Below are 114,072 nucleotides of genomic sequence, written 5' to 3'. Positions count from 1 at the left end.
GCCGACATCCCCTACATCCCGGTGCTCGCCGCCTTCGACCACGAGGAGAACGGCTCCCAGTCCGACACCGGCGCCGACGGCCCGCTCCTCGGCGGGATCCTGGAGCGCTCGGTGTTCGCCCGCGGCGGCTCCTACGAGGACCGGGCCCGCGCCTTCGCCGGCACCGTCTGCCTCTCCTCCGACACCGGGCACGCGGTGCACCCCAACTACGCCGAGCGGCACGACCCCACGCACCACCCGCGGGTCAACGGCGGCCCCATCCTCAAGGTCAACGTCAACAACCGCTACGCGACCGACGGTTCGGGCCGGGCGGTCTTCGCCGAAGCCTGCGAGCGCGCCGGGGTGCCGTTCCAGTCCTTCGTCTCCAACAACTCCATGCCCTGCGGCACCACCATCGGACCGATCACCGCGGCCCGGCACGGCATCCGCACCGTCGACATCGGCGTGGCGATCCTCTCCATGCACAGCGCCCGCGAACTCTGCGGCGCGGACGACCCGTTCCTCCTCGCCAACGTCCTCGTGTCCTTCCTCCAGGGGTAGTTCGGGCGGCGCCGGGTACCCGCATGCGAGACATCGTCACAGAGGGAGGCGAGGCGCCATGGGCCTCGGTGGATGCATCATCCTCATCGCCGCGGGAGCCATACTCACGTTCGCGACCGACTGGGAGATGGAGGGAATCAACCTCGACCTGGTCGGGGTGATCTTCATGATCGTAGGTCTGATCGGCGTCACGACGTTCAGCAGCATCGCCCGGCGCCGCCGGGTGGTGGTGCCGCCCACCACCCCGGTCATCGACGAGCACGGCCACCAGCCCGGCCACTGACCCGCGCGGCGACCGGTGAGGCAACGGGTGCGGGTGCGGCGGCTCATCCGGCCTGCGGGTCCATCCCGGCGAGCACCAGCGGCAGCCGGCCGGTCCCGCCGGCCACGACGCGGACCGGCACACCCCAGTCCTGCTGGTGCACGTGGCAGGCCGGGTACTCGTTGGCCGGGTCGTCGTCGCAGGACGCGGCCATCGCCGAGATGTGCAGCACGCCCTGCTCGACGCCCGGCGCGAGGCGCAGGGCGCGGGAGAGATCGGTGCCCGCGCCCTCGCCCTCGGCCAGCAGCTCCGGCGGGGTCGCGGACACCAGCAGCCGGGTCGAGGGGCCGTACCGGGTGTCGAGCTTCTGCCCGGGCGGCGCCTGGAAGACGACGTCCAGGGTCAGCGCGCCCGGTGCCACCTCGGTGGCGGCCCGCTGGGTGCGGTGGGCGACCGGCTCCACCCGTACCGCCTCCTCCGGCAGCCCGATCCGGGTCAGCCGGTGGCGGGCGGACTCGACGACCACCAGGTCGTCCCCGACGAGCACGGCACCGCTGGGCTCGCGCAGGTCGGTGGCGAGCGTGGTCACCTCGCCCGTCGCCGGGTCGTAGCGGCGCAGCGCGTGGTTGTAGGTGTCACTGACGGCCACCGAGCCGTCGGGCAGCGCGGTGACGCCCAACGGGTGCTGGAACAGCGCCTGTTCGGCCTTGCCGTCGCGATGCCCGAAGTCGAAGAGGCCGGTGCCGACGGCCGTGCGCACCGTCCCGTCCCGGTCCACCCAGCGCAGGGCGCTGGTCTCGGAGTCGGCGAGCCAGAGCCGGTCGGCGGTGGCGGCGAGCCCCGAGGGCTGCGCGAACCACGCCCCGGCCGCCGGGCCGTCCACCAGCCCCTCGTTGGTGGTACCGGCACTCACGCCGACCGTCCGGTCCTCGGGGTCGTACGCCCACAGCTGGTGGATGCCGGCCATCGCGATCCAGACCCGGCCGTGCCAGACGGCCACGTCCCACGGCGAGGAGAGGTTCACCTCGCGGCCCGGACCCGAGGTGGCGTCGCCCTGCATCCACTGGCGTCCGGTGCCGGCCAGGGTGGTCAGTTCGCCGGTGGCGAGGTCCAGCAGGCGCAGGGCGTGGTTGACGGTGTCGGCCACGACGACCGAGCCCGCGTCGAGCAGGGCCAGCCCCTGCGGTTCGTTGAGGGCCGCAGTGCCGGGAGCGCCGTCCACCAGCCCGCGCGCACCGGAGCCGATCCGGCGCACGACGGTCTCCCCGTCGGGCTCCAGCTCCACCAGCTGATGCCGGGTGGTGTCACTGACCAGGAAGTTCCCCCCGGGCAGCAGCAGCGCCTTCCCGGGGAAGCGCAGCGCGGTCGGCACCGGCTCCGGAGCCACGTACGGCCCGTCCCCGCGGCGCAGGGTGCCCTTCGCCTCGTGCTCGGCCTCCAGTTCCGTCACCAGCCGCTCGATGGCGTGCACATGCCCCTCACCGGCGTGCTGGGCGACGACGTACCCCTCCGGGTCGACGACCACCAGCGTCGGCCAGGCCCGCACGGCGTACTGCTTCCAGGTGGCGAGCTCCGGGTCGTCCAGCACCGGATGCTCCACCCCGTACCGCTCCACGGCGTCCACGACCGCCCCGTGCTCGGCCTCGTGCGCGAACTTCGGCGAGTGCACCCCGACGACGACCACGGTCTCCGGATGCCGCTCCTCCAGCTCCCGCAACTCGTCGAGCACGTGCAGGCAGTTCACACAACAGAAGGTCCAAAAATCAACAACAACGCACTTACCTCGAAGGTCGGCGAGAGCAAGCTCTTGCCCCCCGGTGTTCAGCCAGCCACCTTTGCCGGTCAGCTCGGGAGCGCGGACACGGACGCGGCGGCGGGGGGTGGGGGCGGAGGCGTTCATGGTGCCAAGCTTGCCATCCGGGCCTGTGGGAGGCCGGATGGCTGCGGCAGGGGGAGCAGGGGTGGGCGACGAGGGCGCGGCGCGGAGCTTCATGGCGTTGCCGGGGCGGACGGGGGATGCGCGGGAGGTGTTTCGCGGTTCGTCGGCCCTGCCGCCGCGGACGCCGCTCGTACGGGCCGCCGCGCAGGTACCCGAGGAGGGCGGCCCGGACGTGTCCGCCGAGTGGTACGCCACGGCGCTGCGGGAGTTCGTCGGCAACGAGGACCTGGACGTACGGCGCTGTCTGCTGCCGGGGCTGCCGCTGTGGAAGTCGTTCCACCCGCCGGAGCTGCACGGGCTGGTGGAGACCGCGGTGACGCCGGCCCGGTCCCACCCCGACCCCTACCTCCGCCACCGGGTGGAGCACCCGGTCGGCGGCGGCTGACGGGCGCGTCAGTGCAGCGCGTGGCCCGTCGTCACGTCCACGTGGGACGGGACGGCCTCGTGGCGGTCGCCGACGGTCGAGGTGCCGGAGGGTTCGAGCAGGAGGATGTCGGTGGGGACCGGCGCGTAGGGCTTGTGCTCGGTGCCGCGGGGGACGGTGAAGACGGACAGGGGCGGCAGGACGACCGTGCGTTCGCCGGCGGGCTCCCTGAGGGAGATGTGCAGTTCGCCGTCGAGGACCAGGAAGAACTCGTCGGTGTCGTCGTGGACGTGCCAGAGGTGCTCGCCCTCGACGTGGGTGACGCGCACGTCGTAGTCGTTGACCGTGGTGGCGATGCGCGGACTCCACCGCTCGGTGAAGGAGGCCAGGGCGGCGGGCAGGGAGACGGGTTCCGGTGTCATGACGTCATCGTGCGGGTGGCCGCGGGCCGGGCACGAGTGCTAGGAATCGCACATGGCGCAAGAATCCTCTCAGCGGGCGGCGGGCCGGGCCACGCACCGGGTGGCCGTGATCGTCGACGAGGCCACCAACCCGTTCGAGGTGGGCGTGGCGACCGAGCTGTTCGGGCTGCCCCGCCCCGAACTGGGCCCGGCCGCTCCGCTGTACGAGGTCACGCTGTGCACGCCGACGCCCTCGGTGCGCATGAACCACGGCTTCTTCACCCTGACGGGCACGCCCGGCCTGGACGCCGTGGACGGAGCCGACACCCTGGTCGTACCGGGACGCCCCGACAACGTCGTACCGCGCGGGCGGGACGTGCTGGACGCCGTGCGCCGCGCCCACGCGCGCGGGGCCCGGATCCTGAGCTTCTGCACCGGCAGTTTCGCGCTCGCCGAGGCGGGTCTGCTGGACGGGCTGCGGGCCACCACGCACTGGATGTGGGCCGACACCTTCCGCGCGCTGCACCCGCGGGTGCGCCTGGAGCCCGACGTGCTCTTCGTGGACGAGGGCCGGATCCTGACCGCCGCGGGCAGTGCCGCCGCCCTGGACCTCGGCCTGTACCTGGTCCGGCAGGACCACGGCGCCGAGATCGCCAACGCCGTCTCGCGGCGGCTGGTGTTCGCCGCGCACCGGGACGGCGGGCAGCGCCAGTTCGTGGAACGGCCGGTGCCCGAGGTGGCGGACGACTCGCTGGGCCCGCTGCTGGCGTGGGCGCAGGAGCGGCTGGGCGAGCCGCTGACGGTGGCGGATCTCGCGGCGCGGGCGGCGGTGTCACCGGCGACGCTGCACCGGCGGTTCCGCAGCCAGCTGGGCACCACCCCGCTGGCCTGGCTGACGGGGGAGCGGGTGGCGCTGGCCTGCCGGCTGATCGAGCGCGGGGAGGAGCGGCTGGACGTGGTGGCGGCGCGCAGCGGGCTCGGCACGGCGGCGAACCTGCGGGCGCGGCTGCGGCGGGAGACCGGGCTCAGCCCGTCGGCCTACCGGCGGCGTTTCGGACCGCGTGCGGGGGAACCCCTGGTGTCATGAGATTCCTCGTGCGCGACCGGCTCCTCGGCTTCGGTGACGACTACTGGATCGAGGACGACCGGGGAGAGAAGGTGTTCCTCGTCGACGGCAAGGCCATGCGGCTGCGGGACACCTTCGAGCTGAAGGACCGGCAGGGCCGGGTCCTGATCGACATCCGGCAGAAGATGCTGGCCCTGCGGGGCACGATGCTGATCGAGCGGGACGACGAGCCGCTGGCCACCGTCCGCCGCAAACGGCTGTCGCTGCTGCGCAACCACTACCGGGTGGCCCTGGCGGACGGCAGCACCGAGCTGGACGTCAGCGGGAAGATCCTCGACCGGGAGTTCGCCGTCGAGTACGAGGGCGAACTCCTCGCGGTGATCTCCCGCCGGTGGCTGCACATCCGTGACACCTACGGCGTGGACGTCGTACGGGAGGACGCGGACCCGGCGCTGCTGATCGCGGTGACGGTGTGCGTGATCCACCTGGCGGAGAAGGAGCGGGAGGGCTGACCTCCCGTCACGGAGTCCGGCCCTTACGGCACGCGGTCCTTACGGCACACGGGTCCTTACGCCACACGGTCCTTACGGCACGAGGTCCGTCACAGGACGCGGTCCTTCAGGGCCGGGAACTGTTCCCGGGTCGTGGCGACCCTCGCCGGGTCGAAGTCGACGGTGAGGATCTCCTCGCCGGCGCCCGCCTCGGCGAGGACCTCGCCCCAGGGGTCCACCACGATCGAATGACCCGCCTGCGGAACTCCCGCGTGCGTCCCGGCCGTTCCGCAGGCGAGCACGTACGCCTGGTTCTCCACCGCGCGCGCCTGGGCCAGCAGCGTCCAGTGCCCGCGGCGGCGCTCGGGCCAGCCCGCCGGGATCACCAGGGTCTCCGCACCGGCGTCGACGAGGCCGCGGAAGAGTTCGGGGAAGCGGAGGTCGTAGCAGGTGGCCACGCCGAGCGTGGTTCCGGGCAGCCGGACCGTCACGAGGTCGCGTCCGGCGCTCATCAGGACGGCCTCGCCCTTGTCGAAGCCGAAGCGGTGGATCTTGCGGTAGGTGGCGGCCAGCTCACCGGAGGGGGAGAAGACGAGCGAGGTGTTGTAGAGGTCGGCCGCGTCCTCGTCGGCGCCGGCGGGCGCGCGTTCCGGGATGGAGCCCGCGTGCAGCCAGACGCCCGCGTCGCTCGCCGCCTTCGCCATCGCCTCGTGGGTCGGCCCGTCGAGCGGCTCGGCGTGCCGGCCGAACTCCTCGTAGGCGAAGGCACCGGTGGTCCACAGTTCCGGCAGGACGACCAGATCGGCGCCGGCCTGCTCCCGTACCAGGGAGGCGACCCGCGCGCGACGGGATTCGACCGATTCACCCTCGTCTACGGCGATCTGGATCAGAGAGGCGCGCACACTACCACCGTCCTGGCATTCGAGCCGTCCACACGGGCCTACGATCGTCACACGAAAGCACTGCCGGGGTGCCTCTCAGCAGCGTAACTTAGCGTCTCAAGACACCCGCCGACAGCCACCTCCCACTGGCATCGCCGCCACCACCTGCCCGTGTACCGACCGCCGAGGGGTCCCGTTCCGTGAGTCTGCATCCCACCCTCCAGCCCTACGCCGACGCGTGGACCCACTCCATCGAAGCGATATCCGAACTGGTCACGCCCCTCGTCGAGGGCGAATGGAACCGGCGCACGCCGTGCCCCGGCTGGTCGGTCCGTGACGTGGTCTCCCATGTCATCGGCCTGGACTGCGAGATGCTCGGCGACCCGCGGCCCATCCACACGCTCCCGCGCGACCTGTTCCACGTCACCAACGAGCACCAGCGGTACATGGAGATGCAGGTCGACGTGCGCCGCCACCACACGGCGCCGGAGATGACCTCCGAGCTGGAGTACACGATCATCCGCCGCAACCGTCAGCTGCGGAACGAGTCCCGGGACCCGGGTACCAAGGTGCGCGGCCAGCTGGGCAGCGAGATCACCCTCGAAGAGGCCATGCGCGGACACGCGTTCGACGTGTGGGCCCACGAGCAGGATCTGCGCCACGCGCTCGGCCGGCCCGGCAACCTCGACTCGCCGGGCGCGCACGTGGCCCGGGACGTGCTGCTGGAGGCGCTGCCCGACGTCATCGCGAACAAGGCGGAGGCACCGCGCAGTTCGGCGATCGTGCTGGACGTGCACGGGCCGGTGGAGTTCCTGCGCACCGTCCGCGTCGACATCCAGGGCCGGGGGACGGTGGAGACGGCGCCCGCGCTCGGGCCCGCCGCGACGCTGACCCTGGACTGGGAGACGTACGTACGGCTGGCCTGCGGGCGGGTGAGCGCGGACGCGGTCGCGGACCGGATCAAGACGGAGGGCGACCCGGCGCTGACGGCCGCGATCCTGCGCAACTTCCAGGTGACGCAGTAGGACACCGGCGAAAAGGCGTTGTGGCGACCCGCCGCCCGGTGCTTGCCTGCCCCGCATGAGTGATTACGTCGACGGGCCGCCGCGCCTGACCGAACTGGCGTTCCACAATCCGCTGTCGGAGAGCAGGGCCGAGCGCATGGTCCGGCGGCTGGCGCGCCGCGAGCCGGCCACCGTGCTGGACATCGGCTGCGGGTGGGGCGAGCTGCTGCTGAGGATCCTCGCCGCGGCGCCCGGTGCGAAGGGTGTCGGTGTGGACATCAACGCCGAGGACCTGGACCGCGGCCGGCGTGCGGCCGAGGCGCGCGGGCTGGCGGGGCGGGTCGAGTTCCGGGAGGAGTCCGCGCGGGAGGGCGACGGGCCGGGGGGCGACGGGCCGGGGGGCGACGGGCCGGACCCGGCGGACCTGGTCCTGTGCCTGGGGTCCAGTCACGCGCTGAGCGGCGCGCCGGCGCCGGAGCACACCGTGGAGGCGCTGCGGGCGCTGCGCGGGCTGGTCCGGGACGGGGGGCGGGTGGTGCTCGGCGAGGGTTTCTGGGAGCGGACGCCCACGGAGCGGGAGCTGGCCGGGATGTGGCCGGGTGCGGCCGTCTCGGACCACTACGACCTGGCGGCGCTGCTGGACGCCGCCGTGGCCGCCGGTTTCCGGCCCGAGTGGACGGAGACCGCGAACCGCGACGAGTGGGAGGAGTTCGAGTCGGCCTACCAGGCGGACGCGGAGGTCTGGCTAGCCGCCCACCCCGGCCATCCCGAGGCGGACGCCGCCCGGGAGCGCCTGGACCGGCACCGGTCCCAGTGGATGCACTACCGGGGCGTCCTGGGCCTGGCCTTCCTGACCCTGGTCCCGGCCGGCTGAACCGCCCCGACGGGCCCCGTCATCGAACCAACCACCCCGACGGGCCCCGTCATCGAACCAACCACCCCGACGGGCCCCGTCATCGAACCAACCACCCCGACGGGCCCCGTCAACAACCCAACCCCTCCGACGGGCCCCCTCACACCGGGACGTGCACCGTCTCCACCCGGCTCGCCACCAGGCGCTCGCGTTCCCGCCGGGCCGCCCGCCCCCGCAGCCTGAGGATCTGGCTGATGCCGAGCGCCTGGAGGACGAACACCGCGGAGAAGGCGACCGTGTAGTCGTCGCCGGTGGCGTCGAGGAGGACGCCGACGGCGAACAGGGTCGTCATGGAGGCGACGAAGCCGCCCATGTTGGTGATGCCGGAGGCGGTGCCCTGACGCTCGGGCGGGTTGGCCGGGCGGGCGAAGTCGAAGCCGAGCATGGAGGCGGGGCCGCACGCGCCGAGCACCGTGCACAGCACGACGAGCAGCCACATCGGGGCGTGGTCGCCGGGGTAGGCGAGGGTGACCGCCCACACCAGGGCGGTCGCCCCGACGGTGCCGAGCGCGAGCGGCAGCCGGGCACCGTGGTGCCGGGCCACGAGCTGGCCGTAGACCAGGCCGACGACCATGTTGGACAGGACCACGAGGGTGAGCAGTTCACCGGCCGTGGCGCGGGACAGGCCCTGGGCCTCGACCAGGAAGGGCAGGCCCCACAGCAGCAGGAAGACCATCGCCGGGAACTGGGTGGTGAAGTGCACCCACAGGCCGAGGCGGGTGCCGGGTTCCCGCCAGGAGGCGGCGATCTGACGGCGGACGTAGGCGGCGCCCCGGTGCGGGACGGGCTCGGGTTCGTGGCCTTCGGGGTGGTCCTTGAGGAAGAGCACCAGCAGGACCAGGACGACCACTCCGGCGAACGCGCTGCCGGCGAACGCGGCCTCCCAGCCGACGCCGTGCAGCAGCCGGGCGATGACCAGCGTGGAGACCAGGTTGCCGGCCATGCCGGCGAGGCCCGCGAGCTGGGCGATCAGGGGTCCGCGCCGGGCCGGGAACCAGCGGGTGCCGAGCCGCAGGACGCTGATGAAGGTCATCGCGTCGCCGCAGCCGAGCAGCGCCCGCGAGGCGAGGGCCGTGCCGTAGGTCGGGGAGAACGCGAAGCCCAGCTGTCCGGCCGTGAACAGGACCACGCCGATGGTCAGCACCTTCTTGGTGCCGAGCCGGTCGACCAGCAGTCCGACGGGTATCTGCATGCCCGCGTAGACGAGCAGTTGCAGGATCGAGAACGTGGACAGCGCCGAGGCGTTCACCTCGAAGCGGTCGGCCGCGTCGAGGCCGGCGACGCCGAGCGAGGTCCGGAAGATGACGGCGACGAAGTAGACCGAGACGCCGATCCCCCACACGGCGAGGGCGCGCCGCCCGCCCGGAGGGTCGCCGGGAAGCGTGGCCGTGCTCATCGGACCTCGCCCCGGGCCAGGTGCGAGAACCAGCCGACGTGCCGGTGGACGACGGCGACGGCCCGGTCCGCGTCGCCCGAGCGCAGGGCGTCGAGGATCTCCTCGTGCTCGGCGAGGGTCTTGGCGATCCGGTCGGGATGCGAGTGCATGACGGCGACGCCCATCCTGAGCTGTCGGTCGCGGAGTTGGTCGTAGAGGCGGGCGAGGATCTCGTTGCCGCCGCTGCGGACGATCTCGGCGTGGAAGCAGCGGTCGGTGACGGCGGCCGCCGCCAGGTCGCCCGCCGCGGCCTCGGCCTGCTGCCGCGCGAGGAGTTCGGTCAGCCGGTCGATGAGCCCGGCGGGCGCGGGCACCGCCTTGCGTGCCGCGTGCTCCTCGACCAGCAGCCGGGTCTCGACGACGTCGGCGATCTCCTGCGCCGACACCGGCAGCACCAGCGCGCCCTTCTTCGGATAGAGCTTGATGAGCCCCTCCGCCTCCAGGCGCAGCAGCGCCTCCCGGACCGGGGTGCGGGAGACACCGACGGCCTCGGCCAGCTCGCCCTCGGTGAGCAGCGTGCCGCCCTCGTAACGACGGTCCAGGACCCCCTGCTTGACGTGGGCGTAGACACGGTCGGCGGCGGGCGGCTGCTTGAGGGGGGCAGGGGCGGGAGCGGGTGGGGCTGACGGCATGCGCACATCATAGATACAACACGTACGCATGAGGAGCGGCGTCCAGGATGCGGACCCCGGGCGCGGCCTCTTCGCCAACGGACACATTCACCCCAGCGACCGCACAACCTTCTGTGCTACTTACGTGTCAAACACGTGCGGCCCCACCTTCTTTTCCCCTTTCAACTCGGCCGCGCATCAGGGGCATTCGACTAATTCGGGGTATTTGTGTTGATAACCGCCAGCAACGGCGTCCGCATCCGCAGGGCGGCGGCCGTCGCGCTCACCACGGGCGCGATGTTCGCCACGGCAGCCATCACCGCGGCACCGGCCCAGGCCGTGGCGACGCCCACCGTCACCGCCAAGGGCGCGTACCTGATGAACGGCACGACCGGTAAGACGCTCTGGTACAAGGACCCCAACTCCAAGCGGCTGACCGCCTCCACCACGAAGATCATGACCGCCAAGGTCGTGCTCACGCAGTCGAACCTGAACCTGGACGCCAAGGTCACCATCAAGAAGGCGTACAGCGACTACATCGTGTCCAAGGGGGCGTCCTCGGCGCGCCTGATCGTCGGCGACAAGGTCACCGTCCGCCAGCTGCTGTACGGGCTGATGCTGCCCTCCGGCTGCGACGCGGCGATGGCGCTGGCCGACAAGTTCGGTACCGGCTCGACGGTCGCGGCCCGCACCAAGAACTTCATCGCCAAGATGAACAGCAAGGCCAAGCAGCTCGGCATGACGAACACGCACTTCGACTCGTTCGACGGCATAAGCAACGGCTCGAACTACTCGACGGCGAAGGACCTGACGCTGCTCGCCCGCAGCGCCATGAAGTCCTCCACGTTCAAGTCGGTCGTGAAGACCAAGTCGTACACGGCCAAGACGATCACCAGCTCCGGCTCCACCCGGACCATGGGCGCGTGGACGAACACCAACACCCTGCTCGGCTGGAACGGCACGCTCGGCGTCAAGACGGGTTCGGGCACGTCCTCCAAGTACTGCCTGGTCTTCGCCGCGACGAAGAACGGCGAGACCGTGATGGGCGCGGTCCTCACCTCCTCCTCGGCGGCGAACCGCACGGCCGACGTGCAGAAGATGATCAACTACGGTTACGCCAAGATCAGCTGACATCCGTGCAGGACAGGACGACGGCCCGCCGCAACCACCGGCGGGCCCTTCGTCGTCCCAGGGGCGACGACCCCGTAACCCCGTCAACCCACTGTTCCCTCACCCCACTTCGCATCCTCGGAGCATCCATAGTGATAACCGGCATCAAGGGCGTAAGAGTCCGCCGAGCCGCCGCCGTCGTGGTCACGACCGGCGCGCTGCTGGCGGGCGGCGCCCTGGCGGCGCCCGCGCAGGCCGCGACCGCACCGACGGTCACCGCCAAGGGCGCCTTCATGCTCGACAGCACGACCGGCTCCACCCTGTACAGCAAGGCCCCGGACACCAAGCTGCCCATGGCCAGCACCACCAAGATCATGACGGCGCGGGTCGTGCTGGCGATCGAGGGCGTGAACCTCGACACCAAGGTCACCGTCAAGCAGTCCTACCGCGACTACGTCGCCGCCCAGGGCGCCAGCTCCGCGGACCTGAAGACCGGTGACAAGGTCACCGTCCGCCAGCTGCTGCACGCGCTGATGCTGCCCTCCGGCTGCGACGCCGCGATGGCGCTCGCCGACAAGTTCGGCACCGGCACCACCGTCGCCGCCCGCACCAAGAACTTCATCGCCAAGATGAACAAGAAGGCCGAGGCGCTCGGTCTGACCAGGACGCACTTCGACTCGTTCGACGGCAACTCCACGCAGAACACGAACTACACGACGCCCCGCGACCTCGCGAAGCTCACCCGCAGCGCGATGAAGTACTCGACGTTCGCGGGCATCGTGAAGAAGACCAAGACGGTGCAGTACGCCACGTCCAGCACGGGCGCCACCCGCACCTACACCTGGTACAACACCAACAAGCTGCTCGGCTCCTACAGCGGCGCGACCGGTGTGAAGACCGGCACCAACACCCCGGCCGGGCCCTGCCTGGTCTTCGCCGGCACCCGCAACGGCAAGTCGGTCGTGGGCGTGCTGCTCAACGACGCCAACCGCTTCACCGACGCCGCCAAGCTGATGGACTACTCCTTCGGCGCGACGACCGCGTCGACGATGCAGCTGCGCACGCTGCCCCCGGGCGCCCAGCAGGACTGACCGCACAGCGCGAAGGGGCCCGCCGCGAGACATCGCGGCGGGCCCCTTCCGTTTCGCTAGGCCCAGGTGATCAGCCGCTTGGGCTGCTCCAGGACCGCCGCCACGTCGGCGAGCACCTTGGAGCCCAGCTCGCCGTCGACCAGGCGGTGGTCGAAGGAGAGCGCCAGTGTGGTGACCTGACGGGGCTTGACCTTGCCCTTGTGGACCCACGGCTGGAGCTTGATGGCGCCGACCGCGAGGATCGCCGACTCACCGGGGTTCAGGATCGGGGTGCCGGTGTCGACGCCGAAGACGCCGACGTTGGTGATGGTCACCGTGCCGTGCTGCATCGCGGCGGGCGAGGTCCTGCCCTCCCGGGCCGTCGACACCAGCTCACCGAGGGACGCGGCCAGCTGGGGCAGGGTCTGGGCGTGCGCGTCCTTGATGTTCGGCACGATCAGACCGCGCGGGGTGGCCGCGGCGATGCCCAGGTTGACGTAGTGCTTGACCACGATCTCCTGGTTCGCCTCGTCCCAGGCGGCGTTGATGTCCGGGTTGCGCCTGATGGCGACCAGCAGGGCCTTGGCGACCAGCAGGAGCGGGTTGACCCGCAGCCCCTGCATGTCCTTGTCCTGCTTCAGCTCCTCGACCAGCTTCATCGTGCGCGTCACGTCGACCGTGACGAACTCGGTGACGTGCGGGGCCGTGAACGCCGAGCCGACCATCGCCGCGGCCGTGGCCTTGCGGACCCCCTTGACCGGGACCCGGGTCTCGCGGGCGCCGTCGTGCGCCGCCACCGGCGCCGGGGCGGCGACGGGAGCCGCCGGGGCCGGGGCGGCCGGGGCGGCCACCGCGGGTGCCGGTGCCTCGGGCACCGCCACCGCCGCGTGCACGTCGGCCCGCGTGATGATGCCGTCCGGGCCGGACGGGACCACCGTGGTGAGGTCGACCCCGAGGTCCTTGGCGAGCTTGCGCACCGGCGGCTTGGCCAGCGGACGCTCCTTCGCCGCGACCGGGCCGTGCCCGTTCAGCTCGCTCTGCACCGCCTGGGCCGCCGCGTTCTCCTGGGCGGGCACCTGGGTGCCCTTGCGCGGGCGGCGCTTGGTGGAGGACTGGGCCACGCCGTAGCCGACGAGCACCGGCTGGCGGCCCGCGGGCTTCTCCTCCTCCGCCTCGGGCGTCTCGGGCACGGCGGCCGGGGCCGGGGGCTCGGCCGGGGCGGCGCCGCCCGACACGTCCACGGCGATGATCGCCGTACCGACGTCCACCGTGCTGCCCTCGGGGAAGTGCAGCGCGCGGACCACCCCGTCGTAGGGGATGGGCAGTTCGACGGCGGCCTTGGCCGTCTCGACCTCGCACACCGGCTGGCCGTCGGTGACCGTGTCACCGACCTGGACGTACCACTTGAGGATCTCCGCCTCGGTGAGGCCCTCACCGACGTCCGGCATCTTGAACTCGCGTACGGACGCTTCCGTCATCGTCGTCACGACCCTCTCCTCAGTACGCCAGGGCACGGTCGACGGCGTCGAGCACCCGGTCCAGGCCCGGCAGGTACTCCTCCTCCAGGCGCGCCGGCGGGTACGGGGCGTGGTAGCCGCCGACCCTGAGCACCGGAGCCTCCAGGTGGTAGAAGCAGCGCTCGGTGATCCGGGCGGCGATCTCCGCGCCGGAGCCGAAGAACACCGGCGCCTCGTGGACCACCACCAGCCGGCGGGTCTTCTCCACCGAGGTCTGGATGGAGTCGAAGTCGAGCGGGGAGACCGAGCGCAGGTCCAGGACCTCCAGGGAGCGGCCCTCCTCGGCGGCCGCGGCGGCGACCTCCTGGCAGAGCTTCACCATCGGGCCGTAGGCGACCAGGGTGAGGTCGGTGCCCTCGCGGACGACCTGCGCCCTGTGCAGCGGGCCGGGGATCGCCTCGGTGTTGACCTCGGCCTTGTCCCAGTAGCGCCGCTTGGGCTCGAAGAAGATCACCGGGTCGTCGCTCTGGATCGCCTGCTGCATCATCCAGTAGGCGTCGGAGGCGTTCGACGGGGAGACGATCTTCAGTCCGGACACGTGCGCGAACAGCGCCTCGGGGGACTCCGAGTGGTGCTCGACCGCGCCGATGCCGCCGCCGTAGGGGATGCGGACGACGACCGGGAGCTTGACCTTGCCCAGGGAGCGGGCGTGCATCTTGGCGAGCTGGGTGACGATCTGGTCGTAGGCCGGGAAGACGAAGCCGTCGAACTGGATCTCCACCACCGGGCGGTAGCCGCGCAGCGCCAGGCCGATCGCGGTGCCGACGATGCCGGACTCGGCGAGCGGGGTGTCGATGACCCGCTCCTCGCCGAAGTCCTTCTGGAGTCCGTCCGTCACCCGGAACACGCCGCCGAGCTTGCCGACGTCCTCCCCCATGATGAGGACCTTGGGGTCGGACTCCAGGGCCCTGCGCAGGGATTCGTTGATCGCCTTGGCGAGTGCCATCTTCTCGGCCATGTCACTTGCCCCCTTCGGCGTCCGCGAACGACGCCTGGTAGGCGGCGAACTGGGCGCGCTCCTCGTCGACGAGCGCGTGCCCGTCCGCGTAGACGTTCTCGAAGATCGCGAAGTGGTCCGGGTCGGGCATCGCGCGGACCGCCTCGCGCACGCGGCGGCCGAGCGCCTCGGACTCGGTCTCCAGCTCCGCGAAGAAGCCCTCGTCCACCTGGTGGGCGGACTCCAGGTACTGGCGCAGCCGCTGGATCGGGTCCTTGGCCTCCCAGGACACCCGCTCCTCGTCACCGCGGTAGCGGCTCGGGTCGTCGGAGGTGGTGTGCGCGCCCATGCGGTAGGTGTACGCCTCGACCAGCGTGGGGCCCTCGCCGCGGCGGGCCCGCTCCAGCGCCCACTTGGTGACCGCGAGACAGGCCAGCACGTCGTTGCCGTCCACCCGGACGCCCGGGAAGCCGTAGCCCTGCGCGCGCTGGTAGAGCGGGACGCGGGTCTGCTTCTCGGTGGGCTCGGAGATCGCCCACTGGTTGTTCTGGCAGAAGAACACCACCGGCGCGTTGTAGACGGCCGAGAAGGTGAAGGACTCCGCCACGTCGCCCTGGCTGGAGGCGCCGTCGCCGAAGTAGGCGATCACGGCGCCGTCGCTGCCGTCCTTGGCCACGCCCATCGCGTAGCCGGTGGCGTGCAGCGTCTGCGAGCCGATGACGATCGTGTAGAGGTGGAAGTTGTTGCCGTTGGGGTCCCAGCCGCCGTTGTTCACACCCCGGAACATGCCGAGCAGGTTGGTGGGGTCGACACCGCGGCACCAGGCGACGCCGTGCTCGCGGTAGGTCGGGAAGACGTAGTCGTCGTCGCGCAGGGCCCGGCCGGAGCCGATCTGGGCGGCCTCCTGGCCGAGCAGCGAGGCCCACAGGCCCAGCTCGCCCTGACGCTGGAGGGAGGTGGCCTCGGCGTCGAAGCGGCGGGTGAGCACCATGTCGCGGTAGAGCCCGCGCAGGTCTTCGGGGGTGATGTCGGCGACGTACTTGTCGTACTCGGCGTTCTTGACGCGCTTGCCCTCGGGCGTCAGCAGCTGAACGAGTTCGGGCTTGGTGCTCGGGGACTTCCTGGTCCCGGCGCTGCGTCGCGGTTTGCGCGCGGCAGTGCTCTCCACGGTCACGTGTGCTCCTCCGTCGGTCCGGCCCCCGGGGTTGCCGGGAAGGCCAGTGCGGCTCACCTGGTCCGACACCCGTGCACGGGGTGGGTGTCACTCGGCCGGAACAGGCGTGACAGGTGCCCCGGCGAGCGCCCTGCAACAATCACGTTACCCAGTGCTCCACATTTCTGTGAAACCCCATTTGACCTGCGATTTTGCTTGGATTTCCAAGTAAATCGCGAGCGGCTCGAAGGGTGCTGGTCACAGCCTTGCAGGAGGCCGGAGCAACGGCACGTTATCCCGCGCACCCAGGTCACCGGAAGACTTCACCCGGCGCGGAGCGGCGCACTGTGCACCAGTCGCCGCCCGTCGCGGAGCGGATGTCCCCGGAAAGCCGCTTGGAGAGCGATTGGTGACCACAAGTGAACATCGTTGACGTTCCGTGACAACGCCCAGCTCACAGGCCTCATCCGTGCCCTAGCATCTGCCGCGTGCAGCGCCCTTGTGTACCACCCCCTTTACCCCACGCGCCCCCACTGAGCGCCCTTCTGCGCCAGTACGCGGCCGGCCGCGCCGTCACCTGCGAGCCCGTCGACCAGGGGCTGCTCAACCGCGGCTACCGGCTCCGCACGACCCGCGGCCGGTACTTCCTCAAGCACCACTTCGACCCCGAGACCGCCGACCCCGCGGCCATCGCCCGCCAGCACCGGGCGACCCGCCGTCTGTCCGACCTCGGCGTCCCCGTGGCGCCACCGCTGTCCGGGCGGGACGGCGGCACCGTCGCGGTGGTCGGCGGCCACGCCTACGCCCTGCACCCCTGGATCGACGGCGGGCACCGGCACGGCGGCCAGCTCACCCCGGCGCAGTGCGGCAGGCTCGGCGGGCTGCTGGGGGCGGTGCACGCGGGGCTTGAGCGCGTGATGCCACGGCGCGTGATGCCGCCGCGGGGGCGGGCGCCCGCGGTGAGCGCCGACCCCGAGGACACCTTCGCGCTCATCGAGGAGCTGCTGGGCCGGGTCGGCCGGCACCGCCCGGTCGACGCCTTCGACGAGCTGGCCCGCCACCGGCTGCTGGAACGGCGCGTGCTGCTGGAGCGGCACGCCGGGCGGCGACCGTCCGGCGGCGGCCCGGTGGGCTGGGTGCACGGCGACTTCCACCCCTTCAACCTGCTCTACCGGGGGGACGCGCCCGCGGCGATCGTCGACTGGGACCGGCTCGGGGTGCAGCCGCGCGCGGAGGAGGCGGTCCGGGCCGCCGCGATCTTCTTCGTCCGGCCCGCCGGCACCCTGGACCTGCCGAAGGTGCGGGCCTACGCGCGGGCGTACCGGAGCGCCGCGGGCGCCGACGCCGCCGAGCTGGCGGCGGCCGTGCACCGGGTGTGGTGGGAGCGGCTGAACGACTTCTGGATGCTGCGCTGGCGCTACGAGCGCGGGGACAGCCGCGCGGACCCGCAGTTCCCGGCCGCCTCGGCGCTGGTGGTGTGGTGGACGCGGGAGTACGACGCGGTGCGGGCGGCGTTCGTGGACTGAGGCGCCGTGCCGCGGAACGGCCCCCCACGTGCGCGTGAGGGGCCGTTCCCGGTGCCGTGGGGCCTCAGTCTCCGTCGACCTCGCCCGTGGCGCCCTCGACGGTGCCGTCCGTCGGCTCGACCGGGTCGGTGGGCTCGGTGGCGGTCTCGGTCGGCTCCGGCGCGGTGTCGGTCGGCTCCGGCGCGGTCTCCGTCGGCTCCGGCGCGTCACTGGTCGCCGGCTGGGACGGCGTGTACGTCGGCGAGGTCGAGGGCGTCCAGCCCGTGCCGCCGTCCGTACCGGTGTTGTCGTCGGTGGCCGTGTCGGTGGGCTCGTCGGTCTCGTCGTCGCTCGGCGTCTCGCTGGCCGTCTCGTCGTCCTCGGTCTGCGAGGTGGTCGGCGACTGCGTGGTCCCGGTGCCCGGGTTCTTGTCCCCGTCGCCGTTCACCGCGAGGGCGACGCCCGCCGCGATGGCGATCACCGCGAGGACGGCGAGGATCCACAGCTTGCCGCGGCCACTGCCCTTGTTGCCGTGTCCCTCGAAGCCGCCGTCGTCCCCGTTGCCGTAGTGGCCGGGCAGGATCGGCTGCGGGATCTGGGTGGTGCCGGCCGCCGCGCCGGGGTGGCCCATCACCGCGGTCTGCGCGAAACCGGCCCCGGGGGTGTGCCGGCCGTCGTGGGTGTCGACGGGGCCGGTGTTCCAGGTGCCGGTGTGGCTGCCCTGGTCGTACAGCATCTGGAGGCCGTACTGGACCAGGCCGCGCATCTCCTCGGCGGTCTGGAAACGGTCGTCGGGCTCCTTGGCGAGGGAGCGCATGACCAGGCCGTCCAGCTCCGGCGGCGCGGCGTCGGACGCCTCCGACGGGGGCGTCGGGATGTCCTGGACGTGCTGGTAGACCACCGACAGCGGGGTCTCGCCGGTGAACGGGGGCCGCAGGGCGAGGAGTTCGTAGAGGAGGCAGCCGGTCGCGTACAGGTCGGAGCGGTGGTCGACGGCCTTGCCGAGCGCCTGCTCGGGCGAGAGGTACTGCGGGGTGCCCATGACCATGCCGGTCTGGGTCATCGTGGTGGACGCGCCGTGCAGGGCACGGGCGATGCCGAAGTCCATCACCTTCACGGCGCCGTTGTTGGTGATGATGACGTTCGCCGGCTTGATGTCGCGGTGCACGATGCCGTGCTGGTGCGAGTAGGCGAGCGCCTCCAGCACCCCGGAGACGATGATCAGCGCCTGCTCGGGGCCGGGCGCCTCGGCGTTGATGAGGAGATCGCGGATGGTGCGGCCCTCGACCAGCTCCATCACGATGTACGGCACGCTCTGGCCGCCCACGAAGTCCTCGCCGGAGTCGTACACGGCGACGATCGCGTGGTGGTTGAGGCCGGCCACCGACTGGGCCTCGCGGGTGAAGCGGGCCTTGGAGGTCGGGTCCTCGGCGAGATCGGCGCGCAGCAGCTTGACCGCGACGGTGCGTCCCAGCCGGACGTCCTCGGCGGCGAACACCTCGGCCATGCCGCCCCGGCCCAGTCTGTGGGTGAGCCGGTACCGGCCGTCCCCGACCAGCCCGCCGTTGCCCCACAACTCCGGCGCATCTGACATACCGCCGCCAGTCGCCTCGGGGTCGGACGGGCCCTGAGCGCGCTGCTGCTGTGCCATCGGTCCTCGCCGTCGTGTCTGCCCGCGGTGCGCGCGGTGTTGTTACGGTCTCCGTCGGCCACGCTACAGCCTCAGCGCAAGCCTCCGACCCGGGAAGGTGACCCGCGGCCGGTCCGGGACGGACCGGCCATGAAACCCGGTGGCCGGGGCACCGTGCAAATTCGGTGTACCAGCCGTACGACCCCTGTAACGCTTGCGCGACTCTTCATTCGCGTACGGTCACGGAACGGGCACCGAGCTTGACGTGTCACTGCCCTGGGGCAGACTTGGCCGGGAATAGCACTTTCGATCAACGACAATCGCCGGCGCCAACGGCTATGGGGGACACGGAGACATGAGCCAGGACGGCGCACACGGGCGGTACGCGGGACGAGCACTGGCGGGCGGCCGATACCAGCTGCGCGACTTGCTCGGCGAGGGCGGCATGGCCTCGGTGCACCTGGCGTACGACACCGTGCTCGACCGCCAGGTCGCCATCAAGACCCTGCACACCGAACTCGGCCGCGAGCAGGCGTTCCGCGAGCGGTTCCGCCGCGAGGCCCAGGCCGTGGCCAAGCTCACGCACACCAACATCGTCTCGGTCTTCGACACCGGCGAGGACACGGTGTCGGGGGGCTCCGCCGCGGGCGACGGCATGCCGATGCCGTACATCGTCATGGAGTACGTCGAGGGCCGTCCGCTCGGCTCGGTGCTCGACGAGGACGTACGTCAACAGGGCGCGATGCCCGCCGACAAGGCGCTGAAGATCACCGCGGACGTGCTGGCCGCCCTGGAGATCAGCCACGAGATGGGCCTGGTCCACCGGGACATCAAGCCGGGCAACGTGATGATGACCAAGCGCGGCGTCGTCAAGGTGATGGACTTCGGCATCGCCCGCGCCATGCAGTCCGGCGTCACCTCGATGACCCAGACCGGCATGGTCGTCGGCACCCCGCAGTACCTCTCCCCCGAGCAGGCGCTCGGCCGGGGCGTGGACGCCCGCTCCGACCTGTACTCGGTCGGCATCATGCTGTTCCAACTGGTCACCGGGCGGCTGCCGTTCGAGGCGGACTCGCCGCTGGCCATCGCGTACGCGCATGTGCAGGAGGAGCCGGTGGCTCCGTCCTCCGTCAACCGCTCGCTGCCGCCGGCGGTGGACGCGCTGGTCGCCCGCGCGCTGCGGAAGAACCCGAACGAGCGCTTCCCGAGCGCCGAGGCGATGCGCGACGAGTGCCTGCGGGTGGCGTCCTCCTTCCAGGCCGCCGCGCCGAACATCGTGCCGGGCGCCCCGACCGCCAGCGGCGCGGGAGTCGGCTCCGCGGTGTTCCCGCCGGTCGACCAGTCGGCCCCGGCGCCCACCGGCCCGGTGCACACCCCGTACCAGCCGGCCCCGACGCCGAACCCGTACGGCTCGCCGACCCCGGCGCCCTCCCCCGCGTACGGCTACCCGCAGCAGCACGGCTACCAGACGCCCCCGCCCGCCGGGTACGGGTCGTCGACCCCGCCGCCGTACAACCTGACCCCGCAGACCACCGTGTCCGGTTCCGGGGGTGGCGGGCGGAACAACAAGCCGGTGATCATCGGCTCGATCGTGGTGTCCGTGCTGGCGGTGGGCGGTCTGATCGCCGCGCTCACGCTGAACGGCGGCACCGACGACGATCCGAAGGCCAACACCAGCGCGTCCGCCTCGGCCACCAAGGCGGAGGGCTACCGGGGTCCGGACCGGTCGCGGGTCATCGAGAAGGACGAGTGCACCGAGCCGCAGGAGTCGTACAACGACCCCGACATGGTGGAGATGCCGGACTTCGCGTTCAAGGACTACGAGTCGGTGCGGGCCTGCGCCAGGGCCGCCGGCTGGCAGGTCGAGCCCAATGACGTGGACGAGAACACGTGGGGCGAGGACACGGTGATGGGGCAGTTCCCGGAGAAGGGGACCGACATCGATCCCGAGAACCCGCCGACGATCAAGCTCAACGTCTCCACGGGCAACCCGGCCTGACCCGACACGCGGCAGGGCCCGGCAGGCTTCGTGCCTGCCGGGCCCTGTTCATGTCCTCACAGGACGTGTGTCCTTACAGGAGGCGTGTCCAGGACGTGTGTCCAGGACGTGTGTCCAGGACGTGTTTCCTTACAGGTACGGACCGCCCGAGCGGCCGCCGGTGCGGGGGTCGTCGAGGCCCTCCTCATGACCGACACCCGGGGGCAGCGCGCGGCGCATCGACTCCAACTGGGCGCGGGCCGCCATCTGCTGGGCGAACAGCGTGGTCTGGATCCCGTGGAACAGTCCCTCCAGCCAGCCCACCAACTGGGCCTGCGCGATGCGCAGTTCCGAGTCGGAGGGGGTCACCTCGTCGGTGAACGGCAAGGACAGGCGCTCCAGTTCCTCCACCAGCTCGGGAGCCAGACCGTCCTCCAGCTCCTTCACCGAGCTGGCGTGGATCTCCTTGAGCCGGACCCGGCTGGCCTCGTCGAGCGGAGCGGCCCGCACCTCTTCGAGCAGCTGCTTGATCATGCTGCCGATCCGCATGACCTTCGCCGGCTGCTCCACCTGCTCCGTCACCGGGATCTCTCGGGAGCCCTCGTCCTCGTTGCCGCCACTGAGCGCCATGCCGTCCTGGCCCACGACCAGGATCTGCGGGTTCTCCGGCGACCTTTCGTTCCTCGGCATCTCCATGCCGCCATTCTCTCGCACGCCTCCATCACACCAGCGTGGTGCCCCCCGTGGCGGGTGATCCACCGTTTGTCCCGGCGGACTTTCCGTCACCGGGCGGCGGCAGGGGGTTCGCCCCGGCGGCGGCGCCCGGAATGCCCGGTTCTTCGGGTGGTGTGAGGCTGGTCCCGTGACTCCATGGATACGGGCGGTGCGGGCTGCGGGGCTGGCGGTCGCCCTGGTGGGGGGCGGCGGGAGCGGGGTGGCGTACGCCGGGTCCCTGGCGCCGTACGCGTCCGCCACCGCCCCGGCGCCCTCCGCGTCCGCCTCCGGAGGCTCCGGCGGCTCCGGTGTCTCGGCAGCCCCGGGGCCGTCCGCGTCCGTCTCCGCGACCGTCTCCGCTTCCCGGGCGCCGCGCCCGTCCGTCCCGGCCGCCTCCACTGGCTCAGCAGCCTCCGCCGCCCCGACGCCGCCCTCGGCTGCCGCCACCCTCTCCGCCCCGCCGGCCGCCCCCGCCGCCCCTGCGCCGTCCGCCTCGGTGCCGCCCGTGCCGCCCTCCCGGGCCGGGAGCGCGGCCGGAGAGGGGCGGGAGCGGCCCGGACGGCCGGGAGTGAGTCCGCCCGAGGAGGAGGAGGCCGTACCCGAGCCCTCCGTCACGGCCCCGGCGCAGCCGGTACGGGACCCGGTGCCGGTGGCCTCCCCGGAACCGGTGCCCGCCCGGCAGGCCGTCGAGGCCGAGCCGGTGCTGGAGGTGCTGCCGCTGGGCAGCGGGCTGGTCCTCGTCGGCCTCGGCCTCGGCCTGGCCTTCGTCGGCCTGCGCCTGCGCCGCCCCGACTAGCCGGGCACGCCCCGGGGCGTGCCCCCGCAGCCGTGCACGCCCGGGACGGTCCCGAGTCACCGGGCCGAGCGCACGCCCAGGGCCGCGGGGCGGACCCGAGTCACCGGGCCGAGCGCACGCCCAGGGCCGCGGGGCGGACCCGAGTCACCGGGCCGGGCGCACGTTCCGGTGAGGGATGCGCTCAGGGGGCGACCAGGAGCACCTTGCCGATGTGGCCGCTCTCCTCCAGGATCCGGTGCGCGGCCGCGGCCTCCGGCATGGGCAGCTCCCGGTCGACGACCGGACGCACGTGCCCGCCCTCGATCAGCGGCCACACATGCTCCCGTACGGCCGCCACGATCGCCGTCTTCTCGGCCCCGGGGCGGGCCCGCAGCGAGGTCGCGCTGATCGCGGCGCGCTTGGTCAGCAGGGCCGCGATGTTCAGCTCGCCCTTGATGCCGCCCTGCATGCCGATGATCGCCAGGCGGCCGTTGACCGCGAGGGCGCGGACATTGCGGTCGAGGTACTTGGCCCCCATGTTGTCGAGGATGACGTCGGCGCCCGCGCCGTCGGTGGCCTTCGCGACCTCCTCGACGAAGTCCTGCTCCTTGTAGTCGACCAGGATGTCCGCGCCCAGCTCGGCGCACCGCTCCAGCTTGGCCCGGCTGCCCGCGGTGACCGCGACCTTCGCGCCGACGGCCTTCGCGAGCTGGATCGCCATGGTGCCGATGCCGCTGGAGCCGCCGTGCACGAGCAGCGTCTCCCCGGGACGCAGGTGGGCGATCATGAAGACGTTGGACCAGACCGTGCAGACCACCTCGGGCAGGGCTGCCGCCCGCACCAGGCCCACCCCCTTGGGCACGGGCAGCAGCTGACCGGCCGGGACGACGGCCTTCTGCGCGTAGCCGCCGCCCGCGAGCAGCGCGCACACCTCGTCGCCGACCGCCCAGCCGGAGACGCCCGGACCGAGCGCGGCGATCCGCCCCGAGCACTCCAGGCCCGGGTGCGGGGAGGTGCCGGGCGGCGGGTCGTAGAAGCCCTGCCGCTGGAGGATGTCGGCCCGGTTCACGGCGCTCGCCGCCACCTCGACCAGGACCTCGCCCTGGCCGGGCACCGGTTCGGGGACCTCGGCCCACACCAGCGCCTCGGGCCCGCCGGGTTCGTCAATCGTGATCGCATGCATGGCAGCGACGCTACTCCTCGGTCCCGGGTCCCGGGCCGGCTCGGTCCTTGGTCGGGTTCGCCGAGAAATTCCTGTGCGAAACCGATGAGTTTGCGCGACGGTAAAGGTCTCCCCATGCGTAACCCAAGTGCGTGGAAGGACAAGCCACCATGAGCCAGCACACGTCAGCCCTGGCCATCGAGACGGCGGGCCTGGTGAAGACGTTCGGCGACACCAGGGCCGTCGACGGCGTCGATCTGTCGGTTCCGGCCGGAACCGTCTACGGCGTCCTCGGCCCGAACGGCGCCGGGAAGACCACCACCGTGAAGATGCTCGCTACCCTCCTGCGGCCCGACGGCGGCGAGGCCCATGTCTTCGGCCACGACGTCGTCCGCGAGGCCGACGAGGTGCGCAGCAGGGTGAGCCTGACCGGCCAGTACGCCTCGGTCGACGAGGACCTCACCGGCACCGAGAACCTGGTGCTGCTGGGCCGGCTGCTGGGCCACTCCAAGCAGGCCGCGCGCCGCCGCAGCGAACAGCTCCTGGAGGCGTTCGGACTGTCGGAGGCGGCCGCGAAGCAGGTCAAGCACTACTCCGGCGGTATGCGGCGCCGGATCGACATCGCCGCGTCCATCCTGAACACCCCCGAGCTGCTCTTCCTCGACGAGCCGACCACCGGGCTCGACCCGCGCAGCCGCAACCAGGTGTGGGACATCGTGCGCGCGGTGGTCGCCCAGGGCACGACCGTGCTGCTGACCACCCAGTACCTGGACGAGGCCGACCAGCTGGCGTCCCGGATCGCGGTCATCGACAAGGGCCGGGTGATCGCCGAGGGCACCAAGGGCGAGCTGAAGGCGTCCGTGGGCGCCGGATCGGTCCATCTGCGGCTGCGGGACCCGGGGCAGCGGCCGGACGCGGAGCGGGTGCTGCGCGCGGCCCTCGCCGCGGACGTGACGCTGGAGCCCGATCCGGTGGCGCTGACCGCCCGGCTCGGCTCGGCGACCGGGGACGGCGCGGCGGAGCAGGCCTCACGGGCCCTCGCCGAACTGGCCCGTACCGGCATCACCGTCGACAACTTCTCACTGGGCCAGCCCAGCCTGGACGAGGTCTTCCTCGCCCTCACCGGCCACGACACCGGCCACGACAGCAAGGACGAGGTGGCGGCATGAGCACCGCGACGACCCCGGAAGCCAAGGAACTCGCCCCGGTCAGCGCCGAGTCGCTCGCCGAACTGCTCGTCTCGGGGGAGCGGCCGCGGCGGCCCAGCGCGCTGTCCGCCTCGCTGACCTTCGGCTGGCGGGCGATGCTGAAGATCAAGCACGTCCCCGAGCAGCTCTTCGACGTCACCGCCTTCCCGATCATGATGGTGCTGATGTACACGTACCTGTTCGGGGGCGCCCTGGCCGGGTCCCCGGAGGAGTACATCCAGTTCCTGCTGCCGGGCATCCTGGTGATGTCGGTCGTGATGATCACGATGTACACCGGGGTGTCGGTCAACACCGACATCGAGAAGGGTGTCTTCGACCGGTTCCGGACGCTGCCCATCTGGCGGCCCTCGACGATGGTCGGCTATCTCCTCGGGGACGCCCTGCGCTACACCATCGCCTCCGTGGTCATGCTGACCGTGGGCGTCATCCTCGGCTACCGGCCGGACGGCGGCGTCGTGGGCGTGCTCGCCGGGATCGCCCTGCTGGTGCTGTTCTCGTTCGCGTTCTCGTGGATCTGGACGATGTTCGGGCTGCTGCTGCGCACCGAGAAGTCGGTGATGGGCGTCAGCATGATGGTGATCTTCCCGCTGACCTTCCTGTCCAACGTCTTCGTCGACCCGAGCACCATGCCGGGCTGGCTCCAGGCGTTCGTCAACAACAGCCCCATCACCCACCTGGCCTCCGCGGTGCGGGAGTTGATGGCGGGTGACTGGCCGGCCGACGAGATCGCCTGGTCGCTGGGGTGGTCCGCGCTGTTCGTGCTGGTCTTCGGGCCGATCACGATGCGGCTGTACAACCGCAAGTAGTCCGGGCCTCAGTCCTGGGGAAGCGGGCGGACGTCGGGCGCGACCTGCGTGCTCGGCGTCGCCCGCACGATGGTGATGAGACGGTCCGTCGCCTGGAGCGTGCCGACGTCCTCGTGGTCGTAGCCGAGGACCCGGTGGCCCCGCAGCACGCTCACCACCAGGTCGCTGGTCTCCCGCGGCCCCTTGCCCACCTCGGCCTTTATGACCGGCCGTTCGACCAGGTCCAGGCCGCTGCCCTGGTGGATCAGGTCCTCCATCACCATGCCCGCGGCGGGACTCAGCACCGACAGGCCGAGCAGCCGGCCGGCCGCGCTGGCGCTGGTGATGACCGCGTCCGCGCCGGACTGCTTCAGCAGCGGCGCGTTCTCCTCCTCACGGACCGCGGCCACGATCTTCGCCCCGCGGTTGAGCTGGCGGGCCGTCAGCGTCACCAGGACGGCGGTGTCGTCCCGTTGGGTGGCGATGATGATCTTCCGGGCCCGGTGCACCTCGGCCCGGTTCAGCACATCGCTGCGGGTCGCGTCGCCCACGACCCCCGCGAAGCCCTCGGCCGTCGCGGCGTCGATCGCCTTGGCGCTGGGGTCGACCACGACCACCTGCTCCTTGCGCAGGCCCGTCGCGCACACGGTCTCGATCGCCGAACGCCCCTTGGTGCCGAAGCCGACGACGACGGTGTGGTCGCGCAAGGTGGACCTCCAGCGGTTCAGACGCCATTCCTCACGCGTGCGCTCGGTGAGGACCTCCAGCGTGGTGCCGACCAGGATGATCAGGAAGAGCACCCGCATCGGCGTGATGACAAGGATGTTGGTGAGCCGGGCCGTGTCGCTGACCGGCGTGATGTCGCCGTATCCCGTGGTGGAGAGGGTGACGGTGGAGTAGTAGAAGGCGTCCAGGAAGTCCAGGCTGCCGTCGGAGTTGTCGGTGTAGCCCTCACGGTCGGCGTAGACGATGAGGGAGCAGATGACCAGCAGCGACAGCGCCATCAGCACCCGCTTGGCGACCTGCCGGAACGGGTGCTCCACCACCTTCCTCGGCAGCTTCACCCGATGGGTGACCAGCCGTTCGTCCGGCTGGCGCGCGATGGCGTCGTGGCCCGGAAGTTTCACGTGAAACACACCCCGATCCCGGAGGACGCCCAGGGCAGGTCCAGCAGTTCCGCCTCGGCTCCCGCCGGCGCCCCTCCGGGCGGTACGACGGCCAGGGCGTCGGCGGCGGCGATCCCCCGCAGCATCGCGGGGCCGTTGTAGTGCAGCGGGACGGCCCGGTCGCCGCGCAGCACCACCGGCACGAGCCGGGTGTCGTACGGATGCCCGTGCGCCGCGTCCCGCAGCGGCACCGTGTACGGCTCGGGCGCGGGCCGGGCCGCGAGGGTGCGCAGCAGCGGCTCGGCGAGCGTGAGGAGGCCGGAGACGGCCGCCAGGGGGTTTCCGGGCAGGCCGACCAGGTGCTGGTTCTCCTTGGTGCGGGCCAGCAGCATGGGGTGGCCTGGGCGGACCTTGACGCCGTCGACGAGGAGTTCGGCCTTGAGGTGGCCGAGGACGGGGTGGACATGGTCCACGGGTCCGGAGGCGGTGCCGCCGGTGGTGACGATCAGGTCGGCCTCGGAGTAGGCGACCGCCTTGTGCAGGGCCTCGGCGTCGTCGCCGAGCCGGCGCACACCGGTCACCTCGGCGCCCAGCGCGCGCAGCCAGTGCGGCAGCATCGGGCCGAGCGCGTCCCGGATCAGCCCGTCGTGGGGCAGCCCCTCGGTGAGCAACTCGTCGCCCAGGATCAGCACTTCGACACGCGGCCGGGCGACGGCGGTCAGGGTGTCGTAGCCCGCGGCGGCGGCGAGGCCGAGGACGGCCGGGGTCACCAGGGTGCCGAGGGGCAGCAGTTGGTCACCGGAGCGGCATTCCTGGCCGCGGGGCCGGATGTCCTGGCCGTGCTGGAGGGTGGAGGTGCCGGCACCCGAACCGGGCCGGGACGGGGGGAGGGTGGCGTGCAGCCTCCCCTTGTCGTCGGTACGGCCGTGCTCGCTGCGGAGCACGGCGGTGGTGTCCGGGGGGATCCGGGCGCCGGTGGCGATCCGGACCGCCTCTCCGTCCGTGAGCCGCTCCGGCTCGCCGTGCCCGGCCAGCACACCGGTCTCCCGTACGGCCCAGGGGCCCGGTCCGGCGACCGCCCAGCCGTCCATCGCCGAGGTGTCGAAGGAGGGCAGGTCGGTGAGGGCGGCGAGCGGGGCGGCCAGGGTGAGGCCGAGCGCCGCGTCCAGCGGGACGGACACCGGGTCGCGCCGGGCGCCGCGCGGCCTGCCCGCACGGGCGGCCACGGCTCGGGCCTCCGGCCAGGGGGTGGTCCGGTGGCGCTCGGCCGGGGGCGGCCCGGGGCGCTCCTCGGGCCGCGGCCGGCGCGCGGGGTCGTGATCGCCCGCCGGAGGGTTGCCGTTCACCAGGGCGAGCACCTCCTCGATGTCGAGGTCCTCGGCGTCCGGGCCGTCGTGGACGCTGCGGGCGGTCATCCGGCGTCCGGGGCGGCGTCGGGCTTCGCGTCCGGGGCGGCGTCGGGCTTCGCGTCCGGAGACTGTTCGGCGGCCCAGCGCGCGGCAAGGTCGGCGGCCTTGCGGGCGGCCTCGGCGACCGCCTCGGGACCGCCCCCGGCACGGGCCGCCGCGTAGCCGACGAGGAAGGTGGTCAGCGGGGCCGCGGGCCGCGCCACCCCGTGGGCGGCGTCCCGGGCGAGGTCCAGCAGGACCTTGATGTCGACGTCGAGGTCGATGCCCAGCTCGTCCTTGGCCGCGGAGATCCATTCATCCAACACGTGCCCATGCTCCCTGATCCGTGCCCTGGCGGTGGCGATGTCGTCCCAGGTGTCGCAGTCGAAGGACGCGAGCGGGCCGGGGACGCGGGTGAGTCGGAGGCCCGCGGTGAGGCGGCGCAGCGGCAGGCCGGTCAGGCCGCCGTGCTCCTCCCGCAGTGCCGTCAGTCCCTCGCGCAGCCGTGCCGCGCGGTAGGCGGCGACGAGCGGCTGGTCCCGGCCGTCGGCGTCGGTGAGGAGCGCTCCGTCGATGAGGGGCGCTCCGTCGGTGCCGCTTCCGGCCACCGTGGTGAGCAGCAGCTCCACGGTGGCCGTGTCGAGGAAGGGCAGGTCGGCGGAGAGCAGCAGGACCCGGTCCGCGGTGGTGCGGCGCAGACCGGCGTCGAGGGCGGCGAGCGGACCCCCGCCGGGCGGGTCCTCGCGCGCCCAGGTCACCGGGCGGGCGGTGGGCCTGGGGTCGGCGACGACCACGGTGGCCCGCGCGCCGGCGCAGGCGGCGAGCACCCGGTCCAGGAGCGGGCGCCCGCCCACGCTCAGGCCGGGCTTGTCGGCGCCGCCGAGCCGCCGGGCGGCGCCCCCGGCGAGCACGACGGCGTCGTACGCCTCGCTGTCCGGGTCGCCCGGGGGCTCGTACGCGGTCACCCCCCGAGTATGCGGGCCCCGGCGATCACAGGGAACGTGCCGGGGGCCCTGTGATCAGAGTGTGCGCAACAGCACCGCCGGCTGTTCCACGCAGTCCGCCACGTACCGCAGGAAGCCGCCCGCGGTGCCGCCGTCGCAGACCCGGTGGTCGAAGGTGAGCGAGAGCTGCACGACCTGGCGGACCGCCAGCTCGCCCTCGTGCACCCACGGCTTGGGGATGATCCGGCCGACGCCGAGCATCGCCGCCTCGGGGTGGTTGATGATCGGCGTGGAGCCGTCGACGCCGAACACGCCGTAGTTGTTGAGCGTGAAGGTGCCGCCGGTGAGGTCCGCGGGGGTGAGGGCGCCGGTGCGGGCCGACTCGGTGAGGCGGGCGAACTCGGCGCTCAGCGACTCCGCGCCGCGCGCGTGGGCGTCCCGGACGACGGGGACGACCAGGCCGCGCTCGGTCTGGGCGGCGAAGCCCAGGTTGACGTGGCCGAAGCGGACGACCTCCCGGGCCTCCTGGTCGACGGCGGAGTTCAGCTCGGGGTGGCGGGCGAGCGCGGCGGTGCAGATACGGGCCAGCAGCGCCAGGAGGGAGATCTTCGGGCCGCCCGCGGCGTTCATCGCGGTGCGGGCGCGCATCAGCTCGGTCGCGTCGGCGTCCACCCAGCAGGTCGCGTCCGGGATCTCCCGGCGGCTGCGGGAGAGCTTGTCGGCCACCGCGCCGCGGACGCCCTTGAGGGGCGTGCGGATCTCACCTGTGGTGAGCGGAGCGGTGGTGAGCGGGGGCGCGGCCGGGACGGGGGCGGACGTGGCGGGGGCCGCTGCGGTGACGGGTGCCGTGGCGACGGGCGCCGGAGGCGCGGCGGTGGGGCGGCCCTGCGCGGCGGCGGCCCGCAGGGCGTACTCCACGTCGGCGCGCAGGATCAGCCCGTCGGGCCCGGACCCGTGCAGTTCGCGCAGGTCGAGGCCGTTCTCCCGGGCCAGCCTGCGGACCAGCGGGGAGATCACCGGAACCGGCCCCTCGGCCGCCTCCGAAACCCCGGGGGCCTCGGGGGCCTCCGGGACGGCGGGGGCGACGGGCGCCTCCGGCACCGCGCGCGCGGCCGCCGCGCCGTTGGCCGAGGGCGGGGGCGTCGTCGGACGGACCCGCCTGCGCCGGGCCGGCGCCTCGGACGTGCCGTACCCCACGAGGACGTTGCCCGAGCCGGCACTCTCGCCGTCGCCGTCGGCGGGCGCCCCCACGGCGACCGTGATGAGCGGCGCCCCGACGGGCAGTTCGCTGCCCTCCTCACCGAAGCGGGCGGTGACCACGCCCGCGTAGGGGCAGGGGACGTCGACCATCGCCTTCGCGGTCTCGACCTCCACGACCGGCTGGTCCACGGCGACCACGTCGCCGACCTGGACCAGCCAGCGGACGATCTCCGCCTCGGTGAGCCCCTCCCCGAGGTCGGGGAGCTTGAACTCCAGCACCTGTGCCATCAGCTCTCGGCCTCCCATTGCAGACGCCCCACGGCGTCCAGGATCCGGTCCACGCCGGGCAGGTGGTGACGCTCCAGCATCGGCGGCGGGTAGGGGATGTCGAACCCGGCCACCCGGAGCACCGGCGCCTCCAGATGGTGGAAGCAGCGCTCCGTGACCCGGGCCGCGATCTCCCCTCCCGGGCCGCCGAACCCGCCCGACTCGTGCACGACGACCGCTCGTCCGGTCCGCCGGACCGAGGCGCAGACCGTCTCGTCGTCGAACGGCACCAGCGAGCGCAGGTCGACGACCTCCAGGTCCCACCCCTCCTCCCGGGCCGCCTCGGCGGCTTCGAGGCAGACGGGAACGGACGGACCGTACGTGATGAGCGTGGCGCTCCGGCCCGAGCGCCGCACCACCGCGCGGCCGATCGGTTCAACGCTCTCGGGAGCCTCCGGGTTCCAGGACGCCTTCGACCAGTACAGCCGCTTGGGCTCCAGGAAGACGACCGGGTCGTCGGAGGCGATGGAGGCGCGCAGCAGGCCGTAGGCGTCGGCGACGGTGGCCGGGGTGACCACGTGGAGCCCCGGGGTCGCGATGTAGTAGGCCTCGGAGGAATCGCTGTGGTGCTCGACGCCGCCGATGCCGCCGCCGTAGGGGACGCGGATGGTGATCGGCAGGGGCATGGCGCCGCGGGTGCGGTTGCGCATCCGGGCGACGTGCGAGATCAGCTGCTCGAAGGCCGGGTAGGCGAACGCGTCGAACTGCATCTCCACGACCGGGCGCAGGCCGTACATGGCCATGCCGACGGCCGTGCCGAGGATGCCGGCCTCGGCGAGCGGGGTGTCGGTGCAGCGGTCCTCGCCGAACTCCTTGGCGAGTCCGTCGGTGACCCGGAAGACACCGCCGAGGGTGCCCACGTCCTCGCCCATGACGTGCACGGACGGGTCGTCCGCCATGGCGTCGCGCATCGCGCGCGTGAGGGCCTGCGCCATGGTGGCGGGTTTCACCGCGACGGTGGTCATCGCTCGTCCCCTTCGGCTTCCAGCTCGGCGCGCAGGTGGGCCTCCTGCTCCCGCAGCTGCGGGGTGGGCTCGGCGTACACATGGGCGAACAGGTCCATGGGGTCGAGCACCGCGTCGGCGTTCATACGCTCGCGCAGGTCGGCGGCCATGGCCTCGGCGGCGTCCTTCGCGGCCTGGATGCCGGCCTCGTCGAGGAGGCCGCGCTCGGTGAGTTCGTGCTCCAGCAGGGCGATCGGGTCGTGGCCGCGCCAGGTCTCCACCTCGGAGTCGCCCCGGTAGCGGGTGGCGTCGTCGGCGTTGGTGTGGGCGTCGATCCGGTAGGTGATCGCCTCGACCAGGGTGGGGCCGCCGCCCGCGCGGGCCCGGCGCACCGCGTCGGTCAGCACCTCGTGCACGGCGGCCGCGTCGTTGCCGTCGACCAGGCGGCCGGGCATGCCGTAACCGACGGCCTTGTGGGCCAGCGACGGGGCCGCGGTCTGCTTGGCGAGCGGTACGGAGATGGCGAAGCCGTTGTTCTGCACCAGGAAGACCACCGGCGCCTGCCAGACGGCCGCGAAGTTCAGCGCCTCGTGGAAGTCGCCCTCGCTGGTGCCGCCGTCACCGACCATGGCGAGCGCGACCACGTCGTCGCCCTTGAGGCGGGCGGCGTGGGCGAGCCCGACGGCGTGCGGGAGCTGGGTGGCGAGCGGCGTGCACAGGGGGGCGACGCGGTGCTCGCGCGGGTCGTAGCCGGTGTGCCAGTCGCCCCGCAGCAGGGTGAGCGCCTGCACGGGGTCCACCCCGCGGGCGACGGCGGCGAGGGTGTCGCGGTAGCTCGGGAAGAGCCAGTCGCGCTCCTGGAGGGCGAGCGCGGCGGCGATCTCGCAGGCCTCCTGGCCCGTGGTGGACGGGTAGACGGCGAGCCGGCCCTGCTTGGTCAGGGCGGTGGCCTGGGCGTTGTACCGACGGCCGCGCACCAGCTCGGCGTAGAGGCGGCGCAGCAGGCCGGGATCGGCCTTCGCCGCCTCATCCGTGCCGAGGACGCGGTAGGGCTCCGCGTCGGGCAGCAGCGGCGCGGGGTCGGTACGGGGCTGCCAGGCGGGCGGCGGCGATGGCCGGTACGCGCCCCGCTGCTCCAGGACCGTCATGACGGCACCTCCTCGTGGGAGTGGCTACGGGAGGCGCAGCGGCTGTGATGCGCCTCACCTACCGATTGTTCGGTCGTCGGCACATTTTGGCTACAGGCACCTCCAGGCTGTGGACAAACGGTTCTCCACAGCCTGGAATGAACGCAGTACGTCCACCACAGGGAGGCGGGGGGACATGGCGCCTGAACAAATGGCCGAGGGCTCCGAGAGCGGCGGCCCTCCGCCGCCGGCCCGTCCCCTCGACGCCATCGACCAGGACATCCTCCAGATGCTCCAGGCCGACGGCCGCGCGTCGATACGGTCGGTGGCCGAACGGGTCCACGTCTCACGGGCCAACGCCTACGCGCGCATCAACCGCCTCATCGAGGACGGCGTCATCCGGGGCTTCGGCGCCCGGGTCGACCACGAGCGCGCCGGGCACGGGACCTCGGCGTACATCACGCTGAAGATCGTGCAGAACTCCTGGCGCACCGTGCGCGAGCAGCTCAGACAGCTTCCGGGCGCCTCGCACATCGCGCTGGTGGGGGGCGACTTCGACGTCCTGCTGCTGGTGCACACACCCGACAACCGGGCCCTGCGCGAGCTGGTGCTCACCCGGCTCCAGGCCATCCCCGAGGTGCTCAGCACCCGCACCCTGCTGGTGTTCGAGGAGGAGGACCTGGAGCCCCAGGGCTGACCCTGGTCCAGGACCCGGGCCCAGGACCGGGTACCAGGGCCCGAGGCCCAGGGCCCAGGGCCCAGGGCTCAGGCGGCCCGGCGCAGTCCGCCGAAGACCATCCGCACCACCGCGTCGGCGACCTCGCGCTCGCCCATCCCGCGGCTGTCGGGCCGGTACCACTCCACGATGGAGTTGATCATCCCGAAGACCAGCCGGGTGGCGAGCCGCACCTCCACGTCACCGCGCACGTCCCCGTCGTCGGCCGCCGCCTGGAGCAGCTCGGCGACCCGGTGGTCGAAGTCGCGGCGCCGCTCCAGCGCCCACCGCTCGGTGTCGGTGTTGCCGCGCACCCGCAGCAGCAGCGTCACGTACGGCAGCTCGGCCGTCAGCACCTCGACCATGCGCCGCACCACGTGCTCCAGGCGCTCCGAGGCACGCCCCACGCGCGCGTGCTCCTCGTCGAGGATCCCGAACAGTTCGTCCAGCGCGCGGCTGACCGCCCGGCGCAGCAGTTCCTCCTTGCCGCTGACGTGGTGGTAGATCGACGACTTGGAGATCCCCGCGGCGCGGGAGAGGTGCTCCATGGAGGTGCCGTCGTAGCCGCGCTCGTTGAAGACCTGCACCGCCACCGACAGCAGCGTCTCGGGGGTGTACGTGTCGCGCTTGGCGGTGGTCATGAGCCGTTGCCCTCCCGCTTGTCGGTGGCGTACGCGTGCCGGTACAGCGCGAGGGAGGGGGCGTACCGCCCGGAGGGGTCGCGCAGATGGAGGTCGTCGAGGAGGGCGTAGGCCCAGTTCCGGCCGAGCCGGCGGCTCCACTCGAAGGGGCCGAGCGGGTAGTTGACGCCGAGCCGCATGGCGGTGTCGACGTCCTCCTCGGTGGCGACGCCCTTGGCGACCGCGTCGTGGGCGAGGTCGACGATCCGCGCGACCGTACGGGCGACGATCATCCCCGGTACGTCGCCGATGACGCTGACGTCCTTGCCGAGCGCCTGGAAGAGGCCGATCGCCTCGGCGAGGGTGCGCGGGGCGGTGTCCTGGGAGGCGGACAGGGCGATCCGGGTGGCCCGGCGGTAGTCGAGCGCGAGGTCGAAGTAGACGACGTCCCGGAACTCCACCGAGGTCTGCCCGTCGGCGAGCGCCAGCTGTCCGCCGGAGGGCAGGACCAGCCGGGTGCCGTGGTCCTCGTCCTCCTCGCGCACCGGGATGCCCGCCTCGCGCAGCAGCGTGAGCAGTTCACCGGCCGGGCCGAGGTCGCCCTCGGCGACGACGTACTCGGGCGCGCGCTCGGGTTCGGCGGTGTGCGGTTCGGGGCGCTCGGCGTCCGGCGCGTGGTCGTACCAGCCGTGTCCGCTCTTGCGGCCCAGGCGGCCCGACTCGACGAGGCGGCGCTGGGACAGCGAGGGCGTGAAGCGGACGTCCTGGAAGAACGACTGCCACACGGAGTGGGTGACCGACTCGTTGACGTCCTGGCCGATCAGGTCGGTCAGCTCGAAGGCGCCCATCCGGAAGCCGCCGCACTCGCGCAGGACCGCGTCGATCGTGGCCGGATCGGCGCCCTGGGCCTCGTACACCGCGAACGCCTCGGCGTAGTAGGGGCGCGCGATGCGGTTGACGATGAAGCCGGGGGTGTCGGCGCAGGCGACCGGGGTCTTGCCCCAGGCGCGGGCGGTCTCGTACGCGCGCGTGGCCGAGGTGACGTCGGTGGCGAACCCGGAGACCACCTCGACCAGCGGCAGCAGCGGGGCCGGGTTGAAGAAGTGCAGGCCCACGAACCGGCCGGGGTTGGCCAGGGCGCCGCCGATCGCGGTGACGGACAGGGAGGAGGTGTTGGTGGCGAGCAGGCAGTCGTCGCCGACGACCGCCTCAAGGGCCCGGAACAGCTCCTGTTTGACGTCGAGGCGCTCCAGGACGGCCTCGATCACCAGGGCGCAGTCGGCGAGGTCGGCGAGGTCGGCGGCGGGCAGCAGCCGGGCGCGCGCCGCGTTGCGGTCGGCGTCGCTCATCCGGTCCTTCTCCACGAGCCGGTCCAGGCGGGCGCCGATCGCGGCGGCCGCCTCCTCGGCCCTGCCGGGCGCGGCGTCGTAGAGCCGGACGGGATGGCCGGCGACGAGCGCGACCTGGGCGATGCCCTGGCCCATGGTGCCGGTGCCGACCACGGCCACGGGGCTGCTGAGGTCCAGTGCTGTCATGTGCGCGATCCTCCCGCACGGGGTTTTCCACAGATGCGGCGGACCCCCTTGTCCCGACCGATCGTTCGGTTACTCTAACTCTGTCTGCCCCTTCCTGCCCATGTCTTGCCCAGGTCATGAACTCGACGAGGAGTTCTTGAAACAAGGAGTTGGTCCCGCATGGCCGCCACCCTCACCCCCCACGACCTGATCGCCCGGCACCGGCCCACGCTCGACCAGGCGCTGGAAGCCCTCCGCACGCGCGCCTACTGGTCCCCGCACCCCGAGCACCCCAAGGCGTACGGCGAGAACGGCAGCCTCGACATGGCGGCGGGCAGGGCCGCCCACGACGCCGTGCTCGGCACCCGGCTCGACCTCGGCCAGCCCGGCACCGACGGCTGGGTGAGCGGCGAGGTCTCCCCCTACGGGCCGGAACTGGGCGTGGAGTACCCGCACGCGGACCCGGACGTCCTGCTGCCCGCGATGCGCGCCGGACAGCGGGCCTGGCGGGACGCGGGCGCGGAGATCCGCGCGCTGGTCTGTCTGGAGATCCTCAAGCGGATCAGCGACCGCACCCACGAGTTCGCGCACGCGGTCATGCACACCTCCGGGCAGGCGTTCATGATGGCGTTCCAGGCGGGCGGACCGCACGCCCAGGACCGCGGCCTGGAGGCGGTGGCGTACGCGTACGTCGAGCAGATCCGCACCCCCGACACCGCGGAGTGGACCAAGCCGCAGGGCAAGCGGGACCCGCTGGCGCTGACCAAGGCGTTCACCCCCGTCCCGCGGGGCGTCGCGCTGATGATCGGCTGCAACACCTTCCCGACCTGGAACGGCTACCCGGGCCTGTTCGCCTCCCTCGCCACCGGCAACGCCGTCCTGGTCAAGCCCCACCCGCGCGCGGTGCTGCCGCTCGCGCTGACCGTGCGGGTGGCCCGCGAGGTGCTCGCCGAGGCGGGCTTCGACCCCAACCTGGTCGCGCTCGCCGCCGAGCGGCCCGGCGAGGGCATCGCCAAGACGCTCGCGACGCGCCCCGAGATCCGCATCATCGACTACACCGGTTCGACCGCCTTCGGCGACTGGCTGGAGGCCAACGCCCGCCAGGCGCAGGTCTACACGGAGAAGGCCGGCGTCAACACGGTGCTCGTGGAGTCGACCGGCGACTACAAGGGCATGCTGTCCAACCTGGCGTTCTCCCTGTCGCTCTACAGCGGGCAGATGTGCACCACCCCGCAGAACCTGCTGATCCCCCGGGACGGCATCCGCACCGAGGACGGGCCCCGCACCTTCGACGAGGTCGTCGCCGACCTCGCGCGCGCGGTCGACGGCCTGCTCGGCGACGACGCCCGCGCCAACGCCCTGCTCGGGGCGATCGTCAACCCGGACGTCAAGGCGCGTCTGGAGGCGGCGGCCGGGCTGGGCGAGGTCGCCCTGGCCTCCCGCGAGATCGCCAACCCGGAGTTCCCGGACGCGGTCGTGCGCACCCCGGTCATGGTCAAGCTGGACGGCGCCAAGCCGGACGACGAGGCCGCCTACATGAACGAGTGCTTCGGACCGGTGTCCTTCGCGGTGGCCATGGACTCCGCCGCCGACGCGGTGGAACTGCTGCGGCGCACGATCCGGGAGAAGGGCGCGATGACCGTCGGCGCGTACACCGTCGACCCCGAGGTCGAGGAAGCGGTGCGCGAGGTCTGCCTGGAGGAGGCCGCGCAGCTCTCCCTCAACCTGACCGGCGGGGTGTACGTCAACCAGACGGCCGCCTTCTCCGACTTCCACGGCTCCGGCGGCAACCCGGCGGCCAACGCCGCGCTGTGCGACGGCGCCTTCGTCGCCAACCGCTTCCGCGTGGTGGAGGTGCGCCGGGAAGCGTAGGCCCTACAGGCGCTACAGGCGCTACAGGCCCTCAGGACCCGAACGCGCTCCAGTGGTAGAGCGTCATGGCGACGCTCGTGGCCAGGTTGTAGCTGGAGACCTGCGGGCGCATCGGCAGCGCGAGCAGGTGGTCCGCCCGCCCGCGCACCTCGGCCGACAGGCCGCTGCGCTCGGAGCCGAACGCGAGGACGGCGTCGTCCGGGAGCTTCACGCCCCGGATGTCGTCGCCCTCGGGGTCCAGCGCGAACAGGGGTCCCGGGGGCAGGTCGGCCGCCGTCACGCGTTCCACGGTCGTCGCGAAGTGCAGGCCCGCGCCGCCCCGGACGACCGTCGGATGCCAGGGGTCCAGCGTGCCGGTGGTGACCACGCCGGTGGCGCCGAAGCCCGCGGCCAGCCGGATGACCGCGCCGGTGTTGCCGAGGTTGCGCGGCTGGTCCAGGAGCACCACCGGGGCGGTGCGCGGGGTGCGGGCCAGCAGTTCCAGGCCGGCCTCGCGGGACGGCCTGCGGGCCAGCGCCGCCACCGCCGTGGGGTGGGGGCGCGGGACCAGGGCCCGGTAGGTGTCCTCCGGGACCTCGGTGAGCAGGGCGGCGAGGGAGTCGGTGACGTCCGGGGCCAGTTCCCCGGCGAGGGCGAGCGCCGCCGCCCGGTCCACGGCGACGGCCACCGGCACCTCGGCCCCGAAGCGCACCGCGTGCTTGAGCGCGTGGAAGCCGTCCAGCAGGACGGCGCTTTCGGCGAGGCGGTGCCAGGTGGTGACGGGGACGGTCATGACGGCGAGCCTACGGGGCGGTGCTCGGGGTTCTCCGGCTTGCGCGGCTCGGGCAGCACCGCGCGGCCGGAGCGCGGGCCCGGGACGCGGCGGGTGAGCCGGGCTGCCCCGGAGCCCAGGCGGCGCAGGAAACCGGTCGGCAGGAAGACCGCGTCCGCCGCGATCATGGCCAGGGAGAAGAACGGCAGGCCCAGCACGACCGCGATCACCGCGTGCTCGAACATCATGAAGGCCAGCAGGACGTTCTTGGCCCGCCGGTTGAGCAGCGCGAACGGGAAGGCGACCTGTACCAGCACGGTCCCGTAGGTCACCAGCATCACCATGGTGCCGCTGGCCGACAGCACGTCGGCGAGCGCGGGCCAGGGCGAGAAGTAGTCCAGGTGCAGGGGGTAGTGGACGGCCGTGCCGTCCTGCCAGCGGGAGCCCTGGATCTTGTACCAGCCGGCGGTGGCGTAGATCAGACACGCCTCGGCCATGATCACGAGCAGGGCGCCGTTGTGCACGATGTTCGCGACCACGTCGAGCAGGATGCGCGGCTGCTCGCTCCTGGCCCGGCGGCCGACGATCCACCGCACGGCCTGCGCCGCCCACAGGCACCACAGGATCGCCGGGATCAGCCCCTGTCCGCCCACCCAGGTGGAGACCACGGCGACCCCGACGGCCACCGCCCGCTGCGCGCCCGACGCGGTCCCGTCCGAGGGCCAGTCGTCACCCAGCTTCCCGGCCAGCGTCGCCACGACCAGCACCAGGCCGAGCACGGCCCACAGCGCGGGGCCGACCCGGTCGGTGACCCGCTCGCCCCGGGCCCGCGCGGCGCGGTCCCGGTCCGCCCGGCGCGCGTCCAGGGACCAGACCTGGGCGCAGCGGGTGAAGACCAGGTAGATCGACATCAGGTGCAGGACGTTGTCGCCGCCGTCGCCCATGAACACGGAACGGTTCTGGAGGGACAGCACGCCGACCATGAACAGCACGGACGTGGTGCGGCTGCGCCAGCCGACCAGCAGCAGCGCGGCGGAGACCAGCGCGAGCGCGTAGACCAGCTCGAACCAGAGCCGGCTGTCGGACCAGAGCAGGACGGTGAAGGCGCCGTTCAGGCCGATCAGGCGCTCGGCGAGGTCGAGGCTCCAGGGGCTGTCGGGGCCGTACAGCTCATGGCGGTGAGGAAGCTCGCGCAGCAGGAAGAGCAGCCAGGTCGCGGCGAAGCCGATCCGGACCACGGCCGTCTGGTACGGGCCGAGGGCGGACTCGGTGACGCGGGCGATGCCGTGGGAGACCGCGAGGGCGAAGCGGTTCACTCCGGGTCCCCCTGCGTCTCCTCGTCGGGCAGCTCCCACCAGGGCAGCTCCCGGTAGGCGGGTTCGGTCGGCGACCGTTCGCCGGTCCACTCGGGCGGCTGTACGTGGGTGGTCCGGGAGCGGACCTGGACCCGCTCGACGACCCCGCCGGCACCGGCGGCGCCCTCGCGGTCCAGCCGCATCGCCACGATCCGGCGCAGGTACGCCTCGGAGAGCAGGCCCCGTTCGCCGACCGCGCGGTTGTCGCTGTCGTGCGTGGCGACCAGGAAGTCCCAGGCGCGGCGCAGCTCGTTCTGCTGGGTGTGGCTGGGCACCAGGTTGCCGTCGATGGCCTCGCCGTCGCGGGCGGACAGGTCGTACCAGCCGGTGGTGCGTATCCCGCCGTCCGCGGTGCGGACCTCGGCGCGGGCCTGCACGGCGATGTTCTGCTGGAGCGGGTTGGGCGCGAACAGCTTCCAGTTCTGCTCGAACTCCGGGTAGATCCAGTCCGAGATCACCGAGCCGTGCTTCTTGCTGACCGTGTTCGAGGGCGCGACGTGCAGGAAGACCATGCCGAGGTGGACACAGACGGCGACCGCGACGACCGCCAGGGCGACGGCCGCGGCGATCTGGTGGCCCAGGGAGAGCGCGGCCACGCCGGTACGGGGGGCCGGCTCCGGCGGGGGCACGGGCTCCGGCGGGGGCGCGGGCTCGGGCCCGCCCCGGACCCCGCCCCCTGTGTCGTACGCGTCCATCCCGCCCCGTTTCCCGGTTCCCGGCCCCGCGGCCCCGGTCGAGGGCCCCGCTCAGGGGTGACACCTTACGGCGCCCGGCGCACGGGGAGGTCACGTCCGCCGGGCGCCCCGTGCACGAGGAGGTCACGTCCGCCGAGTGCCCGGTAGGGGAGCTGTCCGGGCCGTTCCCTTCTTCTAGAACCTGTTCTATCTTGACGGACCGTCAGAGTCTCCGTGGGCGCGGAAGGACAGGGACCGTGGACTTCTCCTTCACCGAGGAACAGCAGGCGGCGGCCGAGGCGGCGCGCGGGGTGTGCGCCGGGGTCGCCCCGGACGCCGTCCCGAGCCCCGCGCTCACCGCGGGCGCCGTCGCCGAGGGCTTCGACCGGGAGCTGTGGGCCCGCCTCGCTGGCGCCGACCTGCTGAGCCTGCTGCTCGCCGAGGAGCACGGCGGGGCGGGTCTGGACGCGGTCGCGCTCTGTCTGGTCCTGCGGGAGACGGCCGCGGTGCTGGCACGGGTGCCGCTGCTGGAGCACAGCGCGGCACTCGCCGTGCTCCAGGCCCACGCCGGCCAGGAGCCGGCGGGCGCGCTCCTCGCCCGCGCCGGACGGGGCGAGGTCACCCTGACCGTCGCCGCGCACGGACGGACCGGGCACGACCCGGCACAGCTCGCGGTGACCGCCCGGCGGGACGGCGCGCGATGGGTGCTGGACGGCACGCAGACGGCGGTGGCCTGGGCCTGCGACGCCGACCTCGTCGTCGTACCGGCGGTGGCGGACGCCGGCCGGACCGTCCTCGCGGTGGTGCCGCGCGAACACGCCGGGGTCGGGATCGCCGAGCAGTACGCCACCGGCGGGGAGCGCCTCGGGGAGCTGCGGCTGGACTCCGTGACACTCGGCGCAGGGGACGTCGTGGACGCGGAGGGCGCCTGGGAGGAACTGCGGGAGCTGCTGACCGTGGGGACGTGCGCGCAGGCCCTCGGGCTCGGCGGGCGGGTGCTGCGGATGACGGCCGAGTACACCGGCAAGCGGGAGCAGTTCGGCTTCCCGCTCGCCACCTTCCAGGCGGTCGCCGTGCAGGCCGCCGACCGGTACATCGACCTGCGGGCGATGGAGGCCACCCTGTGGCAGGCCGCGTGGCGGATCACCGCGCGGACCCCGGGGGCGCTCCCCGTGGCCGGGGACGTCGCCGTCGCCAAGATCTGGGCCGCGGAGGGCGTACGGCGGATCGTGCAGACGGCGCAGCATCTGCACGGCGGCTTCGGGGCCGACGTCGACTACCCGCTGCACCGCTACCACGCCTGGGCCAAGCAGCTGGAGCTGGCGCTCGGCCCGGCCGCGGCGCACGAGGAGGCGCTGGGCGACCTGCTGGCCGCCCACCCCCTGAGCTGAGGCGCGGACCGCGGGAGCTACAGCACGAAGCCGGGCTGTCCGCCGTCCGTCACGACCGGACGGCCCACCGCCGACCACACCTGCATGCCGCCGTCGACGTTCACCGCGTCGATGCCCTGCTGCACGAGGTACATCGCGACCTGCGCCGAGCGGCCCCCGGAGCGGCAGATCACGTTGACCCGGCCGTCCTGCGGGGCGGCCTCGGTCAGCTCGCCGTACCGGGCGACGAACTCGCTGATGGGGATGTGCAGCGCCCCCGCGGCATGGCCCGCCCGCCACTCGTCGTCCTCGCGGACGTCCAGCAGGAAGTCGCCGTCCTTGAGGTCCGTGACCTCGACCGTGGGCACGCCAGATCCAAGATGCATGACTCCGACGCTACCCGACGCGGAACCGAGGTTTCCCGGGCTCCCGCCCGCCGCGTCACTCCGCCTCGGTGGAGGGCGTGGTGAGCAGCTCCGCCAGTTCCGCCTCGCGGGCGGAGACATCGGCGAGCAGCTGCTCGCCGATCTCCTCCAGCAGCTTGTCCGGGTCGTCCGGGGCGAGCCGCAGCATGGAGCCGATCGCGCTGTCCTCCAGCTCCCGCACCACCAGGCTGAGCAGTTCCTTGCGCTCGGACAGCCACTCCAGGCGGGCGTACAGCTCCTCGGCGGGGCTCGGCTCGCGCTCCGCGGGCGCCGGGCCGGCCGCCCACTCCTCGGCCAGCTCCGCGAGCAGAGCCTCGTCGCCACGGGCGTAGGCGGCGTTCACCCGGGTGATGAACTCCTCCCGGCGGGCCCGCTCCGCGTCCTCCTGGGCCAGGTCGGGGTGGGCCCGGCGGGCGAGGTCGCGGTAGAGCTTGCGGGCCTCCTCGCTGGGGCGGACCCGCTGCGGCGGCCGCACCGGCTGGTCCGTGAGCATCGCGGACGCCTCCGGGAACAGGCCGTCGCCGTCCATCCAGCCGTGGAACAGCTCCTCCACGGCCGGCATCGGCATGACCCGGGCACGGGCCTCGTCCGCCTTGCGCAGGTCCTCCGGGTCGCCGGTCCGCGCGGCCCTGGCCTCGGCGATCCGGGCTTCCAGGTCGTCGAGGCGGGCGTACATCGGGCCGAGCTTCTGGTGGTGCAGCCGGGAGAAGTTCTCGACCTCGACGCGGAAGGTCTCCACCGCGATCTCGAACTCGATCAGCGCCTGCTCGGCGGCCCGCACGGCCCGCTCCAGCCGTTCCTCGGGGCGTGGCGTCCCGGCGCCCTCACCGGACGGGGACGGGGACTGCTCAGCTTCCGGTGTCGTCACCCGACCAGCGTAGGCCACGGCGGAACCCCGGCCTACGGCTGATCACCAACGCGGGGCCCCGGCCCCGTCCGGCGGCGCCGTCCCGGCCGCCGGGTACCTCACACCCCCGTCTCCGCCGCGACGCGGCCCGCGCGCACCGCCTTGACCAGGTCCTCGTGGTCCGCCTCGGTGCGGTCGGCGTAGGTGACCGCGAAGCCGGCCACCGCCTCGTCCAGTTCCTCGTTCTTGCCGCAGTACCCGGCAATCATGCGCGGGTCGGCGCTGTGGCTGTGGGCGCGGGCCAGGAGCGCCCCGGTCATCCGGCCGTAGTCGTCGAGCTGGTCGGGGGAGAGGGCGGCGGGGTCGACGCTGCCCTTGCGGTTGCGGAACTGGCGCACCTGGTACGGCCGGCCCTGCACGGTCGTCCAGCCGAGCAGGATGTCGCTGACCACCTGCATGCGCTTCTGCCCCATCACCACCCGGTGGCCCTCGTGCGCCACGGCCGGGGTCTCGAACCCGGCCGTCGCCAGATGCGGGACCAGCGCCGACGGACGGGCCTCCTTCACCTGGAGGACGAGCGGCTCGCCCCGGTGGTCGAGGAGCAGGACGACATAGGAGCGGGTGCCGACACTGCCGGTGCCGACCACACGGAACGCCACGTCGTGCACCGCGTGCCGGGCCAGCAGCGGGAGGCGGTCCTCGGAGAGCGTGGTGACGTACTCCTCCAGGGACGCGGCGACCGCCGCCGCCTCGTCGTCCGGTGTCTCGTTCAGCACCGGCGGCGCCGCCACGAAGCGCCGGCCGCCGTCCTCGGTCGGCTCCGTCGACTTCGCCGCGAACCGGCCACTGGTGTTGGAGCGCGCCTTCTCCGAGACCCGCTCCAGGGTGCCGAGCAGGTCATGGGCGTCGGTGTGGGAGACCAGTTCCTCGTCCGCGATGGCGTTCCACGCGTCCAGCACCGGGAGTTTGGCGAGCAGCCGCATCGTGCGCCGGTAGGCGCCCACCGCGTCGTGCGCCGCCTTGCGGCAGACGTCCTCCGACGCGCCCGTCTCCCGGCCGGCCAGCACCAGCGAGGCCGCGAGCCGCTTCAGGTCCCACTCCCAGGGGCCGAGCACCGTCTCGTCGAAGTCGTTCAGGTCGATGACCAGGCCGCCGCGCGGGTCGCCGTACAGGCCGAAGTTCGCCGCGTGCGCGTCGCCGCAGATCTGGGCGAGGACACGGGTCATGGGGGTACGCGCCAGGTCGTGGGCCATCAGCCCCGCCGAGCCGCGCAGGAACGCGAAGGGCGTGGCCGCCATCCGGCCGACCCTTATCGGCGTCAGCTCGGGGATCCGGCCCAGGTTGGACTCCTCGACCGCGGCGAGCGCGTCGGGGCGGTCCGGGTCCAGGTCGAACAGGGAGTGCGAGGCGCGCGGTACGCGCTCGCGCAGCGCCTTGCCCTCCTCCTTCGGCGTGTCCTTGACCGGCCACTCGGCGAAGCCGCCCACCCGGGGCAGCCGCCGGGACACCGGCCGCCGCTCGTCCGCCTCCGCCGTCTTCCCCGCACCGCCGTCGTCCACCACGACCGCCTCCCCCGCACCCGGACCGTCCCCGGCCCGCACGAACATCAACTCCTGCGACGGTACAGCGCGCGAACACGGCGGCGGCAGGCCTGTGGACAGTGCTTTGCCTGTGGAAAACCCAAACCCGGCACCCGCTCGGAGGCCGCGCCAGTACCCGCTCGGAGGTCGCACCGGCGGGTCAGCGCGGCCCGTCCGGGTTCCCCCGCGCGCTCGACAGGGCCCTGAACGCCTCGATCACCAGCCGCAGCGACGCCTCGACGGCCGCCTCCCCGAGCAGGCCGTGCCCGCCGGGCCCGTCGGGCCCGTCGGGCCCGCCGGATTCACCGCCGGTGCCCGCCCGCCCGGTCCGCAGATAGGACAGGACGTCCTCGGCCCGGGGCGGGTGCCCGCCGTCGGGACGGGGCAGGGCGTCGAGCAGCCCTTGCAGGGTGTCGAGCAACTGCCGCCGGTCCCCGGCGGGTTCACGGTTCATACGGTCAGGCTGCTGAAAGGTGGTCAAGGACTGTTCAAGGGCCCGCCAACACCGGTGCTCAGGCCGCCGACCGGCCGGGCAGCTCAAGGGTCGGGGCCGGGCCCACCGCCCGGTCCACCAGTCCCGGTGCCGCGCCCAGATAGTGCGCCGGGTCCAGCAGGGACCGCAGTCGGTCCGGGCTCAGATGGCGGGTCACCTCCGGGTCCGCCGACAGCACCCGCGCGAGGCTCGTCCCCCGGTCCGCCGCCTCGTGCGAGGCCCGCGTCATCAGGGCCCGCGCGGGCCCCTTGCCGAGCAGCGGCGTCAGTACGGCCGCGACCCGCTCGGAGACGATCTGCCCGCCCGTCAGGTCCAGGTTGGCCCGCATGCGTCCGACGTTGACGGTGAGGCCGGCCAGGAGTTCCGCCGCGGTGTGCGCGGAACCGCCGGTCAGCCGCAGGCACTCCCGCAGGGGCTGCCACTCCGCGTGCCAGGCGCCCGCGGAACGCTCGTCCTCGGCGAGCATCGTGCCGTACAGCACGGCGGCGAGCTGCGGCACCTGGAGCGCGGCCGAGCGCATCAGCGTGGCGAGCACCGGATTGCGTTTGTGCGGCATCGCGGAGGACGCGCCGCGCCCGGCCACGGCCGGTTCGGTCACCTCGCCGACCTCGGTGCGCGCCATCGACTGCACGTCCACGGCGATCTTGCCGAGCGCGGAGGCGACGAAGGCGCAGACCGCCCCGGTGTCGGCGACCGGGGTGCGCAGCACGTGCCAGGGCAGGGCGGCCGGGGCCAGCCCGGTCTCCCGCGCGTACGCCTCCACCAGCCGCTCGGCGTAGTCGTCACCGGAGACGTCGCCGGGGTCACCGGAAGCGCCGGGGTCACCGGAGTCACCGGAGGGCCCGGCGTGCTCCAGGTAGCCGGCCAGGGTGCCGGCCGCGCCGCCCAGTTCTACGGGCAGGGCGGCGGCCAGCGCGTCGACCCGGCGCCGGGCCTCGTCGACCAGGTGCAGCCAGCCCGCCGCCTTCAGGCCGAAGGTGGTGGGCACGGCGTGCAGGGCGAGGGTGCGCCCGGCCATCGGCGTGGCGCGGTGCTCACGGGCCAGCTCCCGCAGGGCCGCGGCGCACCGGTCCAGGTCGGCCCGGATCAGGGCGGCGGCCCGGCGGACGACCAGCATGGCGGCGGTGTCCAGGATGTCCTGGCTGGTGGAGCCCCGGTGCACGTACTCGGCGGCGGCCGGATCCTCCGCGGCGACCACCGCGGTCAGCGCCTTCACGAACCCGACGACGGGGTTGGCGGTCTCCCGGGCGGCGCGGGCGAGCGCCACGAGGTCCAGGCGGCCGGGGCGGGCCGCCGCCTCGATCGCCCGCGCCGCGGACTCGGGCACGGTGCCCAGCCGCGCCTGCGCCCGGACGAGCGCGGTCTCCGCCTCGACCATGGCCGCGAGCCAGGCCGCGTCGGACACGGCCGCCTCCACGGGGGTGGCCGCCCGCACCGGGGACAGCAGACCGGAGTCCACCAGGGAGGTGAGGTCCGGGGGGAGTGCGTGGGTCATGGGTGGTCCTCTTCCGGAAGTGGTCGACAGGGGCTGCTCCCTCGCGCGGTCCGCGTCCCGGACCGCGCCCGGGACGCGGACGGCGCGTCACGCGGCCGTCGGCTGGAGGCTGTCCCGCCGGCGCAGCACCGCGCCGAGCGCGGCCTGGGCGATGGCGTCGGAGTCGGTCAGGGTGACCGAGTTGACGCCCGGCCGGATGCCCGCGGCCGTCACCCAGTGCACCGACTCGGTGGGGACGCCGAAGGCGTACCGGCGGGGGTGCGGGCGCCGGGAGGCGTCCAGGAGCCGGAACGGGCGGGCGGTGACCGCTAGGCCCTCGGTGTGGATCCAGGTGCCGTCGCGGGTGGCGATGCGGTGGGCGGCGCACTGGCCGGTGTCGAGCAGATGGCGCAGCAGCGGGTCCTCGGTGCGGCTCAGCGTGATGTCGGGCAGCCGCGCCTCGATCAGCGTGTCGGCACGGACGGCGGAGCCCGGCACCAGCGGCGAGTGGGCGTGGAAGCCCTGCCGGTCGACGCGCACCTTCACCTCGGGGCCGATGATGTGCAGCACGCCCGCCTCGATCAGCGCGGCCGCCTCCTCGATCCGGGACGCGGGCGGCCCGATGGAGAGGAAGGCGTTCAGCGGCGTGTACCAGCGGTCCAGGTGCTCGCGGTGCGAGTCGCCGTGCAGTCCGCCGTGGTCGACGACCAGCCGGATCTCGTTGCGCAGGTCGCGCAGTACGTCGAGGGCGGCCTTGAGCGGCCCGCTCACATTGCCGACGCGGGCCTCTGCGACGTCCTCGCGCAGGTGGTCCAGCAGCCAGGCCGTGAAATCCTCGGGACCGCCGAACTCCTGGTCCCGGTAGGGCCGGGCGAGCCGGTCCCAGTCCCAGCGGTCCTTCTCCCCGATCTCGTACGCGTCGAGCACCGTCTCCTCCGCGGACGTGCCCGGCAGCGCGAGCAGGAAGGCCCGCTGGAACGCCTCGCCGCGGTCCGCCCGGCCGCGCGCGGCCAGCAGGGTCCGGTAGTAGACGGTCTCGACCTCCTTGGCCACCAGCGGCCACACGTCCCGCAGGAAGTCGGCGCCGTCCGTGCCGTGGGCGGACCGCAGCCGGGCGATCCGGGCCGGGGTGAGCAGCAGCGGCTCGTGCCGGCCGTGCGGGCCCTTCTCGTTCTCGCCGCGCGCCTGGTAGGGCACCCCGCGCCGGGAGCCCGCGTAGAGCAGGGGTTCGCGGCCCGAGGGCAGGTAGACCAGCCGTCCGTGGGCGCGGGTGAAGCGGCCGCCGCGGCCCGTGGTGAGCAGGGCCATGTAGTCGAAGAAGTTCAGCCCGAGGCCGCGCAGCAGCACCGGCCGGCCCGACCGGACGGCGTCCAGGTCGGTGTCGGCGGGGTTGGCGGGCGCCAGGTGGGTGTGGCCGTACTCCCGGGCGAGCCGAGCGAACTGCTCCTCCGCCGCCGTGGGCCTGGCGGGCAGATGGCCCTGGGCCAGCACGACCGCGTCCAGACCCGCCAGGACGGCGCCGTTGTCCAGGGTGACCCGCTGGCGTGGCGGGTGACCGGTGGCGAGGGCGGCGCCCTCGTCGTCGAGGGCCACCGCGCGGGCCCGGTGCCAGGTGACGGTCACTTGGTCCGGGGCGCCGGCGAGCGTGCGGTCGAAGGCCCAGCGCAGGTAGTGGCCGTAGAAGGCGCGGGTGGGATAGGTGTCGGGGCCGAGCGCGCGGGCCTCGTCGAGGACCGGGCCGGGACGGTGTCCGGGAATGTCGCCGGCGACCAGCAGCCGGGCCCAGGCGTGCAGGCTGGGGCCCGGTTCCAGGGGGCCGGTCAGCTCGACGCTGGCATCGGTGAACACCGAGATCTGTCCGGCCACCGTGTTCATCAGCAGGTGCGCGGACTGGCCGGTGCGCCACACCTGGCCGGCGCCGGGCGCGGCCGGGTCGACGACATGGACGCGGATCGCGGTGTCGGGGGCGGCGGCGCGGGCGCCGGCGCAGAGCCGTTCGATCACGGAGAGGCCCCGCGGCCCCGCGCCTATCACGCACACGGTGTGCTGTTTGGTGGTCATGTCTTCTGTCCGTCCTGCTGGATACGGGGCTCGGTGCGGGTTGCGTGATGGCTCTCGGTGCGGGATACGACGGGGAGGGCTTCGGGACGGGTTACGGGAAGGGGCTCGGGGCGGGATACGGGAAGGTGCTCGGGGCGGGATACGGGTAGGTGCTCGGGACGGGATACGGCGCGTGGCCACGGCACGGCGACCGCCGCGACCATGCGGCTGCCGACCACCGCGCAGCGGCCCTCGGTGCCGGGCGCCGGGCCGCGCACCACGCGCAGCCGCACCGGCTCCGCCGGGTCCGCCCCGGCCGGCGGCTCCTCCCACTCCAGGTCCACGGACTGGAAGGAGACGCCGTCCTGGGTGTCCGGGGGCAGCGCCTTGTACAGGGCCTCCTTGACGCAGAACAGCCGGAGCACGGCACGGGCCGGGTCGGCCGCCCCGCGCAGCCGCTCGCGCTCGCGCGCGGTGCACACGTAGTGCTCGGCCAGCAGGAGTTCCTCGCCGGTCCCCAGCGGTTCGATGTCGATGCCGAGCCCGACGCCGCGATCGGGTCCGGTCACGCACAGGGCGACCCGGTTGGTGTGGCTGAGCGAGCCCGAGACCCCGTACGGCCAGCGCGGCGCCCCGCGGCCGTCGGCGCCCAGCCACCGGGGGACACCGGTCAGCGCGGCGGTGGCGCGGGCCGCGGCCAGCCGGCCCGCCGTGAAGGTCTCGCGGCGCAGCGGGGCGGTGTAGCCACTCAGCAGCTCCCGGGTGGCGGCGGGCAGCAGCCCGAACTCCAGTTCGCCGGTGTGCGCCTGCGCCGCGATCACGGGCGGCTCGAACAGGGCCGCCACGGCGGCCAGGTCGACGGGCTCGTGCCCACCGCCCGCCGGCACCCGGGCCGGGGCCGGAGCCGGGGCCGGGGCCGGAGCCGGGGCCGGGGCCGGGAGCAGGGCGCTCACCGCAGCGCCCCGATCGGGGTGCGGGTCAGCCGGGCCACCGCGTTGTGCACCACGTGCCGGCCGGTGTGCCCCGCGTTGGTCATGATCGACTCGGGGTGGAACTGGACCGCGGCGAACTGCTGCCGGGGCGCCTCCACCGCCATCGCGACCTGCCCGTCCTCGGTGGCCGCCGTGACCCGCAGCGTTTCCGGCAGCCGGGCCGGATCGGCGTACAGCGAGTGGTAGCGGCCCACGGTGAAGCTCTTGGGCAGCCCGTCCAGCAGGAGGGAGTCGGCCTCGGTGCGCCGGACCCGGGAGGGCTTGCCGTGCACCGGCTCGGGCAGCACGCCGAGGGTGCCGCCGAGGTACTCGACGATCCCCTGGAGGCCCAGGCAGACACCGAAGACGGGGATGCCGAGCCGTTCGGCCTCGGCGAGCGTGGCGGCGGTGCCGAAGTCCGCGGGGGTGCCGGGGCCCGGCGAGAGCACCACCAGGTCGGGACGCTGCTCGGCGAGGAGCGGCAGATGGCCGCCGCTGCGGTAGGTGCCGACCTCCGCGCCGGTCTCGCGCAGATACCCGGCGAGGCAGTGCACGAAGGAGTCGCGGTGGTCGACCAGCAGGATCCGCCGGCCCGCGCCGGGCCCCTCGGTGACGCTCACCCGCGCCCGGCGCAGCGCGGCGGGCGGCTCGTCCAGGACGCCGAGCAGCGCCTTCGCCTTCAGCTCGGTCTCCAGTTCCTCGTCCTCGGGCGAGGAGTCGTGCAGCAGGGTCGCCCCGGCCCGGACGGTGGCCACGCCGTCGTGCAGGTGGATGGTGCGCAGCGTCAGCACGGTGTCCAGGTCGCCGTCGAAGCCGATCCGGCCGACCGCTCCCCCGTACCAGCGGCGCGCGGAACGCTCGTGCCGTTCGATGAACTCGACCGCGGACAGCTTGGGCGCCCCGGTGACGGTGACCGCCCACAGGTGGGCGAGGAAGGCGTCCAGCGCGTCCCGGTCGGGCCGCAGCACGCCCTCGACGCGGTCCACGGTGTGGATGAGGGTGGAGTACGTCTCGATCCGGCGGCGTGCGGTGACCTCGACGGTGCCGGGCAGGCAGACCCGGGACTTGTCGTTGCGGTCGACGTCCGTGCACATCGTCAGCTCGTGCTCGTCCTTGGCCGAGTTGAGCAGGGTACGGATGCGTTCGGCGTCCTCCAGGGCGTCCCGGCCGCGGGCGATGGTGCCGCTGATCGGGGAGGTCTCGACGAGCGCGCCCGCGCCCGGCCGCCGGGTGACCCGGACGAACATCTCCGGGGACGCCCCGACCAGGTACTCGTCCCGGGCGAGGTTCATCAGCAGGCTGTGCGGGGCGGGGTTGCGCTCGCGCAGGGTGCGGAACAGCTGGGACGGCGCGCGCCGCACGACCCGGTGGAAGGACTGGCTGGGCACGACCTCGAACAGGTCGCCGGAGCGGAACAGCGGGCCGGCCTTCTCCACGACCCGGGCGTACTCGCCGGGCTCGTGGTCCCGTTCGGGGGCGTGCCCGGCGGGCACGAAGCGGCGGGCCGGGGTCCGGCGGTCCAGGCCGTCGGTGCGCAGGGCGCCGGCCCGGAACTCGTAGTCGTGCCGGACGGCGTCGTCGGCGGCCAGGTCGAGTTCGTAGACGGTGTCGGGCAGGTGCAGCACCATGTCCCGGTCGCCGGGGGCGCGGTGCCGGCCGAGGGGGATCGGGTCGACCTGGAAGATCAGGTCGTAGCCGAAGGCACCCCACAGGCCGAGCAGCGGGTCGTCCGGGGAGGCGAGTCCCTCGACCAGGGACCGGATCGCCGCGAACACGCCGACCCGCCGGGTGCGGTCCTCCTCCGCGAAGGTCCCGTCGGGCACGCCGCCGCGCACCCGCACGGTGTCGCCCTCCGCCTCGACGTGTCCACCGGCGCCGACCGCCTCCGAGAACAGGGCCGGCAGGACGGACAGCAGGACCCGGCCGCGCTCGTTGAGCGCGGTGGCCCGTATCTCGGGGCCGGTCGCGGTGATCTCCAGTGGTGGGTCGCTGTAGCCGATGATCCGGTCCGCGCCGCGGAACATGAGCATGCCGCGGCGCTGGTCGAGGGTGTCCTCCAGCGCGGTGCGCAGGACGGCGGCGGAGCCGAGGGACTCGGTGGTGCGGACGATCTCGACTCCGGCGGGTGTCGTCCACCGCCCGGACGGGGCTGCCCGGCCGGTGAGCGGCCGGGTGGTTTCCAGCAGGGGCATCCCCCAAATTCCTTTCTCGAACCCGGTGGTGTCCCGGGGGCTGGGAAGTAACGCCGGGCCCGCAAGGGCCCACGCCGCGACGCGCGTTCAGCCGCGGACGATCCCCGCGGCACTCGCGGGACCTGTGGCCCGCGCGGGACCCGCAGCTCGCACGGGACCTGTGGCTTCGGCGGGCCCCGCGACATCAGCGGACCTCGCGGCTCGCGCGGACCCGACAGCCTTCGCGGACCCCGCCGCGTCGGCAGATCCCACGGCACCGGAGGACCCCGCGACTTCAACGGTCCCCGCAGCCTGCGCGGACCCCGCCGCGTCGGCAGATCCCACGGCACCGGAGGACCCCGCGACTTCAGCGGGACCCGCGGCTCGCGCCGGACCCGCCGCGTCGGCGGGCCACGCGGCTTCGGTGGTCCACACGGCGTCCGCGCGGCCGGAGCGGACGTGGGTCCAGCCCAGGCTCAGCTCGCCGGGCCGGCACACGTACGCGACGCGCGCGCCCGTCGCCGTCAGCCGTTCGGCGAGCGCCGAACGCGCGGTGCGGTCCACGGCCGGCCACTGCTCGCCGGGCGCCAGGGCGACCAGGTCGAACGGTGCGGCGGCGGCGAGCCCAGCTACGGAGCCGACGGTCCGCGCCACGGCCTCCTCGGTCGGCTCCGGCGCCCGCACGAGCAACCCGGTCTCGGCGCCCGGCCGTTCGGCCCGCAGCGCCCGCAGCCGCTCCCCGGCCACCGTGAAGGCGTCGTCGCCGTCGCCGACCGCGACCAGCAGGGGGCCCTCGTGTCCCGTGGGCACGGGCTCCCCGGGAGCCAGGACCAGGGCGTCGTCCGGGGCGGCGGCGGGCGCGCCGGACGCGACCAGCGCGGGCACCGGGCTCTCGGGCAGCGCGGTCACCCCGTCGCCGATCTTGGCGAGCTGCGGGTCGAGTTGCAGGAGTACGGAGGCGGCGGACTGGCCGGTGCGGGTGAGCAGCCGCAGCATCAGCGTGGCCGGGTCCAAGGCGCGGTGCTCCTCGGGGTGCGACCACATCCGCAGGCTCGCCCACGCGGCCTGCTGCACGGACTCCACGATCGGCCGGCGGACGGCCTCGTACGCGGCGAGGGTCGCGCCGAGATCGTCGCCCTCCCCGTGATCGGCGAGCCGCCGGGCCAGTTCGACCGCGTCCTCCAGGGCCATCGTGGTGCCCGAGCCGACGGAGAAGTGCGCGGTGTGCACGGCGTCGCCGAGGCCCACCAGGCGCCCGGTCGACCACGCGGAACTGGAGAGATGCGGAAAGGTCAGCCAGCGCGAGCCGTTGCCGAGCAGCCGCGCCCCGCGCAGGTCGTCGGCGAACACCTCGGCGCAGAACTCCATGGCCCGTCCGTCGGTCCAGCCGGGCGGCCTGGTGTGCCCCTCGATGAATCCGGCCCGCTCCCAGGTGCGCTCGCCCAGTTCGACCAGGAACGTGGAGCGGTCCGGTCCGTACGGGTAGACGTGGGCGCCGACCGGCCCGTACGCGCTGTCGGCGAACAGGAAGGTCATCGCGTCGAAGGCACGGTCCACCCCGAACCACGCGTACCGTCCGCCGGCCGGGACGACCGTCGCCCCGAACCGGTCGGCGTACGCGGCCCGGGTACGGCTGCCGGAGCCGTCCGCCGCGACCACCACGTCGTACCGGGAGAGCAGCTCGGAGGCGTCGGCCTCGGTGCCGAAGTGCAGCCGCGCACCGGCCTGTTCGGCCAGCTCGTGCAGCGCGGTGAGCAGGGCGCGCCGTTCCACGGCGGCGAAGCCGTGACCGGAGGAGCGGATCCGCTCGCCGTCCCGGCGGACCTCCACGTCGTCCCAGCGGGCACCGCGGTCCAGCAGGGCGGCGACCACGTCGGGGGCGGCGCGGCGCAGCCGGGCCAGACTGAGGCGGGAGAAGACCACACCGAAGCCGTAGGTGGCACCGGCCGGGCTGCGTTCGAAGACGTCGACCTCGTGACCGCCGAGGCGGCGCAGCAGCAGGGCCAGCATCAGCCCGCCGGGCCCGGCGCCTATGCAGGCGACTCGCACGGCGCTCACACTCCCCGTTCCGACGGCGGCACCGGGGCGGCGCCCGGCATCCCGTCGGCGAACCGCTCCCGCAGCTTGCGGCGGAGGATCTTGCCGGCCGCGCTGCGCGGGATCTCGGACACGAACTCGACCCGCACCGGCCGCTTGTAGCTGGCCAGTTCGCTGGCACACGCCTTCAGCAGTCCCGCCGCGGACACCTCCTCGCCCTCGGCGACCACGAAGGCGACGGGCACCTCGCCCCACTCCTCCGAGGGCGCGCCCACGACGGCCGCGTCGGCGACGCCGCGCTGGGCGCCGAGGACCCGCTCGATCTCGGCCGGGTAGACGTTCTGCCCGCCCCGGATGAGCACGTCGTTGATCCGGTCGACCAGGTACAGGTAGCCGTCGGCGTCGGAGTAGCCGAGGTCGCCGGTGCGCAGCCAGCCCTCGCGCAGCGTGGACTCGGTGGCCGTCGGGTTGCGCCAGTAGCCGCGCATCAGGCCGTCGCCGCGGACGCAGACCTCGCCGATCTCCCCGGGCGGCAGCGCCTCGCCGACCTTGTCCTGCACCTCGATGTGGCAGCCGGGCAGCATCCGGCCGGCCGACCGCAGCCGCAGTTCCCGCGCGGTGGCGTCGGCCCCGTGGTCCTCGGCGCCGCCGAAGACGACGGTGGCGATCGGGCCGCCGCCCTCGGTGATGCCGTAGATCCCGCGGAAGGCGCAGGGGAAGCGCTCCAGGGACTCGCGCAGCAGCTCCTCCGGCATCGGGGCGCCGCCGAACATGACGTCGACGAGGGTGGACAGGTCGGTGGTGTCGAACGCCTTGGCGCGCAGCGCGAAGCGGACCATCGACGGCACCAGGAAGGCACGCGTCGCGCCGCGCTGCTCGGCCTCGGCGAGGAAGCGCTGCGGGGCGAACTCCCGCTGGAGCACCAGGGTTCCGCCGGCCGCGAGCAGGGCCAGGCCGATCACCATCGAGCCGTGGAACAGCGGGCACGGGTTCAGCATCACGTCGTCCGCGGTGAACCGGGCCTCCGCGGCGAGCGCCGTGTAGCACGCGGACACCGAGCGGTGCGTGACGGCGACGCCCTTGGCGCGGCCGGTGGTGGCCGAGGTGTGCAGGATCGCGAACAGGTCGTCCATGGCGGGCAGCGGCAGCGCCCGGCGCTCGGTGGCGAGCAGCTCCTCGTAGGCGGGACTGTCCAGGGCGAGCCGCCAGCCGTCGCCGAACGCGTCACCGAGCCGGTCCAGCACGCCCTGCTCGGCGATCACGCCGCGCGGCGCGGAGTTGGCGACGACGTGCTCGACCTCGGGCGCGGGGAAGGAGTGGTTGACGGGGCAGACGATCGCCCCGGCCTTGCCGGCCGCGATGTACAGCTCCAGCACCTCGACCCGGTTGGGCGAGCTGACGACCAGGCGCTCACCCGGTCCGATCCCGCGGTCGATCAGCGCTGCGGCCAACGCGTCGGTACGTTCGTCCAGTTCGCGCCAGGTCAGCGAGAGCCGCTCGTCGGCGACGGCGAGGGCGTCGGGGCGCTGTCCGGCGTGCCGCCGGACGAAGTGGGCCATCCACATCAGCGGGCCTCGCTCACGGAGGCACCGCGCTCGGTCAGCACCTGGTCGATGCCCTCGACGGTGTGCAGCGCGGTCAGTTCGTCGTCGTCGAGCGGGTCTCCGGTGCGCTCCTCGATGGCGAGGGCCAGCCGGATCAGGTCACCGGAGTTGAGTCCGGCGGTCGTCAGGTCGTCGTCACGGCCGATGCCGTCGAGCAGCTCGGGCAGATCCACGAACTCCAGCAACAGGGCATGGCCCGGGGTCATTTCGGACATGGGTGTCCCCTCGAATGTGGTGGGGTGATCTGTGATCGATAACACAGGGAAGAAGGAGCCCGGCGGGACCCGGGTGGCCGTGGGCCCCGCCGGATGGGGGCGCTGGAAGCGCCCCCAGGGGCGCGGGGCTGTGTGGATCGGCGGCTCCGCCGCGGAGCGCGACCAGCCCCCACAACGCCGCGGACGAACTCAGCGACCGACGTCCACAGGCTCACGCCCCTGGTTCACGGCCTTGCCGGACCCCGCGGCGGGGTCCTCGTCACCCTCGCTGAGCCCGAACCGCTCATAGACCCGGGTCAGCGGCCGAGGAGCCCACCAGTTGTAGCGACCGGCGAGCCGCATGAACGCCGGCACGAGAATGCCCCGCACCAACGTGGCGTCCATCAGCACGGCCAGCGCCAGCCCCAGACCCAGCAGCTTCATGTACGTGATGCCGGAGACCAGGAAGGACGCGAAGACCAGCGCGATCAGCGCGGCGGCCGCGGTGACCAGACCACCCGTCCGCTGGAGCCCCAGCGCCACGGCCCGCGTGTTGTCCCCGTTCCGGTCGTACTCCTCCTTGATCCGCGAGAGCAGGAAGACCTCGTAGTCCATGGAGAGGCCGAAGGCCACGCAGAACATCATGATCGGCGTGGTCGCCACGATGCCGCCGGTGACGGTGAAGTCGCCGGTCAGCCACATCAGGTTGCCGTCCTGGAAGACCCAGACCATGGCACCGAAGGTGGCGGTGAGACTGAGCAGGTTCAGCACGAACGCCTTCACCGGCATCAGCACGCTGCCCGTCATCAGGAACAGCAGCACGAACGTGGAGACGGCGATCAGCAGCAGCGCCCACGGCATGCGGTCGGTGAGCGAGGTCATCGTGTCCTTGAAGGAGGCGGCGGTACCCGCGACCTTCACGTCCTCGAACGGCGCCTTCGCGTCCCGTACGTCGACGACCAGGTCCTGGCCCTCGTCGGTGTAGGCGCCGACCTCCGGGATCACCGAGAGCCAGGTGCCCTCGCCCTTCTCGTACCGCTCGTTGATCGCGCCGGCCGGGGCGATCTGCTCGCCGTCGGTGTAGGAGCCGGTCAGGGCGTCCACGCGGGCGACGTTGTCGAGCCTCGACAGCTCCTCGGCGTAGGCCGCGACGTTCTTCTCGCGGTCGGCCGCGGGGCCGGCGTTCTCGGCGACGACCATCAGCGGTTCCATCTCGCGGGCCGAGTAGTCCTCGACGAGGACGGTGCCCACCTGGTGGGCCTCCGCGTCCGCGGGCAGGGTGCGCTCGTCGGCGAGGTTGAGCTTGATGCCGAGGAACGGCGCGCCGAGGAACAGCAGGACCACGATGACACCGGTGGCCAGCGGCAGCGGGCGGCGCATCACCAGGGTGGCGAGCCGGTGCCAGAAGCCGCTCTCCACCGACTTCTCGGGCTTCCTGCGGTTCCAGGACCACTTGTTGATCCGGGTCCCGATCACCGCGAGCAGCGCCGGCAGCAGCACCAGCGCGGCGAGCACCGCGAAGGCGACGACCGCGATTCCGGCGTAGGCGAAGGAGCGCAGGAAGTACATCGGGAACAGCAGCAGCGCGGAGAGCGACAGCGCGACGGTGATCGCCGAGTACAGGACGGTACGGCCGGCGGTGCGCAGGCTGGTGCCGATGGCGTCGTTGACGGCGGCGCCCTTGTTCAGCTCCTCCCGGTACCGGCTGACCACGAACAGGCTGTAATCGATGCCCAGTCCGAGTCCGAGGCCGGTGGTGAGGTTCATCGCGAAGACCGACACGTCGGTCAGTTCCACCAGCACCCGCAGCACACCGAGCGCGCCGATGATGGCGACGATGCCGACGGCGAGCGGCAGCAGGGCGGCGATGACCCCGCGGAAGATGAAGACGAGCAGGATCAGGGTGAGCGGCAGCACCAGGGTCTCGGCGAGGACGAGGTCCTCCTGGGTCTGCACGTTCATCTCCGCGTATGCCTCGGCGCGGCCGCCGAACTGGATCTCCAGTCCCTCGAAGCCGTCCTCGTAGTGCGGGCGCAGGGCGGCGAGGTGGTCGTCGACCTCGTCCTCGTTGCCCTCCAGATGGGCGAGGACCAGGGCGGAGTCGGACTTCTCGGCGCGCAGCGAGGGCGCCTTGTCCAGGGTCCAGTAGGAGGCGGCCTCCTGGACGCCGGGCTCGGCGGCGAGCTTCTCGGTCAGCTCGGCGCCCTTGGCGGCGGTGTCCGCCTCGTCGGCCCCCTTCGGGGTCTTCACCAACAGCACCAGGTTGGGCTCACCGGTGCCGAACCGCTCGCTGAGGATCTCGTTCGCCTGCGTCGACGGGGCGTCGGGCACCTCGTAACCACCGGAGGAGAGCTTGCTGTTGACGGCGCCGCCGAGACCTCCGGCCACGACGCAGAACAGCAGTCCCAGCCAGAGAACCAGCTTCCGGCGGCCGGTCGCCAAGGCGGCCAGCTTGTTGAACATGGATATTCCTCCAGAAATGACGGGGCGGGGCGTCGCCCCGATGGGGGGATGTCCGCCCGCACGCTCAGGCGGGGGTGCGGGCGGCGGGGAGTTGGCGGCAGTCGACGCGGACGTGTCCGCCGAAGTCGCAGGCGTGCTCGGCCAGCGACTCGTCCACGGACCGGTCCCAGGCCAGGAGCCGGTTGTGCACCGAACCTCGGGTGAAGTCGGCGAACTCGGGGTGGGTGGCCCGGTGCCGGGAGCCGAGGTACGCGAGCACCGGGTCCAGGAGCAGCCAGCGGCCCTCCTCGAACACCTCGGTCCAGGCGTGCTCGACACCGACCAGACCGAGCAGGAAGCCGCGGCGGGTGCGGGCGCGCACGCCCGCCTCCTCGGCCCACCGCTGCATCTGCCAGGCGGCGACGACGCAGTCCACGGTGCGGTGCTCGATCGCGGCGGCGGGACGGGCCCGCAGCGCCTCGGGCACCCAGCCGTACTGGTACGCGCCGGAGACCAGCCGGTCCAGCAGGTCGTCGTGGATGCGGCGGACGGTGTCGGTGCGCGGGGCGTCCCGGTGGCCGCGGGTGGTCACCGCGGCCAGCATCGAACCGGGCCGGCCGTCCTCCTTCGCCCACTCCGTCAGCCGCCCCTCGTACAACTTCGGCGCGGGGACGGCCGGTTCGGCGAGGGCGGTGCAGCCGGGGGCCGAGCAGACGGCGCTGAGCCGGAGCCGGGTGACCCGCTCGGTCAGCCACTGCTCGGGTTGCCCGCCCGCCAGCCGCATGCACTGGCGTTCGCCCAGCTCGGCCAGGGAGCGGCCGAGGCCGGCCTGGAGGCCGAGGTTGCGCACGTCGTGGGAGTCGTAGAACAGCCCCTCGTCGGTCTCCTCGGCGGGGAAGCCGGCGCCGACCAGGTTCTCCAGGACCGCTTCGTCCACGGCGAGTTCGCGGGCGGCCTCCTGGTGCGGGAGCCGGGCGGAGCGGAACTCGGCCGGTACCTGCACCAGCCGTTCCACCGCCGGGAGCCAGTGCCGCCAGAGTTCCGTCGCCGTGGTGCTGCGGCTCGGCGGTGCCGAGGTCATCGTTCCTCCCCGGCCGCGGCCAGCACCGGCAGATCCCCCGCGGCCAGCCGGCGCGCCACCTCCAGCCGCTTGACCTTCCAGGTCGCGGTGTGCGGGATGTCGTCCCAGCGGCACTGCACCGGCGCGGCCAGCTCCGGCAGCGGGGCGACCGCGCGCCGCCAGGCGGCGAGGTCGAGGGGGGCGTCGCCGCGGGTGACGACCAGGGGGATCGCCGGGCCGTCGGCCATCGGGATGATGACGGCCTCGGTGAGCTGCGGCAGCGCCTCCAGGATGTCGTCCTCGGCCGCCAGCAGGCTCTCCACGCCGCTGCCCCGGTCGACGATCCGGTCGAACAGGTGCAGACAGCCCCGGGCGCTGACCAGGCCGTAGTCACCCATCGCCCACCAGCCGTCGACCCGCTGGTCGGGGGAGCCCAGGTAGCTGGGGGTGACTCCGGAGGAACGAGCGAAGATCTGGCCTGCGACGCCCTTGCGGGCCTGGTCGCCCTCGTCGTCCAGGACGCGGATCCTGGTGTGCCCGAGGACCGCGCGGCCGACGCAACGGCCGTCGTCGCAGCGGCTCTTGAGCTTGTGGGACTTCACGGTGACCGGCCCGGTCTCGGTCTGTCCGTACGCCTGCATGTAGCGGGCGCCGGGGCGGGCCGCGCCGAGCAGGGTGCGGATGGTGCGCGGGTGGGCGGCGTCGAAGGAGCTGACGAACAGCCGCGTCTGCGCGAACAGTTCGGGCTGCCGCTCGGCGACCTCCTCCCAGCGGATGAACGCGTTCGGCACGGTCTCCACCACACCGGGACGCACCGCGGCGAGCAGTTCGGCCGCGTTCTCGGGTGCGGTGTCGGTGAGGAAGCCCAGCGGCAGGCCGAGCGCGAGGATGGCGAGCATCCCGGACATGCAGCGGGCGTGCACCGGCGACAGGCACATCAGGTACGGGTCGCGCACCCGCAGCACCTTGCCGATGGTGATCTGCGGCCGGGCGTGCCCGGCGAAGCTGTGCACGGAGTGCAGCACCAGCTTGGGCACCCCGGTCGTGCCCGAGCTGTGGGTGACCAGCTGCGGGGTGTCCTCGCGGGGCACCGCGGCGGGCGGTATCTCGCCGCGCGGGGCGTCCAGCAGGGACAGCCCGTGCTCGCCGCGCTCCCCGACGTACCAGCGCGGCAGCGCCGGGTCGACGGAGTCCAGCACGCCGGCCGTCTCGGTGGCGACGTCGGTCAGGACGGCCGCCGGGGCGGCCCGCTCGGTCATCACGCCGAGCGCCTGGAAGCCGACGGCCGAGTGCACGAGCACCGGCACGGCGCCGATCCGGGCGCAGGCGAAGGCCAGCAGCGGGATGTCGAAGTTGGACTGCTTGACGATGAGGATCCGCTGCCCGTCGGTGACCCCGGCCCCGGCGAGCAGGCCCGCGGCCTCCTCGACCATTCCGGCGAAGGCCGCGTAGTCGAAGTGCCGGCCGGCCCGCGGGAACAGGTCGAGGGCACGGTCGAGGCGGATCGGCACCGAGCCGTGCCTACGGGCGGCCTCGGCGGGCGCGGTGGCCAGCGCGAGCCGGCGGTTCACGCGTGCCATCACGCACCCCCCGCCTTCGCCGCACGGCGCTCAAGGTGCTCGGTGATGTGCGCGAGCAGCGCGTCGTACGACGAGAACGCCTCGGTCGGCTGGTCCAGGTCCCACTCGATGCCGAAGGCGTCCTCGACGTCGGCGAGCAGCCGCATGAACCCGGCCGAGGCGAGCCCCAGGTTCCACAGCGAGGTCGTCCGGGCGGCCGGGTCGTCCAGCGGCAGCGGGGCGCCGACCGCGTTCTCCAGCAGGCCGCGCAGATGCTCCGCGACCGTCGTGCTGTCGTTCATATCTCCTCCAGTGACGGCCCGCGGAGAACGCAGGCACAGGGTCCGTTCCTAAGGGGCGCGGGGCTGTGCTGATATGCGGCTACGCCGCGGGGCGCGACCGGCCACGACGGCGCCGCAGCCGCAAAACGTCCCGCCCTCCCGCGGAGCGCTACGCCGCGTGCACCACGCGCCCGCTCCCGCTGTTCTCCTCGAACCCGCGCAGGGTGCGCAGGTAGTAGAGGAGGTACTCGGCCAGCTCCTCCTCCCCCGTGGGCGCGAACGACGCGTCCGCGCCGCACACCGCCGCCGTGTTGGCCAGGTCGAAGCGCTTGTCGTGGCGCAGGTAGGAGCGGTAGAAGGTCATGCCGCCGTCGAGGGCCTCGTCGATCGCGGTGAAGCCGTCGCGGTCGTCGACCCACAGCGGCTCGCGCAGGCCGATCAGTTCGAAGATCTGGGTGACCATGTCGCGGACCTTGGGCCCACCGGAGTTGCCGAGGTGGAAGTAGGTCTCCGGGGAGTCGGACAGGGCGATGGCGACGGCGTTGCGGGCGACGATGTCGACCGGGACGATGTTGACGACGGTGTCGGGGTCGGCGAGCAGCCGGACCCGGGCGTGCGACAGGAACGTGCCGAGCCTGCGGGAGGCGGTCTTCTTGAAGACCAGCACCTGGCGGGCGAAGCCGTACATGCCCGACCAGTTGAGCCCGTGCCGGGTGATGCTGTGGCCGATCACCACGGTGGGCCGCATGATGCGGATGCGCAGGTCGTCCCCGGCGGCCTCCTCGACGAGGGCCTCGGCCCGCATCTTGGTCTGCTCGTAGCAGTTGTTGGCGACCGACCGGTCGGTGACCGGGCCCTCGGCGATCAGGCCGGTGCGGGAGCCGGCGACATAGGCGGTGGAGACGTAGTTGAAGGTGCGCGCGCCGACCGTGCGGGCGAGGGCGAGGACGTTGGCGGTGCCCTGGACGTTCTGCGCCTCGATCTCGGTGCGGTACTCCTCCTCGTAGCGCAGCGAGGCGGCGCAGTGCCAGACCTCGTCGACGGGGGGCAGCGCGGAGACGTCGGCGCCGCAGCCGTCGACGGTCATGTCTCCGTGCACGGCCACGGTCCGGCGCTGGATCTCGGCGTGCAGGTCGGAGCGGCCGTAGCCGTCCGCCATCGCCGAGAGGGTGTCGTGCAGCCGCTGCGTCGCCTCGGCGTCGTCCTTGCCGCGGACCAGTGCGATGACGGGGTCGTCGGTCCTGTCGAGCAGTTCGAGGACCACGGCTCCGCCGACGAAGCCGGTGGCCCCGGTCAACAGACGTGTTGTCATGAGTGCTTGTCTCCAGCGTCGATGGGTGCTGCGGTGGCGCAGCGGAGGGTGGGTCGGGGCGGGGCCGGCTACGCGCCGGTGACGGCGGTGGTGGTGCCGGCCGCGGCGCTGCGCGCCTCAAGCTCGTGCACGAAGTCGGCGACGGCGGTCTGGAAGCCCTGCGGGTCGTCGAAGAACGGCACGTGGCCGGCGCGCGGGAGCGTGACGGCCCGGCTGTCCGGGATGCGGTCCAGGGCGTCCTCGATGACGGACGCGCTCCAGGCGAAGTCGCCGTCACCGTTGATGATCAGCGTCGGCGGGGCGAGGCGGGCGAGCTCCTCGGGGTCGTCCTCGATCTCCAGGGAGGCGAGCAGGTTCTCCCGGATGGAGCCGACGGAGAGCAGGGACAGGAAGTTGTCCTTGAGGGCGAGGTAGGCGGCGGTGCCGCCCTCGTGGATCATCTGGTCGGGGAAGACCAGCGGGTAGAGGTGGCCGAACAGCTGCTGGGTGCCGCCGGACTCCAGGCTCGCCAGCCAGGAGCGACTGACCAGCTTGCGGCGCAGGGTGCCGTTGGGCGAGAACGCCGGACCCACCAGGACCAGGCCGGCCACCCGCTCGGGGTACTTGAGCGCGAACTCCCGGGCGATCAGGGTGGATATGGACGTGCCGACCAGGTAGGTCTTCTCGATGCCGAGGTGGTCCAGCAGGCGGCGGACGTCCTCGACGTGGTCCATGAACGTGACCGGCTCCGGGCCCGGGTTGGAGGCGCCCTGGTTGCGCAGGTCGTAGTGGACGAGCCGGAAGTCGTCGGCGAGGGCGGTGGTGAAGTTCCGCCAGATCGGGCTGACGATGTAGAAGTTGTTCAGCAGGGTCACCGCCGGGCCCTCGCCGCTGTCCTCGTAGTACAGCTCTCCGCCGCCGGGCAGGGCGAGCGCCGAGTGGTTGAGGTAGCGGACGTCGAGCTGGCCGAACTGCTGGTCCGTCATGAGGTCTCCTTGGATGGTTCGTTCGGACGTGCGACGGGGAGCGATCCGGACGGGCGACCGTCGCCTTCGTCCAGACTCCTTCGACCCGTTCAACACCCGCGCAAGGCATGTCCAAGAGCGGGAAAATCTGCTGGTCAGAGACGTTTCAGGGGTGGTGCGGACCCTGCTCGGGGAGGGGCACGCGGGGCGGGCACACCCGCGCCCCGCGGGAGATCCCGTTCACCGCATCCCGCTCTGCCGGGCTGCCGGCCCGAGCCCGGCCCGCGCGGGGCGCCCGCAGCCCGGGACGAACACGTCCGCAGGGACGGGACCGGAAGGAGCAGGGGGCGTCGGCCCGGCCGGCGGTACCGCTCGCACGCCCTCCGCCGCGTGCGCGAGTACCCCCGCCCGGATCAGTTCCGGCACCTGGAAGGTGGCCGTGCCGTCCGACGCCGCCCCGGCCAGGACCAGTACATGCCGGTCCAGCAGCCGTCCCACCACCGACTGGGCGCTCCAGGTGTCGAGTTGGAGCACCTCTTTGACGTCCTCGGTGTCGAAGGGTCCGGGGCCGGACCCGGCGAGCAGGAACACCGACCTGCGCAGCCAGGGCGCGAGCCGGGCCAGGGCGCTGTCCGCGCGGGCGAGCGCGGCGCAGGACTCGTCCCGAAGTTCGACGACGAACCGGTCGTCGTCGAGCAGCCCGGCGGCCAGGTCGCTGAGCGTCCACATCGGCCGGGCGGCGAGCAGCTCGCCGACGGCCCGCAGCATCACCGGGTGCCCGCCGAGGCGCCCGACCACGTGGCGCAGCGCGGCCCGGTGTCCGGTGACGCGTTCCTCGCCGACGAGGCGGACGAAGAGGGCGGTCGCGTCCTCGGTACCGAGCGGCCCGAGGGTCAGGCGCCGGGCGCCGGGGAGTCCGGACAGCCGGACCCGGGAGGTCACCAGGGTGAGGCAGGAGTCGCCGCCGGGCAGCAGCGGCAGCACCTGGTCGGGTCCTGCCGCGTCGTCGAGGAGGACGAGCAGGGACCGTTCCCGGGCGGCGGCCCGGAAGAGCGCGGCGAGTCCCTCGGCGTCCTCGGGCTGCCGGATCCCGCCGATGCCGAGTCCGTCGAGGAGGGAGCGCAGTACGGCCTCGGGGGCGCGCGGCCGGTCGGCGGAGTCGTGCAGGCGGGCGTAGAGCAGTCCGTCGGGGAACCGCGCGGCCAGGGAGCGGGCGGCCCGCACGGCGAGGGCGCTCTTGCCCACTCCGGCCGGGCCCAGCAGGGTCAGCACCTGCGGTCCGGAACCTCCTAACGGCTCCTGGAGCAGTCCAAGTTCCTCCTCACGGCCCACGAAGTCGGTCGGCTCCAGCGGTAGTTGATCGACCGCCGGGGTCACGGACGCGTGGGCGGCGGACGCCGGAGCGGCGGGTGCCGGGGGCGCCACGGGCCGTCGTACGGCGGGCTGTTCGGGCTCGGCGGCGGTCGGCAGGACCTCGCGCAGTATGTCCTGCTGAAGCTTGCGCACGCGCTCGGAGGGCTCGATGCCCAGCTCGTCGACGAGCCGCCGGCGCAGCCGCAGATAGGCGTCGAGCGCGGTGCTGCGCTGACCCGAGCGGTGCGCGGCGATCATCAACTGGGCGGTGAAGCGTTCGTCGAGCGGATGGTCCACGGTGAGCCGGCGCAACTCCGCGACCAGCGCCTGGTGCCGGCCGAGCCGCAGGTCGGCCTCGACGCGCAGTTCCAGGGCACCGAGCCGGGCCTCGCCGATCTGCGCGATCCGCGCGGTGAGCAGCGGGCCCGCCTCCAGGCCGGCGAACGGCTCCCCGCGCCACAGGGCGAGCCCCTCGCGCAGCAGCCGGGCGGCGTCCTCGGGGGCGCCGGCGGAGAGCGCGCCGCGGGCGCGGGTGACGCGCCGCTCGAACTCCCAGAGGTCCAGTTCGCCGGGACGGGCGGTCAGCCGGTAGCCGCCGGGTCCGGTCTCCAGCCGGTCGCCGCCGGTGTCGGCGCTGCCCTTGAGCGCCTGGCGCAGTTGGTAGATGTAGGTCTGCACGGTCTTGCGGGCGAGCCGCGGCGGCTCCTCGTCCCACAGCTCCTCGACGAGGGCCTGGGTGGAGACCAGGTGGTTGGCGTCCAGCAGCAGTACGGCCATGGCCCGGCGGGCCATCGGCGCGGTGAGGGTGCGGCACTCGCCGCCCACGTGGATCTCCAGCGGGCCGAGCACCTTGATGCGCAGCTCGGACAGGTCTGACAGCTCGGACAGGTCGGCGGTGGTGGTCATGTCGTCCTCCTGCGGCCCGCGGCCCGGCCCCGGTCCCGTCCGCCCGCGCGGGGCGCCTGGTTCTGGGGGGTGAGCGTGCGGGCGGAGACCAGTCGGCCCGGGCAGGAGGACTCCGGTGGGAGGCCGCCGGGCAGCAGCAGGCCGATGAAGTGTTCGACGGTTCCGTAGGGCGGTGTCGGCGCGGCGCCGGCGGGGGCGCTCACGGCCGGGCCCCGGCGTTCGCTGCGGCGTGACCGGGGTGACCGGGGTGGTGGTCCATGGCGCGGCGCTCCTTCCGGAACTCGCTGGGGGTGACCCCGTAGCGGCCGCGGAAGAGGCGGCTGAAGTGGGAGGCCCCGTAGAGGCCGGCCCGCTCGCCGACCAGTGCGACGGGGAGGTGGTCCAGGGTGGGGTCGGCCAGTTCGGACCGGCAGCGGGCGAGCCGCTCGTCGCGGATCCAGCGGGCGGGGCTGACACCGAACTCCTGGAAGATCTTCTGGAGGTAGCGCAGGGAGATGTTGTGCCGGCGGGCGACCTCGACGGGGCTCAGGCCGGGATCGGCGAGGTGCTCGCGGACATGGGCCTGGACGCGCAGCATCAGGGCCTGACGGGCGATCTCGCTGTCCGCTCCGGCCTCGCGCATCCGCTCGGCGAGGAGGACGGCGGTGAGGCCGGCGACGCTCGCGCCGAGCAGGTCGACGGCCGTCTCCACCTCCTCGCCGTGCCGGTCGAGGCCTTCGAGCAGGCTGCTCAGCAGGGCGGCGGCGCCCTGGTCGCCGTTCCAGGCGCGGGCGGTGAGCCGACGCGTGTCGTCGGCGGTGAGCCCGACCAGGGAGTGGGTCACCATGACGTCGACCATCCGGAACTCCCCCGGCATGACGACCTTGAACGGGCGGCCGGTGTCGAAGGAGATCAGCTGCGGCGGGCGCACGACACCGTGCCGGCCGTCCTGGAAGACCCGGACCTCGCCGTACAGCGGCCGGCACATCCGCAGCCGGGGCCGCTCGCCGTCAGCGATCAGCCGGGCGGGCCGGACCAGTTCGCGCGGGCCGCCCTGCACGAGCGACACGGTGACCTCGCCGAGGCGGTGCCGGACCGTCGTCCCCTCCAGGACGTCCTGGTGACCTCCGACGATCTGGAGGCCACCGCGTGGCGCGGGTGGCGGACCGGCGGTGCACCGGCGCACCTGCCGGGACCTCACCTCACTGACTCGTTGCATCGCGTACCCCCTGTTCCGATGGCGGAAGCTCTCGGTGAAGCACCACCAGGGAAACATACCCGCATGCGGGTTTTCTACTTCGATCGAGAGTTTCGATGGATCGCGGAGCACGCGCCGGTGGGGCCGGGCCGACCCCGGCCCGGCCCCACCGCCCGGTGCGCGGAGGCGTCCGCGCCGGTCAGGCCGCCCGTGCGACGCGGGGGCCGACGGCGGCGGGCAGGTCGCGACCGGCGTACAACTCGGCCACCTGGAACGCGAGATCGAGCGCCTGGTAGCGGTTGAGACGGGGGTCGCAGGCCGTCTGGTAGCGCCGGTGCAGATCGGTCAGACCGACCGGATGGCCGCCGCCGACGCACTCGGTGACGTCGTCACCGGTCAGCTCGATGTGGATGCCGCCCGGGTGGGTGCCGAGCCCCCGGTGCGCCTCGAAGAAGCCGGCCACCTCGTCCAGTACGTCGTCGAAGTGCCGGGTCTTGTGGCCGCTGGCCGCCTCGAAGGTGTTGCCGTGCATCGGGTCGCAGATCCAGGCGACCGGGGCCTCGGCCTCGGCCGCCGCCTCCACCAGCGCGGGCAGCACGTCGCGCACCCGGTCGCGGCCCATCCGCGTGATGAACGACAGCCGGCCCGCCTCACGGGCGGGGTCGAGCCGGTCGATCAGCGCGAGCACCTCCTCACGGGTGGCGGTCGGGCCGAGCTTGACCGCGACGGGGTTGCGCACGGCGGCGGCGAACGCCACGTGCGCGTGGTCGAGCCGGCGGGTGCGCTCACCGATCCAGATCATGTGCCCGGAGACGTCGTAGGCGTGGCCGGTGCGGGAGTCGACGCGGGTGAGGGCGGACTCGTAGTCGAGCAGCAGCGCCTCGTGGCTGGAGAAGAACTCGGCGAGGTGGAACTCGCCGGGGTCGGCGCCGCAGGCGGCGAGGAAGGTCAGGGCGCGGTCGATCTCGCCGGCCAGGGCCTCGTAACGGGCGCCGACGGGGGAGTTGTTGACGAAGTCCCGGTTCCACTCGTGGACCTGGCGCAGGTCGCCGTAGCCGCCGGTGACGAAGGCCCGGATGAGGTTCAGGGTGGAGGCGGAGGCGTGGTACATGCGCTTGAGGCGCTCGGGGTCCGGGCGGCGGGCCTCGGCGGTGAACTCCTGTCCGTTGACGGCGTCGCCGCGGTAGACGGGCAGGGTGAGGTCGCCGCGGACCTCGACCGGCCGGGAGCGCGGCTTGGAGTACTGGCCGGCGATCCGGCCGATCTTCACGACCGGCACGGAGGTGGCGTAGGTGAGCACGGCGGCCATCTGCAACAGCGTCTTGACCTTGTCCCGCACCTGGTCGGCGGTGATCGCGTCGAAGGTCTCGGCGCAGTCGCCGCCCTGGAGCAGGAACGCCTCGCCCCGGGCCACCCGGGCGATGCGCTCGCGCAACTGGTCGCACTCCCCGGCGAAGACGAGCGGCGGGTAGGACTCGAGTTCTGCGAGCACGCCCTTGAGGGCGTCGGGGTCGGGCCAGTCGGGCTGCTGGGCGGCCGGGAGCAGACGCCAGGAATCCACGTCCGTCGTGCGCTGATCAGCGTTCATGTCGGGCTGAGCCTCACTCTTGTCCGGGCAGGGTGGTCGGTTCGCGGGTGCGGGGAAGAGGCGGGCACCGGGCCGCACGGCGGCCTGCGGGGCGCGGCCCGGGAGGTGCGGGATCGGCCCTCCCGCCACGGGGCGCTCCTCGCCGGGGGATTACGAGGAGGGCGCCGGTCGGCGGGAGGGCCGCGACTGGGGGCGGATGGTGTCCGGCCCGCCTGCGGCCCCGGACCCACCGCGATGCCCCGACTCTACGAACGCCTCCGGGCGACCGGTTGCCGCACCGCGCACCGGGTCTTGCCGAAACACGCGCGAACGGCGAAGGGCCCCGGAATTTCACATTCCGAGGCCCCGCACAACGATTTTTTCCGGCCAAACCAACTGCACGGAATATGAAATTCCACGCTTATAGCGCTAAGGGAAGACCAAGGAATAATCAATTCCGCCGCCGGTAGAGGATCTTCCGTTTCCCGGCCCCCCGATCGCGCCCCCAGCACCCCGCCCGCCGGGACCGGCCCCCCTTCCCCCTCCGCCGGCCCCCGCTACCCGCGCCGCGCACCGCCGAGCGGAATCCCGCGCACCACGGCCCGGCCGCCGCGGGCCCGCCGCACCGGCCCGGCACAGACCGCGCCCGGCTCCCCGGCCACCGCCCGCCGCCCCTCCTCGGCGGCGTCGATGATGATCCGGGCGTACGGCAGCAGCCGCGCGCCCGCCTCGGTCAGCGCCAACTGCCGTCGGCTGCGGTCGAACAGCGCCGCGCCGACCGACTCCTCCAGGTTCTGGATCTGCGCGGTGACCGTGGACTGCGCGTAGTTGAGCCTGCGCGCGGCCCGGGTGACGCTCAACTCGGCCGCCACCTCTCGAAATGCCCGTAACTGCTGGATCTGCACGTGCCGCTCCTTTCGGCGCGGCCCCGCCGGGACCGCCCCAGGACATGCCTCAGACGGCGCTGTGCAGCGCCGCCCCGCGCGCCAGCGTCCTGCCGCGGTCCGCGGTGATGCGGAGCCGGGCGTACACCTCGGGCGTCGCCACCGAACGGGCCATCAGGTCGTAGAGGACGGCCATCCGTTCCTCCACGTCCACCCGGTTGGTCATGATCTCCGACAGCAGCTGCACCCCCGTGAAGGCGCCGACCGCCGCCTCGGACAGGGCGGCGACCTCGACACCCGGGACCAGCTCACCCAGGTCGCGGGCATCCGTCAGCAGCTGGGTGCTGACCTCGATCCACGCCTGGTACGGCACCTTGCGGTCGATGACCTCGTGCCCGAGGTCCACCGCGAGCCGGATGCTGCCCTGGAGCATCCGGTCGAAGGTGAGCCGGTGCGCCACGACCAGCGCGACGTCCACCCACTCCTGGACCTTGGGCGCCCCGGCCTCCCGCGGCGGCGCGAAGTACCGGCTCTGCTCCGCCACCTGCTCGTCCAGTACGGCCTGGGCGAGTTCGGCCTTGGAGGTGAAGTGGAAGTAGAAGGCCCCCTTCGTCACACCGCACCGCTGGTAGACGTCCGAGATCCTCGTCGCGGAGTAGCCGCACTCCGCGAAGACCTGGCCGGCCGCTTCCAGAATCGCCTGGCGCGTCCTGATGGCTCGATCCTGCTGTGCCACCGGGCCCCCTTCGTTCGTCGTTGTTGATGATGAGCAGGAGCGGGTTCGTATGCGGAACGACCCGCTCTCATTGAAAAACATACCCGCATGCGCGTATCTTACCGGCGGGGTTGGAACCAGTCACCCGTCATGCACCTTCTCGTTCCAGAAGGAAGAGCAATGACCACCAACATTGGTATTCACAGGGGCCGACACCGCCACGGGGGGAAGAGCAGGCCGCTGTTTCCGGTCAGGCCGGTCACACCGGCGGCACCGGCCAGGCCGGTCGGCCCGCCACCCGCGGCGACGATCGACACCAGGCTCGTACACCGCGCGAAACGAAGGGACGTACTGCCCACCGGCATCACCAAGCTCGACGACACCCACTACACCGTCTCCACCGAGTGGCCCGCCGGCCACCGCCGTTTCACCGACACCGCGGGCAACTTCCTGCCCTCACTGGTCATCGAGAGCGTCCGCCAGGCCGTGATCCTGGTCGCCCACGACGGGCTCGGCGTACCGCTCGGCCACAAGTTCCTGGTCTCCGGCGCCCATCACCGCGTCGACCCGGGCCGACTGCTCGCCCCCGACGCGCCCGCCCGGCTCGACCTGGACGTCTCCGTCCACCAGCTCAGGCAGCGCCGCGGCGTCCCCGCCTCGCTCCAGGCCCGGGTGGTCCTGCGCGTGAACGGCGAGATCATAGGCACCGGCGGCGGCGACTGCTCGGTGATGACCCCCGAGGTCTACCGCCGACTGCGCCACGGCCGCACCGAGACCGCCTGGCCGCGCGCGCTCGCCGCACCCCTGCCCGCTCCCGTGCCACCGCACTCCGTCGGCCGGACCCACGCCCACGACGTGGTCCTGGCCCCGGGTGACCGCACCGGGGAGTGGCTGCTGCGGGCGGACGTGTCGAACGAGTTGATGTTCGACCACCCCAACGACCACCTGCCCGCCATGGTCCTCCTCGACGCCGCCCAGCAGGCCGCGCACACCCTCTTCGGAGCACGCCCCTTCCGGCCCTCGTCCTGCGAGGTCTCCTGCTCCCGCTACGTCGAGTTCGACACACCCTGCACCGTGCGCACCGACCTCAAGGACGAGGCCGGCCACGGATACGTCCTGTCCGTCACCGGGCACCAGGGCGGCGAGCAGGTCTTCGAGATCATCTTCCGCGAGGGCGGCCGGGCGGCAGGGCCTCGCTGAACGCCCCGCCGGCCGCACGGTGCCGGACCGCCCCGGGACCACGGCTCCACCGTGGCCGGCCGCGCGGCTCCCCGCACCCATCGGCCGCAGGGCCGCACCACCACCTGCTCCACCACCCGATCCGCCATCCGCTCCACCGGGTCCGTCCGGGCCCCCGGTCATCCGCCGCACCGCCCCGGCAACGACGCCCGGCACCCCGCGGCACCGCGACCTAGTAGGCGCACAGCCTGCTCCCGCATCGCGCCGGACCGGCCGCGGCCGCACGGCCCGCCCCCGGACATCGCCCCCGGGACGATCCGCCACCCGCACCCGGGCGTTCGCGCCGCCCGAGCCGCACGTCCGTGCCCCGGCACCGGTCCCGCGGCACGTGGCCCTCGCGCGCCGGATCCTCCTCGGCGTGACCTCGCCGGCAGCCGTCCATCCACCCTCACCCACCCTTCTCACCGCCGTCCCGCCCCGGGCCGCAGACACCGGCCCCGCGACCGAACCCACCTCAGGACACCCACTTCAGAACATTCGCCTCAAAACACCCACCTCAGGACCCACTTCAGGACCCCACGGCCGCCGAACCCGGCCGTCCGACCCGAACCCGCACCCGATCCCCGGCCCCGTCCCGGGTCCGCCGTGCCCTGCGCGGCGGACCGGGCGGGCGGGATCCCGCCCTCACCGGGCACCGCTTCTCGTTCCGTCCCCGTCCAGGAGCCCGTCCCATGACCCGCACCGACGGAGCCCGCACGGCACGACCTGCCACCGCGGCACCTCCGATCCGGCCCGAGCACCGCACCCGCCGTCCCCCACTCAGCCATCCCCGCCGTCCCCCACTCCTCCGTCCCCGCCGGCCCCGCCGTCCGCTCTCCCTCCGCTCACCGCACCGTCCACCCGCCGTCCACCGGCACCGTCGCGCCGACGACGAACGAGGCGCGGTCACTGCACAGCCAGGCCGCCGCCTCGGCGATCTCCTCCGGCCCGGCGATCCTCGGCACCAGAGCCGCCCGCACCAGTTCCTCCTCCACTCCGGGGACGGCCGCCATCCACGCCTCGGTCATCTCACTGCGGGTCGCCCCGGGAAGAATCACATTGACCCGGATTCCACGCGCCGCGTATTCCGCGGCCGCCGCTTTGGTCAATCCGACGACGGCATGCTTGGCGGCGATATAGGGGGCGGCTACCGGAGTCGCCACCATTCCCGCCGTACTGCTGGTGTTCACAATGGATCCACCTCCTTCGAGCATGGCCGTGATCTCATACCTGAGGCAGTTCCACATTCCGCGGACATTGACCTCCATCACGGTGTCGTAGACCTCGTCGCTCATCAGATGCAGGGGTGTCCCCTCGGCCCCGACGCCGGCGTTGTTGAACGCCGCGTCGAGTCTCCCGAACCGCTCCACCGCCCGAGCGACACCCTCTCTGACCTGCTCGCTCACCGAAACGTCGACCACCACGTACTGGGCCCGGAATCCCTCCTCGCGCAGTTCGTCGACGAGCGCCGAAAGCCGTTCCTCGCGGCGGGCGGCCAGTGTGACCGACGCCCCCTCCCGGCAGAAGACCCGGGCCGCGGCAGCTCCGATTCCACTGCTGGCACCGGTGATGAACGCATGCTTTCCGTGCAGAAGTCCGCCGTACCGCATGGCCTCACATTCCCCCTGGACCGAGTCCACGATTCGCGCCCCACTCTTATCCGGCTCGAATACTCTCCCGTGCCGCACTGCCCGCCCCGACCCCTTTTCCCGAGACCCGATCGGAAAGAAACCCACATGGCACCGACACGACGGATACTCATCACCGGCGGGACCGGCTTCGTGGGCTCCCACGTCACCGAACTGCTCACCACCGGCACCGATCCCGCCGACGCACCGCGCATCCGCCTCCTGGTCCACCACCGCGCCCCCGCCGCCCACGACCCGCACCGGGTGGAGGTCCACCGCGGCTCCCTCACCGACCCGCGCTCACTGCGCGGGGTGTGCGACGGCGTCGACACCGTCCTGCACCTGGCCTCGCTGATCGGCGCCGGCCCCGAGGACTGCGCGGCCGTCAACGACACCGGCACCGGGGCCCTGCTGGCCGAGGCCGCCCGCGCGGGCGTCGAACGGATCGTCCAGCTGGGCACGACGGCCGTGTACCGGGACCGGCCGGCGACCGGGGCCAGGGAAGGCGAACCCGAACTCGGCCCCGCCTCGCCGACGAGCGTCAGCAGGCTCGCCGGGGAGCGGCGCGTCCTCGCCGCCGGCGGCCTGGTCCTGCGCCCGCACCTGGTGTACGGCCCCGGAGACATCTGGGTCGTCCCGGCCCTGGTGGACCTCCTCACCGCCTTCCCCCACTGGATCGACGACGGACGCGCCCGCACGTCCGTGATCGGTGTGCACGAACTGGCCCGGGTCGTCGCCGCGCTGGCCGTACGGCCCGAACTGCCGCGCGGCGCGGTCCTGCACGCCTCCCGGCCCGAGCCGGTCACCGCGCGGCACCTGATCGAGGAGGTCTGCCGCGCGCTGCGGCTCGCCCCGCCCCGGGACGGGGTGACCTACGAACAGGCCGCCGCCCTGACCGGCGCCGACCGGGACCCGCAGGTCCGCAGGCATCTGTCGTTGCTGGCGGTCGACCACTGGTACGACAGCTCCCGTCTGTGGCAGTTGCTCGACACGGCCCCCGCGAACGACTTCGCCCGCGACTTCGCCGCCGGTGCCGCCTGGTACCGGTCGCTCCTCGCCCGCCGCACGGACGGCGAGCTGTTCCCCACGAGGTGACGACCGGCACCGGTACACCCGACCGCGCACCGGACCGTCCCCGGCCCGACGGGGCACCGCCGCACCGTTGCTCACGCTAGGCGACCGGACGGTGACTCGATCGCCGGGCCGCGCACGCACTGTGGCAGATCCGCGCACACCGGCGAGGGCCCCGGAACGCCGACTTGACCTGCCCGATCCGATGCCGCGTTCACGCAGGATCCCTGGCCCGTTCGCGACCCACGGGCCCACCCGGAGCACTCCCCCGCCAGGGTGGAGGGACCGGGGACCCGACGCGGCCACCACCGGCCCCGCCCGATCCGAATCCGCATCCAAATCCGCACCCGCACCCGCACCCGCACCCGCACCCGCACCCGCACCCGAGGAGAGTTGAGATGGCCCCGCACACTGACGACGTACTGGTGACGGGTGTCGGTGCGCTGACGCCACTGGGCGCGAGCGCCGACGCCTCCTGGGAAGCCCTGCTGGCCGGCCGTTCCGGCATCCGCGACCTGGGCGCCGACTGGCCGGCCGAGCTGCCGGTGCGCATCGGCGGCACCGTCGACGCCGATCCGGCCGAGGAGATCGGCCGCGTCAAGGCCCGCAAGCTGGACCGCGGCGAGCAGCTGGCCGTCCTCGCCGCCCGCGAGGCGTGGCAGGACGCGGGCAGCCCGCAGGTGGAGCCGGAGCGGCTGGCCGTGGCCGTCGGCACCGGCATCGGCGGCGTCCTGACCTCCCTCGGCCAGTACGACCTCTACAACAGCTCCGGCATGCGGCGCCTGTCCCCGTACGCGGTGCCCATGCTCATGCCCAACGGCCCCGCCGCCTGGGTCTCCATGGAGCTGGGCGCCCGGGCCGGCGCCCGCGCCCCCGTGAGCGCCTGCGCCTCCGGCGCGGAGTCGATCGCCCTGGGCCTGGACCTGATCCGGGCGGGCCGCGCGGACGTGGTGGTCGCCGGCGGCACCGAGGCCACCGTGTTCCCGTTCATGGTCGCCGCGTTCGGGCAGATGAAGGCCCTGTCCGTGCGGGACGGCGACCCGGCCGCGGTGTCCCGCCCCTTCGACGCGGCCCGCTCCGGGTTCGTGATCGCCGAGGGCGCCGCCCTCGTCGTCCTGGAACGCGCCGGGTTCGCCCGCGCCCGCGGCGCCCGCGTCTACGGCGCCCTCGCCGGCGCCGCCGTGCACTCCAGCGCCCACCACATCACCGCCTCCGACGCGGAGGGCCAGGTGCAGGCGATGCGCACCGCGCTGGCCGACGCGGGCGTCGAGGCCCGCGACATCGGGCACGTCCACGCGCACGCCACCTCCACCCCGAGCGGCGACCTGGCGGAGGCGGAGGCGCTGGCGAAGATCGTCGGCGAGGGTGCCGCGGTCACCGCCACCAAGTCCATGACCGGTCACATGCTCGGCGCCTCGGGCGCGTTCGGCGCCCTGTCGACCCTGCTCTCCCTGCACCACGGGATCGTCCCGGCCGTCCGCAACCTCGACGAGCAGGACCCCGAGGTCCGCCTCGACGTGGTCCGCGGCGAGAACCGCACCGGCACCTGGGACGCGGCGCTCGCCAACTCCTTCGGCTTCGGCGGCCACAACGTCAGCCTGGTGATGAAGCACGCGTCCTGACCCGCCCCACCCCCGGTGAGACGGACGTCACACCACCGGGAAAATCACATCACGAGGACCGGTCCGGGGTCCTCCGGAAGCCCTCCGGAGGACCCCGGGACACAGCGGAACGGCCGGCATCGTGATCGATGCCGGCCGTTCCGAGTTGTGCGCGAGGGGGGAGTTGAACCCCCACGCCCTTGCGGGCACTGGAACCTGAATCCAGCGCGTCTGCCTATTCCGCCACCCGCGCATTGGGTGTGTCCTCGGGCTCCGTTCCTTTCGGCGCGGCGCCTTCCGACATGCAGAACATTAGCACGGGGTCCAGGGTGGGTTCACATCCCTTCTTCCGGGGCAGCCGCCCCCCAGAACCGGTGCCACCGGTGCCCGGTACCCACGTATCAAGGTGTGCTTGTTCACGTATCAACCTCGTACCGGTCCGGCCCCCGGGCCCCGGAGCCGGTCCAGGTCCACAGTCAGGTGCGGGACACTGGTCTGCGGCCGCCTCTACGATCCTTGGCAGGACCGCGTCCGAGAAGGGTTCGAGGACGCGCTCCACAGGGAACTTCGTCAGGCGTCGACACCGGTCGGCCCGTGCCGACAGGGGGAACCAGCCGATTCACCGGCGCGTGGATACGATCAGTAAGCAGTACCAGGCAAGGCAACACCCGCGACGCGGGACGCAGGACGCAGACAGCTACGGAGGAGGTGCCCCATGGGAGTCCTGAAGAAGTTCGAGCAGCGTCTCGAAGGTCTGGTCAACGGCACGTTCGCCAAGGTGTTCAAGTCCGAGGTCCAGCCCGTGGAGATCGCCGGCGCGCTCCAGCGCGAGTGCGACAACAACGCCACCATCTGGAACCGCGACCGCACGGTCGTCCCCAACGACTTCATCGTGGAACTCAGCGCACCCGACTTCGAGCGCCTGAGCCCCTACTCCGGACAGCTCGGCGACGAGCTCGCCGGCATGGTCCGCGACTACGCCAAGCAGCAGCGCTACAGCTTCATGGGACCCATCAAGGTCCACCTGGAGAAGGCCGACGACCTCGACACCGGCCTGTACCGCGTCCGCAGCCGCACCCTGGCCGGCTCCACCGATCAGCAGTCCGCGGCCCCCGCGGGCCGGCCCGGCGGCCACGGCTTCCCGCCCGCCGCCGCACCGGCCGCACCCGCGGGACCCCCGCCCATGCCGAGCGCACCGCCCCCCGGCGGCGCCCGCCCCGGCGGCTACGGCTACCCGCAGCCCGCCGGCAACCAGCGGCCCACGGCACCCGCGGCCGGCAACCGCACCCGCTACTGGATCGAGATCAACGGCACCCGCCATCAGATCTCCCGCGCGACACTCGTGCTGGGCCGCAGCACCGAGGCCGACGTGCGGATCGACGACCCCGGCGTCTCCCGCCGGCACTGTGAGATCCGGACCGGAACGCCCTCGACGATCCAGGATCTCGGGTCCACCAACGGCATCGTGGTGGACGGGCAGCACACCACCCGCGCTACGCTCCGCGACGGCTCGCGGATCGTCGTGGGCAACACCACCGTTATCTATAGGCAAGCCGAAGGGTGAAGCGGGGGCAATGTCAGAGCTGACCCTCACGGTCATGCGGCTGGGTTTCCTGGCCGTCCTGTGGCTGTTCGTGATCGTGGCCGTGCAGGTCATCCGCAGCGACCTGTTCGGAACGCGCGTCACACAGCGCGGATCGCGCCGGGAAGCGAACCGGCCGCAGCAGGCGGCCCGGCAGGCCGCGCCGCCGCAACAGCGCCAGCAGGCCGGCGGGGGCGGCCGGCAGCGCCGCAACGCCCCCAGCAAGCTCGTGGTCTCCGAAGGCACCCTCACCGGCACCACGGTCGCGCTCCAGGGCCAGACCATCACCCTGGGCCGGGCGCACGACAGCACGATCGTGCTGGACGACGACTACGCCTCCAGCCGTCATGCCAGGATCTACCCGGACCGCGACGGCCAGTGGATCGTCGAGGACCTCGGATCCACCAACGGCACGTACCTCGACCGAACGCGGCTGACGACCCCCACACCGATTCCGCTGGGCGCGCCGATCCGCATCGGCAAGACCGTCATCGAGCTGCGGAAGTAGTGCTACATCATGATTAGGCGCGAGCGGAGCGAGCACGCCGAGGAGGCCCCCACGACGGGCCCCGGCGCGCTCCCGACCGGAGGGTGGGCACCGTGCGGATGTACCCGGAGCCGACGGGCGAGGTGCGCATGAGTCTGTCACTGCGCTTCGCCGCCGGATCGCACAAGGGCATGATCCGAGAGGGCAACGAGGACTCCGGATACGCCGGACCCCGCCTTCTCGCCATCGCCGACGGCATGGGCGGCGCCGCCGCCGGCGAGGTCGCCTCCTCCGAGGCCATCTCCACGATCGTCGCCCTCGACGACGACGTCCCCGGATCCGACATCCTCACCTCGCTCGGCACCGCCGTGCAGCGCGCCAACGACCAGTTGCGCTCCATGGTCGAGGAGGACCCCCAGCTGGAGGGCATGGGCACCACGCTCACCGCCCTGCTCTGGACCGGCCAGCGCCTCGGCCTCGTCCACGTCGGCGACTCCCGCGCCTACCTGCTGCGCGACGGCGTCCTCACCCAGATCACCCAGGACCACACCTGGGTGCAGCGCCTGGTCGACGAGGGCCGGATCACCGAGGAAGAGGCCACCACCCACCCGCAGCGCTCCCTGCTGATGCGGGCCCTGGGGAGCGGCGACCACGTCGAACCCGACCTCTCCATCCGCGAAGTCCGCGCCGGCGACCGCTACTTGATCTGCTCCGACGGCCTCTCCGGCGTCGTGTCCCACCAGACCCTGGAGGACACCCTCGCCAGCTACCAGGGCCCCCAGGAGACCGTGCAGGAGCTGATCCAGCTCGCGCTGCGCGGCGGCGGCCCCGACAACATCACCGTGATCGTCGCGGACGTCCTCGACCTGGACACCGGCGACACCCTCGCCGGGCAGATCTCCGACCAGCCCGTCGTCGTCGGCGCCGTCGCCGAGAACCAGCACCAGCTCCACGACAACGGCATCATGCAGACCCCCGCCGGACGGGCCTCCGGGCTCGGCCGCCAGGTCCCCGGACAGGGCGGCGGCGGCGAGTTCGGCCCGCCCGGCTCCGGCGACGTCACCGGCTACATCGACACCGCCGGCTTCGGCAGCTACGGCGACGACGACTTCGTCAAGCCCCGCAAGGGCCGCAAGTGGCTGAAGAGATCCTTCTACTCCGTGCTCGCGCTCGCCGTCATCGGCGGCGGACTCTACGGCGGCTGGCGCTGGACGCAGACCCAGTACTACGTCGGCGCCAACGGCGAACACGTAGCCCTGTACCGCGGCATCAGCCAGGACCTCGCCTGGGTCTCGCTCTCGGACGTGGAGAAGGACCACCCCGAGATCGAACTCAAGTACCTACCGCCGTACCAGCAGGAGCTGGTCGAGGCGACGATCGCCGAAGGCGGACTGAAGTCCGCCCAGGAGAAGATCGACGAACTCGCCCTCCAGGCCTCCGCGTGCAAGAAGCAGTCGGAACGGCAGCAGGCCGAGAGCGAGCAGAACTCCAAGACCGGCGAGGGCGAGGCCGGAGGCGTCACGGGAACCACCCGTACCGCTCTCACGTCCAAGGCGTCACCGACACCGAACGCGTCGGAGAAGCCCTCGGGCTCCCCGTCGACCTCCCCGTCCCCGTCCACCACGACCGCACCCACTCCCAGCGCCGGCCCCACACTCTCGGAGGAAGAGCAGAAGGTCGTATCGAAGTGCGGTACGCAGTAGGCAAGCCGTGAGAGGCCCCGTCACACGATGAGCAGTACTTCCAACACGCCGACGCACCACACGTCCACGATCGGCTCCATCGGCGCACCGAGCCGACGCAACACCGAGCTCGCACTGCTGGTGTTCGCCGTCGTCATCCCCGTCTTCGCCTACGCCAACGTCGGTCTGGCGCTCGACGAGGAAGTGCCCGCCGGTCTGCTGAGCTACGGCCTGGGCCTCGGTCTGCTCGCAGGCATCGGGCACCTCGTCGTACGGAAGTTCGCCCCGTACGCGGACCCCCTGCTGCTGCCGCTCGCGACGCTCCTGAACGGACTCGGCCTGGTCGCCATCTGGCGGCTCGACCAGTCACCGCTGCTCCAGTCCATCGGACAGGCGGGCAGCGCCGCGCCACGGCAGCTGATGTACACGGCGCTGGGCATCGCGCTCTTCGTGGCAGTACTGATCTTCCTGAAGGACCACCGCGTCCTTCAGCGCTACACGTACATCTCCATGGTCGGCGCGCTCGTCCTGCTGCTGCTCCCGCTGGTGCCGGGCCTCGGCAAGAATCTCTACGGTGCCAAGATCTGGATCTCCGTCGCCGGCTTCTCCATCCAGCCCGGCGAGTTCGCCAAGATCGTCCTTGCGGTGTTCTTCGCCGGCTATCTGATGGTCAAGCGGGACGCGCTCGCCCTCGCAAGCCGCCGCGTCATGGGCCTGTACCTGCCGCGCGGCCGCGATCTCGGCCCGATCATCGTCGTCTGGATGATCTCCATCCTCATCCTGGTCTTCGAGACCGACCTCGGTACCTCGCTGCTCTTCTTCGGCATGTTCGTGATCATGCTGTACGTCGCCACCGAGCGAACCAGCTGGATCGTCTTCGGTCTGCTGATGTCCGCAGTGGGCGCCGTCGGCGTGGCGAGCTTCGAACCGCACATCCAACAGCGCGTGGACGCCTGGCTCGACCCGATGCGCGAGTACACGCTCTCCCGCCAGGGCGTGGCCGGCCACTCCGAGCAGGCCATGCAGGCCCTCTGGGCGTTCGGCTCGGGCGGCACCATGGGCACCGGCTGGGGCCAGGGCCACTCCGAGCTGATCCGCTTCGCCGCCAACTCCGACTTCATCCTCGCCACGTTCGGCGAGGAACTCGGCCTGGCCGGCGTCATGGCCATCCTCGTGATCTACGCCCTGATCGTGGAGCGCGGCGTGCGCACCTCTCTCGCCGCCCGTGACCCCTTCGGCAAGCTGCTCGCCATCGGCCTGTCCGGCGCCTTCGCACTCCAGGTCTTCGTCGTCGCGGGCGGTGTCATGGGCCTCATCCCGCTGACCGGTATGACGATGCCCTTCCTGGCCTCCGGCGGCTCCTCCGTCATCGCCAACTGGGCCCTCATCGGCATTCTGATCAGAATCAGCGACACCGCGCGCAGGCCCGCCCCAGCCCCCGCACCCAACCCCGACGCCGAGATGACCCAGGTGGTCCGCCCGTCATGAACAAGCCCCTGCGCCGGATCGCGCTCTTCTGCGGACTGCTGATCCTCACGCTGCTGCTGCGCGACAACTACCTGCAGTACGTCAAGGCCGACGAGCTCGCCTCCGACACCGAGAACCGCCGGGTCAACATCGAGCGGTACGCCACCCCGCGCGGCAACATCATCGTCGACGGCAAGGCCATCACTGGCTCGAAGGAAGCCAAGAGCGGCGACTACAAGTACAAGCGAACCTGGACGAACGGCGCCATGTGGGCGCCCGTCACCGGCTACTCCTCGCAGGCCTTCGGCGCCAACCAGCTGGAGAAGCTGGAGGACGGCATCCTCACCGGCAACGACGACCGGCTGTTCTTCCGCAACACCCTCGACATGATCACGGGCAAGCCGAAGGAGGGCGGCAGCGTCGTCACCACCCTCAACGCCGCCGCTCAGAAGGCCGCATACGAGGCCCTCGGTGACAAGAAGGGCGCCGTCGCCGCGATCGACCCGGCCACGGGCAAGATCCTCGCGCTGGTCTCCACGCCGTCCTACGACCCCTCCAAGTTCGCCGGGACCTCCGACAAGGACGCCGAGGCATGGAAGGCCGTCCAGAAGGCGAACAACCCCGACGACCCGATGCTGAACCGGGCGCTGCGCGAGACCTACCCGCCGGGCTCCACCTTCAAGGTGGTCACCGCCGCCGCCGCGCTGGAGAACGGCGAGGTCTCCGGCATCGACGACAAGACCGACACCCCCGACCCGTACACGCTGCCGGGCGTCCAGACCAAGCTCACCAACGAGCACGGCGTGTGTAAGAACGCCAGCCTGAAGTACGCACTCATGGTGTCCTGCAACACCGTCTTCGCGAAGATGGCCGACAACGTCGGCAACGAGAAGATGATCGAGCAGGCGGAGAAGTTCGGCTACAACAACCCCGAGCTGGACACCCCGGTCCGCGCCGCAGAGAGCGTCTACCCCGAGGACAACGCGCCGCAGAACGCCATGGACGGCATCGGCCAGGCATCCAACCGGGCCACCCCGCTACAGATGGCCATGGTCGCCTCGGCGGTGGCCAACGACGGCAAGCTGATGAAGCCGTACATGGTCGACCAGCTGAAGGCCGCGAACCTCGACACCATCGAGACGACCGACCCGCAGGAGCTGTCCCAGGCCGTCTCCTCCGAGACCGCCCAGAAGCTCCAGGACATGATGGAGACCGTCGTCAACGACCCCCAGGGCACCGGCGGCAACGCGAAGATCGACGGCGTCACGGTCGGCGGCAAGACCGGTACCGCCCAGCACGGCCTGAACAACAGCGAGAAGCCGTACGCCTGGTTCATCTCCTACGCCAAGCTGTCCGACGGCAGCTCGCCCGTGGCCGTGGCCGTGGTCGTCGAGGACGGCTCGGCCAACCGCGACGACATCAGCGGTGGCGGCCTCGCGGCCCCGATCGCGAGGGACGTGATGAAGGCAGTCATCGACAGCAACAAGTGACCCCGATCACGTCCCCTTCACATCGGTGCACGTTGCGATACCGGTCCTGTATCGGGTGACGGGCTTGGCCAGGTCACACAGAGCGAGCCGGGTACGGTAGGCCCGGACGGCAGCCTCCGAACCATACGAACGTACGGATCGGGACCGACGGAGAGGGCTGGTAGGTAGCTTATGGAAGAGCCGCGTCGCCTCGGCGGCCGGTACGAGCTGGGCCAGGTGCTCGGCCGTGGTGGCATGGCGGAGGTCTACCTCGCGCATGACCAGCGCCTCGGCCGCACCGTGGCGGTGAAGACGCTGCGCGCGGACCTCGCGCGCGACCCGTCCTTCCAGGCCCGCTTCCGCCGGGAGGCCCAGTCGGCCGCCTCGCTCAACCACCCCGCGATCGTCGCGGTCTACGACACGGGCGAGGACTACATCGGTGATGTGTCGATCCCGTACATCGTGATGGAGTACGTGGACGGCTCCACCCTGCGTGAGCTTCTGCACAGCGGCCGCAAGCTGCTGCCGGAACGCTCCATGGAGATGACCATCGGGATCCTCCAGGCCCTGGAGTACTCGCACCGCAACGGCATCGTCCACCGCGACATCAAGCCGGCCAACGTCATGCTGACGCGCAACGGCCAGGTCAAGGTCATGGATTTCGGCATCGCCCGCGCCATGGGCGACTCCGGGATGACGATGACGCAGACCTCCGCCGTCATCGGCACCGCCCAGTACCTCTCCCCGGAGCAGGCCAAGGGCGAGCAGGTCGACGCGCGGTCCGACCTGTACTCCACCGGCTGTCTGCTCTACGAACTGCTGACGGTACGGCCGCCGTTCGTCGGCGACTCCCCGGTGGCCGTCGCGTACCAGCACGTCCGCGAGGAGGCCCAGCCCCCCTCGGTCTTCGACCCCGAGATCACGCCCGAGATGGACGCCATCGTCCTGAAGGCACTGGTCAAGGACCCCAACTACCGCTACCAGTCCGCCGACGAGATGCGCGTCGACATCGAGGCCTGCCTCGACGGCCAGCCCGTCGCGGCCACGGCGGCCATGGGCTCGGTCGGCTACGGCGGCTACGGCAACGACCAGCCGACCACCGCCCTGCGCTCGGCGGACGCCGGCGCCACCTCGATGCTGCCGCCGATGAACCCCGACGACGGCGGATTCGGCTACGACGACCGCCCGGACCGCCGCCGCCAGAAGAAGTCGAACACCTCGACGATCCTGCTGGCCGTCGCAGCGGTCCTCGTCCTGGTCGGCGCCATCCTCATCGGCAAGTGGATCTTCGACGGGGACGGAGTGGCCAACACCACCACCACCGCCCCGTCCCTGGAGGGCCTCACCCTCAAGGAGGCGGAGAGACTCGCCGACAACGCCGAGGTGAAACTGGCCAGCACCGAGAAGCCCTGCGAGGACCAGCCCAAGGGCAAGATCTGCTCGCAGGACCCCGCGGCCAACACCGACGTCGAGAAGAACTCCACGATCAACGTCGTGGTCTCGACGGGCGCGCCCAAGGTCGCGGTGCCCAGTGTCCTCGGCGACGACTTCGACGACGCCAAGTCCACCCTGGAGGGCGACAAGTACGAGTTCGAGGTCAAGAAGGTCGTGGAGGTGTCCTCGGAGCCCGAGGGCACGGTCACGGCCCAGGACCCCGAACTCGGCGAGGAGGTCGAGAAGGGCTCCACGATCACCCTCACCGTCGCCAAGGCGGAGGAGAAGTCCACGGTGCCCGACGTCCTCGGCTCCACCTGCGACGAGGCCAAGGCCCGCATGACGGAGAACGGCCTCGTCGGCGAGTGCAGCGAGGTCGACACCCAGGACGCCAACCAGGTCGGCAAGGTCATCCAGACCACCCCGTCCGCGGGCCAGGAGGCCGACCCCGGCTCCAAGGTCAACATCCAGGTCGGCAAGCAGGCCAACGAGCAGGTCCAGGTCCCCCAGATCCAGGGCCAGAAGCTCAAGGACGCCAAGAACGCGCTCACGCAGGCGGGCCTGGTCGTCGGCACCATCACCGGCTCCCAGGACGACAACGCCACCGTCTTCAACTCCGACCCCGCCCCCGGCAGCACGGTCAACAAGGGCCAGACGGTCAACCTCGTGGCCCTCGCCGGCAACGGCGGAGGCAACGGCGGAAACGACGACGGCGGAATCTTCGGCGGCGTCAACGGCGTGGCCCACCGCACGGAGAACTGACCCACCGCACCCCGACGAAGAGTCCCGGAACCTCACGGTCCCGGGACTCTTCCGCTGTTCAACGCCCTGATCGAGACCTCGGGCGAACACCGCCGGGAGATGATCGCCCTCCGCGCCGGAGTCATGGCCGCCATGGACGCCATGAACGGACGCGAGTTCGAACAGCACATCGCCGACCTGACGTAGCCGCGCCCAAAGCACGGAGGCCCGAAGCCGCAAGAGACGTTGCGGCTTCGGGCCTCCGTGATGCCGGCGCTAACCGGCCAGTTCCTTCGGCGGAGTCCGCTGCTCGTCCACCTTCTCCACCCGCTCCAGCTCACCCCACACCACATACCGGTACCGGCTCGTGTACACCGGCGTGCACGTCGTCAGCGTGATGTAGTGCCCCGCCTTCGACTTCCCCGACTCCTTCGGCACCGCGCCCAGCACCTGCACGTTGTACTTCGAGGTCTCCGGAAGCGTCGCGTACACCCGGTACACGTACCACTTGTCCTTCGTCTCGAAGACGATCGGGTCGCCCTTCTCCAGCTTGTCGATGTTGTGGAACTTCGCACCGTGACCGTCCCGATGAGCCGCCAGCGAGAAGTTCCCCTTCTTTCCCGAGGTCGGCAGCGCCGACTTCACCGGATCCGTGTAGTAGCCGGCCACACCGTCATTGAGGATCTTCGACGACGTGCCCTTCTCCACCAGGATCTCGCCCTTGCTCATGTCCGGAACATGCAGGAACCCGACCCCGTTCTTCGAGTCGTACGCCACCGGACCACCACCGCTGTCCTCCTGCGCCCACCCGTCCCGGACCTTGTCCCCCTGCCGGTCCGCCGCCCGGTCCGCGACCACGTTCGTCCACCACAACGAGTAGACGACGAACAGGCCCAGCACGAGCCCCGACGTGATGAGCAGTTCACCGAAGACACTGATCGCCGCCGCGACCCGGCCGGGACCCCGGCGCCGCGGCACCACAGGAGAATCGGTGAGCTCTTGCTGCTCGGTGGTGGCTGCCACTGTTCATCTGCCCTTACTGCACGAGCGCATCCGGCTTGCCCTTGCTGCGCGGCCGTTCCTCGACCATCTTGCCCCAGACGATCAACCGGTACTTGCTGGTGAACTCCGGAGTGCACGTCGTCAGCGTGATGTACCGACCCGGTCCCGTGAACCCCGAGTCCTTCGGCACCGGATCCAGCACACTCACATTGCTCGGCGGCGTCACCGGCAGCACCGACGCCATCTTGTAGACGTAGTACTCGTCCTGCGTCTCCACCACGATCGGATCGCCCGGCTCCAGCCTGTTGATGTACCGGAACGGCTCCCCGTGCGTATTGCGATGCCCCGCCAGACCGAAGTTCCCCGACTTCGCGTCCGGCATCGCCGTCTTCAACTCGCCCTCGCCGTAATGCCCGACCATCCCCCGGTCCAGCACCTTCTTGCTGCTGATCCCCTCGGCGATCGGCACCACCACGTCCAGCTTCGGAATGTGCAGAATCGCGAAACCCTGCCCCGGCTCGAACGTCCCCGGATTCCCCTTGCCGCTCGCCCAGTCGTCCTGGAGGCTGCTCTTCTCCCGGTCCGCCTGCGCATGCGCCCGCACATTCGTCCACCACAACTGGTAGCTCACGAACAGCAGCATCAGCACACCGGTCGTGATGAACACCTCGCCGATCGCCCGGCTCGCCACCACACCCGCGCTCGGCTTGCGCGCCTTCGCCCGCCGCCGCGCCTCGACCCGCGAAAGCGGCCGCTCCCCGGACTCCGGCCGACCAGGCTCCTCCGCTGCGCCCCCATGACGCCCACGACGCCGCTTGGCAGCCTTCCTGCGGGCCGCACGGCCGCCCACCGGACTCCCAGCCCCAGCCGCCCCCGCCCGGCCTCCAGACGCCGATATCGCGCCCGGCGGATCCGGCAGCCGCAACGCCACCGTCTCCTCGTCAACCGGCGGCAACCACGCCTCACCCGAACCAGCACCCGCAGCCGGACCAGCACCCGGTCCCGGCCTCGAACCGGCCGCCGACCCGTACCACTCCCCGAGCGCACCCGAGTCCCCGTACGGCTGCTCCCCGTACGAGGCACCGGACTCGCGCTCGGGGCGCAGCGCGGTCACGCCGTGGCCCTGCCCACCACCGGGGCAAGCCCCGCAGACCGCGCCACAGCACCCTGGTCGCCGCACTCGCGCAGCCAGTTCGCCAGCATCCGGTGCCCGTGCTCGGTCAGCACCGACTCCGGATGGAACTGCACACCCTCGACCGGAAGTTCACGGTGCCGCAGCCCCATGATGATCCCGTCGTGCGTCCGCGCCGTCACCTCCAGCTCCGCCGGCACCGTCGCAGGCTCGGCCGCCAGCGAGTGATAGCGCGTCGCCGTGAAGGGCGACGGCAACCCCGCGAACACACCCTTGCCCTCGTGCTCGACCGGCGACGTCTTCCCGTGCAGCAACTCCGGCGCCCGGTCCACCACACCGCCGTACGCCACCTGCATCGACTGCATGCCCAGACACACCCCGAACACCGGTACCCCGGTGGCCGCGCAGTGCCGCACCATCTCCACGCAGACACCCGCCTCCTCCGGCGTCCCCGGCCCCGGCGACAGCAGCACCCCGTCGAAACCGTCCTGCGCGTGCGCCGTGGACACCTCGTCGTTGCGCAGCACCTCGCACTCCGCACCCAGCTGATACAGGTACTGGACCAGGTTGAAGACGAAGCTGTCGTAGTTGTCCACGACCAGAATGCGCGCGCTCACTGGTTGTCCACCGTCACATCGTTGAAGGGAAGCAGCGGCTCGGCCCACGGGAACACGTACTGGAACAGCGCGTACACCACGGCCACGACCAACACGAGAGAAAGCAGGGCCTTCACCCACGCGTTTCCCGGCAGATGCCGCCAGATCCAGCCGTACATGCCGTCCCTTCCGTAGCGCCACGGCACCAGACTCACGCCGTACCGCCCACCAGACTAACGGCGCAGGGCCGCTGGTTTCCCGGCCTCCACAGGCTGTGTGGAGTCCAGATGCGCCCAGACGATCAGCCGGTGACTGTGCCCCCACTCCGGATCGCACGTGGTCAGCGTGAGATAGCGGCCCGCACGCGTATACCCCGACTTACGTGGCACAGGGTCGATCACCTCAATGTCCGACGGCACCGTCCGATAAGGACCCTTGTCGACCCGGTACGTGAACCACGTCGTCCCGTCCGTCAGCACCACCGCGTCCCCCCGGCGCAGCCTCGGGAAGTCCTTGAACGGATCGCCGTACGTCCGCCGGTGCCCCGCCACCGAGAAGTTGCCCTTCTGCCCCAGCCGCGCCGTCCGCGCGTAGTGCCCGAGCCCCTTCTTCAACGTCCCCGTCGACGTGCCCTCCAGCACCGGCTTGTTCCACGTGAAACCAAGCCGCGGGATGTACATGATCGCGAAGGGCTTGCCCGCCCGGTACGCCGCCGGCTCCGGCGGACTCGTCGCCCCGGCCCCCGCTCCCGATCCCGCTCCGGGCCCCGGCGCCCCGCTCGGCGTCGCCCGCACGCTCCCCCGCGACCACTGCTCTTCCAGCTGGTCGATCTGGTCGTCCATCACGTGATCGGCCTTCACGCCCGTCCAGAAGAGCACGTAGACGACGAACAGCACGATCACGGTGCCGACGGTGATGCACAGCTCGCTCAGCGTCCTGACGACCACACGCACCGGCGGCTCCCGATCGGTCTCACTCCACGGGCTGGGCGTACTGCAGATCCACTGTGCCCGAGTAACCCGGCAGAGTCACCGTCCCGTCCTCGGTGACTTTCCAGCCGAGCCCGTAGACATTCACGTAGACCATGTAGTTCTGGATCGACGGGCTGTCCGCCAGCGCCTGCTGGAGCTTCTCCGGATCACCCACCGCCGTGATCTTGTACGGCGGCGAGTAGACCCGGCCCTGAAGGATCAGCGTGTTGCCCACACAGCGCACCGCACTCGTCGAGATCAGCCGCTGGTCCATCACCTTGATGCCCTTGGCCCCGCCCTGCCACAACGCGTTCACCACGGCCTGGAGGTCCTGCTGGTGGATGACCAGGTAGTCCGGCTGCGGCTCGGGATACCCCGGCAGCTTCGCCGTCGCGTCCGGCGGCGCGTCGTTCAGCGTCACCGATATCGACTCGCCGGTCAGCTTCTGCGTCCCCGCGCTCTTCTCCAGACCCGCCAGCTTCTCGTCCTCGGCCCGCGTACTGCCGTCGTCCCGCTCCGCCAGCGACTCGACGTCCTCCCGCAGCGCCGCGTTGGACTCGTCCAGCTCGCCGTTCTTCAGGCTCCGCTCATGGATCAGGTCCGACAGCTTCAGCAGCGAGTCGTCCGTCCGGATATTGGTGCCCTTGGCGGTGTTGAAGCTGGTGAAGAAGATCAGGCCCGCGAGGGCGAAGACGGCAGCGGTGAGCAACCGCACGGGCTTCAGACGTCGCCCGCGGACAGGACTGGATTCCTGCGGGGGGAAGTCGGCAGAATTGCTCAACGTACCCTTATCTCCTTAGGCGCCACGGAAGCACTACGCTAACGGACGCCCGGGGGAGCGCTCAGTGTCCCCTTGTACGCTGCCCCGAGCCAGCCACAGTTCCCTGCGCGGCCACGCAGCGCATCGACAGGAGAGACCCTCGTGCCGAAGTCACGTATCCGCAAGAAGGCCGACTACACGCCGCCGCCGGCGAAGCAGGCGACCGCCATCAAGTTGAACAGCCGCGCCTGGGTCGCACCCGTGATGCTGGCCATGTTCGTGATCGGGCTCGCCTGGATCGTCGTGTTCTACGTGACCGACGGCTCCCTGCCCATCGACGCCCTGGGCAACTGGAACATCGTGGTCGGCTTCGGCTTCATCGCGGCGGGATTCGGCGTCTCCACCCAGTGGAAGTAGCCCCCTCGCCGGCGCTCCCGTCCTGATCAACCAGGGCGGCCCCAGCTCTGCCCGGCAAGTTATCCACAGAGCTATCCACAGGGTAATGGGGAAAAGAAACGACGATCTGTGGATAACCTGCCGGACGTTGACGCCGGTGTGACGGAAGTACCGGCAATCGAAAACGTGTCCGCCCCCTGCCTGACCTGCATAAACACAGGTCGGTGACAGGGGGCACACCTGTTCCCGCACCGTGTGCACAAGATCGGCCACGGGCTGTGGACAATGGTCGATCACCTGTGGATATCGACAGCTCAGGTGAGCTGTGCCGTCCTCAGCAGGGTCAGTCCGACCACCACCGCCAGCACCAGCGCGACCGTGCCGTACTGGACGAGGGCCCTCCGCTCGCGTGGCGCGTGCACCATGCCGTAGCCGATGACGACGCCGGCGACCAGGCCGCCGATGTGGGCCTGCCAGGAGATGTTGAAGCCGGGGCTGAAGGTGAAGATCAGGTTGATCGCCAGCAGGGCGATGATGGGCCGCATGTCGTACTTCAGGCGGCGCATCAGGACGGCGGTGGCGCCGAAGAGGCCGAAGACCGCGCCGGAGGCGCCCAGGGTGGCGGTGCTGGGGGATGCCGCCAGGTACGCGAGGGTGCTGCCGGCGAGTCCGGAGACCAGGTACAGGCAGAGGTAGCGGGCGCGGCCGAGTGCTGCTTCGAGGGGGCCGCCGAGCCACCAGAGGCTGAGCATGTTGAAGGCGATGTGCCAGATCGCCTCGTGGGTGAAGGTCGAGGTGAGCAGGCGGTACCACTCGCCGGCGGCGACGCCTTGGACGGGTGAGAAGGGGGTGGACTGCCAGCTGCCGAGGAGGTAGAGGTCGTTGAGCAGTGAGGGCCGGGCCTGTACGGCGATGAACACCAGGACGTTGATGCCGATGAGGATCTTGGTGACCAGGTGGGGGTCTGCCGCGACGGTGCCGCCGGCGAGGGTGCGGGGGCGGGAGGCGTCGGGTCGGTGGCCGGTGCCGGAGCCGGTGCGGACGCACTCGGGGCACTGGAAGCCGACGGAGGCGCTGACCATGCATGCGGGGCAGATGGGCCGGTCGCAGCGGGTGCAGCGCACGCCGGTGGCGCGGTCCGGGTGCCGGTAGCAGCCGGGCAGGTCCTGGGCCTGCTGCGCGCTGTCTGGCGCCTGGTCCATGAGGTCCCCCAAGTCGTCGTCCGGCCTGCTTGCGCCCTGTTCAGTCTTACGGATGAGCGGGGCGTTTGGTTCCCTTCGGACCGTGGTGCGGCGCTTGCGCCGTGCCGGGGGTTCAGCGGGTTTCGACGGTGATGGATTCGATGATCACGTCGTTGACCGGGCGGGCGGTGCGCGGGTTGATGGGGGTGGTGGCGATGGCGTCGACGACCTTCTGGGCGGCGGGGTCGGTGACCTCGCCGAAGATGGTGTGCTTGCGGTTGAGGTGGGTGGCCGGGGCGACGGTGATGAAGAACTGGGAGCCGTTGGTGCCGGGGCCGGCGTTGGCCATGGCGAGCAGGTAGGGGCGGTCGAAGCGCAGGTCGGGGTGGAACTCGTCCTCGAATTCGTAGCCGGGGCCGCCGATGCCGGTGCCGAGGGGGTCGCCGCCCTGGATCATGAAGCCGCTGAGGACGCGGTGGAAGATGGTGCCGTTGTAGAGGGGGTCGGTGGAACGCTCGCCGGTGGCGGGGTTGGTCCACTCACGCTCGCCCTGGGCGAGTTCCACGAAGTTGCGCACTGTTTTGGGTGCGTGGTGCGGCAGGAGCCGGACTTCGATGTCGCCGTGGTTGGTCTTGAGGGTGGCGTGGAGCTGCTCGGCCACGGGGTGCCTTCCGTCGTTCTGTGGTGAGGTTCCGAATCCTTGCAGAAATCCGGTCGGGGTGGCCCCGGGCCGGGGGCGCGGGGCGGCGATCCGTGGCATTGTCGACGACAAGCTCCTGTTGCCCCCTATTCGCCCGTGTGACCCGGATGCCCGTCCGCACATGCCCTCTGGCTCACGGACAGGCATGATCCGTAAAAGGGTGGAAAGTCGAATTAACGTAACGCCACCGAGGAGGAGGACCCCGTGACCCGCAAAGACAGCGTGCGCGCCGCAGCCGGCTCGGCGAAGGACAGCGTGCGGCACGCCGCGGACGTGGTGGCGCCCTACGCCGGCACAGCCAAGGACACGGCCGCCCATTACGCGCACGAGGCACGTGCGCGGCTGGCGCCGATGGTGTCCCAGGCCGCTGAGCAGGCCCGTGTCCAGTACGACGCTCATGTCGTGCCCCGTTTGGAGCAGGCCCGGACTCATGTGCCGCCGAAGGTCGACCAAGCCGCCCATGAAGCCGCACTCCGTACCCGTATCGCTGCCCGGCAGGCGGCGGACTACTCGTTGCCGAAGTTGGAGCAGGCTGTGGCGGCGGCCGGTCCGGTGAAGGACGAGGCGGCCATGCGTGGTGCCGCGGCGCTGGTCGCTCTGGGCGGTCATGTGTCCGCGGATGACATCCGGAGGCTGGCGCGCAAGCACGAGCGGCGTCGGCGGGCGGGCCGGTTCGCGAAGACGGTGCTGGTGGTGGGCGCTCTGGCGGGTGCCGCGTTCGCCGCGTGGAAGTGGTGGGACAAGCAGGCGAATCCGGATTGGCTGGTGGAGCCGCCGGCGGCGACGGAGGTTCCCGAGTCGGGCCGGCTGACCTCGGTGGACGGGACGGTGCTCGATCCCGAGGTGGAGGCGAAGCAGGCCGAGGAAGAGGCCGCGAACCGCGACGAGCGTCCGTGATCTGAGGGCGTCTCGTTCAGTCCGTCCCGTGGGGCGGGAGACCTGTCGGGGGTTTCCCGCCCCTCGGGGCTGTTTCACGTGAAACAGGGGGTGCGGCGGTGTGGTCGGCCGGCCGGTCAGCCGGCCGGGGTCAGGACAGGCCGCTGAGTTTGTCGGGGTTGCCCTGAAGGCGCAGGTTCTGCATGAGTCCGTCGTTGAGGTCGAAGGTGAGTGCTCCGACGGGTTCTCCGTTCCTGCGGTAGAGGACGCTGTGTTCGCCGTTGACGACGGCGTGTTCCCAGGTGACGTCCTGGAGTTCGGGTTTGGCGAGTACGCCGAGGAGCCAGCGGGCGACGGAGTCCGTGCCGTGGAGGGGGCGGCGGGCCGCGGTGACCTTGCCGCCGCCGTCGGCCCAGGCGGTGACGTCGGGGGCGAGGAGTTCCATGACGGCGTTGAGGTCGCCGCCGGTGCAGGCGGCGAGGAAGCGTTCGGTGACGGCTCTGCGTTGTTCCTGGTCGGTGTCGTAGCGGGGGCGGCGGGCTTCGACGTGTTCGCGGGCGCGGTGCGCGGTCTGGCGGACGGCGGCTTCGCTGCGGTCGAGGATGGTGGCGATCTCGGCGTGTGAGTAGCCGAAGACCTCGCGGAGGACGAAGACGGCACGTTCGACAGGGCTGAGGCTCTCCAGGACCACCATGAGGGCCATGGAGACGCTGTCGGCGCGTTCGGTCTGCTCGCTGCTGTCGGGGGTGGTGAGCCAGGGTTCGGGGAGCCATTCGCCGATGTAGGACTCGCGGGTGGCGCGGGCCGAGGTGAGGCGGTTCAGGCAGAGGTTGGTGACCGTGCGGACCAGGTAGGCGCGGGGGTTGGCGACCGCGTCGCGGTCGGTCTGGGACCACTTGAGCCAGGCGTCCTGGAGGACGTCTTCGGCGTCGGCGACGCTGCCGAGCATCCGGTACGCGGTGCCGAAGAGCAGGCGGCGGTGGCTGGTGTAGTCGTCGAGTGAGTCGTCGAGTGAGTCGTCGAGTGGCGCTGGCGTGTCGATCACGGGTTGCAGGCTGTCAGCGGGAAAGCCTTCGCGGCAAGGGTTTTGAGGCCGGGTGGGGCCCGATGGCGGGGCCCGGTGGCGGGGGATGCGGGCGGGGCCCGCCCGTGGGCGTGACGTGGGTCATATCGCTTCGTGTCACGCGCGGTGGGTGTCGCTTGTCCCATGAGTGTCACCGAAGCGGTGCGTCGGCGGGGGGCCGTGAGGGTGGCTCGGGTGGCATCCCTGACTTCTCGGAGGGGAGAACCATGGCGGAGAGCACGGCGGTTGGCGGGTCTGGGCGTGACGGTGCTCGAAGGGCCGGGGACGAAGGTCGTCGAGGTGACCGAGCACGGGGTGCGGCTGGGTGATGGCCGGAACTGTCGAGCGACGTGACGATCTGGACCGCTGGGTTCGGTGTGCCGGATCTGGCTGCTCGTAGTGGGCTGAGCACGGATGCGGTGGGTCGGTTGCTGACCGACGAGACGCTGACGAGCGTGGATGACGAGCGGATCGTCGCGGCGGGAGATTCGGCGGCGCCTTCGGGGGTGCCGTTCCGGATGAGCTGCCAGGCGGCGGGTCCGCTCGGGTCGCATGCGGCGGACACGGTGCTGGGGCGTATCGCGGGGGTGCGGCCCGCTGCTGTGGACCTGGGGTTCGCCGGGCAGCGCATCAGTCTGGGGCGTCGTGCGGGTGTCTTCCAGTCCGCGGGCAAGGACGACGTGGCGAAGCGGCTTCACCTCGGTGGTTGGACGGGTGCGAAGGTGAAGGAGCTGATCTGCCGGCTCACGGTGAAGCAGTTGGTGAAGGAGGCGCGCGAGCCGGGCTCTCACACGTGGGCGAAGGGCGAGCCGGGTGCGCGCGCTCGGCCGGCGGGGCGGGCCGGGCTGCCGGCGGCGTCCGAGCGGTCTGCTCGAGCGGAGGGGCGCTGTCGGTCGGGGAGCGTGGTGCGGCCGGGTGGGTGGCGCTGAGCCGGCTGCTGTCCGTCGGGGTCCTTGCGCGGGTGGTGACGACGGATGCGGTGGTCCGCCAGGATGCGGGACGGCGCGCGCTCGCACGAGAACACCCCCTGAACTGCGTTTCCGCAGTTCAGGGGGTGTTTTTGTGGAGCCTAGGGGAGTCGAACCCCTGACATCTGCCATGCAAAGACAGCGCTCTACCAACTGAGCTAAGGCCCCGGGACAGGAGCGTCCGGCCGGATGTACCTCGTTTCCGGTGGGCGCCGCGAACCAGAGTACCGGGTCGCCCCGGGTATCTCGCAAAAAGATTGGGGGTCCCGGTGACCGACCACTCTCCGTAAGATGCTGCCGCGTGGTTCGCTACAGCGAACCGCGGTTCTGGGGAAGCGATGGGGAGACGCAATGGACGCCGCACAGCAGGAAGCCACCGCAAGAGCGCGGGAATTGCAGCGGAACTGGTATGGGGAGCCGCTGGGGGCGCTCTTCCGTAAGCTCATAGACGATCTTGGTCTGAACCAGGCTCGGCTGGCGGGGGTCCTGGGGCTGTCGGCGCCGATGCTGTCGCAGCTGATGAGCGGTCAGCGGGCGAAGATCGGCAATCCGGCGGTGGTGCAGCGGGTGCAGTTGCTGCAGGACCTGGCGGGTCAGGTGGCGGACGGCAGTGTGAGTGCCGCCGAGGCCACCGAGCGCATGGACGAGATCAAGAAGTCCCAGGGGGGATCGGTGCTCAGCAATACCGCGCAGTCGACGACCAGTTCGGGGGCGCCGACGGTCAAGCGGGTGGTCCGGGAGATCCAGTCGCTGCTGCGTTCGGTCGCGGCCGCCGGCGACATCATCGATGCCGCGGACTCGCTGGCGCCGACCCATCCGGAGCTGGCCGAGTTCCTGCGGGTGTACGGCGCGGGCCGTACGTCCGACGCGGTGGCGCACTACCAGTCGCACCAGAGCTGACCGCGCGTCCCGGCCGCCGGAGGGGGTCCGGCAGCCGGAGGGGGCCGGCAGCCGGGTGGGTGGAGCCGGGGACGCGTGCGGGTCGCGTCCCGTGGCTCGAAGGGGGCGTGCGTCACAGCGCGAGGGGGAGTCGTATCGCTCGTCGAGGGGGAAGCAACGGGGGTAGACGGAGGGGGAGGAGCGGCGCACGGTCATGGGTGAGGTCTTCGCCGGGCGGTACGAACTGGTCGACCCGATCGGGCGCGGTGGGGTGGGCGCGGTGTGGCGTGCCTGGGACCACCGCAGGCGCCGCTATGTGGCCGCCAAGGTGCTCCAGCAGAGCGACGCGCACTCCCTGCTGCGTTTTGTGCGCGAGCAGGCCCTGCGGATCGATCATCCCCATGTGCTGGCGCCGGCCAGCTGGGCCGCCGACGACGACAAGGTCCTGTTCACGATGGACCTGGTCACCGGTGGTTCGCTGGTCCACCTCGTCGGCGACTACGGCCCGCTGCCCGCGCCGTTCGTCTGCACCCTGCTCGACCAGTTGCTGTCCGGGCTGGCCGCGGTGCACGCGGAGGACGTGGTGCACCGTGACATCAAGCCCGCCAATGTGCTGCTGGAGGCGACGGGCACGGGCAGGCCGCGGTTGCGGCTGTCGGACTTCGGCATCGCGATGCGGCTGGGCGAGCCGCGGCTGACGGAGACCAACCTCGTGGTGGGGACGCCGGGATATCTCGCGCCGGAGCAACTGCTGGGCGCGGAGCCGGACTTCCCCTCGGATCTGTTCGCCGTGGGGTTGGTGGCGCTGTATCTGCTGGAGGGCGCCAAGCCGGACGCCAAGGCGCTCATCGAGTATTTCGCCGCGCACGGCACGCCGGGTGCGCCCAAGGGGATCCCGGAGCCGCTGTGGCAGGTCGTGGCGACCTTGTTGCAGCCCGATCCGCAGGCACGGTTCCGTACGGCGACGGGTGCGCGCAAGGCCCTTGCGGCGGCGGCCGAGCTGCTGCCGGAGCCGGGCGCGGACGACGAGGCGATCGAGATCTTCGACCAACTCGGTCCGCTGCCGCAGGGTTTCGGCCCCCAGGGTCCGCTCAGGAAGGCACCGGGGGTCGACCCCACACCCGCGCGACCCCTGCCCGGCGCCTCGGACAGCGGCGGCTTCCCACTCCCCCCACCCCAGGCACCGCACTCCCAGGCACCGCACCCCCGGCCCCCGCACCGCCCGCCACCGCACTCCCCGCAACACCAGCCCCACCAGCAGGCCCACCAACCCCAACAGGCCCAACAGGCCCCCGTACCCGAGCAGTCCCCCGACGGCTCCACCCATCTGCTGTCCACCCCCCGCTCCTACGTCCCGCAGTACCCGGCACAGCCCCCCACACCGACGCCGACCCCGACCCCAACCCCAACCCCGTCCACGGCCCAGAACGCCTCCGCGCCCCGACCCGCGCACGCGGCCCCGCCGCCCCCACCGCCGCCCCCGCCGGCGCACCACCAGGGCCCCGACACGGCCTCCACTGCTTCATACACCGCCCAAGTCCCCGAGGTTCCCGCCGCCGTGGGACGTCGCGCCGCGCGCCGCCGCGCCGCACGCCGCACCGGACCGCCCGCCCGGGTGGCGATCCCGCTGCTGCTGCTCGCCCTGGCCTGCTACGCCACGGGATTCTGGGCCCTGGCCCAGCTCTGAGCAGCGGCCCTCACCGGGACCAGGACTGGGGCGCCCGCCGCCGTCCCGCGCCGGCCCACACCGCGAGCACGGCCAGAATCACGGTGCCGCCCCCGATGCCGCCGACCGCGACGAGGGTCAGGACCGTGTCGTCACCCCCGCTGCCGCCCCCGGAGGCCGCCGGGCCGCCCGGCTCCCCCGCCTCCACCGCGGTGAACACGTCCCGGGGCGCGAACCGGCCCGCGTAGGCGGGTCCGCGCTCTTCCGGGCCGTCGACCCGCACCCGCAGCGTCAGGGCGTACGGTCCGTCCCCGAACCGCTCCGCCAACTGCGGGGCGACATGCACGACCAGGTAGTAGGAGCCGCCGAAGCGCACCCCTCTGACCTGGTCGGTGTTCCCGTACCGGTTCTCGTACGCCACTGGGGGCAGGGGATCGAGGGCCACGGAGCGCCGGGTGCCGTGGTAGTTGAGGCTCACGTCGTCGAGCGGGGCGCGCACCGGGTTGTGGACGGAGAGTTCCAGCGCTCCGACGGCGATCCGGGAGCCCTCGGCCGAACCCGCCAGCTCCGCGGAGGCGGACAGTTGTTCGCCCCAGCCGACCGGCACCTTGTAGAACGCGGTCTGGCCGGGGACGACGTCGGCGCGCCAGACGCCCTGGGCGAGGGGGACGGCCGAGGCGAACCCGGTGCCGCCGTCGCGGGTCTCGGCCTCGCCGGTGACGGGTTCGGGGGAGGCGGAGTCCCAGCTCTCGGGGGCGGTGGTGGCCGCGGTGTCACGCAGGGGCGGTTCCGAGAAGGTGGCGAGTTCGAGGTCCCAGGCGACGTCTTCGGGGGCGGTGGTGCCGACGCGTTCGACGACGGCGTAGTAGGTGCCGGCGCCCGCGCAGCGCGAGCGCTCCGCCGAGGGTTCCCGTGCGGCGACGGCCGTGATCGGGCGGGCGCTGCGGCCGCCGCCGTAGCTCTCGGTCTCGAAGGAGCAGGAGTCACCCTCGGCGTCCCGCACCGAGACCCGGATGCCGTCGGAGGCGGAGACGGTGGCGTCCGCCGGGGGCACCGCGGTGGCGGAGACGTAGATCCGGGAGGCGGCGTCGAGTTCGAGGCGGTAGTGGACGCCACCGGTGACCGGAAGGGAACTTCGGTAGGTCCGTCCGGGTTGCAGGAGCGCGGTGTCGGCGGTGCCGGCGACTCCGGGTACGGCGGTGGCGTCCGGGGAGAAGCCATAAGGTGCCGGCGTCCCGGCCGCAACCGCGGACGGCGTCCCGACCCCGGCGCCGGCCGTGCCGAGCGCCCCGGCCACCGCGGCCACGACGGCCACGCGGCACACCGCACGCCACCACGCCGTACGCCGCCCCATCTCGCGTCACCCCTTGTCGTCGCCGGACCGCGGAACGTGCCCCATCCTGCCCATCCGGCCCGCGCGCCGCCCGCACAATCCGTACAGGCGTCCGAAACGCCCGGATCCGTTCGGCATCGAAGCGGCGGCGCGGACCGTGTCCGGGCAACACAAAACCCCGACCGCAACGACGGCCGGGGTCTGTTCTCAGTTCAGGCTTGTCACGAACCCGTGGGCACGGAGTCAGTCGCCTCCGTCCACAGATCCTGCTCGGCGCGATCCGCCTGGATCTGGCGGTACACGAGGAGCCCGCCGATGGCGGCCAGTGCGACCAGGAGAAGCTTCTTCACCGCGCGACCTCGTCTTTCTTTGACGTAGGGGACCTCTGGCGCCCGACTATACACACCGACCGATATCGATCGGTGACCTGCGGGGAGGCCCTCAACTCGCCTCCCGCGGACCGCAGTAGAACGGAGGTCACCGCTCCGATCGGAGGGTGATCACACCCCTACGCGCGGTTACTTTCGGCCACTTCTTCACTTTTCCAGCGGCTTGCACCCATCCGAGTGGTGTTCATCCGAAGATCGACGCGCCACGGGCCCAGGTCCAACACTTCGCGGAGCCCATACACATCATTGGGAAACTACGCAAATCGCCCAACCTGAAAGTGAGGGGCCATGGCCCGGAACCAGGTCATGAAGTTGTGGACCGCCCTCGTCACCGCCTTCCTCGCGCTGTGCACGGCGCTCGGACTCGTCACCTCCACCTCCGCCGCGGCCGCGCCGCTGACCGAGTCGGCCCGCGGCACCGACGGCACCGACAACGCCGAGGAGGCGGCCGTGCCGGCGTTCGTCCCGCTGCCCTGGTCGTACTCCAGGTCACTGCCGCCCACGATGAAGCAGCGCATCCGCGCCGAGGCGCACGGCAAGACGCCCAGCTGCCGCCATCACGCCCCCTCGGACACCGAGACCGACGAGTCCGCGCCGCGCGACTGCGACTCCTCCCCCCGGACCGCCGACGGCACCGGCACCACGAGCGGCACGAGCACTGCCAGCACCACGAGCAGCACGCCGAACGGCGCCACCCCCGATGCCGCGAACAGCGCCACGCAGACCGCCAACGCCGACGCCACCACCGGCACGATCCCCGGCACGACCACCGGCGCCACCCCCGGCACGGCTTCCGGCAGGATCGTCGGCACGCGCATCCCGGCCCAGGCCGCGCGCATCCCGCTCCAGCGGTGACCGGGCCCGTTCCCCGTAACTCCCCGTCCCACAACTCCCCGTCCCGCACGGCCCGTTCCGCCAAGTCCCAGGTACCGCAGACAGGGACCATGCCGGACGACACGGTGTCAGGACAGCGTCGTAGCCTTGCTCCATGCCTCGCACTCCCGCGGTACGCGACAGCCGGCGCCACCAGTGGGAGAGGGACCGAGCGCACTGCCCGCCCTTCGAGCGTGCCGCCCCCGGGACCACCGAGTACGACACCGGCCTGAGCCCCTCCGACTTGGTCTTACGAACCGAACACGGCGAGACCGAGGCGGGTGAGGAGTCCGCGGACACGTTCGGCGTCCACGCCGACACCTCCCTCCTCCGACACGCCTGCCCCACCTGTCGAACCCCTGAGAACGCCCCCCGCGGGCCGGTCAACCGCTCCACGCTCCGCGAGCCGATCGCGGCCCACCCCGACCAGCCCGACTCCGACCAGCCCAAGCCCGACCCAGGCTGTCGCCGCACCCGCTTACCGGTGCCGACCCCACACGAGCCGTCCCGCCCGTCCCACCAGACTCGCCCGTCCCGCCAGAGCCGCCCGTCCCGCCAGACCCCGCCCGGCGACCGCACCGAGCTGCTGTTCACCACCGATCCGGAAGGGTGGTGAGGGCCGCAGTGCGCCGGCACGTCATCATCGTCACCGCTGTCCACGGTCCCTCGGCACGCTTCCTGCCGGAGGCCTACACGTCGTTGTGCGAGCAGGAGCTCCCCGACGGATGGACCTGGCGGTGGGTGGTGCAGGAGGACGGGACCGGTGACGCGGTAGCCCCGTACATCCCGGACGACGCGCGGGTCACGTTCCGGCAGGGCAGGCCCGGCGGCCCCGGAGTCGCCCGCACCATCGCGCTCGCGCACGCCGACGGCCCGTACGTGAAGGTTCTCGACGCCGACGACCGGCTGACGCCCGGCGCCCTCGCCCGCGATCTGGCCGCCCTGGAGGGCGGTCCCGGCATCGGCTGGACCACGTCCGGGGTGCTGGACCTGCTGCCGGACGGCTCGACCGCGGGTTTCCCCGGCGACCCTGAGGCCGGGCCGATAGAGCGGGGCGCGCTGCTGGACTCCTGGCGGACCAACGACTTCCGCGCCCCCGTCCACCCCGCCTCGCTGTGCGTCCGCCGGGACTTACTGCTCGCCCTGGGCGGCTGGATGGCCCTGCCGGCCTCCGAGGACACCGGCCTGCTGCTGGCCCTGAACGCCGTGAGCCGCGGCTGGTTCACCGCCGAGGCCGGTCTGCTCTACCGCAAGTGGTCGGGCCAGGTCACCGGCCATGCCTCGCACGTCGACCCGGCGGAGCGGGCGGCCAGGATGGCGGTCGCGGAGTCCAGGGCACGGGCCCTGGCGGCCTCGACCTGGACCTACGCCCCCAACCAACCGGCCTGACGGTCCCGTCCCCCTTCACCCCGCCACCGCCCGACCCCGCCACCGCCCCTCCGTCACCGCCCCTCCGTCACCGCTCCTCCGCCACTGCCCCGACCCCGCCACCGCCTCACCCGGCACCGAACCCCCGCGCCGCCTCCCGCCCCGCCTCCCGCGCGGCCGGCTCAGCGGTCGAAGGGCAGATCGAGCATCCTGATGGCGTTGCCCCGCATCAGCTTGTAGGTGACCTCCTCGGACAGGCCCGCGACATGCTCCTCCGCCACCTGCTTGGTGTGCGGCCAGGTCGAGTCGACGTGCGGGTAGTCCGTCTCGAAGGTGGCGTTGTCCACGCCCACCGTGTCGATCGCCTCGATGCCGTGCCGGTCCCGGAAGAAGCAGCAGAAGATCTGCCGGTAGTAGTACGTCGACGGCGGCTCCGGGATCAGGTCCTTCACCCCGCCCCAGGCCCGGTGCTCCTCCCAGACGTCGTCGGCGCGCTCCAGGGCGTAGGGGATCCAGCCCATCTGGCCCTCGCTGTAGGCGAGCTTCAGCCGGGGGAACTTCACCAGGACGCCGGAGAAGAGGAAGTCCATCATCGAGGCCATGGCGTTGTTGAAGCTCAGCGAGGCCTGTACGGCGGGCGGCGCGTCGGGGGAGGCGGCGGGCATCTGCGAGGAGGACCCGATGTGCATGTTCACGACCGTGCCGGTCTCCTCGCAGGCCGCGAAGAAGGGGTCCCAGTAGCCGGAGTGGATGGAGGGCAGCCCCAGATAGGTCGGGATCTCGCTGAACGTCACCGCCCTGACCCCGCGTTCGGCGTTGCGCCGGATCTCCGCGACCGCGAGGTCGATGTCCCACAGCGGGATCAGGCAGAGCGGGATGAGCCGGCCGCCGCTGTCACCGCACCACTCCTCGACCATCCAGTCGTTGTAGGCGCGCACACAGGCCAGCCCGACCTCCTTGTCCTTGGCCTCGGCGAAGGTCTGGCCGCAGAAGCGCGGGAAGGTGGGGAAGCAGAGCGAGGCCTCCACATGGTTCATGTCCATGTCGGCGAGCCGTGCCTCGGGGTCCCAGCAGCCCCGCCGCATCTGCTCGCGGGTGATGCCGTCGAGGGTCATCTCGTCCCGGGAGAACCCGACGGCCGCGATGATCCGCTTGTACGGGAACAGCTCGCCCTCGTACTCCCACCAGTCGGTGATCTGACCGTCCGGGTCGGTGGTGAACCGGTACTTCCCGCCGACGTACGCGAGCTCGCCGATCCCCGCGGTGATTGGTTTGGGCCCTCTGTCCCGGTACTTCGCCGGGAGCCAGGTCTCGAAGAGGTGCGCGGGCTCGATCACGTGATCGTCCACGCTGATGACCTTGGGCAGTTCCCTGGTGCCGTTCCCGACCTCGATCACGCCGGCTACCTCCCGCCTCGCATCTGACGGTTCGTCAGAAACGACGGTACGGCCACAGGGTGAAACCGGCAAGCGGCAAGGGCCGGACAGGGGAGCGGGACAGGGCAGCGGGAAAGGGGAGCCCGACAGCGGGGCCGGGCCGGGGAAAGGGAATGCCGCGTCGTTCGGCACCGGTCCCTCCCCTCGCGGGGACCGGTGCCAAACGACGCGCTGGAGTCGGTCCGCCGTGACGGACCGAGGTCTCGGGAGGGCTTGAAAGGCTCGCGGACGGGAAGGCGGTCCTTCCGTCACAGCGGCCGAGGCGGCGGGCGCCTGCAGCCTCTCCGGACGACGCGCGGTTGACTGGCTACGCGGTGTGATCCTGCCAGTTGGGGCCCACGGCGAGGAGGCCGCGGTTTTCCGCTCTGGGCTTCCGCGCAGGTCAGCCGTATAAAGTGAGTTTTCCGGTCCGGACGTCCAGCAGCGGAGGAAGTGAGGGGTGGGGGCCTTGAGTTCCGACTCAGGGGCACGCACGGCCTTCGCGGAACGTCTTGCGCTCCTGTATCGGGAGGCCAGCAATCCGCCCCTCAAACGGGTCTCCGAGGCGGTCGTCCAGCTCCAGCGCGTGGACGAGCGGGGACGCCCGGTACGGGTCTCCGCGCAGCGCATCAGTGACTGGCGGCGCGCGAAGAACGTACCGGCCCAGTTCACCGCCCTCGCCGCCGTCCTCCAGGTCCTGATCCCGCAGGCGCGGCGCGCGCGGCCCTCGCCCGTCTCCCCCGGCCTGTACGACCTCACCCAGTGGCAGCTGCTGTGGGAACGGGCCGTGGCCGACCCGGCCACCGCGGAGGAACCGCCGCCCGCCGAGACCCCGGCCGTCCCGGGCGTCGTCTGCCCCTACCGGGGGCTCGCCTCCTACCGGCGGGAGGACGCCCGCTGGTTCTTCGGCCGGGAGCGCAGCACGGCCGCACTCGTCGACCAACTCCGCGCGGCCGAGCGCACCGGCGGCCTGCTGATGCTGGTCGGCGCCTCGGGCGCCGGGAAGTCCTCGCTGCTCAACGCCGGTCTGGTGCCCGCCGTACGGCAGGGCGCCCTGGACGGTGAGCGGGAGGTGCTGCACCTCGTTCCCGGCGCCGACCCGAGGGCCGAGCTGGTCCGCCACATCCCCGAACTCGCCGCCGTGGGCGTGGACGCGGACTTAGAGCGGACCGCGCGGGACGCGGTCACCGCGTGGGCGGGCCGGAGCTCCTCGGGACGGCCCGTCGTCATCGTGGACCAGTTCGAGGAAGCGTTCACCCTCTGCGCCGACGAGAGCGAGCGGCACGCCTTCATACGCATCCTGCACGCCGCGTCCTCACCCGCCGCCGACGGCGGCCCGGCCCCCGCCCTGGTCGTCCTCGGCATCCGCGCCGACTTCTACGAACAGTGCCTCGGCTACCGGGAACTCGCCGACGCCCTCCAGCACCGGCACATGGTCCTCGGCCCGCTCACCGGCGCCGAACTGCGCGACGCGGTGACCGGCCCCGCCAAGGCCGTCGGCCTGGAACTGGAACCCGGGCTCGCCGAGCTGATCGTGCGCGAGGTCAGCGCCGACGGCCCGCGCGGCGCCCACGACGCCGGTGTCCTACCGCTGCTCTCGCACGCCCTGCTGGCCACCTGGCAGCGCCGCAAGTCCGGCCGGCTGACCCTGGCCGGCTACCGGGCCGCCGGAGGCATCCAGGGCGCCGTCGCCGCGACCGCCGAACGGGCCTGGTCCAGCCTGGACCCCGCCGCCCGGACCGCGGCCCGGCTGCTGCTCCTGCGGCTGGTGCGGCTCGGCGAGGACACCCAGGCCACCCGCAGGCGCGGCACCCGCCGCCAACTGGCCGCGGAGTCCAGCGACCCGGGCAAGACGGAGGAGTCGCTGGAGGCGCTGGTCCGGGCCCGGCTGGTCACCCTGGACGCGGAGACCGTGGAGATCACCCACGAGGCGCTGCTGCACGCCTGGCCGCGACTGCGCGAGTGGATCGACGAGGACCGCGGCGGCAACCTGCTGCGCCAGCGCCTGGAGGAGGACGGCCGCTCCTGGGAGGACTCCCACCGCGACTCCTCGCTGCTCTACCGGGGTTCACGACTGGAACAGGCCGACACCTGGGCCCGGTCCGCCGGCGACACCTTCCTCACCCGCAGCGCGGTGGAGTTCCTCGCCGCGTCCGTACGGCTGCGCCGGCGCACCCTGTGGCTGGGCCGCGGCGCGGTCGCGGCGCTGGTGGTGCTCGCCCTGGTCGCCGTCGGCTCGGCGGTGGTGGCCTGGCAGCAGCGCAACGACGCCGTGTTCGAGCAGGTGGTCGCCGAGGCGGACCGCGTGCAGTACACCGACCCGTCGCTGTCCGCCCAGCTCGACCTGGTGGCGCACCGGCTGCGCCCCGGCGACGAGGGCACCAACAACCGGCTGGTGTCCATCGTGAACGCCCCGCTGGCCACCCCGCTCCTCGGTCACACCGGCGCCGTCTACCTCACCTCCTTCAGCCCCGACGGCCGGCTCCTGGCCACCGCCAGCTACGACCGCACCGTCCGGCTGTGGGACGTGTCCGACCCGGGGCGCCCGAAGCCCTTGGGCGAGCCGCTGTCCGGGCACACCAGCTGGGTGAGCAGCGCGGTCTTCAGCCCCGACGGCCGCACCCTCGCCAGCGCCTCCGACGACGGCACCATCCGGCTGTGGGACGTCACCGACCCCCGCCGGCCCGAACCGCTGCGCACCCCGATGACCGGGCACCGCAGCACCATCTACCTGGTCGCGTTCAGCCCCGACGGCCGCACCCTGGCCTCGGCGGGCGAGGACCGCACCGTCCGCCTCTGGGACGTGGCCGGCCCCGGCCGGCCGAGGACCGTCAGCACCCTGAAGGGCGCCGGGGCGGCCGTGCGGTCGGTGGCGTTCAGCCCGGACGGCACCACCCTGGCCGCTGGCGGCGACGACGACACGATCCGGCTGTGGGACGTGTCGGACCCCCGCGACCCCGAGCCGTACGGCACCCGGCTGACCGGGCACACGAACCTGGTCCACTCGGTCGCCTTCAGCCCCGACGGCCGCACCCTGGCCAGCGGCGGCGCCGACGACACCGTCCGCCTGTGGGACGTCGCCGACCCGCGCCGCGCCGGGGCGCTCGGCCCGCCGCTGACCGGGCACACCGGGCCCATCTGGTCGGTCGCCTTCAGCCCCGACGGAGGCACCCTCGCGGCGGCCAGCGCGGACAGCACCGCGAGCCTGTGGAACGTCAGCGACCCGGCCTACCCCTCCCAGGTGGGCGAGCCGCTGGCGGGCAGCAGCGGCGAGATGTACGCGCTGGGCTTCAGCCCCGACGGGCAGACCCTCGCGACGGGCAGCGGCGACAGCAAGGTACGGCTGTGGTCGATCCCCACGTCCGACATGTTCGGCCGCAGCGGCGCGTTCAGCCCCGACGGGCAGGTCCTCGCCACCGCCGCCCGGGACGGCAGCGTCCGCCTGTGGAACGTACGCACCCCGCACCGTCCCCGAGCCCTGAACAAGCCGTTCATGCCGGACGACGGCGGGCAGCGCTCCCTGCTGTTCGCCCCCGACGGCCGCACCCTCGCGGTCCTGACGGGCAACCGCTCGGTCTACCTGTGGGACGTCTCCGACCCCGCCCACCCCGTCTCCCACGGCCCGGCCCTGACCCTGCGCACCCGGTTCATGGGCCCCGACGCGCTGGCCTTCAGCCCCGACGGCCGCACCCTCGCCACCGCGTACGACGACCGCACCCTCCAACTCTGGGACGTCTCCACCCCGTCCCGGCCCGCGCCCTCCGGCGTGCCCCTGATCGGCCACCGCGGCTACGTCAACGCGCTGCGCTTCTCCGCCGACGGCCGCACCCTCGCCAGCGGCAGCGCGGACGGCACGATCCGGCTGTGGAACACCTCCGACCCCGGGCACGCCACCGCCCTGGGCGCCCCGCTCTCCGCCCACGAGGGCCCCGTCAACGTGCTGGCGTTCAGCCCCGACGGCCGCACCCTGGCCAGCGGCAGCGACGACGACACGGTCCGCCTGTGGGACGTCACCGACCTCGCCGCCACGGCCGAACCCGCGGCGACCCTGACCGGCCACACCGAGGCGGTCGTCTCCCTGACCTTCGACCGGGACGGCCGCACCCTCGCCAGCGGCGGCAACGACAACACCGTCCGCCTGTGGAACGTCACCGACCCCGCCGGCGCCGCCCCCATCGGCCAGTCGATGAGCCCCAACGCCAAGACGGGCAACTTCCTGTCCTTCAGCCCCACCAGCCCGCTGCTCGGGGTCTCCAGCGGCACCGACACCGTCCGCCTGTGGGACCTGGACGTCGACCGCGCCGTCGAACGCATCTGCGCCACCACCCGCGGCGTCCTGACCGAGGAGAAGTGGCAGGAGTACCTCCCCCGCCTCTCCTACGACCCCCCGTGCGCCGACTGACCGGGTGACGTGATCCCGCTCACACCACCCACCCGGTCCGCAACGGCCGCCTCCCGCCGTTCAACCAGCCTTGTTACTGTTGGCCACAGCCCGATCGCTGGTGCATCCCCCGTCGCCAGCGATCGGGCGCTCGCGTTTCCGCACCCCGAGGACGCGGACGCCCATGCGAAAGACCCCCGGTCCGAGTGGACCGGGGGTCTCGATGCTGTGGGGCTAACAGGATTTGAACCTGTGGCCTCATCCTTATCAGGGATGCGCTCTAACCAACTGAGCTATAGCCCCGCCGCGCTCTGCGGTGTGTGTCCCGCGCGCTGACTCCTGAAGATTAGCGCACGACGTGCGCAGTCCCAAAATCGGTTGTCCGGCGACCGTCAGGAGAGGTTTGAAGCGGCGTTCACTCGTCCTCGGCCAGCGTCAGTTCCACGCCGCCCACGAAGCCGGCGGACAGGTTGTAGATGAACGCGCCCAGCGTGGCCAGCGCCGTCGCGAGGACGACGTCGATGACCGCGATGATCGACGCGAACATCAGGACGTTCGGCAGCGACAGGAACGACTGGAGGTCGAAGCCGTTCGACTCGTTCGACCCGGTCGCCTCGGAGATCGTGCCGCCGACCGTGGAGAAGACGCCCATCGCGTCCATGACCATCCACAGCACCGCCGAGGCGACGACCGTGCAGATGCCGAGGGCGATGGAGAGCAGGAAGCTGACCTTCATCACCGACCACGGGTCGGCCTTGGCCACCCGCAGCCGCGCCTTGCGGGTACGCGGCATCGTCCGGGCCCCGGTACGGGGCCTGCGCACCGCGCCCGCCGGAGCGCCCGGCGCGGCCGGAGCGGCCGCCGGGTACGCCTGCGGCGGGTGGTAGGGCCCCGAAGAGGGCTGCGGCTGCCGCTCGCCGGGCAGCGGCGAGGCCGTCGGCGCGGGCTGCGCCGGCTGCTGCCGGTCCGCCGGGGCCGGGCCGGCCGCGTACTGCTGGGCCTGCGGGCCTCGGGTGTCCGTCACAGTTCCCCCCTGGGATCCATGCGTGTCGGGTGAGGGCGAGTCGCCCGTGTGCGCGGCGGAGCCACGGCCGCCGCCGTCCGTGTCCGTACCCCTGGGGGTCCCGGCCGATCCGGCGCCCGTGGCTCCGCTCACGTGACTCACTCCTCGTGCTACTCGGCCGAGGGCGCTTCACCCTCGTCCGTGCCGGTGGTCGCGACGCCCTCGGCGGTCTCGTCGACGGCGTCGGTGCCGTCGACCTCCTCCGCCTCGCGCCCCGCCTCGGCGTTGCGTGCGATACCGACCACGGCATCGCGCTTGCCCAGGTTGATCAGTTGGACGCCCATGGTGTCACGGCCCGTCTCCCTGACCTCGTTGACTCGCGTACGAATCACACCGCCGCCCAGCGTGATGGCGAGGATCTCGTCGCTCTCCTCGACCACCAGCGCGCCGACCAGAGAACCGCGGTCCTCGACGATCTTGGCGGCCTTGATACCGAGGCCACCACGCCCCTGGACGCGGTACTCGTCGACGGGAGTCCGCTTCGCGTACCCGCCGTCGGTGGCAGTGAACACGAACGTACCGGGTCGAACAACATTCATCGAGAGCAGCTCGTCCCCCTCGCGGAAACTCATGCCCTTCACGCCCGAGGTGGCACGGCCCATGGGCCGCAGCGCGTCGTCCGTCGCGGTGAACCTGATCGACTGAGCCTTCTTGCTGATCAGCAGCAGATCGTCCTCGGACGAAACCAGCTCGGCGCCGATCAGTTCGTCGTCGGAACCGTCCTCACGCTCCCGCAGATTGATCGCGATGACACCGCCCGAACGCGGCGAATCGTAATCCTTCAGCGGCGTCTTCTTCACCAGACCGGCCTTGGTCGCCAGGACCAGGTACGGCGCCGCGTCGTAGTCGCGGATCGCGAGGATCTCGGCGATCGCCTCGTCCGGCTGGAAGGCCAGCAGGTTCGCCACGTGCTGACCGCGCGCGTCCCGGCCGGCGTCCGGCAGCTCGTACGCCTTCGCCCGGTACACCCGGCCCTTGTTGGTGAAGAACAGCAGCCAGTGGTGCGTGGTGGAGACGAAGAAGTGGTCGACGATGTCGTCTTCCTTCAGCTTCGTGCCGCGCACGCCCTTCCCGCCGCGCTTCTGCGAACGGTAGTCGTCCGTCTTGGTCCGCTTGACGTAGCCGCCGCGCGAGATGGTGACGACGATGTCCTCTTCGGCGATCAGGTCCTCGATGGACATGTCACCGTCGTAGGGCACCAGCGTGGTCTTGCGGTCGTCGCCGTACTTCTCGACGATCGCCGCCAGCTCCTCGCTGACGATGCCGCGCTGACGGACCGGCGAGGCCAGGATCGCGTTGTACTCGGTGATCTTCGCCTGGAGCTCGTCGTGCTCCTGGATGATCTTCTGGCGCTCCAGGGCGGCCAGCCGACGCAGCTGCATCTCCAGGATGGCGTTGGCCTGGATCTCGTCGATCTCCAGGAGCTGCATCAGGCCCGTGCGCGCGACGTCGACCGTCTCACTGCCCCGGATCAGCGCGATGACCTCGTCGATCGCGTCCAGCGCCTTCAGCAGACCGCGCAGGATGTGCGCCCGCTCCTCGGCCTTGCGCAGCCGGAAGCGCGTACGGCGGACGATGACCTCGATCTGGTGCGTCACCCAGTGCCGGATGAACGCGTCCAGGGAGAGCGTGCGCGGCACGCCGTCCACCAGCGCCAGCATGTTGGCGCCGAAGTTCGTCTGGAGGTCGGTGTGCTTGTACAGGTTGTTCAGCACGACCTTGGCGACCGCGTCCCGCTTCAGCACGATCACCAGGCGCTGCCCGGTCCGGCTGGAGGTCTCGTCGCGGACGTCGGCGATGCCGCCGATCTTGCCGTCCTTCACCAGGTCGGCGATCTTCTGCGCGAGGTTGTCGGGGTTGACCTGGTACGGCAGCTCCGTGACCACCAGGCACTGGCGGTTCTGGATCTCCTCGACCTCGACGACCGCCCGCATGGTGATCGAGCCGCGGCCCGTGCGGTACGCCTCCTCGATGCCCTTGCGGCCCACGACCAGCGCGCCGGTGGGGAAGTCCGGGCCCTTGATCCGCTCGATGAGCGCGTCCAGCAGCTCCTCGTGCGTGGCCTCGGGGTTCTCCAGGTACCACTGGGCGCCCGACGCGACCTCGCGCAGGTTGTGCGGCGGGATGTTGGTCGCCATACCGACCGCGATACCGGCCGAACCGTTGATCAGCAGGTTCGGGAACCGGGCCGGCAGGACGGTCGGCTCCTGGGAGCGGCCGTCGTAGTTGTCCGTGAAGTCGACGGTCTCCTCGTCGATGTCACGGACCATCTCCATCGACAGCGGCGCCATCTTGCACTCGGTGTAGCGCATGGCCGCCGCCGGGTCGTTGCCCGGGGAACCGAAGTTGCCGTTGGAGTCGACGAGCGGCATGCGCATCGACCACGGCTGGGCGAGACGCACCAGGGCGTCGTAGATCGAGGAGTCGCCGTGGGGGTGGTAGTTGCCCATGACGTCGCCGACCACGCGCGCGCACTTGTAGAAGCCGCGCTCGGGGCGGTAGCCGCCGTCGTACATCGCGTACAGGACGCGACGGTGGACCGGCTTGAGACCGTCACGGACGTCCGGCAGCGCGCGGGACACGATGACGGACATCGCGTAGTCGAGGTACGAACGCTGCATCTCCGTCTCGAGCCCGACGGGCTCGATCCGCATGATGACTTCGCCGCCCTCTTCAGGGGTGGCGGGAGTGTTCTCGTCGGCCATTGCTGGTGAGGATCCTTCCTGGTGCGGTCAGCTGAGACCGACTCAGATGTCGAGGAAGCGGACGTCCTTGGCATTGCGCTGGATGAACGCGCGGCGGGCCTCGACGTCCTCGCCCATCAGGACCGAGAACAGGTCGTCGGCCTGGGCGGCGTCGTCGAGGGTGACCTGGCCGAGCACCCGGTGCTCGACGTCCATCGTGGTCACCCGCAGCTCCTCGGCGTTCATCTCGCCGAGGCCCTTGAAGCGCTGGATGGAGTCCTCGCGGACCCGCTTGCCGCGCTGACGGCCCATCTCCAGCAGCGCGTCGCGCTCACGGTCGGAGTACGCGTACTCCACGTCGTCACGACCCCACTTGATCTTGTACAGCGGAGGACGCGACAGGAACACGTGCCCGGCCTCGACCAGCGGCCGCATGAAGCGGAACAGGAAGGTCAGCAGCAGGGTGTTGATGTGCTGGCCGTCGACGTCGGCGTCCGCCATCAGGATGATCTTGTGATAGCGGAGCTTCTCGATGTCGAAGTCCTCGTGCACACCCGTGCCGAAGGCCGAGATCAGCGCCTGGATCTCCTGGTTCTGCAGGATCTTGTCAATCCGCGCCTTCTCCACGTTCAGGATCTTGCCGCGGATCGGGAGGATCGCCTGGTACTGCGGGTTCCGGCCGGACTTCGCCGAACCGCCGGCGGAGTCACCCTCGACGATGAAGATCTCGCACTTGATGGGGTCGTTCGACTGGCAGTCCGACAGCTTGCCCGGCAGCGACGCCGACTCCAGCAGACCCTTGCGCCGGGTCAGGTCCCGCGCCTTGCGGGCCGCCACGCGCGCGGTGGCCGCCTGGATGCCCTTGCGGATGATGTCCGCGGCCTCGTTCGGGTTGCGGTCCAGCCAGTCCGCGAGGTGCTCGTACACGACCTTCTGCACGAAGGTCTTCACCTCGGTGTTGCCCAGCTTCGTCTTCGTCTGGCCCTCGAACTGCGGCTCGCTCAGCTTCACCGAGATGATCGCCGTCAGACCCTCGCGGATGTCGTCACCCGTGAGGTTGTCGTCCTTCTCCCGCAGCAGCTTCTTGTCGCGCGCGTACTTGTTGATCAGCGACGTCAGCGCGGCACGGAAACCCTCTTCGTGGGTACCGCCCTCGTGCGTGTGGATGATGTTCGCGAAGGAGTAGACACCCTCGGTGTAGCCGCTGTTCCACTGCATCGCGACCTCGAGGGACAGGAGCTTGTCCTTGTCCTCCGCCTCCAGGTCGATGACGGTGGCGTGCACCAGGTCGCCCTTGCGGGAGTTCAGGTACTTCACGAAGTCGACGATGCCGCCCTCGTAGTGGTACTCGACCCGCTTGACCTCGTGCTTCTCGTCCTCGCCCGCCTCGTCCGCCCCGGCCGTGGCCTTCGCCGACTCACGCTCGTCGGTGAGGTTGATCCGCAGACCCTTGTTGAGGAACGCCATCTCCTGGAAACGCCGCGACAGCGTCTCGAAGGAGTAGTCGGTCGTCTCGAAGATGTCCGGGTCGGCCCAGAAGGTGACCGAGGTGCCGTGCTCCTCGGTGGCCTCGTGCTGAGCGAGCGGAGCCGTCGGGACGCCGAGCTTGTAGTCCTGCGTCCAGCGGTGGCCGTCCGTCTTGACCTCGACCGCGACCTTCGTCGACAGCGCGTTCACCACGGACACACCCACGCCGTGCAGACCGCCGGAGACCGCGTAGCCGCCGCCGCCGAACTTGCCGCCCGCGTGCAGCACCGTCAGCACGACCTCCACGGCCGGCTTGCCCTCGGACGGCACGATGCCCACCGGGATACCGCGGCCGTTGTCGACGACACGGACACCGCCGTCGGCCAGGATCGTCACCTCGATGGTGTCCGCGTGCCCGGCCAGCGCCTCGTCGACGGAGTTGTCGACGACCTCCTGCACCAGGTGGTGCAGACCGCGCTCACCGGTCGAGCCGATGTACATACCCGGTCGCTTGCGGACCGCGTCCAGACCCTCGAGGACGGTGATGGCGCTTGCGTCGTACGCCGTGGCGTTGGCCTCGGGTGCGCCGGCCATGGCGTCGGTGGACGGGATGTTCTCGTTGGGGTTGCCGGAATCGGCCACGAAGCGCCCTTTCTGGCACAGCACGAGCCGGGCTCGTCGGCGGGTTGCCGGAGCGGCTGCGGCATGTTGCGTTGGTAAGCCTTGATCAGCGTTGCTCAGCTTCTCCCGGGCGGTCCCCACGTACGGGGCGGGATTGGCTTCCAGTCTACCGGTAGCGCCGACAGTGATGGGGGTTTGCCGGTACCTGAGTCCGCATGTGCCGCCCTGAACCGACGTCTCCCGACTCCCCATATGCGGAACGGGGCTCCAAGAGGCTCACAGCGGCACTCAGCGCTTCGAGGTGTCAACCCTTTGCTACTTGGGAGTCACGTCGAGCGCGCGACCGGATTCGCAACCGCGCGCAGTTGCTCGAACGGACCGCCCACGCGACCCGTCACGTGATGTACGTCACCCGTAGGTATCGCCGGGACCCGTGCTCCCCGGGGCCCGCAGGGGGCCGTAGCGGCGCGCGGGACCACCGGGGTTCAACACCTTGATCATCCGCACGGTGCCGTGCCCCAGATCCTCGTTGAGCCGCGCCACCAGCGTCGGCGCGAGATGACGCAGCTGCGTCGCCCACGCCGTCGAGTCGCACTGCACGACCAGCACCCGCTCGTCCTCGTCATAGCTCTGCGGCACACAGTGGTTCGCCAGATCCGGACCCACGATCTGCGGCCAGCGGCCCATCACCCCGCCCACCGCGGCAGGCGTCTCCCAGCCCCGCTCCGTGATCAGCCGGTTGATCGCCGCGCCCAGCGCCATCGGATCACGGCCGTCGGCGCGCGCCCCGGAGCGCAGACCGCCCCCGCGCCGCGCCTGCTTCCGCTGCTGCTGCGCGTCCCCCCGCGCGCGTGCCTGCTCCTTCGCCGCACGCAACGCCACGCGCGCGAGGTCGACACCGGACGGCTCGGGACCCTTCTTCCGGGGATCCACGGGATTCTGGGGATTCTGGGGATTCTCGGCGGTCATACCCGCTCCACCGTCCCCTCCGACACCGCGTACCGCGCCCCCGCGAGCACATGCGGCACATCGTCGTCGACCGCCGCCGTCACCAGCACCTGCTCACCCGGCGCCACCAGCTCCGCCAGGCGCTCCCGCCGACGGGCGTCCAGCTCCGCGAAGACGTCGTCCAGCACCAGCACCGGCTCATTGCCCTCGGCCCGCAACAAGTCGTACGAGGCCAGCCGCAAGGCCAGCGCGTACGACCAGGACTCACCGTGCGAGGCGTACCCCTTCGCCGGCAACTGCCCCAGCCTCAGCAGCAGATCGTCCCGATGCGGACCCACCAGGGTCACACCCCGCTCGATCTCCTGCTTGCGCGCCTCCGCCAGCGCCGCCGTCAACTGCCCGTACAGGGCCTCACGCGTCTGCGCCTCCCCCGGCGCCGACGGCCGGTACTCCAGCGCCAGCGGCCCCCCGCCCGGCGCCAGCTGCTCGTACGCCTTGTCCGCCAGCGGCTGCAACGCCCCGATCAGATCCAGCCGCTGCGCCAGCAGCTCCGCACCCGCACGCGCCAGATGCTGATCCCACACGTCCAGCGTGGACAGGTCCATCGAACGGCCACCGTGCCGGCGCGCCAGCGCCGCCGACTTCAGCAGGGTGTTGCGCTGCTTCAGCACCCGGTCGTAGTCCGACCGCACCCCCGCCATCCGCGGCGAACGCGCCGTGATCAGCTCGTCCAGGAACCGCCGCCGCTCACCCGGATCACCCTTGACCAGCGCCAGATCCTCCGGCGCGAACAGCACCGTCCGCACGATCCCCAGCACGTCCCGCGGCCTGACCTGCGAAGACCTGTTGATCCTGGCGCGGTTCGAGCGGCCCGGGTTCAGCTCCAGCTCCACCAGCTGCTGCCGCTCGCCCTGCCGCACCTGCGCCCGGATCACCGCACGGTCCGCGCCCATCCGCACCAGCGGCGCGTCCGAGGCGACACGATGACTGCCGAGGGTCGCCAGATAACCGACCGCCTCGACGAGATTCGTCTTCCCCTGGCCGTTCGGCCCCACGAAAGCCGTGACGCCCGGATCGAGCGGAACTTCGACCCGGGCGTACGAGCGGAAGTCGGCCAGCGACAGATGCGTGACGTGCATGGCGTTTCGCCGACCTCCCCCGGCGCTGTGGACCGCTGAACGGTCCTGTGGACTACTTCTTCTCGACCGCGTGGCCGCCGAACTGGTTGCGCAGCGCCGCGATCATCTTCATCTGCGGGGAGTCGTCCTGACGCGAGGCGAACCGCGCGAACAGGGACGCCGTGATCGCCGGGAGCGGCACCGCGTTGTCGATGGCCGCCTCCACCGTCCAGCGGCCCTCACCGGAGTCCTGCGCGAAACCGCGCAGCTTGTCGAGGTGCTCGTCCTCGTCGAGGGCGTTCACCGCGAGGTCCAGCAGCCAGGAACGGATGACCGTGCCCTCCTGCCAGGACCGGAAGACCTCCCGGACGTCCGTCACCGAGTCGACCTTCTCCAGCAGCTCCCAGCCCTCGGCGTAGGCCTGCATCATGGCGTACTCGATGCCGTT

Annotated in this window: 96 protein-coding genes, 3 tRNA genes and 3 pseudogenes (1 of these 102 only partly in view); 35 read left to right on the top strand and 67 right to left on the bottom strand. The window is 72.1% G+C overall.

Features of this window, described 5'->3' with window-relative positions:
• Together AB0E07_RS06285 and AB0E07_RS06280 are read left to right on the top strand one after the other, a co-directional pair.
• Positions 1-540, top strand: the 3' end of a protein-coding gene (locus tag AB0E07_RS06285; RefSeq protein ID WP_362247033.1) for a M18 family aminopeptidase. 753 nt of this gene lie to the left of the window's left edge; only the last 540 of its 1,293 coding nucleotides appear in the window; the start codon falls outside the window, past its left edge; the stop codon is at positions 538-540.
• A 58-nt stretch (positions 541-598) separates the two neighbouring features.
• Positions 599-823, top strand: coding sequence for a DUF6458 family protein (locus tag AB0E07_RS06280; protein WP_362247031.1), 225 nt, complete (start codon positions 599-601; stop codon positions 821-823).
• Between the two features lie 43 nt (positions 824-866).
• Here the strand turns inward: AB0E07_RS06280 and AB0E07_RS06275 are convergent, their stop codons facing one another.
• Positions 867-2,702, bottom strand: a complete 1,836-nt coding sequence (locus AB0E07_RS06275) for an NHL domain-containing thioredoxin family protein (RefSeq protein WP_362247029.1) — start codon at positions 2,700-2,702, stop codon at positions 867-869.
• A gap of 37 nt (positions 2,703-2,739) precedes the next feature.
• On the opposite strand from AB0E07_RS06275, the gene AB0E07_RS06270 reads away from it, so the two are divergent.
• Positions 2,740-3,126 carry a hypothetical protein gene (locus tag AB0E07_RS06270; protein ID WP_362247026.1) on the top strand — a complete coding sequence of 129 codons (387 nt, stop codon included), beginning with the start codon at positions 2,740-2,742 and terminating at the stop codon, positions 3,124-3,126.
• 8 nt (positions 3,127-3,134) lie between these two features.
• On the opposite strand, the gene AB0E07_RS06265 is transcribed toward AB0E07_RS06270, so the two are convergent.
• Positions 3,135-3,527, bottom strand: a complete 393-nt coding sequence (locus AB0E07_RS06265) for a cupin domain-containing protein (protein ID WP_362247024.1) — start codon at positions 3,525-3,527, stop codon at positions 3,135-3,137.
• A gap of 52 nt (positions 3,528-3,579) precedes the next feature.
• On the opposite strand from AB0E07_RS06265, the gene AB0E07_RS06260 reads away from it, so the two are divergent.
• Together AB0E07_RS06260 and AB0E07_RS06255 are read left to right on the top strand one after the other, a co-directional pair.
• Positions 3,580-4,593 carry a helix-turn-helix domain-containing protein gene (locus tag AB0E07_RS06260; protein WP_362247022.1) on the top strand — a complete coding sequence of 338 codons (1,014 nt, stop codon included), beginning with the start codon at positions 3,580-3,582 and terminating at the stop codon, positions 4,591-4,593.
• Positions 4,590-5,084, top strand: a complete 495-nt coding sequence (locus AB0E07_RS06255; RefSeq protein ID WP_362247020.1) for an LURP-one-related family protein — start codon at positions 4,590-4,592, stop codon at positions 5,082-5,084. Before AB0E07_RS06260 ends, AB0E07_RS06255 begins: the two co-directional genes overlap by 4 nt.
• 89 nt (positions 5,085-5,173) lie before the next feature.
• On the opposite strand, the gene AB0E07_RS06250 is transcribed toward AB0E07_RS06255, so the two are convergent.
• Positions 5,174-5,965, bottom strand: coding sequence for a carbon-nitrogen family hydrolase (locus AB0E07_RS06250; RefSeq protein ID WP_362247018.1), 792 nt, complete (start codon positions 5,963-5,965; stop codon positions 5,174-5,176).
• A 179-nt stretch (positions 5,966-6,144) separates the two neighbouring features.
• Between AB0E07_RS06250 and AB0E07_RS06245 the strand changes: the two genes are divergently transcribed.
• Positions 6,145-6,969: a maleylpyruvate isomerase family mycothiol-dependent enzyme gene (locus AB0E07_RS06245; protein ID WP_362247016.1), complete on the top strand. Its 825-nt coding sequence runs from the start codon at positions 6,145-6,147 to the stop codon at positions 6,967-6,969.
• Positions 6,970-7,024: 55 nt separating this feature from the next.
• Positions 7,025-7,822 (top strand): class I SAM-dependent methyltransferase, encoded by a 798-nt coding sequence (locus tag AB0E07_RS06240; RefSeq protein ID WP_362247014.1) that lies wholly within the window; start codon positions 7,025-7,027, stop codon positions 7,820-7,822.
• A gap of 139 nt (positions 7,823-7,961) precedes the next feature.
• Here AB0E07_RS06240 and AB0E07_RS06235 read toward each other — a convergent pair whose 3' ends face one another.
• Both AB0E07_RS06235 and AB0E07_RS06230 read right to left on the bottom strand, forming a co-directional pair.
• Positions 7,962-9,257, bottom strand: coding sequence for an MFS transporter (locus tag AB0E07_RS06235; protein ID WP_362247012.1), 1,296 nt, complete (start codon positions 9,255-9,257; stop codon positions 7,962-7,964).
• Positions 9,254-9,928, bottom strand: coding sequence for a GntR family transcriptional regulator (locus AB0E07_RS06230; RefSeq protein ID WP_362247010.1), 675 nt, complete (start codon positions 9,926-9,928; stop codon positions 9,254-9,256). The genes AB0E07_RS06235 and AB0E07_RS06230 overlap by 4 nt, the downstream gene beginning before the upstream one ends.
• 210 nt (positions 9,929-10,138) lie before the next feature.
• Here AB0E07_RS06230 and AB0E07_RS06225 point away from each other — a divergent pair, with 210 nt between their 5' ends.
• Together AB0E07_RS06225 and AB0E07_RS06220 are read left to right on the top strand one after the other, a co-directional pair.
• Positions 10,139-11,038 carry a D-alanyl-D-alanine carboxypeptidase gene (locus tag AB0E07_RS06225; RefSeq protein WP_362247008.1) on the top strand — a complete coding sequence of 300 codons (900 nt, stop codon included), beginning with the start codon at positions 10,139-10,141 and terminating at the stop codon, positions 11,036-11,038.
• Positions 11,039-11,169: 131 nt separating this feature from the next.
• The gene (locus tag AB0E07_RS06220; protein ID WP_362247006.1) at positions 11,170-12,108 is read left to right on the top strand and encodes a serine hydrolase; all 939 of its coding nucleotides are present in this window, start codon (positions 11,170-11,172) and stop codon (positions 12,106-12,108) included.
• Between the two features lie 56 nt (positions 12,109-12,164).
• Here the strand turns inward: AB0E07_RS06220 and AB0E07_RS06215 are convergent, their stop codons facing one another.
• Genes AB0E07_RS06215 through pdhA (AB0E07_RS06205) form a run of 3 tightly spaced genes read right to left on the bottom strand, consistent with a single transcriptional unit; the run spans position 12,165 to position 15,715 of the window.
• On the bottom strand, positions 12,165-13,574 hold the full coding sequence (locus AB0E07_RS06215; protein ID WP_362247004.1) for a dihydrolipoamide acetyltransferase family protein: 1,410 nt from the start codon (positions 13,572-13,574) through the stop codon (positions 12,165-12,167).
• Between the two features lie 10 nt (positions 13,575-13,584).
• Positions 13,585-14,562, bottom strand: coding sequence for an alpha-ketoacid dehydrogenase subunit beta (locus AB0E07_RS06210; protein ID WP_362247002.1), 978 nt, complete (start codon positions 14,560-14,562; stop codon positions 13,585-13,587).
• A 1-nt stretch (position 14,563) separates the two neighbouring features.
• On the bottom strand, positions 14,564-15,715 hold the full coding sequence (pdhA, locus tag AB0E07_RS06205; protein WP_362247000.1) for a pyruvate dehydrogenase (acetyl-transferring) E1 component subunit alpha: 1,152 nt from the start codon (positions 15,713-15,715) through the stop codon (positions 14,564-14,566).
• Positions 15,716-16,182: 467 nt separating this feature from the next.
• Here pdhA (AB0E07_RS06205) and AB0E07_RS06200 point away from each other — a divergent pair, with 467 nt between their 5' ends.
• The gene (locus tag AB0E07_RS06200; protein WP_362246998.1) at positions 16,183-17,220 is read left to right on the top strand and encodes a phosphotransferase; all 1,038 of its coding nucleotides are present in this window, start codon (positions 16,183-16,185) and stop codon (positions 17,218-17,220) included.
• A 64-nt stretch (positions 17,221-17,284) separates the two neighbouring features.
• Here the strand turns inward: AB0E07_RS06200 and AB0E07_RS06195 are convergent, their stop codons facing one another.
• Positions 17,285-18,850 (bottom strand): protein kinase, encoded by a 1,566-nt coding sequence (locus tag AB0E07_RS06195; protein WP_362246996.1) that lies wholly within the window; start codon positions 18,848-18,850, stop codon positions 17,285-17,287.
• Between the two features lie 334 nt (positions 18,851-19,184).
• Between AB0E07_RS06195 and AB0E07_RS06190 the strand changes: the two genes are divergently transcribed.
• Positions 19,185-20,828 (top strand): protein kinase, encoded by a 1,644-nt coding sequence (locus AB0E07_RS06190; RefSeq protein WP_362246994.1) that lies wholly within the window; start codon positions 19,185-19,187, stop codon positions 20,826-20,828.
• A 129-nt stretch (positions 20,829-20,957) separates the two neighbouring features.
• Here AB0E07_RS06190 and AB0E07_RS06185 read toward each other — a convergent pair whose 3' ends face one another.
• Positions 20,958-21,503 (bottom strand): bacterial proteasome activator family protein, encoded by a 546-nt coding sequence (locus AB0E07_RS06185; protein WP_362246992.1) that lies wholly within the window; start codon positions 21,501-21,503, stop codon positions 20,958-20,960.
• A 166-nt stretch (positions 21,504-21,669) separates the two neighbouring features.
• Here AB0E07_RS06185 and AB0E07_RS06180 point away from each other — a divergent pair, with 166 nt between their 5' ends.
• Positions 21,670-22,317: a hypothetical protein gene (locus tag AB0E07_RS06180; RefSeq protein WP_362246990.1), complete on the top strand. Its 648-nt coding sequence runs from the start codon at positions 21,670-21,672 to the stop codon at positions 22,315-22,317.
• Between the two features lie 181 nt (positions 22,318-22,498).
• On the opposite strand, the gene AB0E07_RS06175 is transcribed toward AB0E07_RS06180, so the two are convergent.
• Positions 22,499-23,479, bottom strand: a complete 981-nt coding sequence (locus AB0E07_RS06175; RefSeq protein WP_362246988.1) for an NAD(P)H-quinone oxidoreductase — start codon at positions 23,477-23,479, stop codon at positions 22,499-22,501.
• A gap of 149 nt (positions 23,480-23,628) precedes the next feature.
• On the opposite strand from AB0E07_RS06175, the gene AB0E07_RS06170 reads away from it, so the two are divergent.
• Complete coding sequence (locus tag AB0E07_RS06170) at positions 23,629-24,627, top strand: ATP-binding cassette domain-containing protein (protein ID WP_362246985.1); 999 nt, start codon at positions 23,629-23,631, stop codon at positions 24,625-24,627.
• On the top strand, positions 24,624-25,472 hold the full coding sequence (locus AB0E07_RS06165; protein ID WP_362246983.1) for an ABC transporter permease: 849 nt from the start codon (positions 24,624-24,626) through the stop codon (positions 25,470-25,472). The genes AB0E07_RS06170 and AB0E07_RS06165 overlap by 4 nt, the downstream gene beginning before the upstream one ends.
• Before the next feature lie 8 nt (positions 25,473-25,480).
• Here the strand turns inward: AB0E07_RS06165 and AB0E07_RS06160 are convergent, their stop codons facing one another.
• From AB0E07_RS06160 to pdhA (AB0E07_RS06135), 6 genes are read right to left on the bottom strand one after another with little or no spacing between them, the layout of a single operon-like run.
• The gene (locus AB0E07_RS06160; RefSeq protein WP_362246981.1) at positions 25,481-26,587 is read right to left on the bottom strand and encodes a potassium channel family protein; all 1,107 of its coding nucleotides are present in this window, start codon (positions 26,585-26,587) and stop codon (positions 25,481-25,483) included.
• Positions 26,575-27,972 carry a molybdopterin molybdotransferase MoeA gene (locus AB0E07_RS06155; RefSeq protein WP_362246979.1) on the bottom strand — a complete coding sequence of 466 codons (1,398 nt, stop codon included), beginning with the start codon at positions 27,970-27,972 and terminating at the stop codon, positions 26,575-26,577. The genes AB0E07_RS06160 and AB0E07_RS06155 overlap by 13 nt, the downstream gene beginning before the upstream one ends.
• Entirely contained in the window at positions 27,969-28,910 is a 942-nt protein-coding gene (locus tag AB0E07_RS06150) for an NTP transferase domain-containing protein (RefSeq protein ID WP_362246977.1), read from the bottom strand. Before AB0E07_RS06150 ends, AB0E07_RS06155 begins: the two co-directional genes overlap by 4 nt.
• 54 nt (positions 28,911-28,964) lie before the next feature.
• Positions 28,965-30,377, bottom strand: coding sequence for a dihydrolipoamide acetyltransferase family protein (locus tag AB0E07_RS06145; protein WP_362246975.1), 1,413 nt, complete (start codon positions 30,375-30,377; stop codon positions 28,965-28,967).
• On the bottom strand, positions 30,377-31,381 hold the full coding sequence (locus tag AB0E07_RS06140) for an alpha-ketoacid dehydrogenase subunit beta (RefSeq protein WP_362246973.1): 1,005 nt from the start codon (positions 31,379-31,381) through the stop codon (positions 30,377-30,379). Before AB0E07_RS06140 ends, AB0E07_RS06145 begins: the two co-directional genes overlap by 1 nt.
• Positions 31,378-32,508, bottom strand: a complete 1,131-nt coding sequence (pdhA, locus tag AB0E07_RS06135) for a pyruvate dehydrogenase (acetyl-transferring) E1 component subunit alpha (protein ID WP_362246971.1) — start codon at positions 32,506-32,508, stop codon at positions 31,378-31,380. Before pdhA (AB0E07_RS06135) ends, AB0E07_RS06140 begins: the two co-directional genes overlap by 4 nt.
• Before the next feature lie 175 nt (positions 32,509-32,683).
• Between pdhA (AB0E07_RS06135) and AB0E07_RS06130 the strand changes: the two genes are divergently transcribed.
• Entirely contained in the window at positions 32,684-33,184 is a 501-nt protein-coding gene (locus tag AB0E07_RS06130; RefSeq protein ID WP_362246969.1) for an Lrp/AsnC family transcriptional regulator, read from the top strand.
• Between the two features lie 68 nt (positions 33,185-33,252).
• Here AB0E07_RS06130 and AB0E07_RS06125 read toward each other — a convergent pair whose 3' ends face one another.
• Positions 33,253-33,843: a TetR/AcrR family transcriptional regulator gene (locus AB0E07_RS06125; RefSeq protein WP_362246967.1), complete on the bottom strand. Its 591-nt coding sequence runs from the start codon at positions 33,841-33,843 to the stop codon at positions 33,253-33,255.
• Complete coding sequence (locus AB0E07_RS06120) at positions 33,840-35,357, bottom strand: 3-hydroxyacyl-CoA dehydrogenase (RefSeq protein WP_362246965.1); 1,518 nt, start codon at positions 35,355-35,357, stop codon at positions 33,840-33,842. Before AB0E07_RS06120 ends, AB0E07_RS06125 begins: the two co-directional genes overlap by 4 nt.
• 159 nt (positions 35,358-35,516) lie before the next feature.
• Between AB0E07_RS06120 and paaN the strand changes: the two genes are divergently transcribed.
• The gene (gene paaN, locus AB0E07_RS06115; protein ID WP_362246963.1) at positions 35,517-37,208 is read left to right on the top strand and encodes a phenylacetic acid degradation protein PaaN; all 1,692 of its coding nucleotides are present in this window, start codon (positions 35,517-35,519) and stop codon (positions 37,206-37,208) included.
• 31 nt (positions 37,209-37,239) lie between these two features.
• Here paaN and AB0E07_RS06110 read toward each other — a convergent pair whose 3' ends face one another.
• Genes AB0E07_RS06110 through AB0E07_RS06100 form a run of 3 tightly spaced genes read right to left on the bottom strand, consistent with a single transcriptional unit; the run spans position 37,240 to position 40,009 of the window.
• Positions 37,240-37,980, bottom strand: coding sequence for a TrmH family RNA methyltransferase (locus AB0E07_RS06110; RefSeq protein ID WP_362246961.1), 741 nt, complete (start codon positions 37,978-37,980; stop codon positions 37,240-37,242).
• Positions 37,977-39,275, bottom strand: coding sequence for an HTTM domain-containing protein (locus tag AB0E07_RS06105; protein WP_362246959.1), 1,299 nt, complete (start codon positions 39,273-39,275; stop codon positions 37,977-37,979). The genes AB0E07_RS06110 and AB0E07_RS06105 overlap by 4 nt, the downstream gene beginning before the upstream one ends.
• A complete protein-coding gene (locus AB0E07_RS06100; protein ID WP_362246957.1) occupies positions 39,272-40,009 on the bottom strand; it encodes a DUF5819 family protein in 738 nt (245 codons plus the stop codon). The genes AB0E07_RS06105 and AB0E07_RS06100 overlap by 4 nt, the downstream gene beginning before the upstream one ends.
• A 236-nt stretch (positions 40,010-40,245) precedes the next feature.
• Between AB0E07_RS06100 and AB0E07_RS06095 the strand changes: the two genes are divergently transcribed.
• Positions 40,246-41,379 carry an acyl-CoA dehydrogenase family protein gene (locus AB0E07_RS06095; protein WP_362246955.1) on the top strand — a complete coding sequence of 378 codons (1,134 nt, stop codon included), beginning with the start codon at positions 40,246-40,248 and terminating at the stop codon, positions 41,377-41,379.
• 17 nt (positions 41,380-41,396) lie between these two features.
• On the opposite strand, the gene AB0E07_RS06090 is transcribed toward AB0E07_RS06095, so the two are convergent.
• The 23 genes from AB0E07_RS06090 to AB0E07_RS05980 all read right to left on the bottom strand — a co-directional run bounded on the left by AB0E07_RS06090 (position 41,397) and on the right by AB0E07_RS05980 (position 69,415).
• A complete protein-coding gene (locus AB0E07_RS06090) occupies positions 41,397-41,726 on the bottom strand; it encodes a rhodanese-like domain-containing protein (protein WP_362247388.1) in 330 nt (109 codons plus the stop codon).
• Between the two features lie 73 nt (positions 41,727-41,799).
• Positions 41,800-42,651: a J domain-containing protein gene (locus AB0E07_RS06085; protein WP_362246953.1), complete on the bottom strand. Its 852-nt coding sequence runs from the start codon at positions 42,649-42,651 to the stop codon at positions 41,800-41,802.
• A 98-nt stretch (positions 42,652-42,749) separates the two neighbouring features.
• Positions 42,750-44,237 carry a DUF2252 domain-containing protein gene (locus tag AB0E07_RS06080; RefSeq protein WP_362247387.1) on the bottom strand — a complete coding sequence of 496 codons (1,488 nt, stop codon included), beginning with the start codon at positions 44,235-44,237 and terminating at the stop codon, positions 42,750-42,752.
• A gap of 133 nt (positions 44,238-44,370) precedes the next feature.
• The gene (locus tag AB0E07_RS06075) at positions 44,371-44,664 is read right to left on the bottom strand and encodes a hypothetical protein (protein ID WP_362246951.1); all 294 of its coding nucleotides are present in this window, start codon (positions 44,662-44,664) and stop codon (positions 44,371-44,373) included.
• Positions 44,665-44,722: 58 nt separating this feature from the next.
• Positions 44,723-46,198 (bottom strand): adenylosuccinate lyase family protein, encoded by a 1,476-nt coding sequence (locus tag AB0E07_RS06070; protein ID WP_362246949.1) that lies wholly within the window; start codon positions 46,196-46,198, stop codon positions 44,723-44,725.
• Between the two features lie 87 nt (positions 46,199-46,285).
• On the bottom strand, positions 46,286-48,238 hold the full coding sequence (locus tag AB0E07_RS06065) for an FAD/NAD(P)-binding protein (protein ID WP_362246947.1): 1,953 nt from the start codon (positions 48,236-48,238) through the stop codon (positions 46,286-46,288).
• On the bottom strand, positions 48,235-49,170 hold the full coding sequence (locus AB0E07_RS06060) for a 4'-phosphopantetheinyl transferase superfamily protein (protein WP_362246945.1): 936 nt from the start codon (positions 49,168-49,170) through the stop codon (positions 48,235-48,237). The genes AB0E07_RS06065 and AB0E07_RS06060 overlap by 4 nt, the downstream gene beginning before the upstream one ends.
• Positions 49,167-51,380, bottom strand: a complete 2,214-nt coding sequence (locus AB0E07_RS06055; RefSeq protein ID WP_362246943.1) for an anthranilate synthase component I — start codon at positions 51,378-51,380, stop codon at positions 49,167-49,169. The genes AB0E07_RS06060 and AB0E07_RS06055 overlap by 4 nt, the downstream gene beginning before the upstream one ends.
• Positions 51,381-51,467: 87 nt before the next feature.
• Positions 51,468-53,417 carry an FAD-dependent monooxygenase gene (locus tag AB0E07_RS06050; RefSeq protein ID WP_362246941.1) on the bottom strand — a complete coding sequence of 650 codons (1,950 nt, stop codon included), beginning with the start codon at positions 53,415-53,417 and terminating at the stop codon, positions 51,468-51,470.
• A complete protein-coding gene (locus AB0E07_RS06045; RefSeq protein WP_362246939.1) occupies positions 53,414-54,955 on the bottom strand; it encodes an AMP-binding protein in 1,542 nt (513 codons plus the stop codon). The genes AB0E07_RS06050 and AB0E07_RS06045 overlap by 4 nt, the downstream gene beginning before the upstream one ends.
• A 5-nt stretch (positions 54,956-54,960) precedes the next feature.
• Positions 54,961-55,215, bottom strand: coding sequence for a phosphopantetheine-binding protein (locus AB0E07_RS06040; RefSeq protein WP_362246937.1), 255 nt, complete (start codon positions 55,213-55,215; stop codon positions 54,961-54,963).
• 189 nt (positions 55,216-55,404) lie between these two features.
• Entirely contained in the window at positions 55,405-57,657 is a 2,253-nt protein-coding gene (locus tag AB0E07_RS06035) for an MMPL family transporter (RefSeq protein WP_362246935.1), read from the bottom strand.
• A gap of 64 nt (positions 57,658-57,721) precedes the next feature.
• Positions 57,722-58,717 (bottom strand): transglutaminase domain-containing protein, encoded by a 996-nt coding sequence (locus AB0E07_RS06030; protein WP_362246933.1) that lies wholly within the window; start codon positions 58,715-58,717, stop codon positions 57,722-57,724.
• Entirely contained in the window at positions 58,714-60,276 is a 1,563-nt protein-coding gene (locus AB0E07_RS06025) for a class I adenylate-forming enzyme family protein (RefSeq protein ID WP_362246931.1), read from the bottom strand. Before AB0E07_RS06025 ends, AB0E07_RS06030 begins: the two co-directional genes overlap by 4 nt.
• Positions 60,276-60,557 (bottom strand): hypothetical protein, encoded by a 282-nt coding sequence (locus tag AB0E07_RS06020; protein ID WP_362246929.1) that lies wholly within the window; start codon positions 60,555-60,557, stop codon positions 60,276-60,278. The genes AB0E07_RS06025 and AB0E07_RS06020 overlap by 1 nt, the downstream gene beginning before the upstream one ends.
• A 148-nt stretch (positions 60,558-60,705) precedes the next feature.
• Positions 60,706-61,848, bottom strand: coding sequence for an SDR family oxidoreductase (locus AB0E07_RS06015; RefSeq protein ID WP_362246927.1), 1,143 nt, complete (start codon positions 61,846-61,848; stop codon positions 60,706-60,708).
• Positions 61,849-61,916: 68 nt separating this feature from the next.
• Positions 61,917-62,813: an alpha/beta hydrolase gene (locus AB0E07_RS06010; protein ID WP_362246925.1), complete on the bottom strand. Its 897-nt coding sequence runs from the start codon at positions 62,811-62,813 to the stop codon at positions 61,917-61,919.
• A gap of 219 nt (positions 62,814-63,032) precedes the next feature.
• Positions 63,033-65,051: a BTAD domain-containing putative transcriptional regulator gene (locus AB0E07_RS06005; protein ID WP_362246923.1), complete on the bottom strand. Its 2,019-nt coding sequence runs from the start codon at positions 65,049-65,051 to the stop codon at positions 63,033-63,035.
• Positions 65,048-65,254, bottom strand: a complete 207-nt coding sequence (locus AB0E07_RS06000; RefSeq protein ID WP_362246921.1) for a hypothetical protein — start codon at positions 65,252-65,254, stop codon at positions 65,048-65,050. Before AB0E07_RS06000 ends, AB0E07_RS06005 begins: the two co-directional genes overlap by 4 nt.
• Entirely contained in the window at positions 65,251-66,249 is a 999-nt protein-coding gene (locus AB0E07_RS05995) for a helix-turn-helix domain-containing protein (protein ID WP_362246919.1), read from the bottom strand. Before AB0E07_RS05995 ends, AB0E07_RS06000 begins: the two co-directional genes overlap by 4 nt.
• Before the next feature lie 178 nt (positions 66,250-66,427).
• A complete protein-coding gene (locus tag AB0E07_RS05990; protein WP_362246917.1) occupies positions 66,428-67,816 on the bottom strand; it encodes a class II 3-deoxy-7-phosphoheptulonate synthase in 1,389 nt (462 codons plus the stop codon).
• Positions 67,817-68,352: 536 nt separating this feature from the next.
• Entirely contained in the window at positions 68,353-68,700 is a 348-nt protein-coding gene (locus AB0E07_RS05985) for a LysR family transcriptional regulator (protein ID WP_362246915.1), read from the bottom strand.
• 49 nt (positions 68,701-68,749) lie between these two features.
• Complete coding sequence (locus AB0E07_RS05980; RefSeq protein ID WP_362246913.1) at positions 68,750-69,415, bottom strand: ScbR family autoregulator-binding transcription factor; 666 nt, start codon at positions 69,413-69,415, stop codon at positions 68,750-68,752.
• Between the two features lie 159 nt (positions 69,416-69,574).
• On the opposite strand from AB0E07_RS05980, the gene AB0E07_RS05975 reads away from it, so the two are divergent.
• Positions 69,575-70,594, top strand: coding sequence for a ScbA/BarX family gamma-butyrolactone biosynthesis protein (locus AB0E07_RS05975; protein ID WP_362246911.1), 1,020 nt, complete (start codon positions 69,575-69,577; stop codon positions 70,592-70,594).
• 863 nt (positions 70,595-71,457) lie between these two features.
• Here the strand turns inward: AB0E07_RS05975 and AB0E07_RS05970 are convergent.
• Positions 71,458-72,222, bottom strand: a complete 765-nt coding sequence (locus AB0E07_RS05970; RefSeq protein WP_362246909.1) for an SDR family oxidoreductase — start codon at positions 72,220-72,222, stop codon at positions 71,458-71,460.
• 126 nt (positions 72,223-72,348) lie between these two features.
• Here AB0E07_RS05970 and AB0E07_RS05965 point away from each other — a divergent pair, with 126 nt between their 5' ends.
• Together AB0E07_RS05965 and AB0E07_RS05960 are read left to right on the top strand one after the other, a co-directional pair.
• Positions 72,349-73,335 (top strand): NAD(P)-dependent oxidoreductase, encoded by a 987-nt coding sequence (locus AB0E07_RS05965; protein ID WP_362246906.1) that lies wholly within the window; start codon positions 72,349-72,351, stop codon positions 73,333-73,335.
• A gap of 374 nt (positions 73,336-73,709) precedes the next feature.
• Positions 73,710-74,933, top strand: a complete 1,224-nt coding sequence (locus AB0E07_RS05960; protein ID WP_362246904.1) for a beta-ketoacyl-[acyl-carrier-protein] synthase family protein — start codon at positions 73,710-73,712, stop codon at positions 74,931-74,933.
• Between the two features lie 148 nt (positions 74,934-75,081).
• Here AB0E07_RS05960 and AB0E07_RS05955 read toward each other — a convergent pair.
• Positions 75,082-75,165: transfer RNA gene (locus tag AB0E07_RS05955), tRNA-Leu, on the bottom strand.
• Between the two features lie 462 nt (positions 75,166-75,627).
• Here AB0E07_RS05955 and AB0E07_RS05950 point away from each other — a divergent pair.
• From AB0E07_RS05950 to pknB, 6 genes are all read left to right on the top strand, one after another.
• A complete protein-coding gene (locus tag AB0E07_RS05950; RefSeq protein ID WP_362246902.1) occupies positions 75,628-76,476 on the top strand; it encodes a DUF3662 and FHA domain-containing protein in 849 nt (282 codons plus the stop codon).
• Between the two features lie 10 nt (positions 76,477-76,486).
• On the top strand, positions 76,487-77,002 hold the full coding sequence (locus tag AB0E07_RS05945) for an FHA domain-containing protein (protein WP_362246900.1): 516 nt from the start codon (positions 76,487-76,489) through the stop codon (positions 77,000-77,002).
• Between the two features lie 128 nt (positions 77,003-77,130).
• Positions 77,131-78,684: a Stp1/IreP family PP2C-type Ser/Thr phosphatase gene (locus AB0E07_RS05940; protein ID WP_362246898.1), complete on the top strand. Its 1,554-nt coding sequence runs from the start codon at positions 77,131-77,133 to the stop codon at positions 78,682-78,684.
• 27 nt (positions 78,685-78,711) lie between these two features.
• Positions 78,712-80,151 carry an FtsW/RodA/SpoVE family cell cycle protein gene (locus AB0E07_RS05935; protein ID WP_362246896.1) on the top strand — a complete coding sequence of 480 codons (1,440 nt, stop codon included), beginning with the start codon at positions 78,712-78,714 and terminating at the stop codon, positions 80,149-80,151.
• On the top strand, positions 80,148-81,620 hold the full coding sequence (locus AB0E07_RS05930) for a penicillin-binding transpeptidase domain-containing protein (RefSeq protein WP_362246894.1): 1,473 nt from the start codon (positions 80,148-80,150) through the stop codon (positions 81,618-81,620). Before AB0E07_RS05935 ends, AB0E07_RS05930 begins: the two co-directional genes overlap by 4 nt.
• 171 nt (positions 81,621-81,791) lie before the next feature.
• Entirely contained in the window at positions 81,792-83,795 is a 2,004-nt protein-coding gene (pknB, locus tag AB0E07_RS05925; protein ID WP_362246892.1) for a Stk1 family PASTA domain-containing Ser/Thr kinase, read from the top strand.
• A 255-nt stretch (positions 83,796-84,050) separates the two neighbouring features.
• Here pknB and AB0E07_RS05920 read toward each other — a convergent pair whose 3' ends face one another.
• From AB0E07_RS05920 to AB0E07_RS05895, 6 genes are read right to left on the bottom strand one after another with little or no spacing between them, the layout of a single operon-like run.
• The gene (locus tag AB0E07_RS05920) at positions 84,051-84,797 is read right to left on the bottom strand and encodes a class E sortase (RefSeq protein ID WP_362246890.1); all 747 of its coding nucleotides are present in this window, start codon (positions 84,795-84,797) and stop codon (positions 84,051-84,053) included.
• 13 nt (positions 84,798-84,810) lie between these two features.
• The gene (locus tag AB0E07_RS05915) at positions 84,811-85,890 is read right to left on the bottom strand and encodes a class E sortase (RefSeq protein ID WP_362246888.1); all 1,080 of its coding nucleotides are present in this window, start codon (positions 85,888-85,890) and stop codon (positions 84,811-84,813) included.
• Entirely contained in the window at positions 85,887-86,525 is a 639-nt protein-coding gene (locus AB0E07_RS05910; protein WP_362246885.1) for an aminodeoxychorismate/anthranilate synthase component II, read from the bottom strand. The genes AB0E07_RS05915 and AB0E07_RS05910 overlap by 4 nt, the downstream gene beginning before the upstream one ends.
• Positions 86,522-86,683 carry a hypothetical protein gene (locus tag AB0E07_RS05905; RefSeq protein ID WP_362246883.1) on the bottom strand — a complete coding sequence of 54 codons (162 nt, stop codon included), beginning with the start codon at positions 86,681-86,683 and terminating at the stop codon, positions 86,522-86,524. Before AB0E07_RS05905 ends, AB0E07_RS05910 begins: the two co-directional genes overlap by 4 nt.
• Positions 86,684-86,737: 54 nt before the next feature.
• Positions 86,738-87,457 carry a class E sortase gene (locus tag AB0E07_RS05900; protein WP_362246881.1) on the bottom strand — a complete coding sequence of 240 codons (720 nt, stop codon included), beginning with the start codon at positions 87,455-87,457 and terminating at the stop codon, positions 86,738-86,740.
• 19 nt (positions 87,458-87,476) lie between these two features.
• Entirely contained in the window at positions 87,477-88,256 is a 780-nt protein-coding gene (locus AB0E07_RS05895; protein WP_362246879.1) for a DUF881 domain-containing protein, read from the bottom strand.
• 141 nt (positions 88,257-88,397) lie between these two features.
• On the opposite strand from AB0E07_RS05895, the gene crgA reads away from it, so the two are divergent.
• Positions 88,398-88,652 carry a cell division protein CrgA gene (gene crgA / locus AB0E07_RS05890; RefSeq protein ID WP_362246877.1) on the top strand — a complete coding sequence of 85 codons (255 nt, stop codon included), beginning with the start codon at positions 88,398-88,400 and terminating at the stop codon, positions 88,650-88,652.
• Between the two features lie 293 nt (positions 88,653-88,945).
• On the opposite strand, the gene AB0E07_RS05885 is transcribed toward crgA, so the two are convergent.
• Positions 88,946-89,833: a rhomboid family intramembrane serine protease gene (locus AB0E07_RS05885; protein ID WP_362246875.1), complete on the bottom strand. Its 888-nt coding sequence runs from the start codon at positions 89,831-89,833 to the stop codon at positions 88,946-88,948.
• 112 nt (positions 89,834-89,945) lie between these two features.
• Positions 89,946-90,473: a peptidylprolyl isomerase gene (locus AB0E07_RS05880; RefSeq protein WP_362246873.1), complete on the bottom strand. Its 528-nt coding sequence runs from the start codon at positions 90,471-90,473 to the stop codon at positions 89,946-89,948.
• Positions 90,474-90,716: 243 nt separating this feature from the next.
• On the opposite strand from AB0E07_RS05880, the gene AB0E07_RS05875 reads away from it, so the two are divergent.
• Positions 90,717-91,409: a DUF5324 family protein gene (locus tag AB0E07_RS05875; RefSeq protein WP_362246871.1), complete on the top strand. Its 693-nt coding sequence runs from the start codon at positions 90,717-90,719 to the stop codon at positions 91,407-91,409.
• Between the two features lie 130 nt (positions 91,410-91,539).
• On the opposite strand, the gene AB0E07_RS05870 is transcribed toward AB0E07_RS05875, so the two are convergent.
• Complete coding sequence (locus AB0E07_RS05870; RefSeq protein ID WP_362247386.1) at positions 91,540-92,430, bottom strand: RNA polymerase sigma-70 factor; 891 nt, start codon at positions 92,428-92,430, stop codon at positions 91,540-91,542.
• A 258-nt stretch (positions 92,431-92,688) separates the two neighbouring features.
• Between AB0E07_RS05870 and AB0E07_RS05865 the strand changes: the two are divergent.
• Positions 92,689-93,380 (top strand): annotated as a pseudogene (locus AB0E07_RS05865) (FAD-dependent oxidoreductase); the annotation flags it as partial.
• Between the two features lie 134 nt (positions 93,381-93,514).
• Here the strand turns inward: AB0E07_RS05865 and AB0E07_RS05860 are convergent.
• Positions 93,515-93,587 (bottom strand) — tRNA-Ala (locus AB0E07_RS05860).
• Positions 93,588-93,770: 183 nt separating this feature from the next.
• On the opposite strand from AB0E07_RS05860, the gene AB0E07_RS05855 reads away from it, so the two are divergent.
• Both AB0E07_RS05855 and AB0E07_RS05850 read left to right on the top strand, forming a co-directional pair.
• The gene (locus AB0E07_RS05855) at positions 93,771-94,319 is read left to right on the top strand and encodes a DNA-binding protein (protein WP_362246869.1); all 549 of its coding nucleotides are present in this window, start codon (positions 93,771-93,773) and stop codon (positions 94,317-94,319) included.
• A 193-nt stretch (positions 94,320-94,512) separates the two neighbouring features.
• Complete coding sequence (locus AB0E07_RS05850; RefSeq protein ID WP_362246867.1) at positions 94,513-95,985, top strand: serine/threonine-protein kinase; 1,473 nt, start codon at positions 94,513-94,515, stop codon at positions 95,983-95,985.
• A gap of 10 nt (positions 95,986-95,995) precedes the next feature.
• On the opposite strand, the gene AB0E07_RS05845 is transcribed toward AB0E07_RS05850, so the two are convergent.
• The gene (locus AB0E07_RS05845) at positions 95,996-97,279 is read right to left on the bottom strand and encodes a hypothetical protein (RefSeq protein WP_362246865.1); all 1,284 of its coding nucleotides are present in this window, start codon (positions 97,277-97,279) and stop codon (positions 95,996-95,998) included.
• A 239-nt stretch (positions 97,280-97,518) separates the two neighbouring features.
• Positions 97,519-97,647, bottom strand: a complete 129-nt coding sequence (locus AB0E07_RS05840) for a DLW-39 family protein (protein WP_003999697.1) — start codon at positions 97,645-97,647, stop codon at positions 97,519-97,521.
• A gap of 327 nt (positions 97,648-97,974) precedes the next feature.
• On the opposite strand from AB0E07_RS05840, the pseudogene AB0E07_RS05835 reads away from it, so the two are divergent.
• The 3 genes and pseudogenes from AB0E07_RS05835 to AB0E07_RS05825 form a co-directional block, all read left to right on the top strand.
• Positions 97,975-98,259: pseudogene (locus tag AB0E07_RS05835) on the top strand (DUF6344 domain-containing protein); the annotation flags it as partial.
• Between the two features lie 415 nt (positions 98,260-98,674).
• Entirely contained in the window at positions 98,675-99,175 is a 501-nt protein-coding gene (locus AB0E07_RS05830; RefSeq protein ID WP_362246863.1) for a GntR family transcriptional regulator, read from the top strand.
• Positions 99,172-99,948: a glycosyltransferase gene (locus AB0E07_RS05825; protein ID WP_362246861.1), complete on the top strand. Its 777-nt coding sequence runs from the start codon at positions 99,172-99,174 to the stop codon at positions 99,946-99,948. The genes AB0E07_RS05830 and AB0E07_RS05825 overlap by 4 nt, the downstream gene beginning before the upstream one ends.
• A 161-nt stretch (positions 99,949-100,109) precedes the next feature.
• Here the strand turns inward: AB0E07_RS05825 and AB0E07_RS05820 are convergent, their stop codons facing one another.
• Positions 100,110-101,324 (bottom strand): amidohydrolase family protein, encoded by a 1,215-nt coding sequence (locus tag AB0E07_RS05820; RefSeq protein ID WP_362246859.1) that lies wholly within the window; start codon positions 101,322-101,324, stop codon positions 100,110-100,112.
• A 478-nt stretch (positions 101,325-101,802) separates the two neighbouring features.
• Between AB0E07_RS05820 and AB0E07_RS05815 the strand changes: the two genes are divergently transcribed.
• Entirely contained in the window at positions 101,803-105,744 is a 3,942-nt protein-coding gene (locus AB0E07_RS05815) for a hypothetical protein (protein ID WP_362246857.1), read from the top strand.
• 208 nt (positions 105,745-105,952) lie between these two features.
• Here AB0E07_RS05815 and AB0E07_RS05810 read toward each other — a convergent pair.
• The 7 genes and pseudogenes from AB0E07_RS05810 to AB0E07_RS05780 form a co-directional block, all read right to left on the bottom strand.
• Positions 105,953-106,026, bottom strand: a tRNA-Ile gene (locus AB0E07_RS05810).
• Between the two features lie 112 nt (positions 106,027-106,138).
• Positions 106,139-106,879 (bottom strand): DUF3566 domain-containing protein, encoded by a 741-nt coding sequence (locus AB0E07_RS05805; RefSeq protein WP_362246855.1) that lies wholly within the window; start codon positions 106,877-106,879, stop codon positions 106,139-106,141.
• 17 nt (positions 106,880-106,896) lie between these two features.
• The gene (gene gyrA, locus AB0E07_RS05800; RefSeq protein ID WP_362246853.1) at positions 106,897-109,491 is read right to left on the bottom strand and encodes a DNA gyrase subunit A; all 2,595 of its coding nucleotides are present in this window, start codon (positions 109,489-109,491) and stop codon (positions 106,897-106,899) included.
• Between the two features lie 42 nt (positions 109,492-109,533).
• Complete coding sequence (gene gyrB / locus AB0E07_RS05795; protein ID WP_362246851.1) at positions 109,534-111,579, bottom strand: DNA topoisomerase (ATP-hydrolyzing) subunit B; 2,046 nt, start codon at positions 111,577-111,579, stop codon at positions 109,534-109,536.
• A 387-nt stretch (positions 111,580-111,966) separates the two neighbouring features.
• Positions 111,967-112,527 carry a DciA family protein gene (locus AB0E07_RS05790; protein ID WP_362246849.1) on the bottom strand — a complete coding sequence of 187 codons (561 nt, stop codon included), beginning with the start codon at positions 112,525-112,527 and terminating at the stop codon, positions 111,967-111,969.
• Positions 112,524-113,645 (bottom strand): DNA replication/repair protein RecF, encoded by a 1,122-nt coding sequence (gene recF / locus AB0E07_RS05785; protein WP_362246847.1) that lies wholly within the window; start codon positions 113,643-113,645, stop codon positions 112,524-112,526. The genes AB0E07_RS05790 and recF overlap by 4 nt, the downstream gene beginning before the upstream one ends.
• A gap of 52 nt (positions 113,646-113,697) precedes the next feature.
• Positions 113,698-114,072: pseudogene (locus tag AB0E07_RS05780) on the bottom strand (6-phosphogluconate dehydrogenase); the annotation flags it as partial.

This window comes from Streptomyces sp. NPDC048002, assembly GCF_040653275.1.
In the GTDB taxonomy this organism is placed as follows: Bacteria; Actinomycetota; Actinomycetes; order Streptomycetales; family Streptomycetaceae; genus Streptomyces.
The sequence above is the reverse complement of the archived record's forward strand: the minus strand, read 5'-3'. Positions and strand labels throughout refer to the sequence as shown.

What these genes read in the sequence shown, in the direction of transcription:
- AB0E07_RS06280 (WP_362247031.1), top strand. Translation starts at nt 599, where the DNA reads ATGGGCCTCGGTGGATGCATCATCCTCATCGCCGCGGGAGCCATACTC.
- AB0E07_RS06275 (WP_362247029.1), bottom strand. Translation starts at nt 2,702, where the DNA reads ATGAACGCCTCCGCCCCCACCCCCCGCCGCCGCGTCCGTGTCCGCGCT.
- AB0E07_RS06270 (WP_362247026.1), top strand. Translation starts at nt 2,740, where the DNA reads ATGGCTGCGGCAGGGGGAGCAGGGGTGGGCGACGAGGGCGCGGCGCGG.
- AB0E07_RS06265 (WP_362247024.1), bottom strand. Translation starts at nt 3,527, where the DNA reads ATGACACCGGAACCCGTCTCCCTGCCCGCCGCCCTGGCCTCCTTCACC.
- AB0E07_RS06260 (WP_362247022.1), top strand. Translation starts at nt 3,580, where the DNA reads ATGGCGCAAGAATCCTCTCAGCGGGCGGCGGGCCGGGCCACGCACCGG.
- AB0E07_RS06255 (WP_362247020.1), top strand. Translation starts at nt 4,590, where the DNA reads ATGAGATTCCTCGTGCGCGACCGGCTCCTCGGCTTCGGTGACGACTAC.
- AB0E07_RS06240 (WP_362247014.1), top strand. Translation starts at nt 7,025, where the DNA reads ATGAGTGATTACGTCGACGGGCCGCCGCGCCTGACCGAACTGGCGTTC.
- AB0E07_RS06235 (WP_362247012.1), bottom strand. Translation starts at nt 9,257, where the DNA reads ATGAGCACGGCCACGCTTCCCGGCGACCCTCCGGGCGGGCGGCGCGCC.
- AB0E07_RS06230 (WP_362247010.1), bottom strand. Translation starts at nt 9,928, where the DNA reads ATGCCGTCAGCCCCACCCGCTCCCGCCCCTGCCCCCCTCAAGCAGCCG.
- AB0E07_RS06210 (WP_362247002.1), bottom strand. Translation starts at nt 14,562, where the DNA reads ATGGCCGAGAAGATGGCACTCGCCAAGGCGATCAACGAATCCCTGCGC.
- AB0E07_RS06195 (WP_362246996.1), bottom strand. Translation starts at nt 18,850, where the DNA reads ATGGCACAGCAGCAGCGCGCTCAGGGCCCGTCCGACCCCGAGGCGACT.
- AB0E07_RS06190 (WP_362246994.1), top strand. Translation starts at nt 19,185, where the DNA reads ATGAGCCAGGACGGCGCACACGGGCGGTACGCGGGACGAGCACTGGCG.
- AB0E07_RS06185 (WP_362246992.1), bottom strand. Translation starts at nt 21,503, where the DNA reads ATGGAGATGCCGAGGAACGAAAGGTCGCCGGAGAACCCGCAGATCCTG.
- AB0E07_RS06175 (WP_362246988.1), bottom strand. Translation starts at nt 23,479, where the DNA reads ATGCATGCGATCACGATTGACGAACCCGGCGGGCCCGAGGCGCTGGTG.
- AB0E07_RS06170 (WP_362246985.1), top strand. Translation starts at nt 23,629, where the DNA reads ATGAGCCAGCACACGTCAGCCCTGGCCATCGAGACGGCGGGCCTGGTG.
- AB0E07_RS06165 (WP_362246983.1), top strand. Translation starts at nt 24,624, where the DNA reads ATGAGCACCGCGACGACCCCGGAAGCCAAGGAACTCGCCCCGGTCAGC.
- AB0E07_RS06155 (WP_362246979.1), bottom strand. Translation starts at nt 27,972, where the DNA reads ATGACCGCCCGCAGCGTCCACGACGGCCCGGACGCCGAGGACCTCGAC.
- AB0E07_RS06145 (WP_362246975.1), bottom strand. Translation starts at nt 30,377, where the DNA reads ATGGCACAGGTGCTGGAGTTCAAGCTCCCCGACCTCGGGGAGGGGCTC.
- AB0E07_RS06140 (WP_362246973.1), bottom strand. Translation starts at nt 31,381, where the DNA reads ATGACCACCGTCGCGGTGAAACCCGCCACCATGGCGCAGGCCCTCACG.
- pdhA (WP_362246971.1), bottom strand. Translation starts at nt 32,508, where the DNA reads ATGACGGTCCTGGAGCAGCGGGGCGCGTACCGGCCATCGCCGCCGCCC.
- AB0E07_RS06130 (WP_362246969.1), top strand. Translation starts at nt 32,684, where the DNA reads ATGGCGCCTGAACAAATGGCCGAGGGCTCCGAGAGCGGCGGCCCTCCG.
- AB0E07_RS06125 (WP_362246967.1), bottom strand. Translation starts at nt 33,843, where the DNA reads ATGACCACCGCCAAGCGCGACACGTACACCCCCGAGACGCTGCTGTCG.
- AB0E07_RS06120 (WP_362246965.1), bottom strand. Translation starts at nt 35,357, where the DNA reads ATGACAGCACTGGACCTCAGCAGCCCCGTGGCCGTGGTCGGCACCGGC.
- paaN (WP_362246963.1), top strand. Translation starts at nt 35,517, where the DNA reads ATGGCCGCCACCCTCACCCCCCACGACCTGATCGCCCGGCACCGGCCC.
- AB0E07_RS06110 (WP_362246961.1), bottom strand. Translation starts at nt 37,980, where the DNA reads ATGACCGTCCCCGTCACCACCTGGCACCGCCTCGCCGAAAGCGCCGTC.
- AB0E07_RS06100 (WP_362246957.1), bottom strand. Translation starts at nt 40,009, where the DNA reads ATGGACGCGTACGACACAGGGGGCGGGGTCCGGGGCGGGCCCGAGCCC.
- AB0E07_RS06080 (WP_362247387.1), bottom strand. Translation starts at nt 44,237, where the DNA reads ATGTTCGTGCGGGCCGGGGACGGTCCGGGTGCGGGGGAGGCGGTCGTG.
- AB0E07_RS06075 (WP_362246951.1), bottom strand. Translation starts at nt 44,664, where the DNA reads ATGAACCGTGAACCCGCCGGGGACCGGCGGCAGTTGCTCGACACCCTG.
- AB0E07_RS06070 (WP_362246949.1), bottom strand. Translation starts at nt 46,198, where the DNA reads ATGACCCACGCACTCCCCCCGGACCTCACCTCCCTGGTGGACTCCGGT.
- AB0E07_RS06065 (WP_362246947.1), bottom strand. Translation starts at nt 48,238, where the DNA reads ATGACCACCAAACAGCACACCGTGTGCGTGATAGGCGCGGGGCCGCGG.
- AB0E07_RS06055 (WP_362246943.1), bottom strand. Translation starts at nt 51,380, where the DNA reads ATGCCCCTGCTGGAAACCACCCGGCCGCTCACCGGCCGGGCAGCCCCG.
- AB0E07_RS06045 (WP_362246939.1), bottom strand. Translation starts at nt 54,955, where the DNA reads ATGGCCCACTTCGTCCGGCGGCACGCCGGACAGCGCCCCGACGCCCTC.
- AB0E07_RS06040 (WP_362246937.1), bottom strand. Translation starts at nt 55,215, where the DNA reads ATGTCCGAAATGACCCCGGGCCATGCCCTGTTGCTGGAGTTCGTGGAT.
- AB0E07_RS06035 (WP_362246935.1), bottom strand. Translation starts at nt 57,657, where the DNA reads ATGTTCAACAAGCTGGCCGCCTTGGCGACCGGCCGCCGGAAGCTGGTT.
- AB0E07_RS06030 (WP_362246933.1), bottom strand. Translation starts at nt 58,717, where the DNA reads ATGACCTCGGCACCGCCGAGCCGCAGCACCACGGCGACGGAACTCTGG.
- AB0E07_RS06025 (WP_362246931.1), bottom strand. Translation starts at nt 60,276, where the DNA reads ATGGCACGCGTGAACCGCCGGCTCGCGCTGGCCACCGCGCCCGCCGAG.
- AB0E07_RS06020 (WP_362246929.1), bottom strand. Translation starts at nt 60,557, where the DNA reads ATGAACGACAGCACGACGGTCGCGGAGCATCTGCGCGGCCTGCTGGAG.
- AB0E07_RS06015 (WP_362246927.1), bottom strand. Translation starts at nt 61,848, where the DNA reads ATGACAACACGTCTGTTGACCGGGGCCACCGGCTTCGTCGGCGGAGCC.
- AB0E07_RS06010 (WP_362246925.1), bottom strand. Translation starts at nt 62,813, where the DNA reads ATGACGGACCAGCAGTTCGGCCAGCTCGACGTCCGCTACCTCAACCAC.
- AB0E07_RS06005 (WP_362246923.1), bottom strand. Translation starts at nt 65,051, where the DNA reads ATGACCACCACCGCCGACCTGTCCGAGCTGTCAGACCTGTCCGAGCTG.
- AB0E07_RS05995 (WP_362246919.1), bottom strand. Translation starts at nt 66,249, where the DNA reads ATGCAACGAGTCAGTGAGGTGAGGTCCCGGCAGGTGCGCCGGTGCACC.
- AB0E07_RS05990 (WP_362246917.1), bottom strand. Translation starts at nt 67,816, where the DNA reads ATGAACGCTGATCAGCGCACGACGGACGTGGATTCCTGGCGTCTGCTC.
- AB0E07_RS05975 (WP_362246911.1), top strand. Translation starts at nt 69,575, where the DNA reads ATGACCACCAACATTGGTATTCACAGGGGCCGACACCGCCACGGGGGG.
- AB0E07_RS05970 (WP_362246909.1), bottom strand. Translation starts at nt 72,222, where the DNA reads ATGCGGTACGGCGGACTTCTGCACGGAAAGCATGCGTTCATCACCGGT.
- AB0E07_RS05965 (WP_362246906.1), top strand. Translation starts at nt 72,349, where the DNA reads ATGGCACCGACACGACGGATACTCATCACCGGCGGGACCGGCTTCGTG.
- AB0E07_RS05960 (WP_362246904.1), top strand. Translation starts at nt 73,710, where the DNA reads ATGGCCCCGCACACTGACGACGTACTGGTGACGGGTGTCGGTGCGCTG.
- AB0E07_RS05950 (WP_362246902.1), top strand. Translation starts at nt 75,628, where the DNA reads ATGGGAGTCCTGAAGAAGTTCGAGCAGCGTCTCGAAGGTCTGGTCAAC.
- AB0E07_RS05945 (WP_362246900.1), top strand. Translation starts at nt 76,487, where the DNA reads ATGTCAGAGCTGACCCTCACGGTCATGCGGCTGGGTTTCCTGGCCGTC.
- AB0E07_RS05940 (WP_362246898.1), top strand. Translation starts at nt 77,131, where the DNA reads ATGAGTCTGTCACTGCGCTTCGCCGCCGGATCGCACAAGGGCATGATC.
- AB0E07_RS05935 (WP_362246896.1), top strand. Translation starts at nt 78,712, where the DNA reads ATGAGCAGTACTTCCAACACGCCGACGCACCACACGTCCACGATCGGC.
- AB0E07_RS05930 (WP_362246894.1), top strand. Translation starts at nt 80,148, where the DNA reads ATGAACAAGCCCCTGCGCCGGATCGCGCTCTTCTGCGGACTGCTGATC.
- pknB (WP_362246892.1), top strand. Translation starts at nt 81,792, where the DNA reads ATGGAAGAGCCGCGTCGCCTCGGCGGCCGGTACGAGCTGGGCCAGGTG.
- AB0E07_RS05905 (WP_362246883.1), bottom strand. Translation starts at nt 86,683, where the DNA reads ATGTACGGCTGGATCTGGCGGCATCTGCCGGGAAACGCGTGGGTGAAG.
- AB0E07_RS05885 (WP_362246875.1), bottom strand. Translation starts at nt 89,833, where the DNA reads ATGGACCAGGCGCCAGACAGCGCGCAGCAGGCCCAGGACCTGCCCGGC.
- AB0E07_RS05855 (WP_362246869.1), top strand. Translation starts at nt 93,771, where the DNA reads ATGGACGCCGCACAGCAGGAAGCCACCGCAAGAGCGCGGGAATTGCAG.
- AB0E07_RS05850 (WP_362246867.1), top strand. Translation starts at nt 94,513, where the DNA reads ATGGGTGAGGTCTTCGCCGGGCGGTACGAACTGGTCGACCCGATCGGG.
- AB0E07_RS05830 (WP_362246863.1), top strand. Translation starts at nt 98,675, where the DNA reads ATGCCTCGCACTCCCGCGGTACGCGACAGCCGGCGCCACCAGTGGGAG.
- gyrA (WP_362246853.1), bottom strand. Translation starts at nt 109,491, where the DNA reads ATGGCCGACGAGAACACTCCCGCCACCCCTGAAGAGGGCGGCGAAGTC.
- AB0E07_RS05790 (WP_362246849.1), bottom strand. Translation starts at nt 112,527, where the DNA reads ATGACCGCCGAGAATCCCCAGAATCCCCAGAATCCCGTGGATCCCCGG.
- recF (WP_362246847.1), bottom strand. Translation starts at nt 113,645, where the DNA reads ATGCACGTCACGCATCTGTCGCTGGCCGACTTCCGCTCGTACGCCCGG.